This window comes from Ruegeria sp. YTSC325 (genome assembly GCF_059609525.1).
In genome coordinates, this window is sequence record NZ_JBXWLY010000006.1 from 1 (window position 1) to 115,343 (window position 115,343).

The window sequence follows — 115,343 nt, forward strand, 5'->3', positions numbered from 1 at the left end:
GTTTTACCATGGTCAACGTGGCCAATCGTGCCGATGTTGACGTGCGGTTTTGTACGCTCAAACTTTTCCTTTGCCATGATGGCCTCCTTTTTCGGTAATGAAGGGAGCCCGTGAACCGGACCCCCTCAAATCTTTGGTTATGCGTATTTCGCCTGGATCTCGTCCGAGATGTTCTGCGGAACCGGATCGTAGTGATCGAACTGCATGGTGAACTGGGCACGGCCCGACGACATCGAACGCAGAGTGTTGATGTAGCCGAACATGTTCGCCAGCGGAACGAACGCATCGATCGCGATCGCGTTGCCGCGCGGTTCCTGACCAGACACCTGGCCACGACGCGAGGTCAGGTCGCCGATGATACCGCCGGTATATTCTTCCGGAGTGATCACTTCGACCTTCATGATCGGTTCCAACAGTTTCGCGCCAGCTTTGCGCATGCCTTCACGCATACACATACGGGCCGCGATTTCGAACGCCAGAACGCTCGAGTCAACGTCGTGGAACTTACCGTCCAGCAGGGCAACCTTGAAGTCGATCACGGGGAAACCAGCCAGCGGGCCGCTATCCATGACCGAGTTGATGCCTTTTTCAACACCCGGGATGTATTCCTTCGGAACGGCACCACCAACGATGCGGCTTTCGAACGAATAACCTTCGCCTGGCTCGGTCGGCTGGATTTCCAGCTTAACTTCACCGAACTGACCCGAACCACCCGACTGTTTCTTGTGGGTGTAGGTGTGCTCGACCGGCATCGAGATGGTTTCACGATAGGCCACCTGCGGTGCACCAATGTTCGCTTCAACCTTGAACTCGCGCTTCAGACGGTCAACCAGGATGTCCAGGTGAAGTTCGCCCATGCCCTTCATGATGGTCTGACCGGATTCCAAGTCAGTTTCCACACGGAAGGACGGGTCTTCGGCGGCCAGACGGGCCAGACCCTGGGACATCTTCTCTTGGTCGCCCTTGGTTTTGGGCTCAACCGCGATCTCGATCACCGGATCGGGGAAGGTCATGGTTTCCAGAACGACCGGCTCTTTCGCGTCACACAGGGTGTCACCGGTGGTGGTGTCTTTCAGACCCGCCAGCGCGATGATGTCGCCTGCAAACGCTTCTTCGATCTCTTCCCGGTTGTTGGAGTGCATCATCATCATACGACCGATGCGCTCTTTCTTACCTTTGGTCGAGTTCAGGATCGAGTCACCCTTGTTCATGGTGCCCGAGTAGATCCGGGTGAAGGTCAGCGAGCCAACGAAGGGGTCGTTCATGATTTTGAACGCCAGACCCGAGAAGGCCATGTCGTCATCAGCACGACGGGCGATGTCACGAACTTCTTCCTCGTCGCCGGGTTTGAAGCCCATGTAATCAACAACGTCCAGCGGGCTGGGCAGATAGTCGATCACAGCGTTGAGCAGAGGCTGAACACCTTTGTTCTTGAACGCCGAACCACCCAGAACCGGAACGAACGCGATGTCCAAAGTACCTTTGCGCAGCAGGGCGCGCAGGGTCGGAACGTCGGGCTCATTGCCTTCCAGGTATTCCATCATCGCGTCGTCGTCCATTTCGACGGCCGCTTCGATCATCTTGCCGCGCCATTCGTCAGCCATGTCTTTCAGGCTGTCGCGGATCGGCGCTTTGATCCAGCTTGCGCCCAGATCTTCGCCCTGCCACAGCCATTCTTCCATGGTGACCAGGTCGATCAGACCTTCCAGCTCGGACTCGGCACCAATCGGAATACCAACCGGAACAGCGCGTGCGCCGGTGCGGTCTTCGATCATGCGAACGCAGTTGAAGAAGTCTGCGCCGATCTTGTCCATCTTGTTGACGAAAACCATACGCGGAACCTTGTAGCGGTCAGCCTGACGCCACACGGTTTCGGTCTGGGGCTCAACACCGGCGTTTGCGTCCAGAACGCAGACGGCACCGTCGAGAACCGCCAGCGAACGCTCAACTTCGATGGTGAAGTCAACGTGGCCGGGGGTGTCGATGATGTTCAGGCGGTGCTTGGGGGTATCGGCGGTCTGACCGTCCTCGGTGCGCTCCCAGAAAGTGGTGGTCGCAGCCGAAGTGATGGTGATGCCGCGTTCCTGCTCCTGCTCCATCCAGTCCATGGTGGCTGCACCATCGTGCACCTCACCGATGTTGTGGGATTTACCAGTGTAATACAGGATACGCTCCGAGCAGGTGGTCTTACCTGCGTCGATGTGCGCCATGATACCGAAGTTACGGTATAGTTCGAGCGGATATTCGCGTGCCATTTTGGATAAGCCTCTGGATTACCAACGGTAGTGGCTGAAGGCTTTGTTCGCCTCGGCCATCTTGTGGGTGTCTTCGCGCTTCTTCACGGCAGTACCGCGGGACTGTACAGCGTCCAGCAGCTCACCGGCGAGGCGTTCTTCCATGGTGTTTTCGTTGCGGCCACGGGCGGCGGTGATCAGCCAGCGGATGGCCAGTGCTTCGCGGCGCTCGGGGCGCACTTCGACCGGAACCTGATAGGTTGCACCACCAACCCGGCGCGAGCGAACCTCGACCGACGGTTTGATGTTGTCGAGCGCTTCGTGGAACACTTCAACAGGTGCGCGCTTGATCTTGTTCTCAACGCGGTCAAAGGCGTTGTAAACGATGCGCTCTGCGACCGACTTCTTGCCGTCGATCATCAGGTTGTTCATGAACTTGGTCAGAACCTTGTCGCCAAATTTGGCGTCAGGCAGGACTTCGCGTTTTTCGGCGGCGTGACGACGTGACATATCAGCCTCTCCTTCTTACTTGGGACGCTTCGCGCCGTATTTCGAACGACGTTGCTTACGATCTTTGACGCCCTGAGTATCCAGAACACCGCGCAGGATGTGGTAACGCACACCGGGAAGGTCTTTTACACGGCCGCCACGGATCAGAACAACCGAGTGTTCCTGCAAGTTGTGGCTTTCACCGGGGATGTACGAGATGACCTCGAACCCGTTGGTCAGGCGCACTTTGGCAACCTTACGCATAGCCGAGTTCGGCTTTTTCGGTGTGGTGGTGTACACACGGGTGCAGACGCCGCGTTTCTGCGGGCACTGCTCCAGGTGCATGGACTTCGAGCGTTTTACTTTGGGCTGCCGCGGCTTGCGGATCAGCTGTTGAATAGTTGGCATTCCGGTTTCTTCCCCGTTTTGCAACACACATGACATGCACGCGCATTGCGTGCGGTTAAACTTTGCTGCACTCATGCGTCCACAAGCGCAAAACCCGCGAGCGTTCCCATTCCGAGGTGAACGTCGCGGTTGGTTATCAGAGGACGCGAACTGCAAAATTGTTCGGGTCTTGACCAGTCCATTACTGAGATCGGTTTTGAGGCGGCCCCCGGTACCGAGATGGGCGCGTATTAAGGGGAGTCGGCGCAAGTGTCAACAGTACACCGGACCCGTCGCATATCAGCCTGCATTCCGTTGACTTATACGGTCCGATCGTCGGCCGCCAGTGCTGCTTGCCATTGCGGGTTCGGGGGCGCAGGGGCATAGTCGGGGACAACGCCACGCACCACGGATGACCCATGCAAATCATCGGCCTGTGCCGCTTTTCCTACCCCGCCCATGGCGGCTTTCAGGTCGAACATGACACGATCGAGGAACGGCGCGCCTATCTCTACCACCCTACCCGGCTGGAAGAGAGGTTTCGCCTGTTTGAAACCACCACCCTGCCCTGTCTGCGCGAACAGACGGATGAAGATTTCCAATTGCTCATCGCGATCGGGGATTGCCTGCCGAAACCCGCATTTGATCGGCTGCACGACCTGACCGCAGGCATGAAACAGGTGCAGATCATCGCCCGTCGTCCCATGCGCCACCGCCGGGTGATGAAAGAGATCCTGAACGCCGCGCGTCACGATCCCAACGTGCCCTGCATCCAGTTCCGGCATGATGATGACGACGCCGTGTCGGTGGATTTCGTCGAACGGCTACGTATCGCCGCTGACGAAGGCGGCGCGCTGATGCGCAACCACAAAACGGTCGCCATCGACTATAACCAAGGGTTCCTGGCGCGGTTCGGGCCCGAGGGCATTCACGCCGCGCAGGTGTTTCAACCGCTGCTGGGGATCGGGTTTGCCATGTACGTGCGGGGTGGAAGTGATCTGACAATCATGAATTTTGGGCATCACAGGATCGGAAACTACATGCCGGTGATCAGCTATCCAGACGCGCCGATGTGGGTGCGCACGCTGAATTCGTTCAACGATTCACCCCATGCCCGCAAAAGCAACACCCAGCTTGCACCCCTGACCCCCGAACAAGAGGGCGAGTTCATCGCCCGCTTTGCCATCGATCAGGACGCCGTGCGTCGGGTTCACTCGGCTGTATGAACCGCACGTTCGCGGAATAGAGTAAACAGCCCGGCGCCGACGACCAAAACAGCGCCAGCCATGGTGACGGCATCAGGCCAATCTCCGAACACGACCCAGCCCAATGCCAGCGCCCACAGCAGACTTGAATAACGGAATGGCGCGATGAAACCCACATCGCCCTCGCGCATGACCATGACGCTGCACAGATACCCGATCAGCACAAACACCGCAGCGCAGGCAATCATCACCCCCGCGTCGAATGGGACAGGTTGCCAGCCCGTGGTCGCAGAGGCGATCCCGGCCGACACCGTAATAGTAACCGATGTCGCCAGCGTCACCGTCAGCGAAGGCACATGAACGGTCATGCGCCGCGTGATCAGATCCCTCACAGTGACGGACAATACCGCAATCAGAGCGTAGATGGCATAGATGCTGAAACCTTCGGGGCCCGGCCGGACGATCAGCAGCATGCCAGTAAAGCCCAACCCGATAGCCACGATCCGCCGCCAACCGATTTGCTCCCGAAAGAACAGCACCGCGCCTAAAGTCACTGTCAGTGGTAGCGCCTGCAACACGGCGGTCACATTGGCCAATGGCATGTGCAACAACGCAGTCAAAAAGAAGAACGTGGCCGACAACTCGGCCAGACAACGCGCGGCGATCAGCCATTTGTCGTGGCGTGGAAAGTTCAGATGCAAAGCCCCCAAATGCCGCGCCAAGAGATAGACCAGAACCGTCGCCAAAGCCCCGCGCATCGCCACCATCTGGAACAAAGGCACCTGCTCCCCTGCCAGCTTGATCAGCGTATCATTGATGGTAAAGCCCGCCATGCTGCCCATCATCAGCAGGGCGCCTTTTATGTTTGGAGACATGGAAACAGAACTCAGATATTTTCGTGCTCATTCGCGGGGATGACGCGCTGCAAGTCAATAGACGTGGCTGGAAAAGTGAATTGCAGATCGCACCAATGTGTTGAACGGTTTGACCATTCTAAAGCTAATTTTCTGGAGACATTGTGTTTGAGAAGAATTCTCAAGGTTTTGGTCAGCGACCACATCGCTACCAAACCCGTGGTGATCAGCCGCAACCAAAGGCGCGCGTGACACAGTCGAAAACCCGCAGATCTCAGCCTGGCCCGACCCCTATCAGATTTGACTTAGTGTTTTGGGGCGCTCTCAGCTCGTTGTTGTGTTTTTCCTATTTTTCAACCTTCAAGCAATTTCTGATCTGGCACCGGAATCCGTGAAAAACGGTGACACGCCGGGCGCGTTTGGAGTGCCTGTTGCCATATTGACCATTGTTTGGATCGCCGCCATTCCAGTCTTGTTTGTTCGCGGCGTCTATCGAAGTGCGCTAAGCGGAAAACTACTTCTTAATTGGTTTGCGACGGGCGCGTTTGTGGAGGTTGCGCTTGGCGTTCTGTTCCTGAATCTGAGCACTTGAACGCACATCTGTCGCATTGCCTGAGCCCACCGCGCGCCTTTTTTGATACGATCGGCGCTCTGTTCGGCAAGACCACAACAACAAAAAAAGGCCCCGCGTTTCCGCAGGGCCTGTTCTTTGCTCTGAAACCGTGTTTATTCGCGGCTTTCGGGGGCGTCGACCACGATGTCCAGCTCATCACCGACCATGTCGTCGTCAATAACCGGAGCAGCCAGAGCAGCGGCTGCTTCGGCCTCTTCCCGGCGCGCCTCGATGACGACGTTGTCGCGACCTTGGGCCACCTGACGCACGGCCTGAGTCGCGCCACCGGTACCAGCGGGGATCAGACGACCAACGATGACGTTCTCTTTCAGGCCAACCAGCTTGTCTTTCTTGCCCTGAACCGAGGCTTCGGTCAGCACGCGAGTGGTTTCCTGGAACGACGCCGCCGAGATGAACGAACGCGTTTGCAGCGAGGCTTTGGTGATCCCCAGAAGGATCGGCTCGCCCTGTGCCGGACGACCACCGCGGGCGATGGTCTTCTCGTTGGCCGCATCGAACTCTTGCTTGTCGACATGCTCGCCTTTCAGCAGGGTGGTGTCGCCTGAATCCAAGATCTCCCACTTCTGCAGCATCTGGCGCACGATAACCTCGATGTGCTTATCGTTGATCTTCACGCCCTGCAGACGATACACGTCCTGCACCTCGTCGATCATGTAATCCGCCAGCGCTTCGACACCCATGATGGACAGGATGTCATGCGGAGCAGGGTTACCGTCCATCAGGTACTCACCCTTCTGGATGAAGTCCCCTTCGGCGACCGGGATGTGCTTGCCCTTGGGCACCATGTATTCAATGGTCTCCATGGACTCGTCAGCCGGCTCGATGCTGATGCGGCGCTTGTTCTTGTAGTCGCGGCCAAAGCGCACGTAACCATCGGCTTCTGCGATGATCGCGTGATCTTTCGGACGACGGGCTTCGAACAGTTCGGCCACACGCGGCAGACCACCGGTGATGTCCTTGGTCTTGGCGCCTTCACGCGGGATACGCGCGACAACGTCACCAGCTTCGACAGTTTGACCATCTTCGACCGACAGGATCGCATCCACCGACATCGGATAGTGAACCGGGTTGCCCGCATCGTTGCGGACTGGTTCGCCATCTTCACCGACCAGAATGATCTCGGGCTTGAGGTCGCTGCCTTTGGGGGCGGCGCGCCAGTCGATCACGATCTTCTGGGTCATACCGGTTGCATCGTCGGTCTCATCCCGGACAGCGATGCCCGAAACAAGGTCGACATATTTCGCGGTACCGGCTTTCTCGGCGATGATCGGCAGAGTGTAGGGATCCCATTCATACAGCTTGTCGCCGCGAGCAACCTTGGCGCCATCCTTGACGAACAGCTTGGAGCCGTAGCCCAGCTTGAAGCTGGCACGCTCTTCGCCGTGTTCGTCGTTGATCACCAGCTTCATGTTCCGGCCCATGACCAGGCTTTCGCCTGCGGCATTGATCAGAATCTGCGGGTTCTCGAACGCGACAACACCTTCTTGGTTCGCTTCCTGGAACGACTGCTGACCACCTTGCGCAACGCCACCGATGTGGAAGGTCCGCATGGTCAGCTGTGTACCGGGTTCACCGATCGACTGCGCGGCGATGATGCCGACAGCCTCACCCGTGTTCACCATGGTACCGCGTGCAAGGTCACGACCGTAGCAGGTGGCACAGACGCCTTCCTCGGACTCACAGGTCAGAGGCGAGCGGATGCGCATCGAGGCAACGCCAGCTTCATCGATAGTGTCGGCCATGCGTTCGTCGATCAACTGACCAGCTGCAACCAGCACCTCATCCGTACCCGGACGCAGAACGTCGTCAGCAGATACACGGCCCAGCACGCGCTCGGCCAGCGAAGCAACAACCTCACCGTCATTCACGGCGGCTTCGGCAGTGATCGCACGTTCGGTGCCACAGTCGATCTCACGAACGATACAGTCTTGCGCCACATCCACCAGACGACGGGTCAGGTAACCCGAGTTCGCCGTCTTAAGAGCGGTATCCGACAGACCCTTACGGGCACCGTGGGTCGAGTTGAAGTACTCGAGAACGGTCAGACCTTCTTTAAAGTTTGAGATGATCGGCGTCTCGATGATGTCACCGTTCGGCTTGGCCATCAGGCCGCGCATACCGCCCAGCTGTTTCATCTGAGTGACCGAGCCACGCGCGCCCGAGTGGGCCATCATGTAGACCGAGTTCGGCTCCTGCTCAGAACCGTCCGCTGCCCGATCCGACGACGAAATCGTCGACATCATGGCCTCGGTGACGCGGTCGTTACACTTCGACCAGGCATCGACAACTTTGTTGTACTTTTCGCCCTGAGTAATCAGGCCGTCCATGTACTGCTGTTCAAAGTCCTTCACCTGACCGCGGGTGTCATCAACAATGCCCCACTTGTCGTCCGGAATGACCATGTCGTCCTTACCGAACGAGATGCCCGCCTTGAACGCTTCTTTGAAGCCCATCGACATGATCTGGTCACAGAAGATAACCGACTCTTTCTGACCGCAATAGCGGTAGACGGTGTCGATCACCTGCTGCACTTCTTTCTTCCGCAGCAGACGGTTGACCAGCTCGAACGGTGCTTTGTTGTTCATCGGCAGCAATGCACCCAGGCGCAGACGGCCAGGAGTGGTTTCAAAACGCTTCTGAACCTCGTTGCCTTCGTCGTCGATCTGCGTGATCCGCGCGGTGATTTTCGAGTGCAGGTGCACTTCGCCGGAATCCAGCGCGTGCTGAACTTCGTCGATCGACCCGAACACCTTGCCTTCGCCCGGCATGCCTTCGCGTTCCAGCGTCACATAGTAGAGACCCAGAATCATATCCTGCGACGGAACGATGATCGGCGCGCCGTTTGCAGGCGACAGAACGTTGTTCGTCGACATCATCAGAACACGCGCTTCCAACTGGGCCTCAAGGCTCAGCGGGACGTGAACGGCCATCTGGTCACCGTCGAAGTCGGCGTTAAAGGCCGAACAGACCAGCGGGTGCAGCTGGATGGCTTTACCTTCGATCAGAACGGGCTCGAACGCCTGAATGCCAAGACGGTGCAGCGTCGGTGCACGGTTCAGCATGACAGGGTGTTCGCGGATCACCTCGTCGAGGATATCCCACACTTCGGGACGCTCTTTTTCGACCAGTTTCTTCGCCTGTTTCACGGTCGAAGACAGACCCTTGGCTTCAAGGCGCGAGTAGATGAACGGCTTGAACAGCTCCAGCGCCATCTTCTTGGGCAGACCACACTGGTGCAGCTTGAGTTCCGGACCGGTCACAATGACCGAACGGCCCGAGAAGTCGACCCGCTTACCCAGAAGGTTCTGACGGAAGCGACCCTGCTTACCCTTCAGCATGTCCGACAGCGATTTCAGCGGACGCTTGTTTGCGCCAGTGATTACGCGGCCACGACGGCCGTTGTCGAACAGAGCGTCAACGGATTCCTGCAACATCCGCTTTTCGTTGCGGACGATGATGTCAGGTGCGCGCAGTTCGATCAGACGCTTCAGACGGTTGTTCCGGTTGATGACGCGGCGATACAGATCGTTCAGATCCGAAGTCGCGAAACGGCCACCATCCAGCGGAACCAGCGGACGCAGTTCCGGCGGAATGACCGGGATCACGGTCATCACCATCCACTCGGGTCGGTTGCCCGACTCGAGGAAGCTCTCAACAACCTTCAGGCGCTTGATGATCTTCTTGGGCTTAAGTTCGCCGGTTGCTTCGGCCAGATCAGCGCGCAGCTGCTCGGCTTCGGCTTCCAGATCGATCTGGGCCAGCATCTCACGGATGGCTTCGGCACCGATATTCGCGGTGAACGCGTCCATGCCATAGGCATCCTGCGCATCCATGTACTCTTCTTCGGTCAGCATCTGGCCGTAGGTCAGGTCAGTCAGACCGGGCTCGATGACGACATAGTTTTCAAAGTACAGGACGCGTTCCAGATCGCGCAGCGTCATGTCCAGCATCAGACCGATGCGGGACGGCAGCGATTTCAGGAACCAGATGTGCGCAACGGGTGCTGCCAGTTCGATGTGGCCCATACGCTCGCGGCGGACTTTTTGCAGAGTGACTTCAACGCCACACTTCTCGCAGACAACGCCGCGATACTTCATCCGCTTATATTTGCCGCACAGACATTCGTAGTCTTTGATCGGGCCAAAAATACGCGCGCAGAACAGGCCGTCACGTTCAGGCTTGAACGTCCGGTAGTTGATGGTTTCGGGTTTCTTGATCTCGCCATAGGACCAAGACAGGATCCGCTCGGGCGACGCCAACGAGACCTTGATCTCGTCGAAAACCTTCGGGGGCGTCAGCGGGTTGAACGGGTTGTTGGTGATTTCCTGGTTCATTTGTTACCTCAAATCTTGCGGAAGGGGGGACGGGAGAAAGGGCAGCGCCCTTACTCCTCAACCTCCGCATCCAGGAGTTCCATATTCAGGCCAAGGCCACGGACTTCTTTAACCAGAACGTTGAACGATTCCGGTACGCCCGCTTCAAAGTTATCCTCGCCCTTGACGATCGACTCATAGACCTTGGTCCGGCCGGCGACGTCATCCGATTTCACGGTGAGCATCTCCTGCAGGGTGTAGGCGGCACCGTAAGCTTCCAGAGCCCAGACCTCCATTTCACCAAAGCGCTGACCACCGAACTGCGCCTTACCACCCAGCGGCTGCTGGGTAACCAGGCTGTACGGCCCGGTCGAACGCGCGTGGATTTTGTCGTCCACAAGGTGGTGCAGTTTCAGCAAGTACTTGATGCCCACGGTGACCGGACGTGCAAATTGCTCACCGGTGCGACCGTCGAACAGAACCGACTGACCGCTTTCCGAGAAGCCCGCACGCACCAGCGCGTCGTTGACGTCAGCCTCTTTGGCGCCGTCGAAGACCGGGGTTGCGATCGGAACACCACGGGTCACGTTGCCCGCAGCCTCGATCAGGCCATCCTCGTCCAGACCGGTGATGCCTTCTTCGTAGACATTCTCGCCATAGGCCAGCTTCATCGCTTCGCGCACCGGGGTCAGATCGCCGGACCGGCGGTATTCACCCAGAGCTTCGTCGATGTTCAGACCCAGACCGCGCGCGGCCCAACCCATATGGGTTTCAAGGATCTGACCAACGTTCATACGCGAAGGCACACCCAGCGGGTTCAGACAGAAGTCAACCGGCGTACCATCGGCCAGGAACGGCATGTCTTCCATCGGAACAACCTTGGAGATCACACCTTTGTTCCCGTGACGACCGGCCATCTTGTCGCCCGGCTGCAGCTTACGCTTCACGGCGATGAAGACTTTGACCATCTTCATCACACCCGGGGGCAGGTCGTCGCCACGGCGGACTTTCTCGACCTTGTCTTCAAAACGGGCGTCCAGAGCGCGTTTCTGCACTTCGTACTGCTCGTTCAGAGCCTCAACGATCTGTGCGTCTTGCTCACCTTCCAGCGCCAGCTGCCACCACTGACCACGGGTCAGGGTTTCCAGCAGCTCTTCGGTGATCACCGAGCCCGGCTTGACGCCTTTCGGGCCTTTCACAGCGGTTTTGCCCAGGATCAGACCTTGCAGACGCGCATAGATGTTGCGGTCCAGGATCGCCAGCTCGTCGTCCCGGTCACGGGCCAGACGTTCGACTTCCTCACGCTCGATCTGCAGCGCACGCTCGTCTTTTTCGACGCCGTGACGGTTGAAAACGCGAACCTCAACGACCGTACCGTAGTCACCCGGCTTCACGCGCAGCGAGGTGTCGCGCACGTCAGATGCTTTTTCGCCAAAGATGGCGCGCAGCAGCTTTTCTTCCGGGGTCATCGGGCTTTCGCCCTTCGGAGTGATCTTGCCGACCAGAATATCGCCCGGCTCAACATCCGCACCGATGTAAACGATGCCCGCCTCGTCGAGGTTGCGCAGCGCTTCTTCACCGACGTTCGGGATGTCGCGGGTGATCTCTTCCGGACCCAGCTTGGTGTCACGAGCGGCGACTTCGAATTCCTCGATATGGACCGAGGTAAAGACGTCGTCACGCGCGATACGTTCCGAGATCAGGATCGAGTCTTCGTAGTTGTAACCGTTCCACGGCATGAACGCGACGACCACGTTCTTACCAAGGGCCAGTTCGCCCATGTCGGTCGACGGACCGTCGGCAATGACTTCGCCCTTCTGGACGGTGTCACCCACCTTGATCAGCGGACGCTGGTTGATGCAGGTGTTCTGGTTCGAACGCTGGAATTTACGCAGACGATAGATGTCAACGCCAGCGTCGCCCAGTTCCAGATCTTCGGTGGCGCGGATAACGATACGCTGGGCATCGACCTGGTCGATGATACCGGCGCGTTTCGCCTGAATCGCAGCGCCTGAGTCGATCGCAACCTTTTCCTCGATCCCGGTACCGACCAGCGGTGCCTCGGCGCGCAGCAGCGGAACCGCCTGACGTTGCATGTTCGAGCCCATCAGAGCGCGGTTGGCGTCGTCATTTTCAAGGAACGGGATCAGCGATGCAGCGACCGAAACCAGCTGTTTTGGGCTTACGTCGATCAGGTCAACATTCTCGCGCGGGGCAAGAGTGTAGTCACCGGCCTGACGGGTCGATACCAGATCGTTGATGAACTTACCATCAGCGTCCAGCGTCGCGTTCGCCTGCGCCACGGTGTGACGCATTTCTTCGGTCGCGGACATGTAGTGAACCTCATCGGTCACCTCGGCGTCTTTGACAACGCGATAGGGTGTTTCGATGAAGCCGTACTTGTTCACGCGGGCAAAGGTGGCCAGCGAGTTGATCAGACCGATGTTCGGACCTTCGGGCGTTTCAATCGGGCACATCCGGCCATAGTGGGTCGGGTGTACGTCGCGCACCTCAAAGCCCGCACGCTCGCGCGTCAAACCACCGGGGCCAAGCGCCGAGAGACGGCGTTTGTGGGTGACTTCCGACAGCGGGTTGGTCTGGTCCATGAACTGCGACAGCTGCGACGAGCCGAAGAATTCACGAACAGCAGCCGCAGCCGGTTTCGCGTTGATCAGGTCCTGCGGCATGACAGTGTCGATCTCGACCGACGACATACGCTCTTTGATCGCGCGCTCCATGCGCAGCAGGCCAACGCGGTACTGGTTTTCCATCAGTTCGCCGACCGAGCGCACACGACGGTTGCCCAAGTGGTCGATATCGTCGATGTCGCCCTTGCCGTCACGCAGTTCCACCAGCGCTTTGATGCAGGCCACGATGTCTTCGCGACGCAGGGTACGCAGGGTGTCCGGCGCGTCCAGAGCCAGACGCATGTTCATCTTCACGCGGCCAACAGCGGACAGGTCATAGCGCTCGCTGTCGAAAAACAGCGTGTCGAACAGGGCCGACGCAGCCTCAACGGTGGGCGGCTCACCCGGACGCATGACGCGGTAGATGTCCATCAGCGCGGTGTCGCGGCTCATGTTCTTGTCCTGAGCCATGGTGTTGCGCATGTAGGGGCCGACATTGACGTTGTCGATGTCCAGAACCGGGATGTCGGTGATGCCCGCATCCATCAGATCCTTGACAGTGCCACCAATCAGGTCGCCGTCCTTGTCGTATTCCAGGGTCAGTTCATCACCGGCTTCGACATAGATCGCGCCGTTTTCTTCGTTGATGATGTCCTTGGCGACGTACTTCCCAACGATGTTGTCGAAGGGAACCAGCAATTCGGTAACGCTGCCTTCGTCTATCAGCTTTTTGACCGCGCGCGGAGTGACTTTCTTGCCCGCTTCGGCAATCACTTCACCCGATTTCGCGTCGATCAGGTCGTATGTCGGACGAGTGCCGCGGACACGCTCGGGAAAGAACGGCGTGACCCAGCCTTTCTTTCCATCCAGCTTGTAGGAGACGGTGTTGTAATACGCGTCCATGATCGCTTCCTGATCCAGACCCAGCGCATAAAGCAGGGTCGTCACAGGCAGTTTGCGGCGACGGTCGATACGGGCAAAAACGATGTCTTTGGCGTCGAACTCAAAGTCCAGCCAGCTGCCGCGATACGGGATGATGCGGCAGGCGAACAGCAGTTTACCGGACGAGTGGGTCTTGCCCTTGTCGTGGTCAAAGAACACACCGGGCGAGCGGTGCATCTGGCTGACGATCACACGCTCGGTGCCGTTCACGATGAACGTACCGTTCGGCGTCATCAGGGGCATGTCGCCCATGAACACGTCCTGTTCTTTGATGTCTTTGACCGACTTCGCGCCGGTATCTTCATCGACATCAAACACGATCAGACGCAGAGTGACCTTCAGCGGTGCGCTGTAGGTCATGTCGCGCTGCATGCACTCTTCGACGTCGTATTTGGGTTTTTCCAGATCGTATTTCACGAACTCCAGAACGGAGGTCTCGTTGAAATCCTTGATCGGGAAAACCGACTGGAACACGCCTTTGATGCCTTCGCCGTCAGTGGGCTGTTCTGCATCGCCGGAGCGCAGGAAAAGATCATAAGAAGATTTCTGTACCTCAATGAGGTTCGGCATTTCCAACACTTCGCGGATTTTGCCGTAGTATTTACGAAGACGTTTCTGGCCAAGGAACGTTTGAGCCATGTCAGATGTCACCTTTCAAGTTCTCAGCGGGCAAAGACACCGTCGGGCCCCGGCATCCTGCACATTCGAGACGACACGTCCGGATCAATTCGTGGCCACCGTCCCGAAGGCAGCCTCCCGATCCATGAACCGCGTCTTAGAAAACGCCCCAACATATGAGGCCCTTGCTAAGACAGGTTCGGCTGGACCCGGATTTCTCCGGGCCCAGCCTGAATTTTCGGCACATCAGCGATGCACCTGTCAGTTGGCTTAGGCCAGCTCGACTTCGGCGCCAGCTGCTTCCAGCTTGGCTTTGACTTCTTCGGCTTCTGCCTTGTCAACGCCTTCTTTGATCTTGCCGCCAGCTTCAACCAGCTCTTTGGCTTCTTTCAGGCCCAGACCGGTGATGCCGCGAACTTCTTTGATCACGTTGATTTTCGAAGCGCCGGCGTTCTTCAGAACGACGTCGAATTCGGTTTTTTCTTCCTCAGCTGCGCCGCCGGCGTCGCCACCAGCTGCCATGACAACTGCGCCGCCTGCTGCGGGCTCGATGCCGTATTCGTCTTTGAGGATGGTTTTCAGTTCTTGTGCTTCCAGCAGGGTCAGACCCACGATGCTTTCTGCGAGTGCTTTCAGATCAGCCATTTTATCAGCTCTTTCCGTTTACAGTGTGTGTTCCAACGTCAGGGTGCTCACCCTACGCAGATCATTCAGTGCCAACCGCTTACGCAGCTTCCGCCTTCTCTTCGATGGTGGAAAGGATGCTTGCGATGTTGCTTGCAGGTGCGCCAATTGCACCGGCGATGTTCGAAGCAGGCGCGCCAAGCATACCCGCGATCGTAGCAATAAGCTCTTCACGCGACGGCATTTTCGACACGGCTGTAACACCAGCCCGGTCCAGAGCGTTCTCGCCCATTGCACCGCCAAGGATTTCGAACTTTTGGTTCTCTTTGGCGAAGTCCTCGGCCACCTTGGCTGCTGCCACGGGATCCTCGGAATAGGTCAGAACGGTCATACCCGTCAGCAGGTCACCAATGCTTTCACATGGCTTTCCGTCGAGGGCGATTTTGGCGAGCCTGTTCTTGGCAACACGCACGGCGCCACCCGCGTCACGAGCACGTGCGCGAAGGTCCTGCATCTCGGCAACTGTCAGACCGGCGTAATGGGCAACCACTACGACGCCAGAGCTTTCGAAGATTTGGCCGAGTTCCTCGACCACTTTCTCTTTCTGGGCTCTATCCACAGTTCTCTCCAAGTTTGGGATGTTGGACATCCCGGCTCATATTTGCCGAGGCCGAAACCCCAGCGTTCAGGTCCGTTGTTACGGGATTGGCCAAAATGCGCCCGAGGAATGCGACCCTCAGAATTCTTTGGTCTTACCCGTCTCAGGCAGGGAATTAAGACCTTTCGCAAGGTCACCCACCGTCTTGGACGAAACGAAATAAAGCGCACGACGAATCGCACGCTTTACTCCGCAAGTCTCTTTAGGGCAGATAGGCGGGGTTTCCAAGAGGTAAATCACATCAAATCGCTGCAATCCCTTCCCAGCGAGGCACCCTGTCCAAACTGTATTGTGCGGCATTGACATGTCATTCACGCTAAGGTCCTGTCTCGCGCACCCAAACCCCGGATAACACGCTGCAAATGCCGAAACTCTCCCCGCAAGAACACCGATTTGCGACAGGTTGCGTCAAAGAATTCTCTGCACATGGCAGGAACCTAAGCTTATCCGGGTTTGAATGCGTCTACCGATCGCATGATTTTGCTGACACCCGGTACCTACTGCGCCTGAGAACCGGTTCAGGGGAGTACGCCCTAAAGATTGATACAACCTCTCCGGAAACGGGTCGGTTGCAGAAGGAATATGACCTTCTGACGACCCTGTCGGCTTATTTCGAAGACACGCAGACTGTGCGGGTTGTTCGCCCTGTCCACATCTCACCCTCGCAGACGTTCTTCGTGACAGAGTATATCGACCGTCCAACCGCAGCGGATATTATTCACAGAAGCCCTGATGCGGATCAGGTCGCCCAGATTTATCGACGCGCCGGAGAATGGCTGCACCATTTGCACGCGTACCGCCCGCTACAGAAATACGGATTTCGACCGAAATGGATGCTCGACAACATTCAGGCCGCAGCGGCGCATGTCCCACAAGAGATTCAACGCGAAAGCACGGCAATGCTGGATGTGCTGACAAACCAAGCATGGAGCCTCGGGGGCACTCTGGAAACGCAGGTGTTTTCACACGGTGATTTCCATGCACAGAACCTGATCGTCGGCCGAGGGCATATGATCGGTTTGGATTTCACCGAGGTCAGGGTGAAACTGGCCCCCTATGACATCGTGGACTTCCTGAAGTCCGATGTGTTTCGCGACGCTCCCCCTCAGGAAGTGGATCGCAGTGGCATTTTGAAAACAAACAAAGAGATGTTTTTCCGGCGTTACGAACACCCCATCCATATGGACATTCTGGACACCTGCATCCGAGGACGGTTGATTTTGGACTGGTTGGCACTGTGGCACTTAAACCATCGCTGCAGCCCGTACGAGGAAGACAAACGGCACAGGCTGGGCAACCGACTGCGCATCGCATTTCACGACAGTGTTGATTAACGCAACTTTCGCGCTGCTAACAAAATTGTGTGATCGGAGCTGAAGAAATGGCTGGCAAAATCAGACCCAAGCAAATTAAATTGCGTACTGGATATAGGTTTTGCCGGTTTCCAACCTAAAGCCTCCGCCTGGTTAACAAGTTTCTGTAAGGTTAAGTCGAGCACATGGTACTTCGCAGTTTTTTCGCTCAGGACAGCTCTAGCCTGATTGTGACCTCCAGTTCTTCTGGCGGCATCGTAGGCAACTCGATTATCAACAACTCGGATACTCCGGACGGGACCATCTTTTCGTTTTCTGGCGGCGGCGGGACGACCGTCACGCTGGACGACACCAGCGGCAGCCCGGATATTTTCAACGACGACCAGGCGGGCGGACATATCATCACGGATGGCGGCGGGATTGTCGCCGACGGTACGCCGGTCGAGTCAGAATCCATTATCGTCCTGCGCGCCCTGGACGGTGATGGCAACCCGGTCAGACCCGAAATCGAGGTCTACGTTTTTTCGCAAAACGGCGTCACCTCGGACGTTTGGGGATTTGCAACGTCTGCACCACTGGACCCCGGAACATCCTATATCAAGGTTTCAGGATCCAACGCAGGCAGTTCGGCTTATGACGACTACATCCCCTGTTTTGGCCCAGGCACTCTGATCGCAACATCTGAAGGGGATGTCGATATCGCGCAACTCAGCCGTGGTCAGAACATCTGGACCCGCGATGCCGGTTTTCAGCCAATCATGTGGATCGACACGACCACAGTCCCCGGGCGCGGCGCCTTTGCACCTGTTGTCATTGAACAGGGGGCCATCGGAAACACCAAAAAACTTATTCTGTCACAGCAACATCGGGTTCTCGTCGCTTCGCCCGCGATAAGCATGCTGTTCGGGTCTTCTGAGGTTTTCGTTGCGGCCAAGCATCTTTGCAGCCTGCCGGGTGTTGAAATCCGCGAGATGGACAGGATCACCTACACGCATTTCATGTTCGACCATCATCACATCGTTCGGTCGAACGGAGCGTTGACAGAAAGCTATTTCTTTGGCGAAAGCGCAAAACATGCTTTGTCCTCGGCGCAGCGAGCCGAGATTGTGGCCCTGTTCCCCTCGCTTGACCACGCAAGGGACGCCTTCCGTCACACTGCAGCCGCGACGATCAACGCCCGTGAAGCAGCAGTTCTAAGCGCGTATATGTGAACTGACAGGATGCGGGATGCCGCCAATCCCGGCATTTGCGCAACGCACCCGAACGCTGCATTGTCTGCAGATACAAATGCAGACGATTAATGCGAAGAGAAAAACCTTGGCATGTGGTGGAACTTTCAGGACTCGACCCTCGACAAAACAGCCTTAAAACTTTGGCCAGGTTTCGCCGCCAAGGCGGGGTTGTCTCGCCATGGCTGGACGCTGACCAAACTGTCCCGCCGAGACGATCCGGAAAACTCTCGGATTGTTCTTCGCGCAAAACACAGGTCGGGTTTGTCTTACGCCTACAAGTTCCAGCTTAAACCCGAGTCGCAACAGGGGTTTGTCGCCCACCACATGCGTCAGGAACGAGCGTTTCATGCTCTGGGGGAAGACGCCACCCTGACCGCGCCCAAACCTATCCACGTGTCACAGGACGCTCAAACAAGCCTCTTTGAATACATAAGGGGTCACACCTTCGCTGAACTCGTCCGCAAGGTTGAGGATCGGCCTGTCCAACAATTGGACCTTTTAAAACAAGCCGGGGTCTGGCTGGATGCCTATCACCGCACACAGATCGAAGAGCGTCGCATCTTTCAGCCCAAATACACGGTCTGCTACTATCAGGAGCTGGAAAGACAGATCACCGCAGGCACTGCAACCGTACCCGCACGGCAACTGTTTCTCGCCGGTATCCGACGGATCATCGAGCTGGCGCCACAGTTCGAGGGCCAGCAAACGATTTCGGCAATTCAGCACGGCGACTTTCACCTATCCAATCTGATACGAGACGACCAGCGGACACTCGGGCTTGACTTTTCCAGCGATCAAATGGCGCCGGTCGGACATGACATTTCAAAAGTCTTGCTGGATTTCACCACCCTGACCCGTTCTGCAAACGAGGTAGCGCCCGGCCGAGTCGTCCCCGACGATGTCACCTCAGCTTTTTTCGAAGGGTATAAACTGGTCGGTCCAAATGATCCCAGCCTGGCTTTTCTTCTTTATCCACGCGTCTTGTCGACTTTGGCCCGCGTGCCACAGAAAAAGGCGCTGCGCACTGCGGCTAAACAAAGAACTCTGCGGCGGCTACGACCCTTTGCGAAAAGGGCTTTTCAGCCGGATCACTTTACCAATTGACACAAAAAATCCCGGGCAGTTCTCACCACCCGGGACCAATTCTTTGTAGTCGTGCGTCAGGGCTTATTCGCCCGCCGCAGCCGCCACATCCAGAGTCACGCCTGGGCCCATAGTCGAGCTCAGCGCGATTTTCTTCATGTAGGTGCCTTTTGCGCCCGACGGCTTGGCCTTGGCCACAGCCGAAACGAATGCGCGCACGTTTTCGGCCAGCTTGGCTTCGTCGAACGACGCTTTGCCAACGCCAGCGTGCACAACGCCGCCTTTTTCCGCCTTGAACTGAACTTCACCGCCCTTGGCTGCTTCCACGGCTGCTTTGACGTCCATGGTCACAGTGCCAACCTTGGGGTTCGGCATCAGGTTGCGGGGGCCCAGAACCTTACCCAGACGGCCAACGATGGGCATCATGTCCGGGGTGGCAATGCAGCGATCGAATTCGATGGTGCCGCCCTGAATGGTTTCCATCAGGTCCTCTGCGCCAACGATATCCGCGCCTGCTTCTTTCGCTTCGTCAGCCTTGGGGCCACGAGCGAAAACAGCAACGCGCATCGCTTTACCGGTGCCGTTGGGCAGGCCAACAACGCCGCGAACCATCTGGTCAGCGTGACGGGTGTCAACGCCCAGGTTCATCGCGATTTCGATGGTCTCGTCGAATTTCGAGGTTGCGTTGGCTTTGACCAGGGCAACTGCGTCTTCGATCGACAGATTTTCCTTGCCGGCGACAGCTTCGCGCGCAGCGCGGGTGCGTTTACCAAGTTTTGCCATCTTACTTCACCTCGATGCCCATAGAGCGGGCCGAGCCCAGGATGATCTGCATTGCGCCTTCGACGTCGTTGGCGTTCAGATCTTTCATTTTGGCTTCGGCGATTTCACGAACCTGCTTCGAGGTCACGGTTGCCACGGTCTCACGACCTGGGTTTTCCGCGCCACGGGGGCGGTTACGCTTACCAACCGGCTTCAGACCAGCTGCTTTTTTCAGGTAATAAGACGCGGGCGGCGTCTTGATGTCCATGGTGAAGGACTTGTCCTGATAGTAGGTGATCACGGTGGGGCATGGGGCGCCGGGCTCCATGTCTGCAGTCTTGGCATTGAACGCCTTGCAGAATTCCATGATGTTGATGCCGCGCTGACCCAGCGCCGGACCAACTGGCGGCGACGGGTTCGCCTGACCTGCAGGAACCTGCAGTTTCATTGTACCAGCAAGCTTCTTAGCCATTTGGTTTTCCTTTCAACGTAGGTGAAACGCGTTCCACCCGGTTTATGTTGCGTGGTCCGATCCGGGATCGCGATCCCAGCAACCTCCCACGAGAGAATCTCGCCCGAAGACGATAGAGGCGGCATTTACAGGGGAACGATGGGGTTGGCAAGTAGATGTCACCTTATTCCCAAGTGACCCTTTTTGTCTTGGTCCGACCTCAGTGTCAGTTAGAAAAACCAAACAGAATAATTTACTTGAATACATAAGTTGCGCCAGAGAACAAGACGGGTATCTTGGAACTGCTTGATTGCAAAAGAGGTGATCGGGGATGGCATCATCTCGGCTGAACAAGGGGCTACTGATCTGCGTTTTCCTAGCGATGCTGCCGGGATGTGGCAGCAAGGCTCAGGATCAGGACGCCGCGTCCGAGACAACCGGCCAATCCAACGGGTCCAACAGTCCCGTATCAACCGCCACGGCGGGGATTGATCCTGCCAACTATGCCGGTCGGTTTCAGATAAAACTGACCAAGGAAGTTCCCCTACGCGACATTCCCGTTCCCTTCACGGTTTACAGCGGCCTTGAAGAAGCCAGCCCCACACGGTTGCAAATAAGGGCGTTCATGGACCTGCGCGGACTGCAGGAAAAGGCGCCGCAGATTCTGACTGGCCCTCTGGAAGAAAGCTGCAAACGTCAGATCTATCTTGAGGTCCGCGATGTAACTGCCATAGGGGATACTGTAAAGGTCGAGGGTTCGGCCCGCGCTCAATTTACCAGGTGCAACCGGCGTGAAGAAGCTGGCATTCGTTATTTTGGGGCTACAGTCGATGCCGTTGCTGTCGCCAAGGCGGAAGTTAAAGGCCAGTGCCTGACATTCAGTATCGAAAATGTTGACCTCAACCCGCGTGGCTTTATCGGCGCCGTCAGCAATCTTTTTGGTTTGACCAACCGCATCAACGAAGCCGTGCTAGAAAAGGGTGGAGAGTTTTTGGCCGCCAACCCGGTCTGCCCGCCACTGCCCGAAGAATTCGCAGTTCTCGACCCGATCTACGAATCCGGCGGCACACGCGAAATTGCTCCGGGCGGGATGGGAGCCGCAGTTGTCGGATCGGCTGATGTCAGCGCCGAGACAATCGTCAAAGTCCTTGCGGGCCTAAAAGCGCTTGGTGTTTTGGAGTTTGCTGAATGAGACATTGGTTCATGATCTTGGTCTTGGCGGCAGCAGTTCCCGGCGTTCGCGCTCCTAGCGCTCAGCAGGTGAACTTTCTGATCGACGCTACCTTGCCGGTGCGCGAAACAAAGCTCCCCTACACGCTGGACCTGAAAATCACTGCCGCTGCCCCTACACGGATCGGGGTAAACGCCCTTCTCGATCTCCGAGAGATACAAAAAACAGTGCCAGAGCAGTTGGCTGACAACGCGATCATCGACAATTGCGGCCTGCAGGCCCGGCTGGATGACTTAAGCCTCAAAGCCCAAGACGACGCGATTGACTTGAATGGAAATGTAACCATCACAATCTTCGAATGCAGTCGAACCAGCGAGCGCGACTTTCAGCGGGGCGAACAAAAAAGAGCCATCCTGGCGAATATGTCCACCGCGGCGACCGTCGAGCTGCGCGACAATTGTGCTTATTTCAAACTCATTGATCTTACACTTACGGCCCCTGAAGAACAGCGCGAGCAACTTCTGAAGGACGACACTCTGGACTCTGTTAAGGAATTGATGCTGGCCGCTGTGGACCTTGTTTTGAACGAAACCCCATTGTGTCCGGAATTGCCAGCAGAACTCGCTTCACTCGATCCGGTTTACGACAAAGGCGGCCCGAAAGAAATCGGAGAAGGCGGGCTGGGTGTCTTTCTTGACGGATCGGTGGATTTCAGCCCGTCGACAATCCTCGACATTCTGACAGCCCTTCAACAAAATGAACTGATCCCAGGACCGCCATAGCTACACAGTTCTTTCCCTGCCACCGAAGTAGCCTGCCCCTTGCCTCCGGCCGCTAGAACTGGTTTGAAACAAAAAAACGCCGCGTTGCTCAAGGCATCGCGGCGCTTCGAATCTCGCAGCAGGTTAACTCAGGTCTGCTTGGTCACCTGCGTAAAGTCCAGCTCGACTGGCGTTTCGCGACCGAAGATCGAAACCGAAACCTTCAGCTTCTGGTTCTCGTCGTCCACGCCTTCGACCATGCCGTCGAAATCCTCGAACGGGCCATCGTTGACCTTGACCTTCTCACCGACCTCGAAGGAGATCATCAGCTTGGGCGCTTCTTCGCCTTCCTGAACGCGGTTGAGGATCTGGTTCACCTCGGCATCGCGCATAGGCATCGGACGGCCTTGCGGGCCCAGGAAGCCGGTGACGCGGTTGATCGAGTTCACAAGGTGGTAGCCCTGATCCGACATCTCCATATGCACCAGCACATAGCCGGGCATGAAACGGCGTTCGGTGGTGACCTTTTTGCCCCGGCGCACTTCGATCACCTCTTCGGTGGGCACCAGCACTTCGTCGATATCGTCCTCAAGGCCGTGCTCTGCTACCGACGTGCGGATCTGTTCTGCGATCTTCTTTTCGAAATTCGAAAGAACGCTGACCGAGTACCACCGTTTCGCCATGAACCTGTCGTCCTTGTTTTTCTCAGGCAGCGGCAACGCGTGCCCGTGATTGAAATTCCATTACGTTACCCGGAATAAAAAGCGGCGCGCGGTCCGAATCGCCGCACGCCCATTCCGAATAGTTCCGCGTGACCTACAAGGACATCGCGTGCTGTGCAAGGGGGAAGCGGTGTTTCCACCCTGCCCGCGCGGGTTTAGCCGAACATGCCCAGGATCAGTTGCAGACCACCGCGAATGCCCAGATCGACCAGTGCAAAGAACACAGCAGTCAGGGCCGCCATGATGAACACCATGACCGTGGTCAGCAGAACCTCGCGGCGCGTCGGCCAGACGACCTTTGCAACTTCGGCGCGGACTTGCTGAATGAACTGGATCGGATTCATGGTAGCCATTTGGCGGTGTTCTCTCTGCTAGCGGATGGGCCGGACATAACCGGGCATTGCGGCAATTTCAAGGGCTGTCAGGGCTTGGGTTTGTCGTCCCATTCATCGCTGAGGATGCGCCGCGCGTCCCCTTCAGGGTCGTCATATTGGTTTGAGCGGACGGTATAGACAAAGGCCACCAGCCCAACCCCGCCCAGAAACAGGGAAATCGGTATCAGATAGGCCAGAACTTCCATCGCTTTACCTTACCCGCAATGCGTTCAAAGACACGGTGATAGACGATGTCGACATCGCCAGTGCCGCAATCAGCGGCGTAGCCAGACCAACCACCGCCAGCGGCACCGCAATGATATTATAGACGGTGGCGATGCGAAAGTTTTCGCGAATCCGTTTGGTTGCTTTGACTGCGGTGTCGCAGGCATCGGCGATAGGTGACAGGTCATTGCCCAGCAGCACGATATCTGACGCCACCCGCGCCGCATCCAGTGCCGAGGCCGGTGAGATCGACACATGCGCCGCCGCCAGCGCCGCCGTGTCGTTCAGCCCGTCACCGACCATAAGCACGTGATGGCCCTTATCGCGCAGAACCTCAACATGCTTGGCCTTGTCCTGCGGCAGGGCCTGCGCAATCCAGTTTTCAATCCCCAGCTTGGCCGCCAGTGCCTGAACCGCGCCCTGCGTATCGCCTGAGATCAGGATGACCTCTTTTCCCGCCTCGCGCAGCGCCTGCACCGCCTCCGCCGCGCCGGGGCGCAAAGCGTCCGAGAACAGGAATGCCGACGGCGCTTGCCCGGCGATGGCCAGCCATGCGGCGGTCTGATCGCCTTCGTCTGCACCGGTCCATGCCGCCCGGCCCAAACGCACGCGTTGGCCACGATAGGTACCCTCGGTACCGTAGCCCGGAACCTCTGTGACCTCTTTCAGCGTGGCGGGCTTGATCCCTGCCTCGCGAGCGGCCTTGGTCAAAGCAACCGACAACGGGTGCGAGGACGCTTCGGCCAGTGCCAGCGCGACCTCAAGGTCAGATCTCGAATGATCGCCCAGATTGGTCAGTTCCGGAGTGCCAGAGGTCAGCGTGCCGGTCTTGTCGAAAACAACCGTATCAACCTCGGCCAGACGTTCCAGCGCGGTGGAGTGTTTGATCAGCATCCCTTTGCGAAACAACCGCCCCGAGGCCGCCGTGGTCACCGCAGGAACCGCCAGCCCCAGCGCACATGGGCAGGTGATGATCAGCACGGCGGCGGCGATGTTCAGCGCGGTGCGGATATCGCCGGAATAGATATACCACCCTACAAAGCTGAGCGCCGACAGGATATGAACCCCCGGCGCATAAAGCTTGGCGGCCTTGTCGGCCAGCGAAGTATAGCGCGAGCGCCCCGATTCAGCGATGGCCACCAGATCGGCCATACGGTGCAGAGAAGTGTCCTCACCCACCGCCGTCGCGCGGATGGTCAGAGGGCCGGTCAGGTTGACCTCGCCGGCGCTGACAGTCGTACCTGCTTCGGCAAAGACCGGCAGGGTTTCTCCGGTCAGCAGCGACCGGTCGAGCTCCGATTGACCCGAGACAATCTCGCCATCCACGGGCATCCGCCCGCCGGGGCGGATCAAGATCAGGTCGCCCACACTCAGCGTGGCAACGGCGACCTCTTCCTCGATGCCATCCACGACCCGAATGGCGCGGGGGACTTCCAGCGCGGTCAGCTCCTCGGCCGCAGATCGGGCAGCAGCGCGAGTACGGTAATCCAGATAGCGTCCAGCCAGCAGGAAGAAGGTCAGCGTCAGGGCGGCGTCGAAATAGGCATGTTCACCGCTCAGCGCAGTTTCCCACAGCGATGTGACCAGCGCCAACAGGATCGCCAGTACGATTGGCACGTCCATATTCAGACGACGCACGCGCAAGGCCGACCACGCATTCGCAAAGAAGGGCTGCGCAGAGAAAGCAATCGCAGGCAGCGCAATCGCCGCCGAAATCCAGTGGAACATGTCCCGCGTTGCATCCGCTGCCCCGGACCAGACCGAGACCGACAGCAGCATCACGTTCATCGAGGCAAACCCGGCCACCGCCAGCCGCATAAGCAGATCACGCCCCGCCTTGTCAGCCTGCGTGGCGGACAGGGCGCCGGGGTCCAACTCATGCGCCTCAAAACCCGCGTTTTCCAGCACCGGGATCAGATCGGCAGCACGCAGATCGGGCGCGGCTTTGATCATGGCGCGTTTCAGGGTCAGGTTGACGCGCGCATCCTCGACGCCGGGCGTGGCGTTCAGCGCGCGCTCGACCGTCGAGATACAAGCCGAGCAATGGATACCTGGCAACGACAGCGCAATCTGTACGTCCTGAGGGATCGGCCGTGCGGGTTCTGCTGGGGCTGCGACACAACCCGGACAAGCCGCCGTACCGGAACTCATCTGCGCCACAGTCCCCTACCCCTTCACATAGAGCGGTACGCGCTGCGCGAATTCCGCTCCGCTATGGTCTTTGGCAACCAGACGAATGTTCCAGTTGCCCTTGCCCAGCGACGCGGGCGTTGCATAGGCGATGCCGTCAAAGGTGAAATCGGGAGCGAAATCCTCTTTGACATGAGTAGCCCGACCCACAACGGCCTGCAGCTCGGCCACCTGAACCGGCGCACCTGTCTTGTCGGTGATATGCAGGATCAACAAACCGCCGGAAACCTCTGCCCGAATTTCCCAACCCAGAGCCTGCTGTTCCTGCAGGCGTTCGTTGAACTCCTGACTGGCTACGTAGGAGTTTTTAACCTCAAGCCCCGGAAAGGTCTTCACAGCACTGTAGGCCAGCACCAGATTGACGGCGATGATCACGCTGAAGGCCCCAACAAACACGGCCAGCGCGTGTTTTCCGGTGAATTGACGTTCTGCCATCTTACTGCCCTCGTCCGTTGAAGGTCGTGTCTTTATAGGCGCGCTCACCGCTTTGCAGGTCTTCGACCCAAATGCGCACAGGCGTCACATCCTCTGCCGCTGGACCAGTCTCTTTACGCGCAACGATATAGACGCGCTCAAGCTGGGCAGTATCGGCTGTGACGTTCACTGTATCAAGATTCGTACCCTCAATCACGATCCGCATGGCCGGATCGCCGGTCAGCGACAATTTGAACAAGCGATCCTCGCCATGCTTATTGCGCAGCCGCACGTCGTAGGTGTTGCGGATCGTCCCGTCAGACAGGGTCACAAAGGTCGGGTTCCGCACAGGCGCGACGGTCAGGTCGATTTCCGAGCGGATGAACAACGCGAACAGCAGCGCAAAGCCCACCGCCGACCACATGGCCGTATACATGATGGTTCGCGGGCGCAGAATGTGCTTCCAGATGTTCTTGGGCGGCTGACCAGCGCGTTCGCGGGTCTCGTCGCTCAGCGCCATATAATCGATCAGACCGCGCGGTTTGCCGATCTTGGCCATCATGTCGTCACAGGCGTCAATGCAAAGCGCGCAGGTGATGCATTCCAACTGCTGGCCATCACGGATGTCGATCCCCACCGGGCAGACATTGACGCAGGCCATACAGTCGATGCAATCGCCAAGCTCGGAATCCGCCGTGCGCTTGCCTTTGCCGCGCGGCTCGCCCCGCCATTCGCGGTAGCCCACGACCAGAGTATCCTCGTCCATCATTGCGGCCTGAATGCGCGGCCACGGGCAGGCATAGATACAAATCTGTTCGCGCGCGAAGCCGCCAAACAAAAAGGTGGTGCCGGTCAGAATCAACACGGTCGTATAGGCCACGGGATGCGCATTCCCAGTCACCAGATCGCGCAGCAATGTGGGCGCATCGGCAAAGTAAAACACCCATGCCCCGCCGGTCGCGAGACCAATCATGAGCCAAACCGCCCACTTCGTGACTCGCAGACGCGCCTTGCGCAAATCCATCTTTTCCTGCCGGTGCAGACGCAGACGCGCGTTGCGGTCGCCTTCGATCCAGCGTTCGACCAGAATGTAGAGGTCGGTCCACACCGTCTGTGGACAGGCATAACCGCACCACACGCGCCCTAAAGCCGAGGTGAAAAGGAAAAGACCCAAACCGGCCATGATCAACAGACCGGCCACGAAATAGAACTCGTGCGGCCAGATCTCAATCCAGAAGAAATAGAACCGGCGGTTTGCCAGATCCAGCAGCACCGCCTGATCCGGCAGGCTGGGGCCACGGTCCCATCTGATCCACGGAGTGATGTAGTAGATCCCCAGAGTAACAGCGAGGATGATCCATTTCAGGTTTCTGAACGGGCCGGAAACACGACGGGGGAAAATAGGCTCCCTTGCAGCATATAGGCTGGGGGCGGGGTCGGAATCGCTCACGAGCTGGCTCCAGATTTGGCTTTATTTTTTGTGTCTTGTCCCAGATCACACAGATAAGCTCTTTGACATGGGTCAAAAGCGCATCGTGCAGACACCTTTTGTCACATGCGACCGGATTGCCGCCGCAGCCAGGACACGAAGGTTCTGACCGCCGGACGTATAGAATTTTCAGTGGTTACAATATGATATCCGCTGTTGCCCGGCTGGCAGAACAGTTCGACCAGCCGTCCATCGGCGATGTCGGATTCGACAAAATGCCGCGCCGTCACCGTGACGCCCTGACCCGCGCGGAGCCCGTCAAGCAGCAGGTTTCCGGGCAATGCAATTCGCCCGGCACGGGGGCCGTGCTCTACGCCTTGTCCAGCAAGCCATGTCGTTGCTTCAGTGGTTCCAAACTCTTCTAGCCAAGGCAGCTGACTTAACTCGGCAGCAGTCCAGTCGGTCTTGTCCCCCAGCAATGAGGGCGCGGCCACTATGGTAATCGGGCTTGGCAGTAAAAGCTCGGATGTCACTCCGGGCCAACCTCCCGCTCCATAACGAAGAGCCACATCCACCCCGCCGGGCCCGAGAGTCACAAGCTTTGGGGTAGGGTCCAACGCCAAATCAATATCCGGATGTTCCGCCTGAAAAGCCGGCAGCCTTGGCATCAGCCACGATGCAGCGAAAGACGGGGTTAGAGAAACATGAACCGGTCGATCAAGACCCGATTGCACCAGATCGGTCACTGCCGCGCCAATGGCACGAAACCCAAGGTGTAAAGCTTGGGCCAGGTGCTCACCCTCGGGAGTTAGAACCATCGACTTGCCCGACCGGTCCAGAAGGCTGGTACCTAAGTGCTTTTCCAACGCCCGCAGCTGCTGGCTTATTGCAGCGTGGCTGACATTCAACATCGAACCCGCCTGCACGACATTGCCCGTTTCCGCAAAGGCAGAAAAAGCCCTGAGCGCCGCAAGGGGCGGCATTTTCATCCAATCCATCTGTAAGCCTTACTTACACACTGACAAGGTAATTGAGTCGCATTTTAAGGCCCACAGGGCAATCCTCAAATAAGCTACAAACAGCAAAGGAGTGCAGAAATGCTTTCGATCCTAGCGCGCAGTTTCATGACCGCGACCCAAAGCGTGGACCGCAATCAGCAAGAAAAGCAACACCGTCAGAATTGGCTGCCGGAGGCGCATTGGTGGAAACAAAAAAGCGATGCGCGCGAAAAGGTGAGTCTGGACCACACCTTTTTTCGTCGGTAATCTAAAAAGTCAGCACCGGCTGTTCTGGAAACGCGCGAACAGATGGAACAGCCGGTGCTTCAACCTTCGGACGGCGAACCGTCCGGAGGTATTCTTTTCGCCTTACTGACCGCCACCCAGCTGGTGGACATAAGCGGTCACGGCGCGGATCTGCGCCTGAGTCAGGCGGTTTTCCCACGGAGGCATAACGCCGAAGCGGCTGTAGGTGACCGTCTCGGTCAAAGCCTCTTCACTGCCGCCGTACAACCAGATCGCGTCGGTCAGGTTCGGCGCGCCCTGGAAGACATCGCCTTTGCCGTCTTCGCCGTGGCAGGCCGCGCAATTGTCTTCGAAGACAACCTTACCGGCTTCAGCCGCTGCGTCATCCGACTGGGCGTTGGTCAGGGACATCACGTACTGAACGACCTGAGTGATCTCATCCTTTTCCAGAAGCTCGCCAAAGGCCGGCATCTCGGAATAGCGCGCATCGTCGCTTTCTTCATTCCGGATACCATAGGCAACGGTATATTCGATATCCTCAAGCGAACCGCCCCAAAGCCAGGCGTCATCCAGAAGGTTCGGGAAGCCGGTGGCCCCCTGCGCGCCCGAGCCGTGGCACTGCGCACACCAGGTGCGGAATACGGCACCACCCGAGTTCACAGCGTATTGCTGCAATTCGGCGTCCGCCGAGATTTCCTCAAGCGGCGTTTCCACCAGCCGCGCATTCCAAGGCGCGTTGGCTTCTTCGAAGGACACGATATCCTGCTGCACTTCCCCGCGCGAGGACCAGCCAACAACACCAGCGGTTGCCGATTGAACCAGCGGCCATGCCGGATACATGATGGTGTAGATCACGCCCCAGAAGATACAGGCGTAGAAGGTCCACAGCCACCAGCGAGGCATCGGATTGTCGAATTCTTCGATACCGTCCCAGCTGTGACCCGTGGTATTCGGATCGCCCGGCTGTTTATCAGGTGTCTTGCTCATGGCCGCGCCTCCTTGGATTCGGCGGGTTTGTCTTGATGCCGGAAGGGGATGTTGGCGGTGTCGTTGTATTCCTTGCTGGAACCGGGGCGGAAAACCCACACCACGATGCCAATGAAGAAAGTGAACAACAGCAGCAGCATCCAGCTATCCGCGAACTGTCTGAGGAGTGTGTATTCTTCCATAACGCCCTCCTTAGCGGCTTGCGTCCGGGGTGAAGGTCGAGAAATCGACCAGCGTGCCCAGCATCTGAAGATAAGCCACCAACGCATCCGCTTCGGTCAGTTCTGGCTGACCGTCGAAGTTGCGCACGCTGACCTTGTCGCCATAGCGCTCAAGCAGCCCGTCATAGTCGCTGTCGGGATCGGCCTGCGCACGGAAGTCAGCCTCGGCATTGGCCAGCATGTCTTCGGTGTAAGGCGTGCCGACAACGGCGTTCGCCTGCATGATGTCACCGATATACTTGCCGTCCAGCTTGCGGTTTTCGAGGAAGCCGTATTTCGGCATCACCGATTCCGGAACAACCGACTGCGGATCACGCAGGTGGTCCACATGCCACTGGTCCGAATAGCGGCCCCCCACGCGGGCCAGATCAGGACCTGTCCGTTTCGATCCCCACTGGAACGGGTGATCATACATCGATTCAGCCGCCAATGAGTAGTGACCATAGCGTTCGACCTCGTCCCGCATGGGGCGGATCATCTGGCTGTGGCAGACATAGCAGCCTTCGCGGATGTAGATTTCACGCCCTGCCATTTCGAGAGGGGTGTAAGGGCGCATACCCTCCACCTTCTCGATGGTGTTCTCAAGATAGAACAGCGGGGTGATCTGCACGATGCCACCGATGGTCACGACCAAAAAGCTGAATACCAGCAGGAGGGTCGCGTTGGTCTCGAGGATCTTATGTTTGTCGAGAATTGCCATTGCTCCGGCCCTCCTTATTCAGCCGGGACCGCGACGGACAGGCTGGCCTCTTTGGCCGGCGCTTTCCGCACAGTCATCCACAGGTTGTAGCACATGATCACGGCACCAGCGACGAACATCACGCCACCCAGAGCACGCACCACATACATCGGGAACTTAGCGGCCACGGTGTCAGCGAACGAGTTCACCAGGAAGCCGTTGGCATCCACTTCGCGCCACATCAGACCTTCCATGATACCAGTGACCCACATCGACGCGGCGTACAGAACGATGCCGATCGTGGCGAGCCAGAAGTGCCAGCTGACCATCTGCAGCGAATACAGACGCTCGCGCTTCCACAGAACGGGAACCAGGAAGTACAGCGCACCAAAGGTGATCATGCCGTTCCAGCCCAGCGCGCCCGAGTGCACGTGACCAATGGTCCAGTCCGTGTAGTGAGACAGCGAGTTCACAGCGCGGATCGACATCATCGGACCCTCAAACGTGGACATGCCGTAGAAGCCGACCGAGATCACCATCATACGGATCACAGGGTCGGTGCGCAGCTTGTCCCATGCGCCCGAGAGTGTCATCAGACCGTTGATCATACCACCCCAGGACGGCATCCACAGCACGACCGAGAACACCATGCCCAGCGTCGAAGCCCAGTCAGGCAGGGCGGTATAGTGCAGGTGGTGCGGACCGGCCCAGATATACAGGAAGATCAGTGCCCAGAAGTGGATGATCGACAGCTTGTAGCTGAAAACCGGACGCTCGGCCTGTTTCGGGATGAAGTAATACATCATGCCCAGGAAACCTGCAGTCAGGAAGAAGCCCACAGCGTTGTGGCCGTACCACCACTGGATCATGGCATCTTGCACGCCCGACCAGACGATGACCGATTTCGAACCCCAGATGCTGACCGGGATGGTGATGTTGTTCACCACGTGCAGCATTGCAACGGTCACGATAAAGGCCAGGTAGAACCAGTTGGCCACGTAGATATGCGGCTCTTTCCGCTTGATCACGGTGCCCAGATACACGGCCAGATAGGCGACCCAGACGATGGTCAGCCACAGGTCAACATACCATTCGGGTTCGGCATATTCTTTGGATTGCGTGCCGCCCAGAACATAGCCGGTTGCAGCCAGAACGATGAACAGCTGATAGCCCCAGAACACGAACCACGCCAGATTTCCACCCCACAAGCGCGCGGCGCTGGTGCGTTGCACCACGTAGAATGAGGTCGCAATCAGTGCGTTACCACCAAATGCAAAAATCACTGCCGAGGTGTGCAGCGGACGCAAACGGCCAAAGTTCAGATAACCCTGCGCCCATTCAAAGTTCAGCGCCGGAAAGGCCAACTGGAACGCGATAAAGGTTCCTGCGACGAAACCGATCACCCCCCAAAAGGCGGTTGCGATCACGCCATAGCGGATCACCCCATCCATGTACTCACCGGAATGATCCACGAAAGTCTCTGGCTCATCCGTGTTTCTCAGCGTCCAGATGAACAAACCGCCGGCGATAAACATCACCAGAATTGCATGCACCTGATACGCCAAATCGCGTGCATAATTGGTCGCGATCGCGGCGAATACCGCAATCACACCAAGCACGATCAGCTTGATATAATTTGACATATTGCGTCCCTTTGCCATGCCCCGCGCGATTCTTTTGGTGTCGCGAGACCCATTTGACTGGCTGCTGTTTTCTACGACAGCTGCTCAAACTGCTTTGATCTGTGTCAAGACAGAGCTCCGCATACTATGACAATGCTGAGGAAACGAATGGGCTGGAACGTCGCATGGAACCGGCCCGTAAGCACGAGGTCAACATGGCTTACAAATCTCTCCTCACTGTTATGACAGAAACCACGCAATCTGACTCGGCACTTGCACAAGTCGTGGCGCTGGCTGCAGCTCAGGACGCGCATGCTGAAACACTGTGCCTTGGCGTCGACCGCAGCCAGACAGGGTATTATTATGCGGGCGCTAACGCTTTGATTCTTCAGGAAACCCTAAACCGGGCCAATGCTGAAGCCGAAGAGATTCTGGCATTCGCAAAAGACTTCTTTACCAAGTCAGGAGTGCGTTGGTCTGCCGAATCCGGTGTTGCGCAAATCGCCGATTTGGGGCGACATGTTGCGCATCGCGCCCGGTTTTCCGACCTTGTCGTTTTGCCGCAGCCCTACGGTGAAAACCGCGGCGTCGAAGCGGAACCCATTGTCGAAGCCGCGATGTTCGAAGGGCACACCCCTGTGTTAATTGTTCCGGACTCGGCTAAAATCTTCAGCAAGCCCGGCACCATTTTGATCGGCTGGAATGAAAGCGTCGAGGCCATGCGCGCCATTCGTCGGGCTTTGCCTTTCCTCATTGCAGCAACCCAAGTGCGTATCGTTGTAATTGACCCGCCTCGGCATGGCCCGGATCGTTCGGACCCCGGCGGGATGCTGTCACAGATGCTGTCGCGCCATGGGGTCAAGTGTGAAATCGATGTTCTCAGCAAAACCATGCCACGGGTATCAGATATCCTGAACCGTCACGCTGTGGATACTCAGGCTGACATGATCGTCATGGGGGCTTACGGCCACTCGCGCTTCCGCGAAGCCATTCTTGGCGGCGCAACTCGCAACATGTTGGAACAATCCTCGGTTCCGGTCTTTCTGGCGCACTGAAAGGCGTCAGACCAGAAAGCCACCATCCGAGTCGTCACCCGCCTCTTCCATAAGGCGGCCCATATCGGGGATCGTCACGTGGCGCTTGCCTTCCAACAGGATGACCTCATCCTTTTTGAGCGCCGAGATCTGGCGGCTGACCGTTTCCAGCGTCAGGCCAAGGTAATCGGCCATCGCCTCGCGGGTCAGCGGCAGGTCGAAGACGATGGGCCCCCCTTTTTGGTTGATTGAGGCATCGCGGCGCGCGATGATCGACAGCAGGCTCGCGATCTTCTCGCGCGCGGTCTTGCGCCCCAGCACCAGCATCCATTCGCGGGCCGCGTCCAGTTCGTCAAGCGTCATCTGCAGCAACCGATGCGCGATGTGCGGCGTGGTGTTCATCAGTTCTTCGAAAGGCTTTTTCCGGAAGCAACACATGACAACATCTGTGGTCGCCTGCACATCGTAAGGCGCCGATTCGCGCCCCGGGCGCCCGACGAAATCGCTTGGCAGCAAAAGTCCGACCATCTGAGTGCGCCCGTCTTCCATCGTCTGCGTCAAAGACGCAATCCCCGACACGACCGAGCCAACAAAATTCATCTGATCGCCGGACCAAATGACAGTCTGACCGGCCTCGAAACTGCGGTAATACTTAATGCTTTCAAGCTCTTCCAGCTCATCGACATCACAATGGGCACACACGGCCCGATGTCGGATCGGGCAGTCTGCACAGTTCGTATGGTCGATCTTGAATGTGGGTGTCATGCGCGCTTCCACTTGATCTCTATCAAAGCATCTGTTCGTGGCGTCCTCTAACCGTACCGTTATGATAGTAAAACCACAACTGGCACGGCTTGGACTATTTGACGCGAAAGTCCCGCGTTACACAAGCTATCCCACCGCCCCCCACTTCAGCAATGACGTAGGGTCAGAGCTTTTTGGAGACTGGATTTCCGGCATCACACCCGGAAGCGAGATCTCGTTGTATATCCACGTTCCTTTCTGCCGCAGGCTATGCTGGTTCTGCGCATGCCGGACGCAAGGCACCCAAACGGACAATCCGGTCATCGCCTATGTGGATGTCCTCAAAGCCGAGCTGGACTTGCTGGCTGCGCGCTTGCCCCAGGGCGTGACCCTGTCTCGCCTGCATTGGGGCGGTGGTACGCCGACCTTGCTGAACGCGGATCTGATGCGCGAACTGGCGGCGCGAATTCTGGACGTGGTGCCTTTGGGGCCGAACGCCGAATTCTCGGTCGAGATCGACCCCAACGAGATTGACGAGGCACGTTTGGATGCCTTGGCCGAGGCCGGGATGAACCGCGCCTCAATCGGGGTGCAGGATTTCGACGACGAGATACAGAAGACCATCGGCCGCATCCAAAGCTATGACACCACGCGCAAGGCCGTGGACATGATCCGCGAACGCGGCATCACCAGCTTGAACGCCGATATCCTCTATGGTCTGCCGCATCAGACCAAGACCCGGATGACGGAAAGCGTGCAAAAACTGCTGTCGCTCAACCCCGATCGCGTGGCGCTGTACGGCTATGCGCATGTGCCGTGGATGGCCAAACGGCAGCAGATGATCCCCTCGGACGCGCTGCCTACTCCGGAACAGCGTCTGGATCTGTTCGACACCGCCCGCCGTCTGTTCATGTGGGACAATTACGCCGAGATCGGCATCGACCACTTCGCCACGCAGGAAGACGGCCTGACCCGCGCGTTGAACGCCGGTAAGCTCAAGCGCAATTTCCAGGGCTATACCGACGATCAGGCCGAGGTTCTGATTGGTGTCGGGGCCAGCTCGATCTCGCGCTTTCCGCAGGGCTATGCGCAGAACGCGCCCGCCACGTCGGCTCATACTAAGGCCGTCCGAGAGGGGCGATTCTCAACCTCGCGCGGACACCTGTTCAAAGGTCAGGACGTACTGCGCGCGCGCTTGATCGAGGCGCTGATGTGCGATTTTCAGATCAACACGGCCGAGATTCTGCGTGACCATGGTATCACTGTCGCCGAATTGCAGGGCATGTATGCGGATGCCAATACCGCCTTTGACGGGCTGCTGCGCATCACCGAGGATGGTCTTTTCATCCCGCACGAGGCCCGCGCCCTGACCCGCATGATCGCGCGCAGCTTTGACGCCTATGACCTGAGCAAGGCAGGCCACAGTTCGGCGATCTGACCTCTTTCCGGCGGGCCGGGTTCACGGTCTGCCGACCCCCAACCCGCACAGGGGCTTGACGCAGGCCTCTGGTTTTCTCCACACTCAGGGGTGCAATCGCACCCCGAGGCAGGCGAATTCGCAGACAGCTTTTACCGACGCAACCGCGCCGGACAGCCCTTTTCGTGCAGGTATATCTGCAACCTGAAAGAGGGACAGCACCCATGCGCGTTTTCACCGTCCTCGGCCCCAGCCAATCGGGCAAAACCACTCTGGTCGAGGCCATCAGCCGCCTCGACGGGCGGCCCACCACATTCGACGTGTCCGGGACCGTGCATTTGCACGGTTTTTCTTACCTGGATGAACCCTGGTGCGCCATCGACGTCGACGGGGGCGGCGATAACCTGGCCTATGTTGGGCCAGCCATGGCGATCTCGGACGCGGCGGTCGTGGTCGTTCCACCTGATCCCAACGCGGCCGTCCTGTGTGCGCCCTATTTGCGTTTGGTGGAAGAGGCCGGGATCCCCTGTTTCCTGTTCATCAACCGCATGGACAGCCCCAATGGCCGCATCCGCGACATCATCTCGGCGCTGCAAACCTATTGCACCCATCACATCGCCTTGCGACAGGTGCCAATCCGCGAAGGTGACACGATTGTTGGTGCGGTCGATCTGATTTCGGAACGCGCTTGGAAATACCAAGAGGGCCAGCCCTCGGCCCTGATCGAACTGCCGCAATCGGTCGAGGATCGCGAACAAGAGGCCCGCACCGAACTGCTGGAAACGCTGTCGGATTTCGACGATCACCTGCTGGAACAACTGATCGAGGACAAACAGCCCCCCAGCGGTGAGATTTACGATCTGGCCGCGCAGGTCCTGCAGAACCACCAGCTGATCCCGGCCTGTCTGGGCGCGGCCAGCCATGGCAACGGGCTGACCCGCCTGATGAAAGCCCTACGGCACGAAGCACCCGAATTCGACATCGCTGCCGATCGGGACGAGGCCGCCGAGAATGCACGCGCCATCGCAGGCTTTGCGGATGTGAAAAAGCATATCGGCAAGATTGTAGTCCTGCGGGGCCTGGGTGACGGCGTCAAAGCGCATGAAGCATTGGGCGGTGAGACCGTCGGCAATCTGACCACGCTGGACGCCAAGACCCAGATCACTGACTTGCCCGCCGGGCAAATCGGGCTGGCGGTGAAATCCGATCACCTGAACCCCGGCAACATCTATGACAGCAAAGGCGCGACACCGCTGCCCGAATGGGCCTCGTCACACCCGGCGGGGCACCGTCAGGTCGTCTCACCCGCGCATGAGCGCGACGACGTGCGCCTGTCCAACGCCCTCTCGCGTCTGGTCGAGATCGACCCCGGCCTGCATCTGGGACAAGACGACCTGAGCGGGCACGCCGTTCTAGGCTCGCAAGGTCCGCAGCATATGCGCCGCGTGACGGCGAAGCTGGCCGAGGATTTCGGGATCGAGATAGCCACCGACACCGTCGAAACCGCCTATCGCGAGACGATCCGAGCACCCGTCGAACATCGCCACCGCCACCGCAAGCAATCGGGCGGCGCGGGGCAGTTTGCCGACGTGGTGATCTCAGTCGCGCCAATGCCACGCGGGGCGGGGTTCCAGTTCGAAGAGGTGGTCAAAGGCGGCGCGGTGCCGCGTAACTATATCCCCTCGGTCGAACATGGGGCCAAAGACGCGCTGGAACAGGGGCCCGAAGGCTTTCCCGTGGTTGATGTCAAAGTCACGCTGAGCGACGGCAAGCACCACAACGTCGACAGTTCCGACTATGCCTTCCGCACGGCAGGCAAGAACGCAGTGCGCGAGGCGCTTCCCCAAGCCAAGCCCGTGGTGCTGCAACCGATCCTGAGTGCGGAGATTCACCTGCCCTCGGATTTCGTGGGCGATCTGGTGCCCACAATCAGTTCACTACAGGGGCAAGTTCTTGGGTTTGAGGGCAATCCAAACGCCTCAGGTTGGGAAATATTCAATGCCCAGCTTCCCGCCGTAGCGCAGGATGAGCTGCACCGCACCCTGGCCAGCGCCACGCGCGGCACCGGCTGGGTCAAGCTGAGCTTTGATCACTATGAGGAACTGCGCGGCCCGGTGCCAAAACCGACCGCCAAGGAGAAAGCCAGCGCGTAAACAAGGAGCGGGTTGGGATCAGCCCGCCGCCGCAATCAGCTCGCGGGTATAGTCCGTCTGCGCGTTCTCGAACAAATCCTTAGCCGTGCCCATCTCGACAACATCGCCGTTGCGCATGACGATCACGTTGTGGGACATGGCGCGTACGACTTTCAGGTCGTGGCTGATGAACAGATAGGCCAGCCCGTATTTCCGCTGCAGATCGCGCAGCAGATCGACGATTTGCACCTGCACCGTCATGTCCAGCGCGCTGGTGGGTTCGTCCAGAACCAACAGCTTGGGTCGCAGCACCATGGCGCGTGCGATTGCGATGCGTTGACGCTGCCCGCCCGAAAATTCGTGGGGATATCGGTCCATTGCGGCGGGGTCGAGGCCCACTTCGGTCATCACTTCGGCCACCAGATCGCGCGGTGCGCGGTGTGGGTCGACCTTATGAATGGCCAACCCCTCGGCAATGATCTGCATACAGGTCATCCGAGGGCTGAGGCTGCCGAACGGGTCTTGAAACACGATCTGCATATCCTTGCGCAGCCGTCGCAATTCCCGCGTGGACCAGCGGCGCACATCTTGATCGCGGAAAGTAATCCCGCCCTCGGACGCGATCAGCCGCATGATCGCCAGCGCCAGCGTCGTCTTGCCCGAGCCACTTTCGCCGACGATCCCCAGCGTCTCACCCGCGCGTACGCTGAGCGTGGCGTCATTAACCGCCTTCACATGCCCAACGGTGCGTTTCAGAAATCCGCGCTGGATCGGGAACCAGACCTTCAGGTGATCTGTCCGTGCAACCTCTTCGGCATCCGACGCCACCGGATCAGGCTGGCCCGAGGGCTCGGCGCCCAGCAGTTTGCGCGTATAGGGGTGTTGGGGGTTGTCAAAAATCTCGGTCGTGACGCCGGTCTCGACAATCTCACCGTCTTTCATCACGCAGACCCGGTCGGCTATGCGGCGCACGATGCCAAGGTCATGGGTGATGAACAGCATCCCCATGTCTTCGGATTTCTGCAGCTCGGCCAGCAGTTCAAGGATTTGCGCCTGAATGGTCACGTCCAGAGCCGTTGTGGGTTCATCCGCGATCAGAATATCGGGCTTGTTGGCCAGCGCCATGGCGATCATCACACGTTGCCGCTGTCCGCCTGACAACTGATGCGGATAGCTGTCCAGCCGGTCACGCGGATCACGGATGCCTACCTTGGTCAGCAGTTCCACAATCCGGTCTCGTGCAGCATCCCCAGTAACGCCCTGATGCAGCGCCAGCGATTCCGCCATCTGTTTCTGGATCGTGTGCAACGGGTTCAGCGAGGTCATCGGTTCCTGGAAGATAAAGCTGATGTCGTTTCCACGCACATCCATCAACTTGTCTTCTGACGCTCCGATCATTTCATCGCCGTCATACTTGACCGAACCTTCAACGATCGCACTGTCGCCCAGCAACGACACCGTGGACAGCGCCGTCACCGATTTGCCCGACCCGGATTCGCCCACCAAAGCCACGGTTTCCCCACGATCAACGGTAAAGGACACGCCTTTGACAGCCGCCGAGACCTGACCATCCTGCTTGAACGAGACCTTCAGGTTGTTCACATCCAAATGGCTCATGAGAAAGTCTTTCTGGGATCAAACGCGTCGCGCACGCCTTCGAAGATGAAGACCAGAAGCGACAGCATGATGGCAAAGGTGAAAAACGCGGTAAAGGCCAACCATGGGGCCTGCAGGTTCTGTTTCGCCTGCAAGGTCAGCTCACCCAGTGATGGGGCCGAGGACGGCAGGCCGAAGCCAAGGAAATCCAGCGAGGCCAAACCGCCAATTGTACCCGTCACAATGAACGGCATGAAGGTCAGCGTCGCCACCATGGCATTCGGCAGCATGTGGCGGAACATGATCGTCATGTTGCCCACGCCCAGCGCCCGTGCGGCGCGCACGTATTCAAGGTTTCGCGCCCGCAGGAATTCAGCCCTGACGACACCGACCAAGCCCGTCCAACTGAACAGGATCATCAGGATCACCAGCAGCCAGAAACTTCGCCCCAACACCGCAAACATGATGATGATAACATAAAGCGAGGGCGTCGCTGACCAGATCTCAATCACACGCTGAAATATCAGGTCCAGCCAACCGCCAAAGAAGCCCTGAATGGCCCCCGCAAAGATTCCGACAATGCTGGCAGCGCCGGTTACCATTAGCGTGAACAGAATGGACAGACGGAAACCATAGATCACCCGCGCCAGCACATCGCGCTTGGTATCATCGGTGCCCAGCAAGTTCTGCCCATTGGGCGGCAGCGGCGCGGCACCTGCGCGATCCACGCTGGTGTTGAAGGAATAGGGGATCAGTGGCCAAATTGCCCAGCCGCGTTCGAACCCGTCAGCTTCATAGGTGCCAGCCTCGATCTGTTCGATGATGCCTTCGGGGTCGTCGAAACAGTCTTCAATCCCGCCGCTGTCGATCAGGCACATGACCTCGGGGTCGCGATAGATCGCCTCGGTCTGGAAATCTCCTCCGAACTCCGTTTCGGCGTAGAAATTGAAGATCGGCGTGTAGAATTCGCCTCGGTACTTCAAAAGGATCGGTTTGTCATTGGCGATGAACTCGGCGAACAGCGACAGGCCGAACAGGATCGAAAAGATGATCAGTGACCAGAAGGCCCGGCCATTGCGGCGGAAGTTGCGCCAGCGGCGCTGATTGAGCGGAGAAAGAGCCATTTACCCCTCGCGCTTTTCAAAGTCGATGCGCGGGTCGACCAGCACATACATCAGGTCACTGATGATGCCCACAACCAGACCCATCAGGCCAAAGATAAACAGGGTGCCAAAGATCACCGGATAGTCGCGCGCCACGGCGGCCTCAAAGCCAAGTCTGCCCAGACCATCCAGCGAGAAGATCGTCTCGATAATGATCGAGCCACCAAAGAACACACCGATGAACACGGCTGGAAAACCGGCGATCACGATCAGCATCGCGTTGCGGAACACATGGCCATACAGCACCTTCCGCTCGCTCAGTCCCTTGGCGCGGGCGGTCATGACGTATTGCTTTTTGATCTCGTCCAGAAACGAGTTCTTGGTCAGCAGCGTCAGCGTCGCAAAAGCCGAAATCGTAAGCGCTATGATCGGCAAAGCGATGTGCCAGAAATAGTCCGTAATCTTGCCGAACAGGCTAAGGCTGTCCCAATTGTCCGAGGTCAGCCCCCGCAGTGGGAATATCTGCCAGTAGGACCCACCTGCAAAAAGCACCAGCAACAGGATCGCGAACAGGAAACCGGGTATGGCATAGGCAACAATAATCGCCCCGCTGGTCACGGTATCAAACCGCGATCCGTCCTTGACGGCCTTGCGAATGCCCAGCGGGATCGAGACCAGATAGGCAATCAGGGTCGACCAAAGACCCAGCGAGATCGACACGGGCATCTTTTCCAACACCAGATCGATCACACTGATCGACCGGAAATAGCTCTCGCCAAAATCCAATGTCAGGTAGTTGCCCATCATGGATAGAAACCGCTCGACCGGCGGTTTGTCGAACCCAAACTCTTTCTCAAGCTCGGCGATGAATTCAGGCGGAAGGCCGCGGGCGCCGACGTATTTGTCGTCAAAGGCCCCTCCGGCGGGTTCAGCGGCCGCTCCGGCGTCACCACTGCCTGCAAAACCGGCAAAGACGTCACCCTGCCCTTCGATTTGAGCAATGATCTGTTCGATCGGTCCACCGGGCACGAACTGAACCAGCGTGAAATTGACAATCATGATGCCCAGAAGGGTCGGAATAACCAGCAACAGGCGTCTTAGAATATAGGCGCCCATGTTAACGCAGTGCGCCTTTTGCCTTCAGGTCAGCCTCTTTTTCAGGGTTTACCCACCAAAGATCCAGATAACCGAGTGTGAAAGGCGGCAGGTTTTCAGGGTATTCGTACATGTCGTAGTAAGCCGTCCAGTAGTCCGCGACATAACCGTCAGGGATGATAAAGAACTCATACCTCAGGACACGGTCCAATGCCATAAGCGCTGCGTCTTGTTCTTCCTGATTTGTCGTATCGAATGAGGATTCGATGACCGCGTCAACCAAAGGGCTGGCCAAACCCGCAGGGTTGAACAGGCTAAAGGCGGCTTCTTCCGAACCGTACATCTGACTAAGACCGCCGCCCGTCGACAAAAACGATCCATACCGGTTCGAATAAACCATGTCGTAGTCGCGTTCACGGCGGCGCAGTGTGAACTGTGACGGATCAACCTTTTCGGCCGAGGCATCCACGCCAATCGCCTGCAGGTTCTGAACGAAAGTCTCGATCATCGTGGCCGTTGATGTGGGAATGCTTGAGGCGTAAGGGATGTTAACCTTCAGCGTCTGCCCTTCAGCGTTGCGCCGCAGATTGCCGTCACCAACCGGCCAACCGGCCTCGTCCAATAATTTCGACGCCTTGCGCAGATTTCGACGATCATTCAGGCGCGCCGAATTGGATTCATGAGTCACCAAGGCAGGGTCGCTCAGGACTTCGGCCGGCACAACATCGCCCAGCGCCTCGAGGAAGGCAAGCTCAGCCCCTTCTGGTGCGCCTGTCGCTTCGAGATGAGTACCCTGCACAAACGAGCTGCGCGGTGAATTGAGACCGAACATCAGCGATTCATTGGCCCATTCGAAATTGAAGGCCAGCGCTATGGCTTTGCGGACATTCTTATCCTCGAACTGCGCCTTTCCCAGATTGAACACGAAACCCGATGGCGTCGGCGGGCTGCCATCCGTAATCTCATCACGAACGACCGACCCTTGGGTCAACTTCGGAAAGTCATACCCCGAAGCCCAAAGCTTGGGGTCGCTTTCGATGCGCATTGTGTATTCGCCGGCCTTGAACCCTTCGAACGCGGCGGTCTGGTCGGCGAAATACTCGACCCGAATGGTGTCGTAGTTGTTGCGCCCGACATTGATCGGCAAATCCTGCCCCCAATAATCGTCGCGCCGCTTGTAAACGATGCGGCGGTTAATGTCATAGCTATCCAGCTTGTACGGCCCCGACCCAACTGCAACTTCAAGCCGCGGTTCGTCCAGGCGGCGGCTCTCATCGGCCTCGAACCACGCTTTTGAAAACACCGGTGTCGAGCCAACCGTTTCGATCAACCCACGCCGTGTCACTTCGGGACTAAACGTAAACTTGACCGTATGATCATCCAATGCTTCGGCACCGGTGACCATCCGGCCAACGGCCTGCGCATAAGATGGAAGACCCTGTTCGATAAACAGTCGGTGGCTATAGACCACATCTTCGGCAGTTACTGGCGATCCGTCCCAGAATGTTGCTTCGGGCCGGATGTGAAAGATCACGTAGTTGCGGCCTTCGTCATATTCCATGCTTTCCGCAAGCAGGCCATAGTATTGACCCACACTATCCGAGGTGCTGTCGATCAACGAGTCGTACTGCAGGGTCGTCAATGCACCGGCACGCCCTTTGCGCGAATACGGGTTCAGAGAGTCGAACGTGCCTGATCCAGCCAGCGACAGCTCGCCACCCTTTGGGGCTTCGGGATTCACATAACCCAGATGCGGATAATCCGCCGGGTAGTCCAGATTACCAAAATAAGAGTACCCATGGCTGCGCATCACATTTTCTTCTGCGGCGCTGACGGCGCTGCTTGCCCCCATAACAAGCGCTATTCCCAATGCTGCCGCCCAAGGTCGCATATTCGAAACGCGCAGTGCAGGCAGGAGGGGTGTCATGTGGCTCATCCTCTGGATCGTTGTCGTCTTTATTTTCGTACGCGAAGGCTAAAAGACCAGCGCTGACAGATTCAAGTTTAGAATGCGTGAGCGCTTTGTGAAGTTCTGTTTAGACAAAAAAAGCCGCTGCACAAAGCAGCGGCTTTCAATTTTTGGAATATCCAAGGACTGGATCAGTTGCCGATTGTCTGCAGATAGGCAATCAGGTCAGCGCGCTCTTGCGGTTTTTTCAAACCAGCAAAGCTCATCGAAGTGCCCGAGATGTAAGCACTTGGGCGCTCGAGGAATGCATCCAGTGCTTCTGGTGTCCAGTTGCCACCATGCGCTTGCATCGAAGCCGAATAGCCGGTGAAACCCTTGGCCGATGCAACAGGGCGGTCAACAACGGCGTAAAGGTAGGGTCCGGTTCCGTTGGCTCCGTCTTCCAGTTTGTGGCAAGCGGTGCATTTGCGGAAAACGCGTGCGCCTTTTTCCGGATCGGCGGCGGCCAGCAGGTCTTCGAACACCACTTCTTCGGCGTTGGCGCTTTCACCAGAGCTTTCGGTTTCAATGATGTAAGAGGCCGTCTCGCCATGACCATCGGCATGGTACAGGCCTTCGGCGGCCCATTTGGCCAGAAGCAGCACCAGGAAGGTGCCAAACAGGCCTGCGGCGGCCTTGGTAACTGTCATCGTGTCGAACATTGATCGCGAGTCCATTTAGCTGTCTTGGGGGTGTCTAAGGCTTCCCCTGACAAGAGGCAAGGTATAGACACCGCGACTAAACGCCCAATCTTGGAACTTGTTGCACGGAATCGACCAAATGACCAAACGTATCGCATTTCAGGGGGAACCCGGCGCCTATAGCCACGAGGCTTGCCGCAACGCGCGCCCCGATATGGAGGCCCTGCCCTGCCGTACCTTCGAGGATGTGATCGAATCGGTTCGGTCAGGTGAAGCCGAACTTGCGATGTTGCCGGTTGAGAATACGACCTACGGCCGAGTGGCCGATATTCACCGCTTGCTGCCCCATAGCGGGCTGCACATTATCGACGAGGCCTTCGTGCGGGTGCATATCAACTTGTTGGCCGTTCCGGGTGCGACGCTGGAGGATGTTACCGAGGCGCATTCCCATCTGGTCTTGCTACCACAATGCGCAGGCTTCCTGAAAAAACACGGCATCCGTGGCCGCGTCAGCCCAGACAATGCCCGCGCCGCGCGCGAAGTGTCCGAACAGGGCGAGGTTCACTCGGCGGCGTTGGCCAGCGAATTGGCCGGAGAGATCTACGGCTTGGACGTTCTGGCCCGCCATATCGAGGATAACGACGACAACACCACTCGTTTTCTGGTGATGTCACGCGAAGCAGACCGCGCTCGGCGCGGCGAAAACGGGATGATCACCAGCTTCGTCTTTCAGGTCCGGAATATTCCGGCGGCGCTTTACAAGGCGATGGGCGGATTTGCGACTAATGGTATCAACATGACCAAACTGGAAAGCTATATGGTCGACGGATCCTTTACGGCGACCCAGTTCTACGCTGATATCGTGGGCCATCCAGATGACCGCAACGTGCAACTGGCGATGGACGAGCTGCAGCACTTTACCACCAATGTCGAAGTTCTGGGCGTTTACCCGGCAGCGCAACCGCGCGGTTAGTCAGGCGGATGAACGTTTGTTACTGGTATTTCAGCCGTGATGATATCGTTCTTCTATCTCTCTCGAGAACTCGCTGAGCCGTGATTGGAAGCGTCGCTTGAAGCGTGACTTTCCCAGTCTGATAGACTGCAGGAACAGGCGTGCAGGCAATGATTTTGCAGCCAGGCTCAGGTCCACACTCAACCGGGTTCGGCGTTGCGATAAGGCCAGGAAGTCAACAGTCGTCGTACCACTTACGCCCTTTCCTGCCGCGTTGAACTGCATCCTTGCTGGCGGATCACACTCGGCCATCTCGATAGAGACGCGACGCGGCTTGCCCCGAAGCTTGAAATCCGCCTGCCATGTGGTGCCCGGCACAACACCCATGTGACCCGAAAGGCGTCTGACTTCGATCCCGCGACGCATTGCCATACGCTCGAAACGTTCAAAATCAGCGACCATTTCAAACACTGCGTTGATGGGTGCGTCGATATCTTCATGTGCTGTGAATTGCATGGTGTCCGAGGCTCTTACCTTTGATTCCCCAATATTCTGTCAATCCAGCGTATCCGCCAGCCAGTGCTGCAAAAGAAAATGCGCGATGGCACCCTTCCGCGCAGGCATCAATGTCGGATGTTCACCTGCAAAGGCCTGCATCATTTCCGACTTGCTGACCCAGATGGCATCTTCGATTTCAATCGGGTCGATTGTAATATCGCGTGACAGCGCCAGACCTGCACACCCAAACATCAACGACGCGGGAAAAGGCCAGGGCTGACTGGACAGGTAAGTGACTGCTCCGACAGGTACTCCGGCCTCTTCCATCACTTCGCGGCGCACGGCGGCCTCGAGCGTTTCACCGGGCTCCACAAAGCCCGCAAGCAGGGAATACATCCCGTCCGGCCAACCCGGAGACCGCCCCATCAACACCGAATCTCCATGCGTGATCAACATGATGACAACCGGGTCCGTGCGCGGGAAATGCTGACCCCCGCAAGACGGACAGCTGCGCTGCCATCCCGCCTGTGCCAAATCACTGGCGGCACCGCAGCGGGCGCAGAAACGGTGCGTCTCGTGCCAGCCGATCACCGCCTTGGCTGTTGCCGCCAGCTCCGCATCCCGAGGGTTCAGACGGGTCATGATCCGACGCAATTCGACGAAAACATGCCCGATGGACAAAGCGGGGTGCTGTTGCTCGGAACGGTCGAAGAATGCCCCGACCTCGGACAGGTCCAGCCCCTCGGCTTCCCACCCCGAGATGTCCAAAGCGAACAGCGGTACGTGATCCGAAATACCTAAAAAGACCGGATCCTCAACAATACCACCCGGTCCATTGCGCAACAGATCGTGCGTCAGCGGCAGCAACGCCAGCCGATCCAGAGCTTCGCCCTCGACCAGCACCTTACCGCGCCACAACAAAAGGCACCTTGCCTCCGGGTCGTTTGTGACTTGCGCAAGCCCCTCGGGATCGTTGCGCAGATGTGCTGCGCGATCCAGTCCCGACCCGCCAAACGTCACGGTTTCCGCGTATTTCATTGCAATCCCTTCAGGTTGTCGGCACAGGGCTGCCACGAGCACCGGATCGTTGCAACGACATTTCTGCCTCGTGGGAAATTGAGGAGATAATGTGATCAACTCAAACTCTGCCTTGAAACTTGCGTCAAATACTCTTTTTGTTGAAATAGGTTAACCAAAAACGTCTAAAAGTAGAGTATTGCAACATCCCCCTTCTTCTCTAAGCGCAACGATCAGGATTTTGGGAACCTCGGATCTGCATATGAATGTGACCGGGTTTGACTATTATCGGGATGCGCCGGAACCCATGATTGGGTTTACCCGCACAGCCACACTGATCCGCCAAGCTCGAAACGAGGTCAAAGATGCCCTGACCATCTTGCTGGATAACGGGGATTCACTGCAGGGAACGCCTATTGGGGAATGGGCCGTAACACAAACCCAGACCTGTCATCCTCTGATGGAGGCTTTCGAAGCGCTGGATTACGATGCCATCGGACTCGGAAACCATGATTTCGGCTTCGGCTTGCAGGTTCTGGACCGTATCCTGCCCCAATCCCCCTGCCCTGTCCTATGCAGCAACGCGCACCGGTTGGACCGCCCCGGTGCTTGGAGCAGGCAGGCAGTGCTAAACCGAACCATGAAAGCCGGAGGCCGCGAATATCCGATCAAAATCGGCGTTTTTTCAGCCCTGCCGCCGCAAACTGCGAACTGGGAGGCGCACCGGCTAGAGCAAAAGGTCCGCATCGACGATATCCTGTCCACGGCACGACACGTGTCGCAAGAGCTGAAGGCCGCTGGGTGCGATCTTGTGATCGCGCTGGCGCATTCCGGGATTGGCACCGCCCAACCGGAGCCGAATCTGGAAAACGCGGTGATTCCCCTAGCGGCCATCGGGCCAATCGATGCGATTATAGCGGGACATTCACATCTGACTTTGCCGGGCGCGTCGCATGAAGGGTTTGCGTTCGTGGACAGTGCCAAAGGTCAAGTGCACGGCAAGCCGGCTGTCATGCCGGGCAGCGCTGGGTCGCATCTTGGTGTGATTGACCTGACGATGAAACTTGGTGACGACGGAAAATGGCAGGTAGAAACGCACCGTTCACACCTGAAGGCAATCGCACCCGACTTTGTTGGCGCTGAGGTTCCGGAAGACCCCGAACTGTCGCGGATTTTTGCCAAGGCGCACCGCGAAACTCGCGCGCAGTGCAACACGCCCTTTGGACACACGTCGCATCATCTGCACAGCTATTTCAGCTTTTGCGCCTGGGATCGCGGTCTGGCGCTTGTGGCTGCCGCGCAAGCTGCAGCATTGCGGCAGCATATGCAGGGAACTGCCTATGCAGGGCTACCCGTCTTGTCGGCAGTTGCACCGTCAAAATTCGGCGGTCGTGCAGGACCTCGGTTTTTCACCGATATCCCACCCGGGCAGATATGTACGCGCCATGTTGCCGACCTGAACGTGTTTCCGAACGAGATGCAGGCCGTCATTGTCTCGGGCACTGAAATCAAGGATTGGCTGGAAATGTCCGCTGGCGTGCTGAACCAGATGCGGCCGGGTGAACAATCGGACCTTGTGGATACGAATCGCGCCGGACATAATTTTGACGTGCTACACGGGTTAACTTACGCACTAGATCTAGCATCTCCGGCGCGGTTTGACGCAGGTGGCGCAATACTTCATCCCAACAGCCATCGGGTTCGCGGATTGCGATTCAACGGCCGCCCTATCGACACAGATCAGCGCTTTGTTGTCGCGTTGAACAACTATCGCGCCAACGGAGGCGGGAATTTCCCGTTTTCCGAAAACGCGACCCGAATTCCTCTGCCGGTCCTTCCGATTCAACATATTGTACGGGATTACCTGTCGGGCGTCTTACCGATGGACCCTTTGGAAGAGGCACTCCAGCCTTTTCGGTTGTCACCCATACCCGGTGCCCATGCGCTTGTGAAAACCGGAGCGGCCGCTGACCAACACCTGGAAGAACTGGCACGCTACCGCGCCAAAGTCATCGGTCCGGATGCGAAAGGTTTTCTGAATATTCAGCTCTCCCTCTGACGGGTTGCCAAGCATGAACCAAATGCCTATATCCACCGTTGAGAGGTTGGCGCGGGCGAGCGCCTCGCCAACCTGGTCAGGTCCGGAAGGAAGCAGCCACAACGAGCCCCGCTTGGGTCGATGTCCAACCTCTCACTTCATCCCCGACAGTTTTGACCGGTTTAGACACGCAGCACTTATGCGATCAAGCGCGGCCATAGGGACGCGTTGCGACGCGCGAACGCGCCGATATGGCCAATGTCCTTAAGTCCGAATTCCTGCGGCGACAGCACATGACGCCGAGCGCTGGAGCCGTACAGATCTGCCAACCGCCAAACGGCTTCGGGCGGAACCATCTGGTCGTCCTCGAAAGTGAACAGATCGACCGGTTTGCCTTTCTCTGCCCAGGTTGCGGCAGGTAGCGTTTTTCCGATTTCTGGCAGATAATTTTGGGGTGCCGTGCACCACTTGCGCCACTGCCAGTAAACCGATGCAGGCAGGTCGGCCCCAAATCCCACTGCCTTTCCTGGCAGGTATCCAACTGTTTTTACCGCCAGCGGAACATGTCCATACCAGAACAAGGACGCCAACGCGCGATAAGGCCAAGGGTGATCACTGATTGTCACCAGCCCCGAACACACACAGATCATGCGATCTATATGGTCGATATCAGGTTGTATTGGCCCCAACATCCCTCCGACCGAGTGCCCTATGCTCCAGTGTTCTGCGTGTGGGTAACGCTGGCGCATTTCCGCTCTGGCGGCAGGCATGTCGGTCAGCGCCCAATCCGCCATCTTTACCCGCGATTCCTGCAGTAATCCGGTCAGTGAGTGGCCAAAGTCACGATAGTCGTAGGTCAGGCAGGCGATCCCCTGATCCGCTGCCAGCCAATTCGCGAAATGCTGATAGTAATCCCTCGGGACACCGGTCGCACCATGTACAACCACGGCGACTTTGGGATCAGTCACGGGCCGGTACAGGCGCGCCGACAGCATTGCCGAACCGGCAGAAAACCGAAAATCCTCGGTCAGGACGGGGGGTGTATCATCCAGCATAGCGTTGCTCACCTGATCTGAACTGTTCGGTTCACCCCTTATCCCCACTTCTTTGGCCGGGCTGAGTCAAGGGCGCATCAAGATGACCAAACGTCCACTTTGCGCGCGCGCCCGCTTGACTCAAAGCCCGCTCAACCGCTAGCGATGGCGTGATGGTTCTTGTCCCGTGTCGGGACAAGATGAAAAGGGAACACGGTGCGGTTCTGCCCGGTCATGCCGGAACGATCCAATGCCGCGACTGCCCCCGCAACTGTAAGCGGTGAGCAATGCCGAAATACCACTGGCCCGCAAGGCTGGGAAGGTCGGCAACGCTATGACCCGCAAGTCAGGAGACCTGCCATCAAAGCAAAACTGTAACTCGGGCGGGGTATCCGGGCGGGATTGTCAGCGCGCTGTCACACCTGATCTACGCCCCGTTCCCCGCGCGGAGGGCGCATTATGATCTGGAAGACAAAAACGCACCAATTCAGTGCAACCCTATGTCAGAAAACCGGCAAGACCTGCCCGGCTCTGGCGCAGATGGCACGGGCTATTGTGCAGGCGATGGAATCCGCAGTGCCTGCCACGTCGGATGACTTCGCGTTGGACGGCAGCGGAGAGCTGGGCCATTGCCCACAGGGCTGCATCGCCCGATTCCGCGCCCAGAAAGATCAAATTCGCATCTTCTGCGGCACTAGCACGGACGCCTCGCTCGACGCGTTGGATGGTTATGCGGATATGCTGTTCGGCCCCGATGCTGCGGCCCGTCCGGCCGGCCAGTTGCCAGTGCCGCCCTGTGCCATGCTTGAAGTGTCAGAGCTGGCCCCGGCGCAACCAGCACAGCCCCAGCAGCATCTGGCGCTGTAACTCAGTCCGGCGCGCAGGTTGCCCAACGCATCTGCCCGTCGGTTTCAACCGCACAGGGCCGCACGGCGCGCAGGCGGCGCAACGCCGCGTCGGACGCGATGCCCTGTTCGACCATAAGCCGCAGGGCGATCATGCCCGACCGCCCGCACCCGCCCCGGCAATGCACCAGCACCCGCCCTCCACGCGCCAGAATATGCGCGGCAGACTGGCTGATCCGGGGCCACGCGGCCTCGGTGTCCGGCGACGGCGCGCCAAAATCTTCAATCGGCAGGTGCGTCCAGGTTATGCCCTCGGCGTGCAGGTCATCTCCCAGTTTTCCCGCTCCGGTCTGCTCCATCTCGGAGCTTGTGGTCATCGAAATCACAAGATCGGGCCGCCAGCGGCGAATGATATCCAAATCCCGCGCATACTCCCCCGCGCGCCCCGGCAGCGGCGACAGCGCGAAATGACCGGCCCCGACCTCGACCACGTGAATTGCAAATGGCTCCATCCCCGGCCTCCTTTCCACATAGCTTCTATGCTGTGCAAACTGACCTGCAAACCGAATTTCCCCCAAGGCGGCGGTGGACGCGGGCGGCGGGGGTCTCTAGGCTGCGTCGGAACCCGAATCCGACAGAGCAGATATGACCGACACGCCCAGCCCCGCCTATCAGGTTCTTGCCCGTAAATACCGCCCTGAAACCTTTGCCGATCTGGTCGGGCAGGAGGCCATGGTACGCACGCTGAAAAACGCGTTCGAGGCGGATCGGATCGCGCAAGCCTTTATCATGACCGGCATTCGCGGCACCGGCAAAACCACCACGGCCCGGATCATCGCCAAAGGCATGAACTGCATCGGCCCCGATGGCGAGGGCAAACCGACGACCGAACCCTGCGGCCAGTGCGAACATTGTGTGGCGATCATGGAAGGTCGCCATGTGGACGTGATGGAGATGGACGCCGCCAGCCGGACCGGTGTGAACGATATTCGCGAGATCATCGACAGCGTCCGCTATCGCGCGGCCTCGGCCCGCTACAAGATTTACATCATCGACGAGGTCCACATGCTGTCGACCAGCGCCTTCAACGCGCTGCTCAAGACGCTTGAGGAACCGCCCGAGCATGTGAAGTTTATCTTTGCCACCACCGAGATTCGCAAAGTGCCGGTGACGGTCCTGTCCCGATGTCAGCGCTTTGACCTGCGACGGATCGAGCCCGAGGACATGATCGGCCTGCTGCGCAAGATCGCCGATGCCGAAGGCGCACAGATCGCCGAAGACGCGATGGCACTAATCACCCGCGCCGCCGAGGGTTCAGCCCGCGATGCGACCTCTCTTCTGGATCAGGCGATTTCACACGGCGCCGGGGAAACCAGCGCCGATCAGGTGCGTGCGATGCTGGGTCTGGCCGACCGGGGCCGAGTGCTGGACCTGATGGACATGATCCTGCGTGGCGATGCCGCCGGGGCGCTGACCGAACTTGGCGCACAATATGCCGAAGGCGCCGACCCGCTGGCCGTGCTGCGCGATCTGGCCGAGATCACTCATTGGGTGTCGGTGGTAAAGATCACGCCGGATGCCGCTGAAGACCCGACTGTGCCCCCAGATGAACGCGCGCGGGGTCAGCAAATGGCCGAGGCCCTGCCGATGCGGGTCCTGACCCGCATGTGGCAGATGTTGTTGAAAGCGCTCGAGGAAGTCTCAGCCGCGCCCAACGCCATGATGGCCGCCGAGATGGCCGTGATCCGCCTGACCCATGTGTCTGACCTGCCCAGCCCAGAAGAACTGATCAAACGGTTGCAAGACGCGCCTCCCCCACCGCCAAACGGCGGGCCCGGCGGCGGAATGACCGCATCATCACACGCCGCGCAGGCCCCGGTGGCCTCCACTTATGCGCCGCCCATTCGCGGCGGGCCCGGAGCGCCCACGGCCGCACTGGCGCAGGATGTGCAAACGGCATTGGCCCGCTACCCGAGTTTTGAACATGTGGTCGAACTGATCCGTACCAACCGGGATGTGAAACTGCTGGTTGAGGTCGAAAACGGCGTCCGGATGGTGTCTTACCAACCCGGTCGGATCGAGTTCACGCCAACAGATTCAGCCCCAACCGATCTGGCCGCCCGCATGGGTACCGCACTACAACGCTGGACCGGCAACCGCTGGGCGGTGACCATTGTGGCCAACGGTGAGGCGGCAACCATCGCCGAAATCCGAGATGCCGCCGATCTGGCGTTAAAGGCCGAGGCCGAACAGCACCCGCTGGTGCAGGCGGTGCTGGCTCAATTCCCCAAAGCCAAGATCAAACGCATCGAAACCCCCGAAGAACGCGCCGCCAAGGTCGAAACCGAAGCCCTGCCCGAGGTCGAAGACGAATGGGACCCGTTCGAGGAGGACTAACCCTCCCGCGCCCGCCACGGGCCGTCGGCTGACGCCGATACCCCTGAGCGACCTTGGGCCCGGCAGAGCGCGGGCGTTGCCCGCGCTCTGCCGGGCCCAACGGGAGGAGAGGTCTTGCAAAAGACCGCGACGACGGGCGGGAGGGCACTGCCCCCTTGTGCCGCACGGGCGCTGTCCGTATCTAGGCGACAAACCGATTAGCAGGAGAAAACGTAATGCTTAAAGGACTCGGCGGTCTGGGCGATATGGCCAAGATGATGAAATCCGCGCAGGATCTGCAGACCAAGATGACCGACATGCAGGAAGAACTGAACAATCTGATGGTTGTCGGCGAATCCGGTGCTGGACTGGTCAAAGCCACTGCCACCGCCAAGGGCGAACTCAAAGGTCTGGACATCGACCCCTCGATCTTCAACGGCGACGACAAAGAGGTCGTCGAAGACCTGATCCTCGCCGCTATCAAGGACGCGCAGACCAAAGCCGCCGAACGCGCGCAGGCCGAGATGGCCAAGCTGACCGAAAGCATGGGTTTGCCCGCAGACATCAAGCTGCCGTTCTGATAGACACTCCTGACGGTCCAAAGGCCGGGCACCCTGCCCGGCCCCTGTGCAGGGGTACGCGCGTTGAGTTCGAACAGCGACATCGACAATCTGATCGACCTGATGGCCAAACTGCCGGGGCTTGGGCCCCGCTCGGCCCGTCGCGCGGTGCTGCACCTGATCCGCAAACGTGCGCTGCTGCTGACACCCCTGTCGGACGCCATGCAGCAGGTCGCCATCACCGCCCGCGAATGCTTGAACTGCGGCAACGTGGGCACCACGGACATCTGTGACATCTGCAACGCCGAGGCCCGCGCCACCGGAGAGCTGTGCGTAGTAGAAGACGTCGCCGACCTCTGGGCGATGGAACGCGCAGGCGTGTTCAAAGGCCGCTATCACGTGCTGGGTGGGACACTCTCGGCACTGGACGGCGTCGGCCCGGACGAACTGCGCATCCCGCGCCTCAAAGATCGAGTCACTGCAGAAGGGATCACCGAGGTCATCCTCGCCCTGAACGCCACCGTCGATGGCCAGACCACAGCCCATTACATCGCCGACCAGCTAGACGGTCAGGTGCGCCTGACCTCACTCGCTCAGGGTGTGCCGATTGGTGGCGAGTTGGATTATCTGGATGACGGAACGATCACGGCAGCGCTGCGGGCGCGCAAGGAGATCTAGCGAACGATATCAGGCCTAAATTGCAGGTTAAGAGGTCAGGACAGCTCGCGCCTCGACAGGAAAACATCGGCCCATCTGCGGTCTGTACCGGATAGATAATGCATGCATTGTTCCGCGTCTGTCCGCTGCAGTCTTTTGTTCCTGCTACCCATGATATAAACAAAGTCAAACGCCTTCAGGACCGCGGCAAAGGCCTGGGCGTCGAATTCAGGCTTTGGTATCCGCCACCCTTCGAACACCGCCAAATCAACGCGCTGCCAGAATCCGAGTGGAAGTTCGCTCATCAGCACCTCATCCAAACCTTGGGTATCAGATTTCCAAATCAACCGTCGCTTTCGGGCCTCATCCCCCATGCAATCGTCAAGCAACTGCTCCGATATCTTGCGGATCGGGGCTTTGATCACGTGATGGTTTCTGCCCGCTACTGCATTCTCATTGAACGAAAAATTTCCTCCGTTCACATCGTCAGTAAAAAAGGTCAACTCACCATCTGTCGTTCCCAGACCGAAGCTATGGACCGTCGCAGTTGGCATCCCGCCGATATTTCGCTCAAGATGCTCGACATTGTCCGGGCTGGGTTCGAAACAGGAAGCGGAATGCACGTTCTGGTAGTTGAGCAGCACCTGCCGCGTATAGAGCCCGACATTCGCCCCTATATCAATAAGATGGTAAGAGGCTGCATCGCAAACCTGACCAATAAAGCGTGTTTCGTTGAAATTCCACTCGTACTGCTGCGCGACATGAGGAAAGATCGAGCCATCGGTCAGAAGCGAGATCTCGTCCCCCCGCTCAAACGTTCCACGAAGAGGGCTTTCCTCGGATAGCCGCATTTGCACCGAGGTGCAGGTACGTCGAAGAAAACGTATCTGTTGACGGTTCATCATGTGATCCTGAATAGTGAAAACATCTAATCTCGAACAACGGCCACCACCGGCATTACCCGATCGCGCACAAAATGGAACAATTGCGCCTGCTTCTCAAGATTTGATAGAAACGTTCGGCACATTTGGCGCTTTAGATGCGCCGGACTTTGGTATCAACTCGATTCCGAATGCGAGCGTCCGTTATTCGACATATTTCAGGAGCTTAACCAATGCCTCGTCTTCTTGCTCTTTTGTTAACGGCAGTCACAACAACAACAGCGTTTGCACAAGACCTTATCGACAAGGGTTTCGTCGAGGGTTGGAACATCATGATGGACCCTGCGCTTGGGAATGGGTGCCTGATCCAGACGATTTATCAGGATCTCTCGGTCGTGCGTATCGGGTATGACGCGTTGGACAAACGCGGTTATTTCGCCGTCTACAACAAGGCCTGGGGCGAGATCGAACAGGGCGAGAGCTATCCGATCCGTTTTGAACTGGATGGCAAAAGCTACGATGGCACCGCAATCGGATTCAACGAACGCGATGTGCCCGGTGCAACGGTGTTTTTCACTGACCCCAAATTCGTTGATGCGATTGCACAGAACAAGACCTTGACCATCTACAACACGCAAGGTGAAACCGTGATGGCCATTGATCTGAAAGGCACCGCCAAGGCGTTGGGCTATGCGCGGGAGTGCCAGAACCGCGAGCTTTAACGAATCGGATCGAACAGAGCATCCTTGGCCGTGCAGTCGCGGATCACATCTCGGCCGCATGGCACCGGTTTCAGGTCGCGCGACAGGCAAAGGCGTACCTCTTCGATATAGCCCTGTTTGCAGGTGACGGTGATCATGTCGCGCTCTAGCGCAGGGTTTTCCTTTAGAAACGCCTCTTCCACCACCGAGGCGGGCAGTTTGACCGCCCCGTCCAGCTTGCGGAACACAGGCGGGCGGGTGACGCCCTCATAGGCCGCGCGCGACAAAGCGTAGTAGTCCGCTGCAGACAGGCCCGAACAGGTTCCGTGCTTCTTCCACTGGTGCCACGCCAGCCCAGAGGTGCCTTGAATATCCGCCATCTCGCGCGTCATCGCGCGCGACGGCGGCGCCTTGACCGTCGGGCAATAAGACGGCCAGCCTTGATGATATTGCGGCCAAAGCCCGTGCAGGATCCACCCATGATCATGCCGCGCATCGCATTGATCCGAGCCGCGCGCATCACCTTCGCGGGCACACCAGTTGGGCGACCAGCTCAGCGACAGGACGTAATAGTCGAAAACGCCCGCCTTCTCTCCATCGGCCAGTGCGACCAACCCGCTGAACGCCCACATGACCAGCGCTAGAATCCCGTGACGCATTCGCCTCTTCCCTTCTTGCCTTTGCGCGACTATATAGGCCCGAAGTTCCCCGACAACGGAAACCTGCCCCAAGATCACGGGGCCGCCGAATTCCGGCGACGGGACAGATGTATTTACAGGAGACGGGCTGATGGCAAAACCGCTTATGGCCAAAGCAACCGCCGTTTGGCTGGTGGACAACACCACGATCAGCTTCAAGCAGATCGCGGATTTCGTAGGAATGCACGAGCTTGAGGTGCAGGGCATCGCAGACGGCGACGTGGCCGCCGGTGTCAAAGGGTTCGACCCCATCGCCAACAACCAGCTGACCCAGGAAGAAATCGACTCGGCGCAGAACAACCCGCTGCACAAGCTGAAGCTCAAGTTCAACGCCGCTGCGGCAGGCGAGGAAAAGCGCCGTGGCCCGCGCTATACCCCTCTGTCCAAGCGTCAGGACCGTCCGAACTCGATCCTGTGGCTGGTCAAATTCCACCCGGAACTCAGCGACGGCCAGATCGCCAAGCTGGTCGGCACCACCAAGCCCACCATCCAGTCGATCCGTGAGCGTACCCATTGGAACATCGCCAACATGCAGCCAATCGACCCGGTTGCGCTGGGCCTGTGCAAACAGTCCGAGCTGGACGCGATTGTCCAAAAAGCCGCCGCGAAGAAGGCCGCCGAAGGTGGCGTCATGAGCGATGATGAGCGCCGCAAGCTAGTCTCGACCGAGCAGTCGCTGGAAATGGACGCCGCACCGAAAATCCCGACGGCCATCGAGGGGCTCGAAACCTTCTCGCTGTCCGATGATCCGGTCGAGGAAAAAGACGATGAGCCGGTCATCGACGCCGATAGCTTCTTCAACCTGCCCAAAGGTGGCGGCGACGAGGAAGAAGACGAAGATCCGCGCTTCTGATACTTAATCAGCCCTGGTCCGAAAGGGCCGGGGCTTTTTTGCACGAGATACCTATGCTGAATGCTTTGTCCTCTGTTTTCGGCCCGCACCGTGCGGTGTCGATCTATGCGTTTCTGAAAACATGGGGCCTGCTGATGGTGGCGATCGTCGGCACAGTCTCGGTCGCGGCAGCGCTGCTGGTACTCAACGATGATGGCGCGCATGAACACGACTCGTACCTGACGGTTGCGGTTCTGACGGCGACCCCATTGAACGGGGACTTGAAACACGGCGTTATCGCGTCGGTTAAGCTGCCCGACGGGTCCACCATCTCGATCGACGAATCCAAGGAACACGTGGCGCGCACCGTCGGCGATACGGCCTGCGTCGAAAAACGCGTTTACGTCAATAGCGGGGAAGCAAGGTACCGCTTCAAAATGCCGAGCCTCTGCGAGGCCAACCAATAAGCAAAACCGCCCGGAGGCATCTCCGGGCGGTTTTTCCTTTAGATCATCTGGAAGACGATCCCTGAGATGATCGCGCCAGTAATCCCCAATCCAAGATAGGTCGCAAAGACCCGTGGCTTGACCAGCGACCATACGGCAGCCATCGCCGGGATCGAGCTGACCGCGCCTGCGATCATGAACGACATGGCAGCGCCTGCGCTCATGCCCTGCTCGGTCAGACCCGCTAGCAACGGCGGTGCGACGTAAGAGTTCAGATAGGCAGGCATTCCGACCAGCGCCGCGATGACAATCGGCACGACGCCTTCGCCCCCAACCACACGCGCGATCAGGTCGGCGGGCACATAGCTGACCAGAAGCGCCTCGAGCACATAGGCCAAAGCCAGCCATTTCAGCAGGAACATCCCGTTCTGGACAAACTCAGCCCGGAACCGCGTGCGGCGTTCCGGTTCCTGCCAAAATTTCCAGACCGGCTTGTCGTCCTGTTTCGGACCACAGCCGCAGCACCCGGCGGGTTTGTAAACACGCAGAGGCTCGGCGAACGCTCCGCCACGCATCAGCGCGCGCACCACGAAGCCTCCGAACAGGCCCAAAGCAACGGCGGCGACGGCCTTGCCTATGGCAAACGGCCAACCCAGCGCGCCCGCCGTGATCAGCAGGGTCGGCGGGTCGATCAGCGGTGAGCTCAACCAAAACGCCATCACCGCCGACAAAGGCGCGCCCAGCGCCAGCAGACCGGCGATGAAGGGGATCACCTCGCATGAACAGAACGGGGCAAGGCCACCGAACAGGGCGGCGAGGAAAATCATCCGCGTCTCGCGCCCCTCAAAGGCACGGGCGACCATGACCTCGGCACCGGTGGCCTTGAGGTAGGATAGGAGCAGAACTGCGAGCAGAATATACTGCCCGGTATGCGCCAGCGCTTTGCCCGCGAAGATTACCACCTCACCCCAGTTGCCGGGGTCCAGAACGGCAACCGCGATCAGAATAGCCACGATCACTGCCCAGGGCGTTTTGATCAACTCCAGCGCAGCTTTGGCTTGGACCTTCGGGTTTTGCGTTAACTCAGCCATCGTTTGCGGCCTTTCCGACTTCGTCGGCGCAGCACTCGGACAGAATGAACTGCGCCAAAGCGCGCAGCTCGTCATAGCTGGCGCGGTTGATGGTGGTGCGACCGATCTTTTCCTGCTGCACGACCCCTCCGGCGGCTAGAAATCGCAGGTGATGGGCAAGAGTAGAGGGCGCAATTCCGGTGCGTTCCTGAATCTCTCCAACCGTCAGCCCGGCCTGACCGGCGCGGACCAGCGTTTTGAGAACCTTCAACCGGGCCTCGGACCCCATGGCCGAAAATCCTGCTGCTGCAGTTTCCCACATATCGCAACTCCATTAAACTAGATTTCTAGTTATTTAGATTAATGTCGCGCACCCGTCAACGACAAAACGCGTAAGTCCAGATTGCTCACCGCATAAGTCCACCCTATAAGACTTGAATGGGCATCTCAGTCGACACCTTCTTTCTGGAACTAAACGGTCAGGGCACGTTGCAGGCGCAGATCCAGCAAATGATTGCCGAAGGCATCCTGTCGGGTCGTTTTCATGTGGGCGAGAAGCTGCCCTCGTCCCGCAAACTGGCGGCCCATCTGGGCGTCAGCCGGATCACGGTGACACTGGCCTATACGGAACTGCTGGCCAATGACTATCTGACCGCCAAGGGCCGGTCGGGGTATTACGTGTCGGAAAACGCGCCAGTGCCCCCGAAATACACGCCCACCCCGCGCGGCGACGAGACGGTTGACTGGACCACGGCACTGGCCCGCCGATTCTCGGACGGGGACACCCTGACCAAGCCTGCTGACTGGCGCGACTACCGCTACCCGTTCATCTACGGTCAGGCCGACCGGTCGCTGTTCGATCATGCCAACTGGCGCCTGTGCGCAGTTAGGGCGCTGGGCCACAAGGATTTCGATTCTCTGACCGGCGATTACGTGGATCAGGATGACCCGCTGCTGGTCGAATTCATCGCCCGCCACACCCTGCCCCGCCGCGGCATCGCCGCCCGCCCCGAAGAGATTTTGATCACCATGGGCGCGCAGAACGCGCTTTGGCTGGCCTCTCGCATTCTGTTGCACCACAACCGAACCGCGGTGATCGAAGACCCATGTTATTACGCCCTGCGCGATCTTCTGAACCATTCCGATTGCAAAGTGGCCCCGGTCGCAGTGGATCGCGATGGCTTGCCACCCGAGGCGCTGCCCGATCAGACCGATGTGATCTTTACCACCCCCAGCCACCAAAGCCCCACTACAGCCACCATGCCCGTGGACCGGCGCACCACCCTGCTGGCCCGCGCCCGCGAATTGGACGCCATGGTGGTCGAGGATGACTATGAGTTCGAAATGGCCTTTCTGGGTGCGCCCTCGCCCGCGCTCAAATCGATGGACCGGGATGGGCGGGTGATCTATGTGGGCAGTTTCTCCAAATCGCTGTTCCCCGGCCTGCGCCTTGGCTACATGGTCGGGTCCGAGCCGTTCATCCGCGAGGCCCGCGCCCTGCGGTCGCTGGTTCTGCGCCACCCGCCGGGGCATATCCAGCGCACGGCGGCCTATTTCCTGTCCCTTGGCCATTATGACGCGCAGATCCGGCGGATGTCCAAAGCGCTGGCCCAACGGCGCGCGGCGCTGGATCAGGCCGTTGAACAGCACGGCCTGACCGTGGCCGGGCGCGGCGTGCTGGGCGGCTCATCCATCTGGATGTCGGCACCGGATCATGTGGACACGGCCCGGCTAGCACAGGAACTACAGGGTCAGAGCGTTCATATCGAGCCCGGCGCTCCGTTCTTTTCCAGCCCTGACCGGCCGCAGAATTTCTACCGTCTGGGATATTCCTCGATCGCGCCGGATCGCATCAATCCGGGCATAAAACGCATCGCCGAGGCAATCCGCGCCTGTTAGCGCAACACTGGACCTATTCCGCCGCGCATTCTGGCCCTAACGCCGCCCCGCGCCATCCGTCAAAACCGTATCTAAAGGCAGGGCAAGAGCCCCGGCCATTCCACATATGCGCGGAGATCACTCAGATGAAAATGACCACGGAAGAGGCCTTTGTTAAGGTTCTGCAAATGCACGGGATCGAACATGCGTTCGGGATCATTGGCTCGGCCATGATGCCGATCTCGGATTTGTTTCCCAAGGCGGGGATCATGTTCTGGGACTGCGCGCACGAGGGCAGCGCCGGCATGATGGCCGACGGCTATACCCGCGCAACCGGCAAGATGTCGATGATGATCGCGCAGAACGGCCCCGGTATCACCAACTTTGTCACCGCCGTCAAAACCGCCTATTGGAACCACACCCCGCTGCTGCTGGTCACGCCGCAGGCCGCAAACAAGACCATCGGTCAGGGTGGTTTCCAGGAAGTCGAGCAGATGAAACTGTTCGAAGACATGGTCGCCTATCAGGAAGAGGTCCGCGATCCGACCCGCGTGTGCGAGGTTCTGAACCGCGTGATCATGCAGGCCAAACGCGCCAGCGCTCCTGCGCAGCTGAACATCCCGCGCGATATGTGGACCCAGGTCATCGACGTAGACCTGCCCGCGATTGTGGAATTCGAGCGTCCCTCGGGCGGCGAAAGCGCCGTAGCGCAGGCGGCCGAGCTGCTGTCGAACGCCAAGAATCCAGTAATCCTGAACGGTGCGGGCGTGGTTCTGTCCGAAGGCGGCATCGAAGCGTCGAAAGACCTGGCCGAGCGCCTGGATGCGCCGGTATGTGTCGGCTACCAGCACAATGACGCCTTCCCCGGCTCGCACCCTCTGTTTGCTGGCCCGCTGGGCTATAACGGCTCAAAGGCGGGGATGGAGCTGATCAGCGAGGCCGATGTGGTTCTGTGCCTCGGCACCCGTCTGAACCCGTTCTCGACCCTGCCGGGCTACGGCATGGAATACTGGCCTGCGGATGCCAAGATCATTCAGGTCGACATCAACCCGGATCGGATCGGCCTGACCAAAAAGGTCTCGGTTGGCATCATCGGCGACGCGGCCAAGGTGGCCAATGGCATTCTAGCAAATCTCGGCGATACAGCTGGCGACGCCGGTCGCGATGAGCGAAAGGCGAAAATCGCTCAGAAGAAATCCGCTTGGGCGCAGCAACTGTCCAGCATGGACCACGAGGATGACGATCCGGGCACCACATGGAACCAGCGCGCCCGCGCGGCCAAGCCCGACTGGATGAGCCCCCGCATGGCGTGGCGCGCGATCCAGTCCGCCCTGCCGAAAGAGGCGATCATCTCGTCCGATATCGGCAACAACTGCGCCATCGGCAACGCTTATCCTTCCTTCGAGGATGGCCGCAAATATCTGGCCCCGGGCCTGTTCGGCCCCTGCGGCTATGGCCTGCCGTCGATCATGGGTGCCAAGATCGGCTGCCCGGATGTGCCGGTTGTGGGCTTTGCTGGTGACGGTGCATTTGGCATCGCCGTGAACGAACTGACCGCCATTGGGCGCGAAGAATGGCCCGCGATTACGCAGATCGTCTTCCGCAACTATCAGTGGGGGGCGGAGAAACGGAACTCGACCCTGTGGTTCGACGACAACTTTGTGGGCACCGAGCTGGACACCAAGGTCTCTTACGCCGGTATCGCGCAGGCCTGCGGCCTGAAAGGCGTGGTGGCACGCACCATGGACGAGCTGACAGCAGCCCTGAATCAGGCCATCGAGGACCAGAAGAACGGCATCACTACCCTGATCGAAGCCATGATCAATCAGGAACTGGGCGAGCCCTTCCGCCGCGACGCGATGAAGAAACCGGTGGCCGTTGCAGGCGTCACCGCCGATGACATGACCCCGCAGGCCGGGGCGTAATCCGCGTGAAGCCTCTGCGCGCCATTCTCGGGACAGCAAGCGCGTCGGACAAGATCATCGCCCTGTCCGAGGGCGACGATCCCCGCGTTGTCGAAGGGGCCGTCAAGGCCGTGAAAGAGAGTGTTGCGCGGATCATACTGATCGGAGACAGGGCCGAGGTTTCGGCCCTTCTCAACGCACATGAGGGATATGACCCGGATTGGATCGACATTCATGACCCGGCCACCTCTGACCTGACGCCCGGCCTTGCGCAGGCCCTGTATGAGCGGCGCAAGCACAAGGGCCTGACGCTGGATGAGGCGCGCCAGCAGATTACTAACCGCCTGACCTATGCTGCCATGCTGGTGCAACAGGACATCGCCGACGGCACGGTCGGCGGCGCGGTCGAGACCACGTCGGACACTGTGCGCGCCGCGTTGCAGATCATTGGGACCGCACCCGAGGCGGCGATGGTGTCCAGCTTCTTCCTGATGCTGTTTTGTCAGGACCATCACGACGTCAAAGGCGCCCGCATCTTCGCCGATTGCGGTTTGGTCGTGGACCCCAACGCGCAAGAGATGGCGGAAATCGCCCGTGCCTCGGCCGATTCCTACACGACCCTGACCGGCGATACGGCGCGCGTAGCGATGCTGTCCTTCTCCACCTCGGGCAGCGCAGAACATCCCAAAGTGTCCAAAGTCGTCGAGGCCACACAGATCGCACGCGCCAAGGACCCAACCCTGCTGATCGACGGAGAGCTGCAATTCGACGCCGCCTTCGTTCCCGAAGTCGCCGCCACCAAGGCCACAGAGTCGCCGCTCAAGGGTGAGGCAAATGTCTTTGTCTTCCCCAGCCTGAATGCTGGGAACCTCGGCTATAAAATCGCCCAGCGAATCGGCGGCGTCGAGGCGATCGGCCCTGTACTACAGGGGCTGGCGAAACCCGCAAACGACCTGTCGCGCGGCTGTTCGTCCGAAGACATCCTGCACATGATCGCCGTCACCGCCGTTCAGGCGCAACACAATGATGCCGGGACATAAGTCGTCCTAAGACGTGACAACGAAAAAATTATTCCGATTTTTCTCAAAACGTGGGAATGATCGGGTCGCAAGCTGAAAAGGGGGCGCATTTGAGCCAGCCAGTGATCGACACCTCGCCCAAGGTTTCCGACGAGGTCCGCAAGACCACCTGCTACATGTGCGCCTGCCGCTGCGGCATCAATGTCCACATGAAGGACGGCAAGGTTGCCTATATTGAAGGCAACCGCGACCACCCTGTGAACAAGGGCGTTCTGTGCGCAAAAGGCAGCGCCGGGATCATGCAGGTCAACGCGCCCTCACGCCTGCGCAAACCGCTGCGCCGAGTTGGCCCACGCGGATCGGGCGAATTCCGCGAGATCGAGTGGGACGAGGCGATCAGCACCGCCGTCGGCTGGCTGAACGAGCTGCACGAAACCGCCCCGCAGAAACTGGCCTTTTTCACCGGACGAGATCAAAGCCAGAGCTTCACCAGCTTCTGGGCGCAGAATTTCGGCACGCCCAACTATGCAGCCCATGGCGGGTTCTGCTCGGTCAACATGGCGGCGGGCGGAATCTATACGATGGGCGGCGCGTTCTGGGAGTTCGGCCAGCCCGACTGGGACCACACCAAGCTGTTCATGCTGTTCGGCGTGGCCGAGGACCACGACAGCAACCCGATCAAGATGGGCATCGGCAAGATCAAGGCACGCGGCGCGCGGGTGATCGGGGTGAACCCGATCCGCTCGGGCTATAACGCGGTGGCCGACGATTGGGTCGGGATCACGCCCGGCACCGACGGTCTGTTCATCCTGTCGCTGATTCATGTGCTGATGAAAGCGGGCAAGATCGACCTCGACTATCTCAGCCGCTACACCAATGCACCGGTTCTGGTGAACGCCGCCGACGGTCCGGATAAGGGCCTGTTCCTGCGCGACGCCGACGGCAAGCCTCTGGTCATCGACCGCGTGACGGGCGAGGCCACCGCCTTCGATAAACCCGGTGTCCGCCCGGACCTGTCGGCCACCTATGACAAAGACGGCGTCATCCACCGCCCGGTCTTTCATCTGATGGCCGAGAAATACCTGTCGGACGACCACGCCCCCGAAAACGTCGCTGACCGTTGCGGCATCCCTGCCCAACGCATCCGCGCCATCGCGGCCGAGATCGCCCGCGTCGCCTTTGACGAGGCCATCGAGCTGGATCACGAATGGACCGACTTCCGGGGCGAAAAACACTCCAAAATGACCGGCCGCCCTGTCAGCTTCCACGCCATGCGCGGGATTTCGGCCCATGCCAACGGCTTCCAAACCTGCCGCGCCCTGCACGTGCTGCAAATTCTTCTGGGTACGGTCGAAGTCCCCGGAGGCTTCCGCTTCAAGCCGCCCTACCCCAAACCGGTCGAGGCGCACCCCACCCCGCACGGTGACCGCCGCCCCGGTCGCCCACTGGAAGGCCCGCATCTGGGCTTCCCGCGCGGCCCCGAAGACCTGCTGCTGGACGAAAACGGAACGGCCCAGCGCATCGACAAAGCGTTCACGTGGGAAAACCCGATGTCGGCCCATGGGCTGATGCATATGGTGATCTCAAACGCCGCTGCCGGTGATCCCTACAAAATCGACACGCTGTTCATGTATATGGCGAACATGTCGTGGAACTCCTCCATGAACACCAAGGGGGTGATGGAGATGCTGTCGGCCAAAACCGAAGACGGCAAATATGTCATCCCCAAGATCATCTACTCGGATGCCTATTCCTCGGAAATGGTCGCCTATGCCGACCTGATCTTGCCCGACACCACCTATCTGGAACGGCACGACTGTATCTCGCTGCTGGACCGCCCGATCTGCGAGGCCGACGCCGCAGCCGACGCCATCCGCTGGCCCGTGGTGGAACCCGACCGCGATGTGCGCGGGTTCCAGTCGGTTCTGATCGAACTGGCAAACCGCATGAGCCTCCCGGGCTTCACAAACGAAGACGGCACGCCCAAATGGAAAGACTACGCCGACTACATCGTCAACCACGAACGCAAGCCCGGCATCGGACCACTGGCCGGGTTCCGGGGCGAGGATGGCGATAAAGAAGGGCGCGGAGCGGTCAATCCAGACCAGCTGACCCGCTATATAGACAATGGCGGCTTCTATGTGGCCCACATCCCCGAAGGCGCAGATTACTACAAACCGTGGAACACAGCCTATCAGGACTGGGCCGTCAGCATGGGCCTCTATGACAGCCCGCAACCCTATCTTTTCCAGCTCTATTCTGAACCGATGCGCAAATTCCAGCTGGCCGCTGAAGGGCATGGGGACCGCCAGCCCCCCGAGCACCTGCGCAAACGCCTCAAGGACACGATGGACCCGCTGCCCATCTGGTACGAAACCGACCAGCAGGGTAACGAAGGATTCACCGTCAACGCCCTGACGCAACGCCCCATGGCGATGTATCACAGCTGGGGCACCCAAAACGCATGGCTACGTCAGCTGCACGGTCGCAACCCGCTCTACGTGCCCACGAAACTGATGCGTGAACACAGGCTGGAAGACGGCGATTGGGCCAAAGTCACCTCGCCCCACGGTGAGATCACTGTGCCGGTGATGGAGATGGCCGCGCTCAACGACAACACCGTCTGGACGTGGAATGCAATCGGCAAACGGAAAGGTGCCTGGGCCTTGCAGGAAGACGCGCCCGAGGCGACCAAGGGCTTCTTGCTGAACCACCTCATTCACGAACTCCTCCCCCCCAAAGGTGATGGCATGCGCTGGGCCAATTCAGACCCGATCACGGGGCAAGCTGCATGGTTCGACCTCAAGGTCAAACTCGAAAAAGCCGCCCCGCCCTCGGACGCCCAAAGTCAGCCGGAATTCGATCCTATCCAGTCCCCCGTCGGCACTGGCCCCAAGGACCTGGCATGGAAGGTGGGCAAATGACCCTATCCGCTCTTCATCTGGCCCAAAATACCTCGGGGAGCGCGAGGGGCTGGCCCCTCGCTCCTGTCTTCCCCACCAACGCAGAGGCAAGGCAATCATGACCCAGCTTCCCCAATCCACGGACCGCAAAATGGGTCTGGTTATCGACCTCGACACCTGCGTCGGTTGCCATGCCTGCGTGATCTCATGCAAAGGCTGGAACACTGAAAACTACGGCGCACCATTGTCGGATCAGGACGCCTATGGGGCCGACCCCTCAGGCACATTCCTCAACCGGGTACATTCCTACGAGGTGCAACCCGCCGACGGTCATGCCCAACTCATCCACTTCCCTAAGTCCTGCCTGCATTGCGAGGACGCCCCCTGCGTCACCGTCTGCCCCACCGGGGCCAGCTATAAACGGGTCGAGGACGGGATCGTTCTGGTCAATGAAAGCGACTGCATCGGTTGCGGGTTGTGCGCATGGTCCTGCCCCTATGGCGCGCGGGAACTGGATGCGGCCGAAGGCGTGATGAAGAAATGCACACTCTGCGTCGACCGCATCTATAATGAGAACCTCCCCGAGGTGGATCGCGTGCCGTCCTGCGTTCGGACCTGCCCCGCCGGTGCCCGCCATTTCGGAGACCTTGGCGACCCCAATAGCGATGTCAGCAAACTGGTAGCCGAACGTGAAGGCATGGATCTGATGCCTGAGATGGGCACCAAACCTGTTAACAAATACCTGCCTCCACGCCCCAAGGATCAGATTGAGGAGCAAATCGACATTCTCGCCCCCCTTCTGGCCCCTGTAGCCGAAGAGCCGAAAGGGTTCCTTGGCTGGCTCGATAAAGCACTGGAGAAGCTCTGATGCATCCGGCCCCTTCTGTCATCATCTTTACCACCCTCTCAGGCTTGGGCTTCGGTCTTCTGTTCTTTTTGGGTCTGGGAGTACCTGACGTCTCGGGCTGGGTGGCATTTGTTTTCTTTTTGATCGCCTATGCGTTGTCGGTTGGCGGTTTGATGGCCTCGACTTTTCACCTTGGCCACCCCGAACGCGCGTGGAAGGCGTTTACACAGTGGCGGTCAAGCTGGCTCAGCCGTGAAGGCTGGTGTGCCGTGATCGCTTTGATCGTGATGGGGCTTTATGCGCTTGGGGTTGTTTTCGCAGGTCAACGCTGGAGTGCTTTAGGTCTATTGGGCGCGGCTTTCTCATTGGCCACGGTTTTCACGACCTCGATGATTTACACCCAACTTAAGACAATCCCGCGCTGGAACATGGCGCTGACACCGGCGATGTTTTTGAGCTTCAGCTTGGCGGGTGGCGCGTTGCTGGCCGGACAAACCACAGTTTCCATCATACTTCTTGTGGTCGCCGCTACAATTCAAGCGCTGTATTGGTGGCGTGGGGATACTGCCTTGGCCCGCTCCGGCACCGATATCGGAACAGCCACGGGTTTAGGATCACGTGGTGACGTCAGAGCGTTTGAACCGCCGCACACCGGTACGAACTATCTGCTGCGCGAGTTCGTGCATGTGGTTGGCCGCAAACATGCTGAGAAACTTCGTATCATTTCCTTTGTGCTGGCATTCATGGCACCGGTGTTGTTCCTGCTGCTGCCGTTCAGCCATGCCTTTGCCGCCGTCGCGGTCTTGTCCCATATCGCAGGTGTTGCCACGTCACGTTGGCTGTTCTTCGCGCAGGCGGAACATGTCGTGGGGCTGTATTACGGCAAACGCTGATGGAGGGGGCCAGCCCCTCCTTGGCCTTTAAGGCCAATTCCTCCCCTGAGATATTTGTAGCCAGATGAAGAACGGATCCGGATGGAAGCGCGGTTTTACAACAGGCCTGCGTGTTTCATGGCAGCTTCGATCGCGGCTTTGGTACTGTCTTCCAGTTCGGTCAGCGGCGAGCGCACTTCGGGGCTGCACAGGCCCAGTTTGCTAAGCGCGTATTTGGCGCCCACAAGGCCGGGCTCGATGAAGATGGCTTCGTGCAGGGGCATCAGGCGGTCCTGATAAGCAAGCGCCTTGGTATAATCGCCGTTCAGAGTGGCCTGCTGGAATTCGGCGCAGAGCTTGGGTGCCACGTTTGCAGTGACCGAGATACAGCCGACGCCGCCATGGGCGTTGAAACCCAGCGCAGTGGCGTCCTCGCCCGATAGCTGGCAGAATTCCGAGCCGCAGGACGCGCGTTGCTGGCTGACCCGAGCGATATCGCCTGTGGCATCTTTGACGCCCACGATGCGCGGTAGTTTAGCCAACTCACCCATGGTTTCGGGTGACATGTCGATGACCGAGCGGCCGGGAATGTTGTAGATGATGATCGGGATATCCGCGCATTCATGCAGCGCGCGGAAGTGTTCGATCAGCCCTTTTTGCGTGGGCTTGTTGTAGTATGGGGTCACGACAAGAGCCGCATCTGCTCCAACCGTTTGAGCAAATTGCACAAAGCGGATGGCCTCGACCGTGTTGTTCGAGCCCGCCCCCGCGATAACTGGCACGCGACCGGCGGCAGCTTTGACGACCTCGGCCACAACGGTTTCGTGTTCATCGTGGCTGAGTGTGGGGCTTTCGCCCGTCGTGCCCACAGGGACCAATCCGGTCGAGCCTTCCTGAATGTGCCACTCGACCAAACGTTTGAGCGTATCCAAGTCCAACGCGCCGTTAGTGAACGGAGTGACGAGGGCTGGCATTGAGCCTTTGAACATGACACGCTCCTTGGTGTGCGGTTAGTGTTTTTTTGCCTCGCGGGTCATCACAATCTTTGCGATGTGTGTTGATCCCGACGATGCAAGCTTTATCCTGAATGGCTCTATCCTTGGTTGGTTGGGAAATGCAAGGCATGACACGCGTTCTGGCGCTTTTGACGGCTGTGATTCTGGTTTCATTCGGGCAGGCAAGGGCCGACGCGGTGGGCGACCTGCGCGCGGGTCTTTACGAGATGCGCAAAGGCGATTGGAACGCCGCCCTGCGCGAATCTGGTGCCCGAGGGTCGGTATCGCGCGACATTATCGTATGGCACTGGTTGCGCGAAGGCTTCGGGACTTCAGGCGATGTGTTGGTTTTTCTGGACCGACGCCCCGATTGGCCCGGCCTCGCATGGCTGCGACGCAAAAGCGAGCCAGCCTTTACCGGAGCTGATCCGGATCGCGTCGTGAAATTCTATACAGACGTTCCACCTCAGACCGCCGAGGGTGCATTGAATTATGCTGTGGCGCTGAAGGCCAAGGGGCGGTCGGGGGATGCCGAGGCTGATATCGTGGCCGCCTGGCGGACCATGCCGATGGGATCCGGACTGCAAAAGAACTATCTTGAGAACTTTGGATCGTTACTGAAACCTCATCACGCGGCGCGGCTGGACCGGATGCTGTGGGACGGTCATCTGGTTAGCGCTGGCCAGATGTTGCCTTTGGTCAGTACCGATCAGCGTAAACTAGCCGAGGCGCGAATTGCATTGCAAAAGCGGCAACCGGGTGTCGATGGCAAGGTCGCTGCGGTTCCGAAATCACTGGCGGACGCGCCGGGGCTGGCCTTTGACCGCTTTGTCTGGCGCGACAAGAAAGAGCTGGACGACAGTGCAATTGACCTGATGCTGGCGCGTTCCACTGGGCCGGATGCGTTGGGGGAACCCGACAAATGGGCCGAAGGCCGTCGCCGTCTGGCGCGGCTTGAAATGCGCAATGGTAGCGCCTCAAAAGCCTACAAGATTGCAGCGAACCACCATATGACGCCTGAGATGGGCTATGGCTATGCCGATCTGGAATGGCTGGCCGGATTTCTGGCGCTGCGGAAACTGAACGACCCTGGCACGGCGGTGCGCCATTTCCAGAACTTCTCGGATGCAGTTGCGTCTCCTATTTCGAAGGGGCGCGGCGGCTATTGGCTGGGGCGGGCCTACGCGGCCCAGGGGGATGCGGACAAGGCGTATGAAGCTTATGCGATGGGGGCTGACTACCAGACCTCATTCTATGGCTTGCTGGCGGCGGAACGGATCGGTCGACCCTTTGACAGTGAATTGGCCAGCCCACGCCGAGCCCCGCATTGGAAACAGGCAGGATTTGCCGATTCCAGCGTGCTGGAAGCGGGTCTACTGCTGCTGCGTGCGGGCGAGGACAACCTATCAGAACGTTTCCTGACCCACTTGGTCGAAGATCTGGACGACACGCAGGCCAACCAATTGGGTGATCTGGCGATCGAGCTGAAACAGCCACATCTGGCAGTGATGATTGCAAAACGGGCAGCCAAAACCGGTGTCGTGCTGCCCGCTGCGTACTATCCGGTGCATCCGGTTGCCGATCTTGGCCTGCCAATGGCGAAGGAAATGACGCTGGCCATCGCCCGCCGAGAAAGTGAGTTTGATCCGGTCGTCATCAGCGGTGCAGGCGCACGTGGATTGATGCAGGTGATGCCCGCAACCGCTCAGCTGGTCGCCAAGAACATGGGGATTCTCAGCGGGCACAAGACCTCGAGCCTGACATCGGACTGGCAATACAATGCCAAGCTGGGAGCGAACTACCTGTCCAGTCTGGCCGACGATTTCAACGGCAACGTGGTGATGATGGCCGCAGGCTATAACGCTGGACCACGCAGGCCGATCTCGTGGATGGATCGGTACGGCGACCCGCGCGCGGGTGAGATCGACATGGTCGACTGGATTGAGACTATCCCGTTCAGCGAGACCCGGAACTATGTGATGCGCGTCGCCGAAAGCCTGCCGGTTTACCGCGCACGGCTTGGGCGGCCCGCCTTGCCTGTCCCGTTTTCGCAAGAACTCACGGGGTCAACTCTGGCGGCGTTCGCGCCATAGGGTGAACAGCCCCGCCGCAATCACCAGCGCGGCCCCGACCACAACTGCGGGCCGCAGCGATTCTCCGAAGACTGAGATGCCAAGGATTGCGCTCCACATCAGGTGGAAATAGGCAAAGGGCTGCACGGCACTGGCCTCGGCCATCTCATAGCACTTGATCAGAAGCCAGTGACCCAGAACGCCGCTGAGACACAAAAGACCCATCCAAAGCCAGTCGCCGCCGACCATCGGCTCCCAAAACCACAGGCCAATCACAGTCATGGCAACGGCCCCGGCAATACCGGTCCAGAAGAAGCTGGTCGCGGTGCTGTCACGTCGTGCTGCGTATCGGGTCAGCAAACCATAGACGGCGAACATCAGAGCCGAGATCAGTGGGATCACCGCCCACGGATTGAACACGCCCATGCCCGGCTGCAGGATAATCAGAACCCCGACGCACCCCACTCCAATTGCCGACCAACGCCGCCATCCAACCTGTTCGCCCAGTACCGGCCCGCTGAGTGCCGCAATCAGCAGGGGATAACAAATGAAAACCGCCTGGCTTTCGATCAACCCAAGGATGGTAAACGCATAAACCGCGACGCAGACCTCTCCGGCTAACAGAACACCGCGCAGGATTTGCAGCCCTAACTGACTGGTTCTTGCAGTGGCCGCGATCCCTCCGGGTGTGCGCAGGGCCAGTGCGATGACAAACGCCGCGAAGAACCAATAGCGGATCATGACGACCATGTAGGTGTTATATGTCCCTGCCAAATGGCGCGAGATTCCGTCCTGCAAGGCAAACACAACTGTGGCCGAAATCATCAGCGCGATGCCCGCGCGGGTGTTGTTTTGCTGACTCATGATTTGGCAGCGCGGGTCATATGGCGTTTGCGGCCGAAACCCGGCGCGCGGGTGACGGCAAAGCCCGCATCCTCCAGCCCGCGACGCACAAACCCTGCGGCAGTATAAGTGGCCGCAGTGCCCCCTAGGGCGGTATGGTCAAATACCTGTTGCATCAGGTCAGCACCCCAAAGTTCGGGGTTCTTGGCGGGGGAAAACCCGTCCAGAAACCATGCATCCGCAAGGCCCTGCCACGCAGGCAGGGCTTGCCGGGCATCGCCTTCGATGACCTCAAGGTGCAGAGTACCCAAATCGCAAATGCCTCCCCGCCATGTAGCCAGAACCCGTTCGGCCCATTGGGCCAATTCAGGAAAGGCGGCCAAGGCACGGGACATGTCATCGCGGACCATTGGGTAGGCCTCGAAACTGGTGAAGGTCAGCGGAGTCGACTGGCCCGATTTTTCCCAAGCAGACCAAGCCGTCAGCATGTTCAGACCGGTGCCAAAACCTAGCTCGGCAATGCGAAATCCCGGCGCAAACCGTGCAGGCAGATCATTGCCCGCCAGAAAAACATGCCGCGTTTCCTCCAGCCCATTCTGGAGCGAGAAATAGGGGTCATCGAAACGGTCCGAGACGGGGATCTGCCCGTCCCGCCATGTCAGTTCGGCACGCTGGTCTGCCATCGGGGAATCCTGTAGCTAAGCGGCGCGACACTGAACAAGGAAATGAGGTTTGGCAATGGTCGATGTGACAGTGCGGGGTGCAGGTATCTTTGGCCTGTCCATCGCTTGGACCTGCGCCCGGCGCGGCGCCAAGGTGCAGGTGGTCGACCCGTTCGGCCCCGGCGCGGGCTCTAGCGGCGGGCTAGTGGGTGCACTGGCCCCGCATGTGCCCGAGAACTGGAACGCCAAGAAAGCCTTTCAATTCGACAGCCTGATCATGGCCGAACCGTTCTGGAAACAGGTCGAGGCGACAGGAGGCGTGTCGCCCGGCTATGCCCGGTCAGGTCGCCTGCAACCCATTGCCGATCAACGCAGCTTGGACCTTGCCTACGCGAGAGCAGGGACGGCACAAGACTTGTGGCAAGGCCATGCCGAATGGCGCGTGGTCAAAACCTCGGAGATCGGTGCTTGGTGCCCGCCCAGCCCCACCGATTTCGTCATTCACGACACGCTCAGCGCGCGGATGCACCCCAGACGGGCCTGTGCCGCGCTGGTCGCGGCGTTAGAGGTGATGGACGTGCACGTTCAGGCGGAAGCGCCTGACAAAGGTCAGGTTATTCACGCCACCGGGTTGGCCGGGCTGCAAGCACTGAGCGACGCTTTCGGCAAGACAGTCGGCAACGGCGTCAAGGGACAGGCCGCCCTGCTGCGATTTGATGCGGGTAGTGTTCCACAACTTTTTGCAGACGCCATTCATTTCGTTCCTCATGCGGACGGAACGCTGGCGATCGGTTCAACTTCGGAACGAGAGTATGACGATCCAACCAGTACGGACGCTGCGCTGGACGACGTGTTGGAACGCGCCATGCGGGCGGTGCCGGTGCTGCATGGGGCTGAAGTGATCGAACGATGGGCCGGCGTCCGCCCTCGCAGCAAAAGTCGTGCACCGATGCTGGGGGCACATCCTTTGCATCAGGGACAGTTCATTGCCAATGGGGGGTTCAAGATCGGCTTTGGCATGGCCCCGAAAGTCGCTGAGGTGATGGCCGATCTGGTGTTGGAAGAACGCGATACCATCCCCGATGATTTCAGGCCCGAAGCCTCACTCTGAACGGGGCACGGCCTGCGCGCTCATACATTGGCGTCCGTCCGGGCCACGCACCCACATATCCGAGCCGTTCCGACACAAAACCGCCTGCTCGAAATGCATCAAAGGCGAAGAGGCCCGGAAAGAAAACTGCGCCAACGGGCCGATCTGATCCTGCGCGAACAACATCAACAGCTGCGCCAGCAGGGGGCCGTGAACGACCAGCCCATCATAGCCTTCGACTTCGCGGGCATAATCCAGATCATAGTGTATTCGGTGCCCGTTGAACGTCAGCGCCGAATAGCGAAACAGCACTGTCGAATCGAAATCGACCTCCCGCCGATGCGTTTCCTTCACGCGTGCTTGAGGTGCGACAGGCCGGACAACATTCGCCGAGGGGTCTTCGCGGTAAACCAAATCCTGCCATTCCGTTAGGCAAAGCGCTCCGTTCTGGTGGAATTCGTGACGCAGAGTGACAAACCCAAGCGGGCCGCTGCGTCCAGCCTTAACCTCGGAGCTTTCGCAAACCGTCCGCTTCTCGGCCTGCGCTCCTGCTGTTAGCGGCGTATGAAACTCCAACCGTCCCCCGGCCCACATACGGCGCGGCAGGCCCATGTCGGGGATCAGCCCGCCGACTTTTGGGTGCCCGTCGCGCCCCAGCTGATCTGGGGTCTGTGGAGACCAGAAATACAGGTGATGAAAAAATGGTGGCAACTCGGACCCGGCTGCTACACTTGGCTTTTGACCCAGCGTTGCCTGCAATGCGGCGGCACGCGCCGGGTCCAGGGTGTCAGTCAGGATATCCTCGGTCATAAGAAAAACCTAAGCAGCGCGCCTGTGCAGAACAAGCCATCAGGGCTTTCAAAGACCCGCTTCCGCCCGCAATTTCTGCATCAGGGTCCGCAGGGCACTTTCATAGCGCTCGCTGACCAGCTTGCCATGTTCGTCGAATTCGTTCGAACTGTCAGCCAAATGGATTTCCGGGCCCTGCAGGATGCGCGGCTGGAACGGAACCATATAGCCGCGCAAAACCATTTGCGCGCGCTCCCCACCGGCCCGTCCGGCAGCCGCAGACATAACAGCGACAGGCTTGTCAGCCCAGGGACGACCCTTGGTTCGGCTGACCCAATCCAGAGCGTTTTTCAGTACGCCAGACGGCCCCTTGTTGTATTCCGGGGTCGAGATGATCACCGCATCGGCCTGCGCGATCTGATCCGCCAGCACCTGAACGGCGGCGGGAATACCCTCGCCTTCTTCCAGATCGCCGTCGTAAAGCGGCAGATTCAGGTCTGCCTCGATATGGGTGGCGGGTTCGAACAGCCGGGCGGCCTCGCGCAGCAGTTTACGGTTGGTCGCGCTTTCGCGAAGTGAGCCGGAAAGGCTCAGAAGGATCGGTTCGGCCATTGGGAAACTCCGTTGCGTGTTCCCCAATACCTAGCGCGGCTTTGCCGTGGACCAAAGCCCACCTGACGCGCAGTCAATGTGCGCAAAAGGGCGCCAAAAGGCGCCCTGCTCGGTCAATGTGATCAGTTGGGGATGATCTCGATATCGACCCGACGGTTCTGCGCCTTGCCCGCAGCTGTCAGGTTCGATGCATCAGGACGACTTTCGCCCAGACCAATGGTCGAGATCCGCGCGCCATTCACGCCATTCGCTTGCAGAATATCCGCGACCGAACGCGCGCGACGTTCGGACAGGCCCTGATTATACGAGGCCTCGCCATCGCTGTCGGTGTGGCCGATAACCTGCACGTTCGAATTGGGATAGCGCGTCAGGTTCTGACCCACCTTAACCAGATCGGCCCGCAACGCCGGACGCACGGTCGCGCTGTCGGTGTTGAAAGTAATGTCGTTGGGCACGGTCACGATCAGGCGGTTGCCTGCGTTCACAATAGTAATGCCGTCATTGGCCAGTTGCTGCCGCAGCTCTGCCGCTTGCTGGTCCAGCTGATTGCCTATGATTCCACCGCCTGCTGCGCCGATTGCGGCACCGGCCACGGCCCCCATAAGCGGGTCCGAGTCGTTGGCAATCGCCCCAACGCCCGCGCCAACAATACTGCCCAGAATTGCACCTTGCTTGGCGTTCTGGTTCGGATCGGCCGGAAGGTTCAGGGTACCGGGGTCCGTACAAGCACCCAGAAACATGGCCGAGCACAGCCCGGCGGTTACAAAAAACTTGGAAATCGTCATGAATTCACCTTCTGCTCTGGACCTCTTTTTTAGGTCCATGTTGTTTGAGGCAGTATATCGTGCCTAGTGCAGGCGGGCTCAAGCAACAATGCGGTGATATGGGCAGTTACCCGCCATCTAATGGGCTTTTGGTCCAGTCTCCCATTGGTTTTGTTCCTGCCAGATGGCGCGCAACGGCTCTCCCTGACCGCAAAAATGGTCATCTATCAGTTCGCAGGCCCAGATTCGATCCGTGCGGAAGTGGCGAAACCCGCTACGAAGCTCGCACCAAGCGACCAGCATGGTGCATTCTATGTGATAAATCAGAGCGACAGGCCGCACGACACGTTCGGTTTTTTCCTCTTGGGCATTGATGTAGGTGATGCGAATCTTGCGCTCGGCGCGGATGGCCTCTCGGTAGTTCACAACGGGGATACAGCCCTTGTCGGGATCGTCGATCGGTGCGCCCCACGGCGCCACCTGCAACCAGTCCGCAGGCGCGCGCAGGGCCTCGATCTTGCGGCACACCCGGTCGGCAGCCTGTTGCAACGTACTGTCTCCGGTGCGAGCCAACATTGACAGGCCAACCCACAGCGCCTCAACTTCTTCGGCGTCGAAATTCAGGGGCGGCAGGTCATACCCGCGCCGCATCATGTAGCCGACGCCTGCTTCGCCTTCAATCGGAGTGCGTTGCGCCTGAAGTGCCGCGATGTCGCGATACACCGTACGCACCGAAACTTCGAGCTTTTCGGCCAGCGCCTCGGCTGTGACCGGCGCGTCGGTGGCGCGCAGGATCTGGATGATTTCAAACAAACGGGTCGAGCGACGCATGGCGGTCTCCGGAGTTTTTCTGCTGACACCTTAGCACACCCCCCTGACAAGGTGTTGTCAGTAGTGACGCGCCAGATTGGATCACCAACACAGGAGATCCGCCATGCCAAGCCGCGACAATCACGTCATGATGACACTGCAACTTGGGCGTTGGTCGCAGGACCACAACCTGCGGGCGTTTGAAATCGAACGCGAACTCATGTCCACTCGACAACCCTGCGCCCCGCGGCGACGAATTAGGCGGTTTTCGCTTGGAAATTTGAAACTGCTCTGGACCGGGACGGCTTAGAAATCCGCCCCGGCGCGGAACTTCATCGACGCGCCGCCATCGGGGCTTTTCAACCTTAGCTCTTCGGAATGCAGCATCAGTCGCGGATAGTCCCGCGCTGGCCCTTCCGCGTAAAAGGGATCGCCCAGAATGGCATGACCCAGCGATTGCATGTGTACGCGCAACTGATGCGAGCGGCCGGTTTTCGGAAACAGACGGATACGTGTCGTCTCACCCTCATGTTTCACCACACGCCAGTCGGTTACGGCGGGTTTTCCGGTCTCGTGGCACACCATCTGACGGGGGCGGTTGGGCCAGTCGACAATCAATGGCAGATTGACAGTGCCAGTCTTGTCCTCAACCTTCCCCCAAACGCGGGCGATATAAGTCTTGCGGGTCTGGCGCTTTTCGAACTGCAAACTCAGATGACGCTGCGCATGCGACGTCTGCGCAAACACCATCACGCCCGATGTATCCCGATCCAACCGATGCACCAGCAGCGCCTGAGGGAACACCGCTTGCACACGGGTCAGCAAGCAGTCGGTCAGATGCTCTCCGCGTCCTGGCACTGACAACAGACCCGATGGTTTATTGACCACAATCAATTGCGCATCTTCGTGCAGCACATCCAGTGGGGTCTGAGGGGGATTATAGGCGTCGTTCATGCGCGTCTGCCTATCTTACCGCGCCCCCTCCCGCAACGTCGTCCTTGCCTGCCCGGAGCGGTTCGGCAAGTCTGTTCCAAAGCGGAGGAGAACAAATGCACCCAACAATCGAGCGTATGCAAGAGGTCGTCGCAAAGGGCGATGAAACCCTGATCCTTGAGTTGCTGGCCGAGGACGTGCGTTTTTCGCCCCCCACCTATTTCAGCACATGGACCGGGCGCGAACCCGTGGCGGCCGTGCTAGGACATGTGGGGCAGGTGTTTTCTGATTTCCATTATCGCCGGATCATGGGGGGCGGCAAAGATTGGGCGCTGGAGTTTCAGTGCAAGATCGGTGATTTGGATGCGGTTGGCGTTGACCTGATCACGCTAAACGATGACGGGCTGATCCAGGATTTCGAGGTCGTCATGCGCCCTTACAAAAGCGTTGGCGCCTTGCGCGAAGCGATGATGTCGCGCGTTATGACCGACGCGCGGTTCCTCAAGTTCAAAGACGCTCTAAGCTGATATGCCTCTCGCCGCTGATCAACTTTTACGCGTTCCCCTGTTGCCCGTGCTGGCGGCACAGGGGCTTTCCGTACGCCGGAACGCGCGGTTCCTGCCCGAACCCTCAGGTCCACGTGAAGGGCGAGAAGGGCGCGGTCCCCGATTGCGTCTTCTGATTGCCGGGGACAGTTCAGCTGCTGGTGTCGGCGCAGGCACTCAATCACAAGCGTTATCGGGGTGTCTGGTCCGAGAGCTGTCTCGCCACTACGCTGTAGAGTGGCGGTTAGAGGCGACAACCGGGCACACGACGCTGGACACGATCGAACGCCTGCAGGCTTTGAACGGGCAATTCGACATGGCGGTGACCGCTCTGGGCGTCAACGACGTCACGCGGGCTGTTTCCCAAAGGGTTTTCATAGAACGGCAGTCGCGGCTGCTTGCGTTGCTGACGGGTAAGCTGGGCGCGCGGCGCGTTGTTGTAACCGCCGTACCACACATGAACCGCTTCCCCGCGTTACCCCAACCACTGGCCTGGGTACTGGGCCAACAAGCCGCCCGGTTGGATCTTGGGTTGCAAGATGTCGTGGAAAGTTGCGCTCAGGCACGACATCTCACTCTCGATCTGCCGGACGACCCGGCACTTGCGGCACCTGACGGGTATCATCCAAGCCCGAAAACCTATGCCATATGGGCGGTAGAGGCCGCGCGCCTATTGCGTCAGGCCTGAGCCCGTATCTGCCGGATCATCGGGATCGAATACACGACCAAAGCCGTCCAGATCAGCGGGAAAGCGATCATGCGGCCCCGGTCAATCTGCTCGCCGAACACAGCTATGGCGGTGATGAAGATCATGGTGGGCGCGATGTATTGCAGGATGCCCATCGTCGACAACCGCACCAGTTTGGCCCCGTTTGCATAGACCAACAATGGCACAGCCGTCACGATCCCAGCACAGGCCAGCAGCAGGGTGTCCGTAAGCCCCATGCCAAAATGCCCTGTGCCCTTCACGCCAAGCAAGGTGACATACATCAGGGCTGGAATCAGCAGGATCAGCACCTCAAGCAAAAAACCCTGATTGGGCCCGATGGGCAAAGACCGTTTGAAAAACGCATAAAACCCCCAGCTGACCATCAGACCCAACGCAGGCCACGGCAAGCTGCCTGCTTCGACGACCAGCACCAGCACCCCCAGCGCCGCAATCGCCACCGCCGCCAATTGTGTCTTGGTCAAAGGCTCTCGCAACAACACCGCGCCCAAGGCGATGCTGAACAGCGGGTTGATGTAGTACCCCAGCGCCGCATCCAATGCCCGGTCATTGGCAATAGCCCACACATAAATGGCCCAATTCACCGAGATCAGCGCCGCAGTCAAACACGCCATAACCAGCATCTTCGGGTTCACCAGCGCCGCCTTCAAATCCTGCGTCCGCCCCAAAGCGACCAGCAGCAACCCCGCCACCGGCACTGACCAGATAATACGGTGCGAGACAATCTCGATCGGCCCGACATGCGCCATGGCTTTCATATAGAGCGGCAAGAATCCCCACAAAACATAGGCTGTGACAGCCAATACCAACCCCTTGGGCGTGTCTGCGGCATTCTGTGGGATGGGTGTGTTTGCCACGGCGGGTCTCCGATTGATATCGGACTCTCTACGGCAAACCTCTGCCCTATGAAAACCACGAAAACTGTGAAGCCGGCCATCAGGAATTCTGATACGTCACATGTTTGGAACCAAACCAACATGCGAGGCTCTGCCTCGCGCTCCGAGATATTTTTGGCCAGATGAAGCACGGATCCTGCACTTCATCTGGCCTCAAATACCTCAGGGATTCGCGCCTTGCCGCGGCGGGGGCAGCGCCCCCTTTTCCCGCGTTTCAGACTTTTACGCGTTCCGATTTGGGATCGTACATCGGTTTCAGCGAGGCTTCTGCTTTGACCTTCACGCCGCAGACGTCGATCTCATAGCTTGAGGCAAGCACATCCGCAGCCTTCTCGCCCGCACAGGGCACATAGCCCAGACCGATGGCGCCACCCAGCGTGTGGCCATAATTGCCCGAACTCAGATAACCCACATATTCGCCATCCCGCAGAATGGGTTCATTGTGGAACAGCAGTGGCTCGGGGTCAGTCAGCCTGAACTGGAACAACCGGCTTTGCGGCCCGCTTTCCTTACGGGCAATAACCGCCTCACGTCCGATGAAATCGCAGCCCTTGTCGGTTTTCACGGCAAAGCCAAGCCCGGCATCGACCACGTGATCCTCGCAGGTGATGTCGTGGCCAAAATGGCGGAATCCCTTCTCGATCCGGCAGCAATCCATCATATGCATGCCGCAGAGTTTCAGGCCCATATCTTGCCCGGCCTCGTACAGGGTTTCGAACACGTGGCCCGCCATGTCCGAGGAGACGTAGATCTCCCACCCCAGCTCGCCCACGTAGGTGACGCGGTGCGCCCGGGCGAGGCCCATGCCCATCTCGATCTCTTGCGCTGTGCCAAACGGGTTGGCCGCGTTCGAGAAATCAGCGGACGAGACTTTTTGCAGCAACCCGCGTGCGTTGGGGCCCATGACGGCCAAAACGCCCTCGCCTGCCGTGACATCGGTGATGACCACGTTGAACCCACCCGCGTGGCGTTGCATCCATGTTTGGTCGGCCAAGCGCGTGGCTGCGGGGGTGACCACCAGATAGGCTGTCTCGGTCAGACGGGTGACGGTCACGTCCGCTTCGATCCCGCCCGCGCGGTTCAGGAATTGAGTGTAGACAATCTTGCCATTGGGCACTGAGTAATCGCCACCTCCAACGTAGTTCATGAACGCCTCGGCATCCGGCCCTTCGACGCGGATTTTGCCGAAGGACGACATGTCATACATGCCCACATTCTCGCGCACCGCACGGTGTTCGGCAGCGGAGTTTTCGAACCAGTTCTGGCGTTTCCAGCTGTAGTGGTACTCGCGTTCCTGACCTGCGTTGGCGAACCAATTGGCGCGCTCCCACCCGGCCAGTTCACCCATGACGGCACCGTGTTCCAGCAGGTGATGGTGGAATGGTGTGCGCCGCACGCCGCGCGCGGTGGCTTTCTGACGGTACGGGTAGTGGTCGGCATAAAGCAGGCCCAGCGTTTCCTTGGACCGTTCAAACAAATACTGCTTGTTGCCCTGAAACGGCTGCATCCGGCTGATATCCACATCGCCCAGATCAAAGGGTTTCTCACCGCTGTCCATCCACTCGGCCAGCGCCATACCCGCGCCCCCGGCGGACTGAATCCCGATCGAATTGAACCCGGCAGCGACCCAATAATTGTCCATCTCGGGCGCAAGGCCCAGATGATAAGCATCGTCGGGCGTGAACGATTCCGGCCCGTTGAAGAAGGTGTGAATCCCCGCCTCGGCCAGCATCGGCATCCGGTTTACTGCCGCCTCAAGGATCGGCTCGAAGTGGTCGAAATCCTCGGGTAGTTGGTCGAACTCGAAACTGCCGGGGATGCCCTCCATGGCCCATGGCTTCGCGTTGGGTTCAAACGCGCCCAGCAAGATTTTGCCCGCGTCTTCCTTGTAATAGGCGCACTCATCCGGCACGCGCAGAACCGGCAGCTGGGTCAGGCCGTCAATGCCTTCGGTCACGATATAGAAATGCTCACACGCGTGCAGCGGGACGTTCACGCCTGCCATGCGCCCGACCTCATGCCCCCACATGCCCGCGCAGTTCACCACCATATCGCATTCGATATGGCCCGAGGCGCTGCCGTCATCGGCAATCCATTCAACGCCCGTGACTGTACGCCCCTGTTTGACGATCTCGGTGACTTTCACCCGTTCCTTGACGATCCCGCCGCGTTGCCGCGCGCCCTTGGCCAGCGCCAGTGCGATATTGGCCGGGTCGCCCTGCCCGTCCAGCGGCAGATAGACTGCGCCCTTGACGTCTTCAACATTTAGATGTGGGTACATCTCCTTGACGCGCTCGTTCGAGATTTCCTCAACCTCGACCCCAAAGGCGCGGGCCATGGCAGCCTGACGGTAGATCTCTTCCTTTCGCTCCTCGGTCAAAGCTACGGTGATCGAGCCGCAGCGTTTGAACCCCGTGGCAACACCGGTTTCTTCTTCGAGCGAGCCGTAAAGTTCCTGACTATATTTCGCCAGTTTGGTCATGTTCGCCGTCGCCCGCAACTGTGCGATCAGGCCGGCGGCGTGCCATGTGGTGCCGCTGGTCAGCTGCTTGCGCTCCAGCAGAACGACATCACTCCAGCCCTTCTTAGTCAGGTGATATGCGACCGAGCATCCGATGACGCCGCCGCCGATGATGACCACTCGGGCCTTGTTGGGAAGATCAACCATCCTGAAATCTCCGCGCTGTCAGGTTTGGGCCAAAATGCCACGGAAGATCGACAATAAATGCGCCAAAAGCGTCACAAAATCGGTAATTTTCACCGATGTGTCGCGCGCTTTTCACGACGCAGAACAAAGGGCGTGACGCCGAAAAAGCTTTTGTAAACAGACGAAAACCCGTTCGGGAACCCGCAGGCAAGGCCGATCTCGCGCACGCTCATGGTGGTGTTGAGAAGCAGGTTATTGGCCTTGGCCAACCGCATCTCGCGGTAGAACCCGTTGGGGGTGGTGCCGAAGAAGGTCTTGAACTTGCGCTCGAGCGAGCGGTTGGACAGATGCAGTTCCTCGACGATCTGATGGATCGGCAGAGGGTCCTCGATATTGGCCTGCATCAGCTTGATGCACTGGTCCAGCTTGGCATCCCCGGTGGCGGTCAGACGTGTGCCGGAAAACGGCTGCATGGAGGAGAAATCGCGGATGTTCTCGTGCAGCATAATATCGGCCACGGTCATCTTGGCTGGCCCCGAGATGTGTCGGCCGATCACAGACAAGGCCACATCCGTCGTCGCCTCCATCCCCGCACAGGTGACAACGGCGCCTTGCTGTGTGGCGATGGAGAGCTTCGCCTCGAACCGGGCCCCGCGTTCGCGCAGGAATGAGGCATTTTCCCAATGGGTCGCCATATCCTCGGTACCGTGTTCGTCGATGTAACGGCTGGCGGCTTCAGCCAGCAAGAACACCTGTGCGCCACGATATGTGTAATCCGAAACCACGCGACCCAGCGAAAGGTCGGGATGGTCAGGGTCGGTATTGCCGATGACAAACAGGTAATCCGCGTTGGGCTGGGTGCTGACAGCCTCGGTCTGGATCATCGCATCGCTGCTGGAATGGATCGGTCCACCCTTCAGCGACTTATACGCATAGGTAAAGGGCGGGTGCGGGCAGACGCGATTGGCCAGCCGCAGCACCTCGACCAGCGACGCCAGTTCCAGCAGCACATAGCCGGGGGCGACGAGGATATCGAAATGCTGCTGACCCGCCATCGCCCTAGACGATCCGGTGTCGCGCGGCGTGCAGCGCGTGGGCCAGCGCCTCGATATGATCGGGGCCGACCTCGCAGCAGCCGCCGACGATGGTGGCCCCGTGTTCGACCCAGGACATAGCAAAATCGGCATAGGCTTCAGGCGTCAGGTCACGACGTTCTTCTAGCGCATCAACAGTGGGGGCGTCTTCCAAAAACCCTTGTGTGATGCCGGTGAAGCCATTGGCATAGGCCCCGTAAGGGCGGCCCATCGTTTCAAGGATCATCAGTGCGGGCATCACCGATTCCGGGCGGGTGCAGTTGATCAACACCGCTTGCGGCGCAAAGCGATCGACCAGAGGCGCGACCTGCGCCAGATGCTCGCCCGAACGCAGGCGGGTGCCGTCATTATCCATCACTGACAGCGCCAGCCAGACGGGTTTGGTTGCGCTTTCCGTCCCGCGCAACGCGCCTTCGGCTTCTTGCAGGGACGAGACGGTTTCCAGCAGGAATAGGTCCACCCGGTCGTTCATCAGACCGACCAGCTCGGCATATTTCAAGGCCGCGTCTTCCACATCGGGCTTCAGGTCGGGCCGGTATGAGGCCAGAAGCGGCCCCAGTGCCCCTGCGATCCGCCCGCTCGAGGGCGGCCGCGCGCGTTCTGCCTGTGTCAGCGCCGAGTCGATCAGGGCGGGCAGTTGATCCTCGATCCCTTCGCGCACCAAGCGCGAGCGGTGCACGGCATAGGTGTTCGTGGTCGCCACCGTCGCGCCACGGCGGAAGTAATCGGCATGGACTTGCCCCACCAGTTCGGGCTGATCTATCATCACGCGCGTTGACCACAAAGGCGTGGGCTTTTCGCCACCGCGCTTGACCAGTTCCTGCCCGATCGAGCCGTCCAACAGGGTGATATCCGCCATAGCCTTACCTTTCCTCAGGGAATGAGAACCAGTTTTCCCGCAAATGCTTTGGACTGAAAGTCCTCTTGCGCTTCGGCGATATCTCTTAGCGGATAGGTTTTTGAGATCAAAGGTTTGATCCGGCCTGCGTTCATAAGTTCGACCAATCGTCCGAAAACCTCGAAGGCCTGATGGGTGCAGCCGTGGATGGTGATGTCGCGCAAATAGATATCGCGCAGATCGGCCTGAACGATGGGGCCGGCGATGGCACCAGATACCGCATACTGCCCGCCGGGTTTCAGCGACAGGATCAGGTTGGGCCAGGCGGGGCCACCGACGACGTCGATCACAACATCGAACATGTCTTTCGGCAAGGGCGCGTTACGGTCAAACGTATCCGTTGCCCCTTGATCTTTGACCACATCGGCTTTGGCTGGGCTGGTGACACCCCACACGGTCGCTCCGCGTAGCCGGGCAAGTTGCACAGCAGCCAGACCGACCCCGCCCGAAGCTCCGGTGATTAAAACCTTGTGGCCTGCAGTCACGCCTGCGCGGGTCAGCAGGTTTTCCGCCGTGCCAAAAGCACAGGGGATGGCAGCGATCTCGGCATCCGACAGCGGTGAAGCCGAGACGTCATACAGGTCCGACGCCTCAACCAGACAATATTGCGCGAAGGCCCCGTCAATCTCGGACCCGAGCGCGATGAACCCTGTCGGATTGCCGGGGCGTGGGCGCGGCAGGTTGATCGGGCAGGTGACTCGTTGACCGGGTTGGAACCCAGTCTCGGGTCCGGCAAGTTCAACGATGCCGCACAGATCGCCGCCCTGAATGCGCGGGAAGTGTAACGCGCCACCCCAGCCGCCCGCGTCGACCTCCTGATCCACCGCATCCGTCGCGCCGGTAATGTCTGAGGAATACCAGCCGACACGTGTGTTGATATCGGTGTTGTTGACCCCAGCTGCCGCGACCCGAACCAGCACCTGACCGGGCCCGGGTTGTGGCACCGGGATATCCGCGCGCCACTCCAGCGCCTCTGGCCCGCCGTGGCGGGTCAGGTGAACGCCCTGCATGACGCGCGGAACAGCCATGGTCAGGCCCGCAGCCGGTCGTTGGCCGGATCCCAGAGGGGTTGATCCTCTTGCACCACAGCGGGGTATTTCTGGCCGTAGATCTCGACCTCCAACGCGGTGCCCGGATTTGCCAATTCCGACTTGATCATGCCCAGTGCGATGGACTTGCCAACGCGATAGCCCCATGCACCCGATGTGGTCTCGCCCACGATCTGGTCGCCTTGCCAGATGCAGGACATGTAGGGTGCGTCGCAGTCACCGGCCTCGACCGTCAGGGTCACGAAGGACTTCTTCACCCCTTGCTGCTTTTCGTTCAGGATCGCGGCCTTGCCGGGGAAATCCTGCGGCTTGTCTAGTTTGACGAAGCGCCCCAGCCCGCCTTCCAGCAGAGAGTAATCGGTCGACAGGTCGCCCTTCCACGCGCGGTAGCCTTTTTCGATCCGCAGCGAGTTCAGCGCATACATGCCAAACGGCGTGGCACCAGCCTCAAGGATCGCGTCATAGATCGCAGGCATGTCGTCGTTCAGAGCGTGAACTTCCCAACCCAGTTCGCCAGCAAAGGATACGCGGATCAGATAGGCGGGTTTCCCTGCCACAGTGGCGGCCTGATGGGTCAGCCAGCCCAGCGACAGATCGGCATCGGTCAGCCCCGCCAGGATGTCCCGCGATTTTGGGCCGGTGACGATCAGCGTGTCGCGTGTGGTGGTAACATCCTCGACACTGACACCCGAGGGCATCGCATTCACCAGAATGTCCCGGTCGTGCCATTGCGCGGTGGCGGCGGTGATCATGACGAACTCATCTTCGCCCAGACGCAAGCAGGACATCTCGGTCAGGATGCGGCCCCGGTCGTCGGCGATATAGACCAGATTGATCCGGCCCACCTTGGGCAGACCGCCCGTCACCAGCCCGCGCAGCGCCTCGGCCGCGCCTTCTCCCTTAACCATGAAGCGCGAGAAACCCGGCAAGTCCAGCACGCCGCAATGGTCGCGCACGGCCTCGCATTCTTCTTTGATCCGCTGCTCCCACGGGCCGGATCGGGCCCATGTATGCGTCGCGTCCAGCGAGGTGTCATCGCCCGGCTTGGCGAACCAGTTGGCACGTTCCCAGCCGTTATAGGCACCCATCACGCCGCCCAGTTCCTTGATCTTGTCATGAACCGGAGACAGCTTCTTGTCGCGCGCCGCGGGCCATTCGTGATGGGGGAAGTGCATGGCGTATTCGTTGCCGTAGACCTCCATGCCCTTCTGGTTGCAATAGTCTTGATCGGTGTAGTCGGTGTAGCGGCGTGGATCGACGGCCCACATATCCCATTCGGTCGCGCCATCGACGATCCATTCGGCAAGCACCTTGCCAGCGCCACCGCCCTGCGCGATGCCGAAGGTAAAGGTGTGCGCCTCAAACGCGTTGCTTACGCCGGGCATCGGCCCGATCAGAGGCAACCCATCCGGCGCGTAAGGGATCGGGCCATTGATGACACGTCCAACGCCCGAAGTTGCCATCAGCGGCACCCGCTCCATCGCGTCGGTGACGATGTCTTCGATCCGGTCCAGATCGTCGTTCCAAAGCTGGAAACTGAAATCCTCGGGCATCGGATCGTCTTCGGTCATCCAATGGCCCTTGCAGTTGGGCTCATACGGCCCAAGGTTGAAGCCGTTCTTCTCCTGCCGCAGGTAGTACGAGATATCCACGTCGCGCAGCAGCGGCAGCTTGCCGCCGTTTTCCTTTGACCACGCTTCCACCTCGGGGATTTCATCGGTCAGCAGGTATTGGTGGCTCATGACCATCGCAGGCACCGTACGCCCGCCAAAGGGTTTGAACCATTCGCCCACGCGCTGCGCATAGTACCCAGCGGCGTTGACCACGTAGTCGCAGGCAATATCGCCCTTATCGGTATGCACAGTCCAGGTGCCATCTTCATGCTGAGTCACGCCGGTCGCCGGGCAGAAACGGATGATCTTTTGCCCCATATCCCGCGCGCCTTTAGCCAGCGCCTGCGTCAGCTGCGCCGGGTCGATGTCGCCGTCGGTCGGATCGTACAGAACGCCCTCAAGATCATGGGTTTCAAGGAAGGGATAGCGCTCTTTGGCCTCTTCCGCTGTCCACATCTCCATCGGGATGCCTTGATAACGACCCATGGACAGGGCGCGTTCGAACTCCTGCATCCGTTCCTTGCTGTGCGCCAGACGGATCGAGCCCGAAACGTGGTAGTTCATCGGGTAATCGACCTCGTCCGCAAGGCGCGAATACAGCTCGGTCGAATAGCGCTGCATGTTCATGATCGCCCACGAAGTCGAGAATGTCGGCACATTGCCCGCCGCGTGCCAGGTGGACCCGGCCGTCAACTCGTTCTTTTCCAGCAGAACGCAGTCGGTCCAGCCCTTCTTGGCCAGATGATAAAGCGATGAACAGCCGACGACGCCGCCGCCGATGATGACCACACGGGCCTTGGTTGGAAAATCACTCATGGTTTTGCTTCCCTGTTAGTATGCCCGTTGGGGCAGATCGTCCTGAATGTCGTAGTAGTCGCCCTTGTCGGCGACGAAGATATGTTGGGCGAGTTTCAGCCCGGTGGGCTCGTCCAGAGACCCTATTGAAACCGCAATCGTGTCCTCATCATTGTGCTGCCAAAACAGGAACGAGCCGCAGGCGCTGCAAAAGCCGCGCTTGGCGATGTCGGAGGCGCGATACCAACCCAGCGTCTCACTGGAGGTAAAGCTGAGGTTGTCTTCATGCGTCTCGCAGGAGGCCCACAGATGACCCGATTGCCTGCGGCATTGGCCGCAATGGCAGGCGTTGGATGCGGCGAGGTCTCCGTCAATGGTGTAGGCGACCTTGCCGCAGAGGCAGGAACCGGTGTGCATGTCTTTACCCCCTTGCTGTAGGCGTTGCGCTGGTACCCAGCATCACGCCGTAGATGATGAAACAGGTCGCCATCACGCGGCGGACCCAGACGTTGAACACAGCACCCAGCGCAGCCTTGCCCATCAGCGCACCCAGCAGGGTGAACCCCGTGTAGCTGAGCGTTGTGATGACCAGCGCGGTGGGCATGATCACCCCCATCTGTTGCCAGACCGGCACGTCGGGTTGAACGAATTGCGAAAACGCCGCCAGATACCCGGCCACGCTTTTGGGGTTGATCGTTGCCACCGCCAGTGCGTGCAGATAGACGTGGCGCGCGGGTCGCTCGGACGCGGGCGCGGGTTTGCTGGCATTGATCCAGCCGCGGATGCCCATCCAGATCAAGAACCCCGCGCCGATCAGTTTGGCGATGAAAAACCCGGTGGGTGAGGCCGCGATCAGCGCCGTGACGCCCAGCGCGGACAGGATCAGAAAGGCGCTGGCCTGAGTCAGGATCGCCAGCACGCCCAACATCGCCTTGGCAAAGGGCAGGCTCATTCCGTTTGAGATGCAATTGACCGCATTCGGCCCCGGTGTGGTGACGAACACCACCCAGAACAGAGCGAATATGGTCCAGGCCTCGAAGCTCATTCAATACACCGGCGGGGCGATGACCCAGATGGCCACGGCGGGCTCATCATAGGGGTTCGCCCAGTGATAAGGTTCGTGTTTGATGCGGAAACTGTCCCCCGGCCCGACCGAAAACTGCCGCCCGCCAATCGTCAGGTCCAGCCGCCCTGAGATCATATAGCCGACCTCTTGCGTCGGGCGATTGGCGGGGGTCTGCATCTGCGAGCGGGGCTCGAATGTGGAATGCACCATCTCAAAATCATCGGTCAGATCAGGCGAGAGCAATTCCTCGATCAGTCCTTCCTCGCCCGATCCCATTGGACGGCGTGAGCCCGCGCGAACCACATAACCCTGCTCATCCGCCGGGGCGGCGGAATGGGCAAACAGCATCGACATGGGCACGCCCAGACAATCGGCCATCTGCCGCAGGTCCGAGATGGACGGATCGGACATATCCCGCTCAACCTGGCTAAGCCACCCGACCGAGCGGTTCAACTTTGCAGCAATCTCGCTCAGCGTCAGCCCGCGCGCTTTGCGCAGGGCGCGGATATCGGCACCAAGGGTCGCGCTTTGGGGGGCTTGAGAGTTCAATTGCCGCTCCGCGTTGTCGTGAAATTTCATCCCTGTTTTTCACGATGGCGCGAATCGATGAAAAAACCAAGCGTTTTTTCACTTGGGTCACGCGGCCACGTTCGGTATCGGTCACGCATGTGGATTGCAGTAATGTATCTGTGGGCGATCAATACCCTGACCCTGCTGGCCTTTGGCTGGGACAAACTGCGCGCGCGGCGGCGCAAGCGCCGGGTGCCGGAACGTCCTCTGCTATGGCTGGCTGCGCTGGGTGGCAGCCCCGGAGCCATAGTCGGGCGGTGGATATTCCGCCACAAGACCCGCAAACGGGGATTTTCGAGGTGGTTATTTGCAATCCTGATCGGTCAGGCCGCTGCTTGCTATGCTGCCTTCACCTTTCTGCCCCCGCTGCTGGGCTAACCGACCTCAGCGTGCGAACACATCGCGGAGGATAGAGGCAAGCCCATCGGCATCTGCCTGAGTAAACGCATCGGGCAGATCGCTGTCGATATCAAACACCGCGATCACCTCACCCTGCGCGTCAAAGACAGGCAGCACCAGTTCCGACCGGGTTGAGGACGCACAGGCGATATGGCCGGGAAATGCGTCCACGTCAGCCACAAGCTGCACCTCTTGGGTCCGGGCCGCTGCGCCACAAACGCCACGGCTAAAGGGGATGACAAGACAACCGTGGCCACCTTGGTAGGGACCAATCTTAAGCAGGTCGGGCTCGGTCACCCGATAAAACCCGGTCCAGTTAAAGCGATCATCGCTGTGATGCACCTCGCAGGTGACGGTCGCCATCAGGGCGACCTCATCCGTTTCACCCTCGGTCAGAGCGGCAATGGCTTTAGCAAGCTGCGCATAGTCGACGGTCATGGTCACTGGTCCGGATCAATTTGCTTTGTGCAGCGACCTATGCCGAAAACGCCAAAGCGTCAAACCCGTTCGATTGCGATCGCCGTCCCTTCACCGCCACCAATGCAGATGGCCGCCACACCCCGTTTGAGGTTCCGCTTTTCCAACGCATTCAAAAGCGTGACCATGATCCGTGCGCCCGAAGCGCCGATTGGGTGCCCTAGCGCACAGGCCCCTCCGTTGACATTGACGATGTCACGGGGCAGGCCCATCTCGCGCATGAAGGCCATGGGCACGACCGCAAAGGCTTCGTTGACTTCCCACAGATCCACATCGTCCTTGGACCACCCGATTTTCGCCAACAAGGACTGCGCCGCAGGAACCGGAGCAGTGGTGAACAAACCCGGTGCCTGAGCAAAGCTGGCATGGCCAAGAATGCGCGCGCGTATGGTAAGCCCGCGGGCCTCGGCAGCATCGGTCGACGCCAGAACCAGAGCGGCAGCACCGTCCGAGATAGAGGAGGAGTTGGCTGCCGTTACCGTCCCGTCTTTGCGAAATGCTGGTTTTAGCGTCGGAATTTTTTCGGGACGCGCCGATTGCGGTTGTTCATCAGCCGAATGAGTGATCTCTCCCTTACGAGAGCGGGTCACGACAGGTGTGATCTCGGCGTCAAAAGCACCGGTTTCCTGCGCGGACAGCGCGTTGGACAACGAACGCACGGCGTATTCATCCTGCTCTTCACGCGTGAACTGATACGCCTCGGCACAATCCTCGGCGAAGGTTCCCATCAAACGGCCTTTGTCATAGGCATCCTCGAGCCCATCCAGAAACATGTGGTCTACGACCTGCCCATGACCAATCCGAGCACCGCCACGCATCTTGGGCAGCAGATAAGGTGCGTTCGTCATACTCTCCATCCCGCCGGCAATCATCGTGTCGGAATGACCCAAGGCGATTTGGTCGTACGCAATCATCGCAGCCTTCATGCCCGACCCGCACATCTTGTTCAGTGTGGTGGCGGGAACGTCCTCGCCAAGCCCGGCAGCAAAGCCCGCCTGCCGCGCGGGCGCCTGACCCTGACCGGCCGGCAAAACGCAGCCCATCAAAACCTCGTCCACTGTGTCAGCCTGTGCACCATCAAGCGCCGCACGGATTGCGGCGCCACCTAGTTCGGCAGCGGTGACCCCGTCGAACATCCCCTGAAATCCACCCATCGGAGTGCGTGCAGCCCCTGCGATCACGACCTGTTTCATACGGATGCTCCTCTCAACTTCCCTACCTTTGGATACCGAATGGTAAGATTTGCCGTCTAGCGTATTTCTACCATTTATTTTCAGTTTGAAGGATAGTCGCGTATGAGCCTGACCAGCAAAACGACTGACACAACGCAGGTCATTACGGTCCATTCCGACCGGATTGATGCCGCGATGGCCATCCAGTTCAAAGAAGACATGCGAAGCACGGCACAAGGCGGGGCGCCACGGGTCGTTCTGGATTTGACGGATGTGGAATTCATTGATTCCAGCGGGCTTGGGGCCATCGTGGCGTCGATGAAGCAACTCGGCAGCGAAAGACGCCTGGATTTGGCCGGGCTGCACCCATTTGTCGAAAAGGTGTTTCGGCTAACGCGCATGGATACGGTGTTCAAGCTGTACCCGACATTGGACGATGCGCTGACGGCTGCGGCGGACTGACGGATCTGAATGGGCGCAATGGCCATGTGTGACGAGAATTGCATGGATTTGAACTTTGCCGCGACCGAGGCTGAAGCCAGCACTGGCATCGCCAGAATTAGCACCTGCCTAGAAGCTCAGGGCCTGCCGCAACACAAAGCTGCCGACGTCAAGATAGCGCTGGCCGAGGCGATCAATAATGTCGTTGAACACGCATATGCGGGAATTACACCGGCAAAGGTCAAGGTCAGATGCCGATTGAACGAAAACTGGCTTGAGATCCTGATCTCGGACACAGGCAACCCACTGCCGGGGTTTCGTGTACCTGACGGTGTCCCTGCACCGCTTGGCTCCTCACTGAATGATCTGCCCGAAGGTGGGTTTGGCTGGTTTCTGATCCATGAATTGACCAGCGAAATCCGTTATGAACACACGAACGGCTGCAATCGTCTGTCCCTGCGCTTTGACTTTCCACGCTTGGGCTAGACCGAAAATGTCACAATAACGCCCAGATCAGACCATTGTCGCGCCGCAAACAAAGAGCAAAAGTTAACTCGTAGCTCAGATAGCTTCCCTCGGCGCCTAGTGTCACAGCCCCCACCCAGTGAACGGCGCCGAGGAACTTCCCCTTGATTTGACTGGACAATAACAACCCGCGCGATACGTTCGGCGCGTTCAGTCACGGGAGCATCACTATGCGCGATTTCCATACACCGGGCCGGTCACAGGTTCTGGCGACCGAAGGCATGTGTGCCACGTCACATCCTTTGGCGGCTCAGGTTGCGTTGCAAATTCTGCAGCAGGGCGGCAATGCGATGGACGCCGCGATCGCAGGAGCGGTCTTGTTGGGAATTTGCGAGCCGCAAATGACCGGTATCGGCGGCGATTGCTTTGTACTTTTCAATCGTGCGGGCGAAAACAAAGTTCGGGCTCTTAACGGATCAGGTCGCGCGCCTGCTTCGGCCAAAGCGCAAGACCTGCGCGCCAAGGGTTTGGAGACTGTCCCCTTGAACACGCCCGAAGCTGTGACAATCCCCGGTGCGGTGGATGCATTTTGCCATTTGGCTGATACCGAGGGAAAACTCGGGCTTGAAACCATTCTTCAACCCGCCGTTCATTATGCCGAAATCGGGGTTCCGGTCGCGCCGCGGGTGGCATTTGACTGGATATCGGGCGCATCCAACCTGCAAGGCGCCGCACGAGACCACTATCTGTTCAACGGGGCCGCACCCAAAATCGGGCAGGTTTTTCGCGCGCCCGGTCAGGCCCAGGTGCTGCGGCAGATTGCCAAATACGGCAGGGATGCGTTTTACACCGGGGACATCGCGCTGGACATGATCGATGCCCTGACAAGCCGCGGCGGCGTACATACAGAAGCGGACTTCGCCTCGACCGCCTTTTCCAAGACGAAACCGGTGAGCGGCCGGTACCATGACACCGAACTGTTCGAACATCCGCCCAACGGTCAGGGGGCCACGGCGATTCTTCTGCTTAATATTCTGAAGAACTTTGATCTGTCCGGTATGGACCCGTTCGGGGTCGAGCGTATTCATATTGAGGCTGAAGCCTCAAAGTTGGCCTATGACGCCCGCAACCGGTTCATTGCTGACCCCGATCATATGGCACAGGCTCAGAAGTTCACTGATCAGGGTATTGCCGACAGCTTAGCCGCGTTAATCGACCCCAATCGCGCGATGCCCGCTGCTGCACCGGTCACTGAAGCAATTCACAAAGATACGATCTATATCACCGTCGTCGATCGCGACCGAATGGCAGTGTCACTGATCTATTCGATCTTCCACAGTTTTGGCTCGGGCATCGCATCCGAGAAATATGGGATTTTGCTGCAAAACCGCGGCGCTGGGTTCACGCTGCAACAGGGCCACCCCAACGAAATGGGCGGCGGCAAACGCCCGATGCATACCATCATTCCAGGCATGGTCATGCAGGACAACCGGATCACCATGCCCTTCGGCGTGATGGGCGGAGCGTTCCAGCCAACCGGCCATGCGCGCCTGTTGTCGAACCTCACCGATCACGGTTTGGACCTTCAGGCCAGCATCGACGCGCCACGCGCATTCGCTGATGGGGGTGTACTGAAACTCGAGCGCGGAATTCCGCGCAAGGTGGCTGAACAATTAGGCGATATGGGTCACAAAGTTGAAATTCCGGAAACCCCGCTCGGCGGCGCCCAGGCAATCCTCATCAAAGAGGACGGTGTGCTTGAAGGCGCAAGCGATCCCAGAAAAGACGGTTGCGCGCTTGGCTACTGACCAAGCGCCGGCTGCCCCGTTGTCAGTTCAGGTGAAAGTGCAAAGGGTACGCACCGTTTTCGAACGGACCGAACATGTCGGGAATATCGGGATGTTCCACCGGTTCGCCCGACTGGTCAGCAACCAGATTTTGTTCAGAAACATAAGCAACATAGAAGGATTGGTCGTTTTCGGCCAGCAAATGATAGAACGGTTGTTCCCTGAGCGGACGACTGTCTTCCGGTATCGCTTGATACCATTCTTCCGTGTTCGAGAATTCCGGATCCACATCAAAAATGACCCCTCGGAAGGGATGTTTTTTGTGGCGAACCACCTGACCCAGACGGTACTTGGCGTTTGTCTTCAGCATATCTTCAGCCCCCAAAGGTCTTACTACTCTTTTATGCGCTGAAATGCCAATCAATGATCGGAAATTAAGGGAAACAGTCTGTGAACCTCTTACTGACAGTGTTTGAAATTGTTGCTCCGGTCTTTCTTTTAGCCGGAATCGGCTATGCGTGGGTCAGGTTCGGATTCGAATACCGACTGGAATTCGTGACTCGTTTGGCGGTCACGCTTGCAGTACCCAGCCTTATTTTTGTTGCCCTTATGCAAACTGAGATTCCCGCAGGCGAGCTGACGCGGTTCACACTGGCGGCCATTGTTGGCCATCTGGTACTTGCTGTCGCATTCGGTTTATTTGTGCGGTTTTCCGGGCTGGATCGCAGAACCTACCTTGCACCGCTCATCTTTGGAAACACGGGCAATTTGGGGCTACCGCTTTGCATTTTTGCCTTTGGCCAGGCCGGGCTTGGATTTGCCGTGATCTTTCTGGCCGTCACTGCACTTTTCTCTTTTACATACGGGATTTATCTGGTTGCTGGCAAAGGCGCGTTTGGCAAAGTAGCACGCGAACCGATGGTATGGGCCACTTTGCTAGGCGCGCTATTTCTGTGGCGCGGGTGGGAAACGCCACTGTTCCTGACCAATACACTGGATCTGTTGGGGCAAATGGCTATTCCAATGATGCTGATCACCGTCGGCGTCGCAATAGCGCGCCTGACCACCCGGAAACTGGGGCAGGCTATCTGGCTTTCAGCGTTGAAACTGGCGGTCTGTTTCGCGCTTGGCTGGGGTATCGCACTGGCGTTCGCTTTGGATTCGGTCGCATTCGGGGTTCTGGTGCTGCAAATGTGTGCGCCTGTGGCCGTGACCTCATACTTGCTGGCCGAACGGTTCGAAGCCGACGCGGACGCAGTAGCGGGTATGGTTATGGTCTCGACCGTGTTGTCGGTGGGCGCAATGCCCATAATTCTAGCTATTGTGCTGTAGCGTTTGTGATTTCCAAAACGCTCAATCTGCGCTAGAATAAAGAAAAAAGGCACGAGGCACATGAGCAGAATTCTTATCGTACTCTTCGGGGTGCTGCTTTTGGCATCCTGTAGTGGCGGCTCGAAACAGCCGCCCAGCAAGCTGAATGACGCGTGCAGCATTGCGCGCGAGCGGCCCGACTTTATCAAGGCATTCAAAACCACAGAGCGGAAATGGGGTGTCCCAGTTCACGTACAGATGGCGACAATCTATCAGGAAAGCCGCTATCGGCACGATGCGCGCACTCCACACCAATACGTGCTGGGTGTCATCCCGATGGGCCGCCAAAGCAGCGCTTATGGCTTTAGCCAAGCTTTGGACGGCACGTGGGAGGAATACCAGCGCGAGACCGGCAAACGCCGTGCCAAGCGGGACCGTATCCGTGATGCGTCCGACTTTATCGGCTGGTACATGACCAAAAGTCTAGATCGCAATGGGATCCAACTGCACGACACGCGTAACCAGTATCTGGCGTATCATGAGGGCCATACCGGCTATGCTCGCGGCAGTCATTACAGCAAAACTTGGCTGTTGAACGTCGCCAACAATGTAGATGCACGCGCCAAACTGTATCAGGCACAACTGTCAGGCTGCCGTTACTAAAAGGTCAGCGGGTCAGCGATTGCCTGACCCGCTTCTGGTCCGGCGCGAGAAGAGGTTGTTATCCAGGTTCCCGCCCGTCTCAAGCGGCCCTAGCAAGACCGTAGTCTGGCTGCCTGCGTTGTCATGGATCACCCATTTGCGCAGCTCTACCGGATCGCCGGTGAACATCAGTTCGATCCGGCCCGAATCCGGGTTTTTGGGATCTTGCGCTGTCACAACCGTAGCCGTGCCGTCAAAGTCGTGCCCGACCACCATATTCGCCTGAGCCAAGTTCACGTTCCTCGCCAGAACCAATGACAGCGGTGTGCGCCGCAAGGGGTATTGCTCGGGTGGTTGATTGGACTTTGGATCGAAAATCTGAACCGTCCCAGCCCGCGCCAGAACAACAGCGCTGTTAGGCGGGTCGTATTCGAACCGCATCTTGCCCGGCCGTTCAATCCACAGCTTACCGGTGCTGAGCGACCCGTCATCATTGACCTGAGTGAAGGTGGTCTGAACGGTTTTCAACTCGTTCAGATAGTTTGATATCTGCGACAATGGCAGCTTATCCGCGGCCCACGCGGCGGGTGCGGTCAATGTCAAAGCAAGGGCAAAAGCAATCTGTTTCATAAGGCACAGATAGGCCTTCTGCCCTTGTTATTAAATATCCTATTGCTCGGGGATGAGGATTTCGCGCTTTCCGACATGATTGGCTGCGGAAACAACGCCTTCGTCCTCCATTTGCTCAACCAGACGGGCGGCTTTGTTGTAACCGATGGCAAGTTTCCGCTGGATATACGAGGTCGAGCATTTGCGATCCTTGATCACAATCGCCACCGCCTGATCGTACAAAGCATCCTCGCCATTGGTGTTGCCACCGGTATTCAGGCCAAGAACTGCATCGATATTGTCGGCCTTTTCCTCGGCCGGGCCATCGACGACACCGCTCATGTAATCGGGCGGGCCGAACTGTTTCAGGTGGTTGACGATTTCTTCGACCTCTTCGTCCGACACGAACGGGCCGTGGCAGCGGGTGATCTTGGCCCCGCCAGCCATATAGAGCATGTCGCCCTGCCCCAGCAGTTGCTCGGCGCCCATCTCGCCCAAAATGGTGCGGCTGTCGACTTTCGAGGTCACCTGGAACGAGATCCGGGTGGGGAAGTTTGCCTTGATCGTGCCGGTGATCACATCAACCGAAGGCCGCTGCGTGGCCATGATCAGGTGAATACCCGAGGCCCGCGCCATCTGCGCCAGACGTTGAATACACGCCTCGATCTCTTTACCCGCGACCATCATCAGGTCGGCCATCTCGTCGACGATAACGACGATATAGGGCATCGCCTCGGGTGCGAATTCTTCGGTCTCGAAGGTGGGTTCGCCGGTCTCGTCGTCAAAGCCCGTTTGGACCGTGCGGCTGAACATCTCGCCCTTGGCCAACGCATCCTTCACACGACCGTTGTAGCCCGCGATATTGCGCACGCCCATTTTGGACATCTTGCGATAGCGGTCCTCCATCTCGCCCACGACCCATTTCAGGGCGACAACCGCCTTTTTCGGGTCCGTCACAACGGGCGACAGCAGATGCGGGATACCGTCATAGACGCTGAGTTCAAGCATCTTGGGGTCGATCATGATCAGGCGGCATTCATCGGGTGTCAACTTATAGAGCAGCGACAGGATCATCGTGTTGATCGCCACCGATTTACCGGACCCCGTGGTCCCTGCGATCAGCAGGTGAGGCATCTTGGCAAGGTTCGCCACGACCGACTCACCGCCGATATCCTTACCCAAGGCCAACGGCAGCGCATGGTTGCCGTCGCCGAAATCACGGCTGGCAAGGATTTCACGCAGCACCACCATCTCACGGTTCTCATTGGGCAGTTCGATGCCGATGACCGAGCGCCCGGGCAGGGTCGAAACACGTGCGGACAGCGCCGACATCGAGCGTGCGATATCGTCGGCCAAACCGATCACACGGCTGGCTTTCAGACCGGGTGCCGGTTCCAGTTCATACATGGTGACAACGGGACCGGGGCGAACACTGACGATCTCACCCTTGACGCCATAGTCATCCAGCACGTTTTCCAGCATCCGGGCGTTTTCCTCCAACGCCTCATCGCTGAGGTGATGGCGCTGAATGCTGGCGGGGTTGGCCAGCAGGCCCAAAGGCGGCAATTCGAAATCGGAATGCTTGTCCTCGAACGACAGCGCAGGTTGCGCTTCGGCCTGCGCGCGGCGCGAAGGCTGCGGCGCGCGACGCACAGGTTGCGCGACAACCGGTTTGCGCGGTTCAGCCACCGGGATTTTCATCGCCGGGCGCGACTCAGGGGCGGGCTCGGGTTCAACCATCGGCTCATCCTCGAACACGGCCTCATCATAGTCCGGCTCGGGCGCAAAATCCTGATGCAGAGGTTCATGCCATTCGGTTGGTTCTGCCGTCAGCATCGGCTCGGGTGGCAAACCAGTCGACGTCATCGGCGGTTCCGGCGGCAATTCACCCGCGCCAGAGTTCAGGATCAACGGATCGGGCCCACGTCCCCGCCCCTTGGTCAGCGGCAGGTTTGGGTCATGTTCAGGTACCATCTCACCCGCGGCGACCTTGCGGTTGCGCACAGCGGCGGAAATCTTGGACCGGATGCGGTCTTCGCCCGGCATCTCTTCAAAATCGGCGAGAGGCTCGCGGTCGATCAATTCGGGCTCGGGCATAGGGTCCGGGCGGCGGATCAGATCGGGGATACGCGACAGCAAGCCCGATTTCACGGGCTCGGGCGCAGTCAGCGGAGGCTCTTCGAACGGCGGATCGGCGTAAGCCAGTTCATCGTCGAACACGGCTTCGGCGGCTTCGACACGCGCGGCTTTGCGCTCATCCCATTGCGCGCGGCGGTCACGAGCCGCTTGCGCGGTTGCCGACGCACTGCGGCCCAGCAGGTTCATCAGCGCGTCGTAAGACATCACCAAGCCCAGCAAAAACGCCCGGAAGCCTTTGCGCACATCGTCCTTCGTAAAGCCCAAGACGAAAATGCCCAGCGCCAGCATCCCGAGCGCCATGGCCAGCGACATCAGCTTGACCACGAAATGCGATGCGACCGGCAACAGGGTTAGCAACGCGCCCATGACGGTGTCGCCAAACAGCCCTCCAAGGCCGAAACTATGGGTCGAACGCCAAGCCTCATCGGGCACCAAGGTCGCTGCATAGACCGAGACGACGGCAATCCAGATCGGCGCAAAGATCAACCGGGCAATCGCGCGATCCTCGCCAAAATGTCCCGCAAATCGCACGCCCCAGCCGATCAGAACCAAGGCAATGCTCCAGCTGCCCCAGCCCACGATCATGAACAAGGGCGCCGCGATAGATGCACCAATACGCCCCATCCAGTTCTGCACCGGCGCATCGGTCGAGACCATCCAGTTCGGATCATCCGGCGTGTAGGACCAGATCATAGCAGCAGCTGCCAGCCCCAGCAGGATCAAGGCAATCCCAATCAACTCCTTGCTGCGCCGCTCAATGGCGGCTTGCGTTGTACTGTCCAGCAATGGATCGCGGTTGCGCGCGTTCAATGATGCCATTTTGCCCTCGTACCTCACGAATAGATGCAGTCGCGGAGCGTAATCAGCCCCTGCTGCAACTCTGTTTTTGGAGCCACAAGCGCGGCCCGAATAAAATGCTCGCCCGGGTTTTGTCCCGGATCGCCTTGGGAAAGATATGCGCCTGGCAGAACCCGAACCCCGGTTTCACGCCAGAGCTTCAATGCGGTCTCTTCGCCGTTATCGACCGGTAGCCACAGGAAAAACCCAGCCTCGGGTGACATATAGCCTTGCACACCTGCAAACACGTCATCCGCGATGGCGTATTTTTCCTGATAAAGCGCGCGGTTCTGGATGACATGCTCCTCGTCCGCCCAAACACGTGCGGCGGCGGCCTGCAACGGCAAAGGCAGTGGCGATCCGGCATAGTTGCGCAGCTGTTTGACCCGTTTGATCGTATCCGGCCCGCCCGCAATCAGACCCGAGCGCAGCCCAGCCAGGTTCGACCGCTTCGAGAGTGAGTTGAACAGCACCACACGTTCAGGGTCTGCGCCCATCTCTTGCGCGACGGTCAGTGCACCGACCGGTGCCTCGTCACGGTAGATCTCGGAATAGCATTCATCCGCGAAGATGCGGAAATCGTACTTTTCCGCCAACCCGATCAGTTCGGCCCAATAGTCGCGTGAGGCCACAGCGCCCTGAGGGTTGGCGGGTGAACAGATATAGGCCGCGACGGTGCGGTTCAGCACATCCTCGGGCAGGCCTGCATAATCGGGAAGGTGTCCAGTGGCAGCAGTGGCCGATACAAAAACAGGGTCCGCCGCGACCGAGATCGAGGCCACCATATAGACCTGATAGAACGGGTTCGGGCACAGGATGACCGGCTTCTGGCCATTCTTTTCCTCGGGGCACAACGCCATGGCGGCGTTATACAGCCCCTCGCGCGTGCCATTCAGGGCCATCACGTTGGTGTCGGGGTCCATCGTCACGCCATAGCGGCGCGCGATCCAGTCGGTGATCGCGCCACGCAGCTCGGGTGAGCCTTCGTTGGGCGGATAACCTTGAAACCCTGCGGCATTCTCAGAGATGACATCCGTCACCCAGGCCGGGAAATCGTGCATCGGCGCGCCGATAGTCATGTGAATCACATCGCCGCCCGGTTGATGGTGGTCCAACAGGGTGCGCAGACGCGGGAAAGCGTATTCCGGTAGGTTCGAAAACCGCTCGGGGAAATTCATATCTACTGCCTCAAGTTCGGGATCATAGCGCCCCGTTTTCAGGCAGGTTACAGGCCGCACCCCGTTTCGTCCAGCCAAAGTGATGGCGAATCAGGGGATTGTGGCATTCAGGCCAATGCCGCCTCGGCCGCTGATCCGATCCGTAGCAGAGCCTCCTCGGACCCAGGATAGCCCATCATCATCACCCCGCAGCCCGGTGTTACTGTCGGTAAGGTCAGCGCGGCCAGACCCATCAGGTTGCCGATCCGCGTGTTGCGCAAAGCAAGCAGGTTTTCAGTGACGTAATAGTCGTGATCGGTCAGCAACCGATCCAGATTAGGCGGTAGAATCGGAGCAGTCGGTGCCAGAACAGCATCAAACCCGGATGTGGCCGCATCCCAGGCAGCGCGAGAGGCCTTCAGCTTGGACCACGCCGCGATGTAATCCGCACCCGAGACATTCTTGCCCGTGCGGAACCGTTCGAGGATTTCTGGATACATCGCGTCCGGGTTGGCTTCGATCACATCGCGCCACAGGCCATAGGCCTCGGTCGTGTAAAGCACACCGGACAGCGCCATCGCATCCGCCAGTTCGGGCACTTCCAGCGGTACGATCTCGGCCCCGGCATCGCGCAGACGCTCCAGCGCGCTGTCATAAGCGGCGCGAGGAGTGTCGCGCAGGTTATCCTTGGCGATATTTTGCAGATCGGCAAAGCGGCGGCCTTTCAGGCTGGCCCCACGCAGATCGGCGGGTGTGCCGCCTTCCAACAGGGCCAGCATATGCGCCGCGTCCTCAACCGACCGGGCCAGCGGGCCCACGGTGTCGAAGCGCAGGCACAGCGGCACCGTGCCTTCAAGGCTGACCCGCCCTGCAGTTGTTTTCAGACCCACCAGATTGTTCCATGCGGAGGGAATACGCACCGAGCCTCCGGTGTCGGACCCAATCCCACAAGCCGCCAAACCCCAAGCGACCGAGGCCGCCGCGCCCGAGGATGACCCGCCCGGCACGGCTTCCACATCATCAATGCAGGGCGGCGTGTCGGTGATGGGGTTCAGACCAAGGCCCGAGAAGGCCAGCTCGCTCATATGGGTTTTGCCCAGACAGACCGTGCCCATGGCCGTGGCGTTGCGCACGACAACCGCGTCCGCCTGCGGCACCCGGCCTTTCAGCAGGGCCGATCCGGCCTCGGTCCCGGTGCCCGCGGTATCGAACAGGTCTTTCCAGCTGATCGGCACCCCGTCCAGCAGTGACCGGCGCAGACCCAGCGCGGCGCGATCCTGCGCGGCTTTGGCCTCGGCCCGGGCGCGGTCGTGGGTGACGCGCGCATAGATGCGGTCGCGGTAGGGATGGGCGTCGATGGCGGTCAGATAGGTCTCGGTCAGCTCGACCGGGTCAATCTGGCCCATGCCGATCCCCCGCCCCAGATCACACGCCGTCATGGTCAACCAGTCCTGCATCCCTGCCCCCTTGGAAAATTCTGCTGACGGGACGGTAGCGACAGGACCGCACATGGACAATCCCGAAAGGGGGCGCATATTGCGGGGCATGGAACACAAGACCGATATCCTGATCGTAGGCGGCGGCCTGAATGGCCCGGCTTTGGCTTTGGCGCTGGCACAGACGGGGCATTCCGTCACCGTCATCGACAGTTTGGCCCAAAAAGTCCGCAAGAACGCGGCGTTTGACGGACGTGCCTATGCACTGGCGCTGGCCTCGCAACGGCTGCTGGATGCAGTGGGTGTGTGGGGCAAGGTCGCCGATCACGCCCAGCCCATGCTGGAGATCAAGGTCACGGATGGACATGCGGGCGCAGGCCCCTCTCCGTTCTTCATGCATTTCGACCATGCAGAGATCGAAGAGGGCCCGATGGGCTTTATGGTCGAAGACCGCCATCTGCGCCGCGCCTTTCTGGACGCCATGGCCGAGGAGCCCCGGATCACGCAGATCAACGGACGCACGGTTGTCGCGCAAGAGGCTGACGCGACCGGCGTGACCCTTACACTGGATGATGGCGCGACCGTTTCGGGTGGGCTGCTGGTGGGCTGCGATGGCCGCCGCAGCGGCACCGCCGCGCGCGCAGGGATCAAGCGGACGGGGTGGGATTACGGCCAAACCGCGCTGGTCTGTGCGATTGAACATGACCTGCCCCATCACGGTATCGCGCATCAGTTCTTCATGCCCCCCGGCCCGCTGGCCATCCTGCCGCTGACCGGCAACCGCAGTTCCATCGTCTGGAGCGAACGGACCGAGGCTGCCGAGCGCATCAATGCGCTGCCCCAGGCCGACTATCTGCAAGTCTTGCACCCCCGGTTTGGGGATTTTCTGGGCGACATTCGCATCGCCGGAGACCGGTTCACCTATCCGCTGAACCTGACCATCGCTAACTCCTTTATCGGTGACCGCATGGCTCTGGTCGGGGATGCCGCCCACGGGATGCACCCGATTGCAGGCCAAGGGCTGAACGCTGGTCTGCGCGATGTGGGGGCATTGGCCGAAGTTCTGACGCTCGCCGGACGGCGCGGCGAGGATATCGGATCGGTGCTGGTGCTGGAGCGCTTTCAGGAATGGCGGAGGTTCGACACGGCCTCTCTGGCAATGGCGACGGATGTGTTCAACAAGCTGTTTTCCAACGACAATCCGCTGCTGCGGATGGGTCGCGATATCGGGATGGGGATCGTCGGATCGCTGCCGGGCCTACGGCGCGGCTTTGTGCGCGAGGCCGCAGGGTTGACCGGAGACCTGCCCAAACTGCTGCAAGGCCGCGCGATCTAGTCTAGCTCGCGCGCCTCATCGACCAGCATAACAGGAATACCATTGCGGATCGGAAACGCCAGCCCGGCGGCTTTCGACACCAACTCCTGCTTGTCCGCGTCATAATGCAGGGTCGTGTGGGTCTGCGGGCAGATCAGCGCCTCAAGCATGTGGCGGTCAAACGCGTGTTCGGTCATTGTAAGTGGTCCTCGTTCGATCCGCCACGCATGGCAAATTCGATCAATGTTACCAAGGTCTCGCGGCGGGTGCGCAGACAGGGTGCCTCAAGCAGCGCCTGTTTTTCTTCGGGGTCGAAATCCAGCAACATCGACAGCGAATTCACCAGCAGCTCATCATCCGCATCTTTCAACGTGTCCCAATCCGTCGATAGGTTTTGCGACGAAAAGAACTTTTCCAACAGGTTCAGGAAACGCGGACGATTGAACCCGTCATCCTGTTCGGTTTTACCCAGATCGCGGTCGAACCCCTCCCACGACACGGCACAGCGGCGATAGGGGGTGAAAGCGTCCAACTCTGACCGGATGCGGAACCTCGAGACTCCGGACAGCGTGATCAGATAGCGCCCATCCTCGGTCTCGGAAAACTGCGTCACACGGCCTGCGCAGCCGATCTGGTGAAGACGCGCGTCGTCGCTGGCAGACGGGTTGGGTTGCACCATCCCGATCAATCGTTCCGGTGTTTTCAACGCATCATCCAGCATCTGCAGATAGCGCGGCTCGAAGATATGCAGCGGCAGGCGCGCGCGGGGCAGCAGCAGCGCCCCGGGCAGAGGGAATACGGAAACCGTTTCCGGCAGGTCGGCGGGATGCATCATGTACCCGAGTGTAGCTCTGATCGGAAATTAGGCAAATATCATCGAGCTGAGCTTGCGCCGCCCGTTCAGAACAATCGGATCATTGGGCTTGAGTGCATCAAAGATCGTGAACAGCTGCGCCTTGGCCGCGCCTTCATTCCATTCGCGATCGCGACGGAACAGGTCCAGCAATTGCGCGACGGCCTCTTCCACATCGCCGTTCGCGTGCAGCGCCTGCGCCAGATCGAACCGGGCCTGATGGTTGTCGGGGTCGGCCTCAACCGCCGCTTTCAGCTCGGCCACGGGGCCGGCATCGGCGGCCTGTTTGGCCAGTTCCAACTGCGCATGGGCAGCTTCCAATTCGGGCGCGTTGGAAATCTCGGCCGGGGCACCGTTCAGGATCGCCTCGGCCTGCTCCAGATCATCCGCAGCAATATGGGCGCGCACCAGCCCGCCATAGGCAACGGCGTGGTTGGGATCTTCGCCCAGAATGGCCGCAAAGGTCTGAGCAGCATCCGTGGCCGCGCCCTCGACCAGCATTTCCTCGGCTGCGGCGACGGCTTCGTCCAACTGTCCCCCGGGGCTTTCGCCACCCGCCGCTTCGATCACGCGGTCGATGAACGCTTTGATCTCGGATCCCGGCAGCGCGCCCTGAAAACCATCAACAGGCTGGCCCTTGTGAAACGCATAGACGGTCGGGATCGACTGAATGCGCAACTGGCCTGCGATCATCTGCGCCTCGTCGACATTGATCTTGACCATCTTGACCGCGCCCTTGGCGGCGGTGACGGCCTCTTCCAGCATCGGGCCCAAGGTTTTGCAGGGGCCGCACCACGGAGCCCAGAAGTCGACAATGACCGGCACGTCTTGCGAGGCTTCGACGACGTCGGCCATAAACGTGGCCTCGGACCCGTCCTTGATCAGGTCAGTGGCGGCAGGGCCGGTGGCAGTGTTCAGAAGGTCCATGGCGATACGTCTCCGGTTCAAACTTGCGCCTTATATGCAACCGCGCGTCGCGGAAACCAAGGGCAGATTTGTGCTGTTATAGGTCGAAAGTGGCAAAAACCGGGGCGTGATCACTGGGTTTCTCCCACCCGCGGGCGTCGCGCAGGACTCGGCTGGAATGCCCCGCGTTCGAGATATCGGGTGTCGCCCAGACGTGATCCAAACGCCGCCCCTTATCCGCCGCATCCCAATCGCGCGCGCGGTAGGACCACCAGCTATAAAGCTGCCCTTCGGGGATATCCTGACGGGTGACATCAACCCAACCACCTGCATCCTGTGTCTCGGCCAGCGCCTCAACTTCGATCGGTGTATGCGAGACGACCTTGAGCAGTTGTTTGTGCGACCAAACGTCATCTTCACGCGGGGCGATGTTCAGGTCGCCAACCAGAATGGATTTCTCGGGCTTTTCAGCGCGGAACCAGTCGCGCATGTCCGCGAGGTAATCCAGCTTTTGCCCGAACTTCTCATTCACCTCGCGGTCGGGCACATCACCGCCCGCAGGAACATAAAAATTCTGGATGGTCACACCGTTTTCCAGCCGCGCGGCAATGTGGCGGGCATGGCCGAGACCGGCGAAGTCCTTGTCGCCCGCCTCCTCCATCGGGATACGCGACAGGATAGCTACGCCGTTATAGCCCTTTTGCCCGCGCGCAACCATGTGGGTATAGCCCAGTTCCGCAAAGCCTTCGGTCGGGATTTTCTCGACGGGTGATTTACACTCTTGCAGACACAGCACATCGGGAGCCTCTTCCTGCAGCAATTTCAGCACGATAGGTTCGCGCAGACGCACTGAATTGATATTCCAGGTGGCAAGAGTGAAAGGCATGGGGGATTCCTTTATCGCGGTTGCGCGCGACGTTAACGCGGTAGAAGACAAGGTGCCATCGGAAAAAGCAGCGCTTTCCCAGCCTAAAATCGAGCAGGGGCGGAGTTCAAAAGCGCTTGCGCTTCGGTAAAAATCTCCTCGACGATTTGGGCGGCAGGCATGATGTCACGAACCATTGCAACACCTTGCCCAGACCAAAGTGACATCGCCTCGATATCCCCTACTGTCCCTGACAACGGAGTATAGCTCTGGTATCGGACAACGTCCTCTCCACCCGGGCGCTGCCCGATGATTTCGCCTTCGTTCGGGCGATGCCCCGGAGCGGCCGAGCCTGCTTCTTTCCACGTTTGCGCGGTAGAATTGGCTAACGCGCGATGTGGTGCTTGCGGCCATTTCACATCATAAAGATCAGTGTACCATTCGGTCTGCGCCTCAGACGCATTCAGCACTCGGCGGCGATAGTCTTCGTGTATCGTTGCCTCGGCACTGGCCAAAAACCGAGTACCGACCCAAACCGCCGATGCCCCCAACATCAACGCAGCCGCCATACCGCGCCCGTCGGCGATTCCGCCAGCGGCAACAACAGGAATCGAAACCGCGTCCACGACGGCCGGAATCAGCGCCATTGTCGCGACCTGCCCCCAGACATGGCCACCTGCTTCCCACCCTTGGGCAACGATGATGTCCGCTCCGGCATCCTGCGCGGCCTTTGCCTCGGCAGCGTTACCGACACTGACCATGACGCACAGCCCGCCTTTCTTGGCGTGCGAGATGGCCGAAGGTTCCATCCCCCAGAACAACGAAACGGCGTGAACCTGCTTGTCGATACATACCCGCAGCTGGTCTTCGTACGGGAAGGCAAGGTTCAGGTTAACGGCGAAATTGCGATCCGTCAGCGCACGCACGGCATCTATCCCGTCCGAGACCTGATCCGCAGGCTTACCCCATAGGGGAATCACTCCGTACCCGCCTGCATTACAGACAGCCGCAACAAGTTCAGGTCCAGCGGCCCCACCCATAGGGGCCGACAGAACGGGTTTTTCAATATTCAACAGAGTGCAGATTTCGTTTGCCAAGTCTCACGCCTCCCAATTCGTTGGGCAGAATTGGCACCGCGAACCACTGATAAGTCAAGCAGTTGGATCAAGACTATGGGGGAGCGCTCGAGCCAAAAAAAGCCGGGCCAAAGGCCCGGCAGTCCAACAGGGAGGTACATGTCATTACCCGGACATGCACGGGTTGGGAGTAACCTAAATATATCTTCAGAGTATCACTTTGATCTGCGTCATACCATCAAAGTTAAGATACCAACCGATATCCGCCCGATTCTGTGACCAAAAGGCGCGCGTTCGATGGATCGGGCTCGATCTTTTGACGCAGGCGATAGATGTGGGTTTCCAACGTATGGGTGGTGACACCCGCGTTGTATCCCCAAACCTCATGCAACAGCACATCGCGCGCGACAACGCCATCAGCCGAACGATAGAGAAACTTGAGGATGTTCGTCTCTTTCTCGGTCAGACGGATTTTGCGATCTTCTTCGGTGATCAGCATCTTCATCGCGGGCTTGAAGGTGTACGGCCCCAGAACAAAAACGGCATCTTCGGATTGTTCGTGCTGACGCAGCTGGGCGCGAATGCGGGCCAGAAGAACCGGGAATTTGAACGGCTTAGGAACATAGTCATTCGCACCGGCATCCAGGCCCAGGATGGTGTCGGCGTCGCTGTCATGACCGGTCAGCATCAGGATCGGGCTTTTGACGCCCTGCTTGCGCATCAGGCGGCACAGCTCGCGGCCATCGGTATCCGGCAAGCCAACATCCAGAATCACCAGATCGTAAATCGCCTCGCGGGCGCGCTCCATTGCCGAGGCACCATCTGACGCTTCGAACACGTCGAAGTCTTCGGTCATCACGAGTTGCTCACTCAGCGCTTCGCGCAGATCCTCGTCATCATCCACCAACAGGATTTTCTTAAGCTGTGCCATTCCCGGTCCTCCTAAGCCTTTTCGGACACTTGCGCGTAGAACACGCGTTCAACAAGGTTTGCTGCAATCGTCTCACGCCCTCGTGTCCGGCGAGTAGGAATTGTTTCACATTTCTTTCAGATCGCGCTAGAGGATGTTTTGACCGTTATAGGGTAACATACATGAGTCTCATTCCGGATATCTCTGAACTGCTGGCGCGGGCGCGGGCCGACCTGCGTATGGGCGTTCCGGTTGTTCTGACCGATGACACCGGGTTCAGCGTTGTCGCCATTGCCGCAGAAACACTTAGCGCACAACGGCTTGCCGATTTGCGAGGCCTGGATGGTGACCCGGTGGTTGCCATCACCGTTCGCCGTGCCGAGACGTTAAAGGCACGCGCCTATGACGGTGATTTGGCGCGGGTCGTGGTTCCGGCCGACGTCGATATTTCCTGGGTTCAGGCCGTTGCCGACCCCTCGGACGACCTGAACGCTCCGATGAAGGGGCCGTTGATGAGCGAACGTACGGGCAATGCGAACCTTCACCGTATCGCCATTGCCCTTACCAAATCCGCGCGGCTTCTGCCTTCTGCTGTTGTTGTGCAGATCGAAGATGGGCGCGGTTTTGCGGCCTCGAACGGGTTGACTTGCATCGACCATACCCGCGCTGCCCCACATCTGGCAGATCGTAGCCTGCTGAACGAGGTGGTCGCCGCGCGCCTGCCCATGGAGGTTTCCGAGGCCGGACGCCTGCACGTCTTCCGCCCCGAAGATGGGGGTGAAGAGCATTACGCCATTGAAATCGGGCGACCGGATCGCAGCAAACCGGTTCTTGCGCGTTTGCACTCGGCTTGTTTTACCGGCGACCTGATGGGCAGCCTGAAATGCGATTGCGGACCACAGTTGCGCGGCGCGCTGGCGCAGATGGGATCTGAAGGGGCTGGTGTCCTGCTTTATCTTAACCAAGAGGGGCGCGGGATCGGCCTAGCCAACAAGATGCGCGCTTATTTCCTGCAAGATCAGGGTTTTGACACGGTCGAAGCCAATCACCGCCTTGGGTTCGAGGATGATGAACGTGATTTCCGGCTGGGTTCAGATATCCTGAAGTCGCTAGGGTTCAACGCGGTGCGCTTGTTGACGAACAACCCCGCCAAAATCGCCATGATGGAAAAAACCGGCATTGCCGTGACCGAACGTGTACCTCTCAAGGTTGGTGAAACTGCACATAACCGAGGGTATCTGGCTACAAAAGCAGCCAAGTCGGGCCATCTGCTGTGACGCCAAAAGATCTGGTGCTGACGCCTCGTGGGGTTCGGTTCGCTGGCCGCATGTTTCCATGTTCAATCGGAAAAGGCGGGCGTAGTCCGACAAAACGCGAAGGCGACGGCGCCACCCCAACTGGCGAGCACCAAATCGTCGGAATGCTTTATCGGCCAGACCGGACTTCACCCCCAACCGCTTGGGCGATTCCGATCGGGCCCCGCGACCTGTGGTCTGATGATGTGTGCGACGCGCGATATAACCAACTGGTCAGCGCGCCCTACGCCTGCAGCCACGAAAAGCTGCGCCGTTCCGACCCGTTATATGATCTGGTGTTGCTCACGGATTGGAACTGGCCGAATGCAATACCAGGGCAAGGGTCGGCCATTTTTCTGCATCAATGGCGGCGGCCAGGTTATCCAACTGAAGGCTGTGTCGCCTTCCGGCGCGATCACCTCCATTGGATTGCTGCCCATGTTCAACCGGGCACGCGGCTGATCATTCCTGAGGTTTAACGCGTGCGCCAAATATCGCAGATCCAACCCGCACATGGGTCGCACCCAGCGCGATTGCGCGCTCAAAGTCGCTGCTCATACCCATCGACAAGCCTACCAAACCGTTGCGTTCGGCGATCTTGGCCAGCAAGGCAAAATGCAGCGCAGGTTCTTCTTCCACCGGAGGAATGCACATCAGCCCCTTCACAGGCAGGTCAAGGTCTAGGCACTCGGCAATAAACGCATCAGCATCAGCTGGCAGAATCCCAGCTTTCTGATCTTCTTCACCTGTATTGACCTGAATAAACAGGTCGGGACATGACCCAATCTCTTGCGCCAAACGGGCAAGAGTTTTCGCCAGCTTCGGGCGATCGACCGAATGAATTGTGCTGAATAGCTCCATCGCCTGCCGGGCCTTGTTGGTTTGCAAGGGGCCAATCAGATGAAGGTCAATATCGGGGTAGGTTGCAGAGAATTCGGGCCACTTCCCTGCAGCCTCCTGCACGCGATTCTCACCAAAGCACTTATGACCCTGTTGCAGTACATCGCGGATACGTTCGTTGGGCTGCACCTTGGAGACGGCGATCAGTTGAACTGACCCTTCCGGCCGCCCGGCGGCGGTTTCGGCTTTGGCAATACGGGCAGAGATTTCCTGCAGTGACATGGGATTCCTCATTCTGGCTTGGGGGCAGAAAAACACCATGTCGATCAAAAAGAAAAGGGCAGGTCCGAAGACCTGCCCTTAAACCTTGCGGTTCAGATCAACTTAGAAGTTGAACTGGGCACCGAAGTCTGCGCGCAGCTGCGAGTCGTCGCAGATGTCACAGTCGCTGTTGCCGATACCACCGCGCAGCGATGCACCGCCACCCAGGTCGTACAGAGCACCGATACCGTACTGCTGCAGGTCACCGTCCGCGTTACCGTCACCGTAAGCGAAGGTCAGGGTCAGAGCCGAACCAACATTATAGGCCGCCGAAACACCCCATGCGGTGCCGTCGGTTTCGTCGACTTCGGTTTTATCGTCTGCGACAAACACAGTACCCGAGAAGTCACCGAATTCTGCGCCCAGCGTCAGAACCAGCAGGCTTGGATCGTCGTCCAGGATACCGTCCGAGTCGGTTTGACCGTATGCCAGAGCAGCAGTGATGTTGTTGAAGGTGTAGGTCGCGCTGATGTCCCAACGGTCAGCGTCGTTGCTTACACCTTGACCTTGGAAGATGGTCGCTTGGTCATACGAAGCGCCAAATGCGAAGTCACCAACTGCGTACTGGAAGAACACAGCGTTCGAACCCGAACCGGTCGACGAGTATGCCAGGAAGTTATAGTCAACGCCCGAGTACTGGCCGATGAAGTTTTCCAGGCCAGGCTCGTTACCGTAGTAGTTTGCCAGGTTGTCGAATGCACCTGCGACGTTGCCCGCGTCAACACGCAGACCACCGTAGATGACCGAGAAACGCGCACCGTTCAGGCCAGCCGAGTTGGCTTCACCGGTGCTTGCATCTTCGTCAGCCTGCAGACGAACACGACCCGAGAACTCGACGCCGCCGTCGGTTTCAACGTTTGCGTCCAGGTTCAGACGGAAGCGAGAAACCAGAATGGTCTCGTCGGCTTCGTTGAAGAAAGTGTTGGTTGCACCGCTTGCAGTGGTGGTGGTGGTCGTGAAGCCACGATCCTCCAGGTAACCAATACCAAAGCGGCCATAACCGCTGAATCTAACTTCGGCCGCGGCAACCGATGCGGTTGCGATCAGAGCGGTCGATGCGAAGAGAACTTTTTTCATCTTGTTTCCCTCGGTTTCAAAGTTTTCTAACTCGACAAGTGTCATCGCACATGTCTCAGCACGGGAACCGTTTCGCTCTTTTTGCCCCCTTCACGCAAGTATGGCATAAACGTGAAGACCGCATTGGCCACAGATTGGTGCAAGGATGTCACAGTCAGTTTTGTGACCTCTTCAGTCAGTAAACCCACCCGTATGTGACAATAATAGGGTTGTTGCCGCACTGGACCTTGTCTAGGAGTATCACCTAGCAAGTGAGACCCAGTGAAACAGGACACCTCTACAATGCGCCTGCAGACGATTTTCGGCTTGATCATAGCGACCGCACTCGTGTCGACCTGCGGACAGAATCGGAGCGCTGCCCCCAACCCCAATCTTGGAAACGTGGATGGTGGACGTTCGGACGAGCGGGAACTGAACGACCCAAATCGTTCAACCATCTGGGATGTCTTCAATACAGGCAATGCCGAGCAGGTCGCGAATGTGAACCGTTATCTGTGGACGGCTTCTCTGGATGTTCTCAACTTTCTGCCTGTGCAGGAAGTCGATCCGTTTACCGGTGTAATTGTAACGGGTTACGGCACCCCACCGGGTGGCGGGCGCCAATATCGCGCGACCGTCCACATCAGCGATCCAGCCCTCGCAGCGCGGTCGCTCTCCGTGGCACTCCAAACCAGCGGAGGCAACCCGGTCAGCGCGGCGACCACACGCGCGGTAGAAGACGCCATCCTGTCCCGAGCCCGCCAGCTGCGCATCGCGGACAACAAGTTCTAGCAACTTGCCGAAAATCACACTAATACCACGCCGGGCTCTCACCCGGCGTTTTCATTCACGAAGGACCGCATGATGTCGCGCTACTCGGCCAACGAAATCGAAGCAAAATGGCAAGAGGCCTGGGACAAGGCCGGAATCTTTGCCGCCAATCACAAGGCAGAGAAGCCGAAATACTACGTGCTTGAGATGTTCCCCTACCCGTCTGGCCGAATCCATATGGGACACGTACGCAACTACACGATGGGCGACGTGATCGCGCGGCACAAACTGGCGACTGGGCACAACGTGCTGCATCCAATGGGCTGGGACGCATTCGGGATGCCTGCCGAGAACGCTGCGATGGCTATCGGCGGCCATCCCAAAGACTGGACCTACGGCAACATCGCCGACATGCGAGGGCAAATGAAACCGCTTGGCCTGTCGATCGACTGGTCGCGCGAATTCGCCACTTGTGACCCGGAATATTACGGCCAGCAACAGGCGTTGTTTCTGGATATGCTTGAGGCCGGGCTGGTCTATCGCAAAAACGCCGTGGTGAACTGGGATCCGGTCGACATGACCGTTCTGGCCAATGAACAGGTGGAAAACGGGCGCGGCTGGCGCTCGGGCGCTCTGGTCGAGCGGCGTGAACTGACCCAGTGGTTCTTTAAGATCAGCGACTATTCCGAAGAATTGCTCGGCGCGCTGGACACACTGGAAAACTGGCCCGCCAAGGTGCGGTTGATGCAGGAAAACTGGATCGGCAAATCGCGCGGCCTGCAGTTCAGTTTTGAACGCACCGATGGTGCCGAGCCGATCACCGTCTACACGACTCGCCCCGATACGCTGATGGGCGCGTCTTTTGTCGGCATCTCGCCCGATCACCCGATTGCCAAGCAGCTGGAGGCTGAAAACGCCGAAGTCGCTGAATTCGTAGCCGAATGCCGCAAGGGCGGCACCACGGAAGAGGCCATCGAGACCGCAGAAAAGCTGGGCTATGACACCGGCATCACCGTCAAACACCCGCTGGACCCGAATTGGGAACTGCCAGTCTGGATCGCGAACTTCATCCTGATGGATTACGGCACCGGCGCAATCTTTGCCTGCCCAGCCCATGACCAGCGTGATTTGGACTTCTGCCGCAAATACGGTCTGCCGGTGGTCGATACGTTCTTTGCACTGGACGATGACACCCCGGTCGACAAGATCGCTTTCGTTCCGCCGAAAACCGAGAAAGTCCGCTGGGTGAATCACTTCGCCGGCCTGACCGAGGCGACGGGTGATGAGGCCATCAACACCACCGTCGATTTCGCCGAAAAGGCGGGCTGGGGCGAAGGTGTCACCAAATATCGCCTGCGCGACTGGGGTTTGAGCCGCCAGCGCTACTGGGGTTGCCCGATTCCCGTCGTGCATTGCGATGCCTGCGGCGTGGTGCCCGAGAAGAAAGAGAACCTGCCGGTTCGCCTGCCCGACGATGTGACATTCGACAAACCCGGCAACCCGTTGGACCGCCACCCGACCTGGCGCGACTGCGAATGCCCGTCCTGCGGAGCACCGGCCAAGCGCGAAACCGACACGATGGACACGTTCGTCGATTCGTCTTGGTATTTCGCCCGCTTCACCGCGCCCCGCGCCGAAACCCCCACTGATCTGGCCGAGGCCGAATACTGGATGAATGTCGACCAGTATATCGGCGGCATCGAACATGCGATTCTGCACCTGCTCTATTCGCGCTTCTTTGCGCGGGCCATGCAGATCACCGGCCACCTACCGAAGAAAGCCATCGAGCCATTCGACGCGCTGTTCACTCAGGGCATGGTGACACACGAAATCTATCAGACCCGCGACGCCAATGGCCGCCCGGTCTATCACCTGCCAGAGGACGTGACCGACGGCAAACTGGCCGACGGCACCGAGGTCGAGATCATCCCCTCGGCCAAAATGTCGAAATCCAAGAAGAACGTGGTTGATCCGGTCAGCATCATCTCGGCCTTCGGCGCAGATACCGCGCGCTGGTTCGTACTGTCCGATTCGCCGCCCGAACGCGACGTCGAGTGGACCGCATCCGGGGCTGAGGCCGCGTTTAAACATCTCAGCCGTGTACATCGCATCGCATCGGAAATCGCCGAGTCGGACGTTCCGGCCAACGGAGAAGACGAAACCCTTCTGCGTGAGACGCATAAAGCGATCCATGATGTGTCGGGCGGGGTCGAATCCTTTGGGTTCAACGCATCCATCGCCAAGCTCTATGCCTTCACCAACACGTTGGCGAAGTCCAAGGCCGGCACCGATGCCAAACGTCAGGCCGCCAAGACACTGGCGCAACTGATGTCGCCGATGACCCCGCACCTGTCCGAAGAACTGTGGCAGCTGCTGGGCGGCGAAGGTCTGGTCGCCACCGCGCCGTGGCCCATCGCTGATGAAGCGATGCTGGTCGATGACACCGTCACCCTGCCCATTCAGATCAACGGCAAGCGCCGTGCGGAAATCAGCGTTCCCAAGGATATGGACAAGGCAGAGGTTGAAAAAATCGCGCTCAGCACCGAAGCTGTGCAAAAGGCGCTGGATGGCAATGCGCCGAAGAAGGTGA

106 protein-coding genes, 1 other RNA gene and 1 riboswitch (1 of these 108 running past the window's edge) are annotated in these 115,343 nt (G+C 59.0%); of the genes, 40 read left to right on the plus strand and 67 right to left on the minus strand.

Going from position 1 to position 115,343, the window contains the following annotated elements:
- Positions 1-137: 137 nt before the first annotated feature.
- Genes fusA through rpsL form a run of 3 tightly spaced genes read right to left on the minus strand, consistent with a single transcriptional unit; the run spans position 138 to position 3,131 of the window.
- Positions 138-2,255, minus strand: coding sequence for an elongation factor G (gene fusA / locus AC2FF7_RS10320; RefSeq protein ID WP_170754422.1), 2,118 nt, complete (start codon positions 2,253-2,255; stop codon positions 138-140).
- A gap of 18 nt (positions 2,256-2,273) precedes the next feature.
- Complete coding sequence (gene rpsG, locus AC2FF7_RS10325; RefSeq protein WP_039529242.1) at positions 2,274-2,744, minus strand: 30S ribosomal protein S7; 471 nt, start codon at positions 2,742-2,744, stop codon at positions 2,274-2,276.
- Positions 2,745-2,759: 15 nt separating this feature from the next.
- Entirely contained in the window at positions 2,760-3,131 is a 372-nt protein-coding gene (gene rpsL, locus AC2FF7_RS10330; protein WP_005621086.1) for a 30S ribosomal protein S12, read from the minus strand.
- A gap of 398 nt (positions 3,132-3,529) precedes the next feature.
- Here rpsL and AC2FF7_RS10335 point away from each other — a divergent pair, with 398 nt between their 5' ends.
- The gene (locus AC2FF7_RS10335) at positions 3,530-4,336 is read left to right on the plus strand and encodes a putative rhamnosyl transferase (protein ID WP_496905607.1); all 807 of its coding nucleotides are present in this window, start codon (positions 3,530-3,532) and stop codon (positions 4,334-4,336) included.
- On the opposite strand, the gene AC2FF7_RS10340 is transcribed toward AC2FF7_RS10335, so the two are convergent.
- The 5 genes from AC2FF7_RS10340 to rplJ all read right to left on the minus strand — a co-directional run bounded on the left by AC2FF7_RS10340 (position 4,321) and on the right by rplJ (position 15,546).
- Positions 4,321-5,190, minus strand: coding sequence for a DMT family transporter (locus AC2FF7_RS10340; RefSeq protein WP_496849363.1), 870 nt, complete (start codon positions 5,188-5,190; stop codon positions 4,321-4,323). The genes AC2FF7_RS10335 and AC2FF7_RS10340 overlap by 16 nt on opposite strands.
- Before the next feature lie 705 nt (positions 5,191-5,895).
- On the minus strand, positions 5,896-10,137 hold the full coding sequence (gene rpoC / locus AC2FF7_RS10345; protein WP_353393923.1) for a DNA-directed RNA polymerase subunit beta': 4,242 nt from the start codon (positions 10,135-10,137) through the stop codon (positions 5,896-5,898).
- Positions 10,138-10,187: 50 nt separating this feature from the next.
- Complete coding sequence (gene rpoB / locus AC2FF7_RS10350) at positions 10,188-14,324, minus strand: DNA-directed RNA polymerase subunit beta (protein ID WP_480866368.1); 4,137 nt, start codon at positions 14,322-14,324, stop codon at positions 10,188-10,190.
- A 249-nt stretch (positions 14,325-14,573) separates the two neighbouring features.
- Positions 14,574-14,948 carry a 50S ribosomal protein L7/L12 gene (gene rplL, locus AC2FF7_RS10355; protein WP_008755409.1) on the minus strand — a complete coding sequence of 125 codons (375 nt, stop codon included), beginning with the start codon at positions 14,946-14,948 and terminating at the stop codon, positions 14,574-14,576.
- 79 nt (positions 14,949-15,027) lie between these two features.
- Positions 15,028-15,546, minus strand: a complete 519-nt coding sequence (gene rplJ / locus AC2FF7_RS10360) for a 50S ribosomal protein L10 (protein WP_170355300.1) — start codon at positions 15,544-15,546, stop codon at positions 15,028-15,030.
- Positions 15,547-15,947: 401 nt separating this feature from the next.
- Between rplJ and AC2FF7_RS10365 the strand changes: the two genes are divergently transcribed.
- The 3 genes from AC2FF7_RS10365 (at position 15,948) to AC2FF7_RS10375 (ending at position 19,234) form a co-directional block, all read left to right on the plus strand.
- Positions 15,948-16,919: a phosphotransferase family protein gene (locus tag AC2FF7_RS10365; RefSeq protein ID WP_480866370.1), complete on the plus strand. Its 972-nt coding sequence runs from the start codon at positions 15,948-15,950 to the stop codon at positions 16,917-16,919.
- A 164-nt stretch (positions 16,920-17,083) separates the two neighbouring features.
- Complete coding sequence (locus tag AC2FF7_RS10370) at positions 17,084-18,109, plus strand: Hint domain-containing protein (RefSeq protein ID WP_496905608.1); 1,026 nt, start codon at positions 17,084-17,086, stop codon at positions 18,107-18,109.
- A 111-nt stretch (positions 18,110-18,220) separates the two neighbouring features.
- Complete coding sequence (locus tag AC2FF7_RS10375; protein ID WP_496905609.1) at positions 18,221-19,234, plus strand: phosphotransferase family protein; 1,014 nt, start codon at positions 18,221-18,223, stop codon at positions 19,232-19,234.
- Positions 19,235-19,297: 63 nt separating this feature from the next.
- Here AC2FF7_RS10375 and rplA read toward each other — a convergent pair whose 3' ends face one another.
- The gene (rplA, locus tag AC2FF7_RS10380) at positions 19,298-19,996 is read right to left on the minus strand and encodes a 50S ribosomal protein L1 (protein WP_170355304.1); all 699 of its coding nucleotides are present in this window, start codon (positions 19,994-19,996) and stop codon (positions 19,298-19,300) included.
- Position 19,997: 1 nt separating this feature from the next.
- Entirely contained in the window at positions 19,998-20,447 is a 450-nt protein-coding gene (gene rplK / locus AC2FF7_RS10385; RefSeq protein WP_010440985.1) for a 50S ribosomal protein L11, read from the minus strand.
- 310 nt (positions 20,448-20,757) lie between these two features.
- Here rplK and AC2FF7_RS10390 point away from each other — a divergent pair, with 310 nt between their 5' ends.
- Together AC2FF7_RS10390 and AC2FF7_RS10395 are read left to right on the plus strand one after the other, a co-directional pair.
- A complete protein-coding gene (locus tag AC2FF7_RS10390) occupies positions 20,758-21,618 on the plus strand; it encodes a hypothetical protein (RefSeq protein WP_480866375.1) in 861 nt (286 codons plus the stop codon).
- Positions 21,615-22,379, plus strand: a complete 765-nt coding sequence (locus tag AC2FF7_RS10395) for a hypothetical protein (protein ID WP_480866376.1) — start codon at positions 21,615-21,617, stop codon at positions 22,377-22,379. The genes AC2FF7_RS10390 and AC2FF7_RS10395 overlap by 4 nt, the downstream gene beginning before the upstream one ends.
- A gap of 128 nt (positions 22,380-22,507) precedes the next feature.
- On the opposite strand, the gene nusG is transcribed toward AC2FF7_RS10395, so the two are convergent.
- The 11 genes from nusG to ccoN form a co-directional block, all read right to left on the minus strand.
- Entirely contained in the window at positions 22,508-23,041 is a 534-nt protein-coding gene (gene nusG / locus AC2FF7_RS10400; RefSeq protein ID WP_480866378.1) for a transcription termination/antitermination protein NusG, read from the minus strand.
- Between the two features lie 194 nt (positions 23,042-23,235).
- The gene (secE, locus tag AC2FF7_RS10405; protein ID WP_170355308.1) at positions 23,236-23,433 is read right to left on the minus strand and encodes a preprotein translocase subunit SecE; all 198 of its coding nucleotides are present in this window, start codon (positions 23,431-23,433) and stop codon (positions 23,236-23,238) included.
- A gap of 68 nt (positions 23,434-23,501) precedes the next feature.
- Positions 23,502-23,660, minus strand: coding sequence for a cbb3-type cytochrome oxidase assembly protein CcoS (ccoS, locus tag AC2FF7_RS10410; protein WP_170355309.1), 159 nt, complete (start codon positions 23,658-23,660; stop codon positions 23,502-23,504).
- A gap of 4 nt (positions 23,661-23,664) precedes the next feature.
- A complete protein-coding gene (locus AC2FF7_RS10415; RefSeq protein WP_496905610.1) occupies positions 23,665-25,830 on the minus strand; it encodes a heavy metal translocating P-type ATPase in 2,166 nt (721 codons plus the stop codon).
- A gap of 15 nt (positions 25,831-25,845) precedes the next feature.
- Complete coding sequence (locus tag AC2FF7_RS10420; RefSeq protein ID WP_170355311.1) at positions 25,846-26,304, minus strand: FixH family protein; 459 nt, start codon at positions 26,302-26,304, stop codon at positions 25,846-25,848.
- 1 nt (position 26,305) lies between these two features.
- A complete protein-coding gene (gene ccoG, locus AC2FF7_RS10425; protein ID WP_496905611.1) occupies positions 26,306-27,733 on the minus strand; it encodes a cytochrome c oxidase accessory protein CcoG in 1,428 nt (475 codons plus the stop codon).
- 101 nt (positions 27,734-27,834) lie between these two features.
- Positions 27,835-28,710: a LysR family transcriptional regulator gene (locus tag AC2FF7_RS10430; protein WP_480866382.1), complete on the minus strand. Its 876-nt coding sequence runs from the start codon at positions 28,708-28,710 to the stop codon at positions 27,835-27,837.
- Positions 28,711-29,079: 369 nt separating this feature from the next.
- Positions 29,080-29,943, minus strand: a complete 864-nt coding sequence (ccoP, locus tag AC2FF7_RS10435) for a cytochrome-c oxidase, cbb3-type subunit III (protein ID WP_170754450.1) — start codon at positions 29,941-29,943, stop codon at positions 29,080-29,082.
- The gene (locus AC2FF7_RS10440) at positions 29,940-30,125 is read right to left on the minus strand and encodes a cbb3-type cytochrome c oxidase subunit 3 (protein ID WP_170355315.1); all 186 of its coding nucleotides are present in this window, start codon (positions 30,123-30,125) and stop codon (positions 29,940-29,942) included. The genes ccoP and AC2FF7_RS10440 overlap by 4 nt, the downstream gene beginning before the upstream one ends.
- A 10-nt stretch (positions 30,126-30,135) precedes the next feature.
- A complete protein-coding gene (gene ccoO / locus AC2FF7_RS10445) occupies positions 30,136-30,864 on the minus strand; it encodes a cytochrome-c oxidase, cbb3-type subunit II (protein ID WP_170355316.1) in 729 nt (242 codons plus the stop codon).
- 14 nt (positions 30,865-30,878) lie between these two features.
- Positions 30,879-32,486, minus strand: a complete 1,608-nt coding sequence (ccoN, locus tag AC2FF7_RS10450) for a cytochrome-c oxidase, cbb3-type subunit I (protein WP_170355317.1) — start codon at positions 32,484-32,486, stop codon at positions 30,879-30,881.
- A 194-nt stretch (positions 32,487-32,680) separates the two neighbouring features.
- Here ccoN and AC2FF7_RS10455 point away from each other — a divergent pair, with 194 nt between their 5' ends.
- Positions 32,681-33,520: a universal stress protein gene (locus AC2FF7_RS10455; RefSeq protein WP_480866660.1), complete on the plus strand. Its 840-nt coding sequence runs from the start codon at positions 32,681-32,683 to the stop codon at positions 33,518-33,520.
- A gap of 6 nt (positions 33,521-33,526) precedes the next feature.
- Here AC2FF7_RS10455 and fnrL read toward each other — a convergent pair whose 3' ends face one another.
- Complete coding sequence (fnrL, locus tag AC2FF7_RS10460; protein ID WP_480866387.1) at positions 33,527-34,264, minus strand: transcriptional regulator FnrL; 738 nt, start codon at positions 34,262-34,264, stop codon at positions 33,527-33,529.
- Between the two features lie 61 nt (positions 34,265-34,325).
- On the opposite strand from fnrL, the gene hemN reads away from it, so the two are divergent.
- Together hemN and AC2FF7_RS10470 are read left to right on the plus strand one after the other, a co-directional pair.
- Positions 34,326-35,681, plus strand: a complete 1,356-nt coding sequence (gene hemN, locus AC2FF7_RS10465) for an oxygen-independent coproporphyrinogen III oxidase (protein ID WP_480866388.1) — start codon at positions 34,326-34,328, stop codon at positions 35,679-35,681.
- Between the two features lie 203 nt (positions 35,682-35,884).
- On the plus strand, positions 35,885-37,813 hold the full coding sequence (locus AC2FF7_RS10470; protein WP_480866390.1) for an elongation factor G: 1,929 nt from the start codon (positions 35,885-35,887) through the stop codon (positions 37,811-37,813).
- A gap of 18 nt (positions 37,814-37,831) precedes the next feature.
- Here AC2FF7_RS10470 and AC2FF7_RS10475 read toward each other — a convergent pair whose 3' ends face one another.
- From AC2FF7_RS10475 to AC2FF7_RS10495, 5 genes are all read right to left on the minus strand, one after another.
- Positions 37,832-39,409, minus strand: coding sequence for an ABC transporter ATP-binding protein (locus AC2FF7_RS10475; RefSeq protein ID WP_496905612.1), 1,578 nt, complete (start codon positions 39,407-39,409; stop codon positions 37,832-37,834).
- Complete coding sequence (locus AC2FF7_RS10480; RefSeq protein ID WP_170355323.1) at positions 39,406-40,512, minus strand: ABC transporter permease; 1,107 nt, start codon at positions 40,510-40,512, stop codon at positions 39,406-39,408. The genes AC2FF7_RS10475 and AC2FF7_RS10480 overlap by 4 nt, the downstream gene beginning before the upstream one ends.
- Positions 40,513-41,607 (minus strand): microcin C ABC transporter permease YejB, encoded by a 1,095-nt coding sequence (locus tag AC2FF7_RS10485; RefSeq protein WP_170754462.1) that lies wholly within the window; start codon positions 41,605-41,607, stop codon positions 40,513-40,515.
- Position 41,608: 1 nt separating this feature from the next.
- Entirely contained in the window at positions 41,609-43,513 is a 1,905-nt protein-coding gene (locus AC2FF7_RS10490) for an extracellular solute-binding protein (RefSeq protein WP_496905613.1), read from the minus strand.
- 173 nt (positions 43,514-43,686) lie between these two features.
- Positions 43,687-44,196, minus strand: coding sequence for a c-type cytochrome (locus tag AC2FF7_RS10495; protein WP_170355522.1), 510 nt, complete (start codon positions 44,194-44,196; stop codon positions 43,687-43,689).
- 118 nt (positions 44,197-44,314) lie between these two features.
- Here AC2FF7_RS10495 and AC2FF7_RS10500 point away from each other — a divergent pair, with 118 nt between their 5' ends.
- A complete protein-coding gene (locus tag AC2FF7_RS10500) occupies positions 44,315-45,148 on the plus strand; it encodes a prephenate dehydratase (protein WP_480866395.1) in 834 nt (277 codons plus the stop codon).
- A gap of 30 nt (positions 45,149-45,178) precedes the next feature.
- Here AC2FF7_RS10500 and AC2FF7_RS10505 read toward each other — a convergent pair whose 3' ends face one another.
- Both AC2FF7_RS10505 and nudC read right to left on the minus strand, forming a co-directional pair.
- Positions 45,179-45,643 carry an SRPBCC family protein gene (locus AC2FF7_RS10505; RefSeq protein WP_170355327.1) on the minus strand — a complete coding sequence of 155 codons (465 nt, stop codon included), beginning with the start codon at positions 45,641-45,643 and terminating at the stop codon, positions 45,179-45,181.
- Between the two features lie 39 nt (positions 45,644-45,682).
- Positions 45,683-46,663: an NAD(+) diphosphatase gene (nudC, locus tag AC2FF7_RS10510; RefSeq protein ID WP_496905614.1), complete on the minus strand. Its 981-nt coding sequence runs from the start codon at positions 46,661-46,663 to the stop codon at positions 45,683-45,685.
- Positions 46,664-46,841: 178 nt separating this feature from the next.
- Here nudC and AC2FF7_RS10515 point away from each other — a divergent pair, with 178 nt between their 5' ends.
- Together AC2FF7_RS10515 and ffs are read left to right on the plus strand one after the other, a co-directional pair.
- A complete protein-coding gene (locus AC2FF7_RS10515; protein ID WP_496905615.1) occupies positions 46,842-48,701 on the plus strand; it encodes a bifunctional 2',3'-cyclic-nucleotide 2'-phosphodiesterase/3'-nucleotidase in 1,860 nt (619 codons plus the stop codon).
- Positions 48,702-48,740: 39 nt separating this feature from the next.
- Positions 48,741-48,839: signal recognition particle sRNA small type (ffs, locus tag AC2FF7_RS10520), an RNA gene on the plus strand.
- 38 nt (positions 48,840-48,877) lie between these two features.
- On the opposite strand, the gene AC2FF7_RS10525 is transcribed toward ffs, so the two are convergent.
- Positions 48,878-49,735 carry an alpha/beta hydrolase family protein gene (locus tag AC2FF7_RS10525; protein ID WP_480866402.1) on the minus strand — a complete coding sequence of 286 codons (858 nt, stop codon included), beginning with the start codon at positions 49,733-49,735 and terminating at the stop codon, positions 48,878-48,880.
- Positions 49,736-49,871: 136 nt separating this feature from the next.
- Positions 49,872-50,091, plus strand: a riboswitch (cobalamin riboswitch).
- Positions 50,092-50,173: 82 nt separating this feature from the next.
- Between AC2FF7_RS10525 and AC2FF7_RS10530 the strand changes: the two genes are divergently transcribed.
- A complete protein-coding gene (locus tag AC2FF7_RS10530) occupies positions 50,174-50,581 on the plus strand; it encodes a hypothetical protein (protein ID WP_480866404.1) in 408 nt (135 codons plus the stop codon).
- Position 50,582: 1 nt separating this feature from the next.
- Here the strand turns inward: AC2FF7_RS10530 and AC2FF7_RS10535 are convergent, their stop codons facing one another.
- Entirely contained in the window at positions 50,583-51,071 is a 489-nt protein-coding gene (locus tag AC2FF7_RS10535) for a protein-tyrosine phosphatase family protein (protein WP_496849399.1), read from the minus strand.
- Between the two features lie 133 nt (positions 51,072-51,204).
- Between AC2FF7_RS10535 and AC2FF7_RS10540 the strand changes: the two genes are divergently transcribed.
- The 3 genes from AC2FF7_RS10540 to recR all read left to right on the plus strand — a co-directional run bounded on the left by AC2FF7_RS10540 (position 51,205) and on the right by recR (position 54,173).
- Positions 51,205-52,956 (plus strand): DNA polymerase III subunit gamma/tau, encoded by a 1,752-nt coding sequence (locus tag AC2FF7_RS10540; protein WP_480866408.1) that lies wholly within the window; start codon positions 51,205-51,207, stop codon positions 52,954-52,956.
- A gap of 215 nt (positions 52,957-53,171) precedes the next feature.
- Positions 53,172-53,516: a YbaB/EbfC family nucleoid-associated protein gene (locus AC2FF7_RS10545; protein ID WP_170355334.1), complete on the plus strand. Its 345-nt coding sequence runs from the start codon at positions 53,172-53,174 to the stop codon at positions 53,514-53,516.
- Positions 53,517-53,579: 63 nt separating this feature from the next.
- On the plus strand, positions 53,580-54,173 hold the full coding sequence (recR, locus tag AC2FF7_RS10550; protein ID WP_496849405.1) for a recombination mediator RecR: 594 nt from the start codon (positions 53,580-53,582) through the stop codon (positions 54,171-54,173).
- A 35-nt stretch (positions 54,174-54,208) separates the two neighbouring features.
- Here recR and AC2FF7_RS10555 read toward each other — a convergent pair whose 3' ends face one another.
- Positions 54,209-55,054, minus strand: coding sequence for an FkbM family methyltransferase (locus tag AC2FF7_RS10555; protein WP_496849407.1), 846 nt, complete (start codon positions 55,052-55,054; stop codon positions 54,209-54,211).
- A gap of 212 nt (positions 55,055-55,266) precedes the next feature.
- Between AC2FF7_RS10555 and AC2FF7_RS10560 the strand changes: the two genes are divergently transcribed.
- A complete protein-coding gene (locus AC2FF7_RS10560; RefSeq protein ID WP_480866412.1) occupies positions 55,267-55,755 on the plus strand; it encodes a hypothetical protein in 489 nt (162 codons plus the stop codon).
- Here the strand turns inward: AC2FF7_RS10560 and AC2FF7_RS10565 are convergent.
- Positions 55,752-56,393: a ribonuclease T2 family protein gene (locus AC2FF7_RS10565; protein ID WP_170754489.1), complete on the minus strand. Its 642-nt coding sequence runs from the start codon at positions 56,391-56,393 to the stop codon at positions 55,752-55,754. The two genes, AC2FF7_RS10560 and AC2FF7_RS10565, sit on opposite strands and share 4 nt — an antisense overlap.
- Positions 56,394-56,523: 130 nt before the next feature.
- On the opposite strand from AC2FF7_RS10565, the gene AC2FF7_RS10570 reads away from it, so the two are divergent.
- A complete protein-coding gene (locus AC2FF7_RS10570; protein WP_170724540.1) occupies positions 56,524-57,285 on the plus strand; it encodes a DUF1013 domain-containing protein in 762 nt (253 codons plus the stop codon).
- 53 nt (positions 57,286-57,338) lie between these two features.
- A complete protein-coding gene (locus tag AC2FF7_RS10575) occupies positions 57,339-57,731 on the plus strand; it encodes a hypothetical protein (protein ID WP_480866414.1) in 393 nt (130 codons plus the stop codon).
- Positions 57,732-57,769: 38 nt separating this feature from the next.
- Here AC2FF7_RS10575 and AC2FF7_RS10580 read toward each other — a convergent pair whose 3' ends face one another.
- Positions 57,770-58,801, minus strand: coding sequence for a permease (locus tag AC2FF7_RS10580; protein ID WP_480866416.1), 1,032 nt, complete (start codon positions 58,799-58,801; stop codon positions 57,770-57,772).
- Positions 58,794-59,102 carry an ArsR/SmtB family transcription factor gene (locus tag AC2FF7_RS10585; RefSeq protein ID WP_170355342.1) on the minus strand — a complete coding sequence of 103 codons (309 nt, stop codon included), beginning with the start codon at positions 59,100-59,102 and terminating at the stop codon, positions 58,794-58,796. Before AC2FF7_RS10585 ends, AC2FF7_RS10580 begins: the two co-directional genes overlap by 8 nt.
- A gap of 116 nt (positions 59,103-59,218) precedes the next feature.
- On the opposite strand from AC2FF7_RS10585, the gene pdxR reads away from it, so the two are divergent.
- The 6 genes from pdxR to AC2FF7_RS10615 all read left to right on the plus strand — a co-directional run bounded on the left by pdxR (position 59,219) and on the right by AC2FF7_RS10615 (position 68,224).
- Positions 59,219-60,679, plus strand: coding sequence for a MocR-like pyridoxine biosynthesis transcription factor PdxR (gene pdxR / locus AC2FF7_RS10590; protein WP_496905616.1), 1,461 nt, complete (start codon positions 59,219-59,221; stop codon positions 60,677-60,679).
- Between the two features lie 125 nt (positions 60,680-60,804).
- Positions 60,805-62,583 (plus strand): sulfoacetaldehyde acetyltransferase, encoded by a 1,779-nt coding sequence (xsc, locus tag AC2FF7_RS10595; protein ID WP_480866420.1) that lies wholly within the window; start codon positions 60,805-60,807, stop codon positions 62,581-62,583.
- A gap of 5 nt (positions 62,584-62,588) precedes the next feature.
- Positions 62,589-63,602, plus strand: coding sequence for a phosphate acetyltransferase (gene pta, locus AC2FF7_RS10600; RefSeq protein WP_480866422.1), 1,014 nt, complete (start codon positions 62,589-62,591; stop codon positions 63,600-63,602).
- A gap of 56 nt (positions 63,603-63,658) precedes the next feature.
- Positions 63,659-66,505, plus strand: a complete 2,847-nt coding sequence (locus AC2FF7_RS10605) for a molybdopterin oxidoreductase family protein (protein WP_496905617.1) — start codon at positions 63,659-63,661, stop codon at positions 66,503-66,505.
- Positions 66,506-66,602: 97 nt separating this feature from the next.
- Positions 66,603-67,352, plus strand: coding sequence for a 4Fe-4S dicluster domain-containing protein (locus tag AC2FF7_RS10610; RefSeq protein ID WP_170355347.1), 750 nt, complete (start codon positions 66,603-66,605; stop codon positions 67,350-67,352).
- Positions 67,352-68,224: a dimethyl sulfoxide reductase anchor subunit family protein gene (locus AC2FF7_RS10615; RefSeq protein WP_170754507.1), complete on the plus strand. Its 873-nt coding sequence runs from the start codon at positions 67,352-67,354 to the stop codon at positions 68,222-68,224. Before AC2FF7_RS10610 ends, AC2FF7_RS10615 begins: the two co-directional genes overlap by 1 nt.
- A 95-nt stretch (positions 68,225-68,319) precedes the next feature.
- On the opposite strand, the gene dapA is transcribed toward AC2FF7_RS10615, so the two are convergent.
- Positions 68,320-69,192: a 4-hydroxy-tetrahydrodipicolinate synthase gene (dapA, locus tag AC2FF7_RS10620; RefSeq protein WP_480866425.1), complete on the minus strand. Its 873-nt coding sequence runs from the start codon at positions 69,190-69,192 to the stop codon at positions 68,320-68,322.
- Between the two features lie 134 nt (positions 69,193-69,326).
- Here dapA and AC2FF7_RS10625 point away from each other — a divergent pair, with 134 nt between their 5' ends.
- Positions 69,327-71,291 (plus strand): lytic transglycosylase domain-containing protein, encoded by a 1,965-nt coding sequence (locus AC2FF7_RS10625; RefSeq protein ID WP_480866427.1) that lies wholly within the window; start codon positions 69,327-69,329, stop codon positions 71,289-71,291.
- Here the strand turns inward: AC2FF7_RS10625 and AC2FF7_RS10630 are convergent.
- Both AC2FF7_RS10630 and mnmC2 read right to left on the minus strand, forming a co-directional pair.
- Positions 71,265-72,134, minus strand: coding sequence for a DMT family transporter (locus tag AC2FF7_RS10630; RefSeq protein ID WP_480866429.1), 870 nt, complete (start codon positions 72,132-72,134; stop codon positions 71,265-71,267). The two genes, AC2FF7_RS10625 and AC2FF7_RS10630, sit on opposite strands and share 27 nt — an antisense overlap.
- A complete protein-coding gene (gene mnmC2, locus AC2FF7_RS10635; RefSeq protein ID WP_496905618.1) occupies positions 72,131-72,796 on the minus strand; it encodes a tRNA (5-methylaminomethyl-2-thiouridine)(34)-methyltransferase MnmC2 in 666 nt (221 codons plus the stop codon). Before mnmC2 ends, AC2FF7_RS10630 begins: the two co-directional genes overlap by 4 nt.
- A 55-nt stretch (positions 72,797-72,851) precedes the next feature.
- Between mnmC2 and AC2FF7_RS10640 the strand changes: the two genes are divergently transcribed.
- Positions 72,852-73,886, plus strand: a complete 1,035-nt coding sequence (locus AC2FF7_RS10640) for an NAD(P)/FAD-dependent oxidoreductase (RefSeq protein ID WP_496905619.1) — start codon at positions 72,852-72,854, stop codon at positions 73,884-73,886.
- Here AC2FF7_RS10640 and AC2FF7_RS10645 read toward each other — a convergent pair.
- The 5 genes from AC2FF7_RS10645 to AC2FF7_RS10665 form a co-directional block, all read right to left on the minus strand.
- Positions 73,878-74,675 carry an HTD2 family dehydratase gene (locus tag AC2FF7_RS10645; RefSeq protein WP_496905620.1) on the minus strand — a complete coding sequence of 266 codons (798 nt, stop codon included), beginning with the start codon at positions 74,673-74,675 and terminating at the stop codon, positions 73,878-73,880. The genes AC2FF7_RS10640 and AC2FF7_RS10645 overlap by 9 nt on opposite strands.
- Positions 74,676-74,723: 48 nt before the next feature.
- On the minus strand, positions 74,724-75,266 hold the full coding sequence (locus AC2FF7_RS10650; RefSeq protein ID WP_480866436.1) for an NADPH-dependent FMN reductase: 543 nt from the start codon (positions 75,264-75,266) through the stop codon (positions 74,724-74,726).
- Between the two features lie 122 nt (positions 75,267-75,388).
- On the minus strand, positions 75,389-76,051 hold the full coding sequence (locus tag AC2FF7_RS10655) for a YiaD family glycine zipper/OmpA-like lipoprotein (protein ID WP_496905621.1): 663 nt from the start codon (positions 76,049-76,051) through the stop codon (positions 75,389-75,391).
- Positions 76,052-76,168: 117 nt separating this feature from the next.
- Positions 76,169-76,861 carry a helix-turn-helix transcriptional regulator gene (locus tag AC2FF7_RS10660; RefSeq protein ID WP_480866439.1) on the minus strand — a complete coding sequence of 231 codons (693 nt, stop codon included), beginning with the start codon at positions 76,859-76,861 and terminating at the stop codon, positions 76,169-76,171.
- Between the two features lie 285 nt (positions 76,862-77,146).
- Entirely contained in the window at positions 77,147-77,794 is a 648-nt protein-coding gene (locus AC2FF7_RS10665; RefSeq protein WP_496905622.1) for an RluA family pseudouridine synthase, read from the minus strand.
- Positions 77,795-77,889: 95 nt separating this feature from the next.
- Between AC2FF7_RS10665 and AC2FF7_RS10670 the strand changes: the two genes are divergently transcribed.
- Positions 77,890-78,300, plus strand: a complete 411-nt coding sequence (locus AC2FF7_RS10670; protein ID WP_480866443.1) for a nuclear transport factor 2 family protein — start codon at positions 77,890-77,892, stop codon at positions 78,298-78,300.
- A 1-nt stretch (position 78,301) separates the two neighbouring features.
- Positions 78,302-79,006 carry an SGNH/GDSL hydrolase family protein gene (locus AC2FF7_RS10675; RefSeq protein ID WP_480866445.1) on the plus strand — a complete coding sequence of 235 codons (705 nt, stop codon included), beginning with the start codon at positions 78,302-78,304 and terminating at the stop codon, positions 79,004-79,006.
- Here AC2FF7_RS10675 and rarD read toward each other — a convergent pair.
- The 9 genes from rarD to AC2FF7_RS10720 form a co-directional block, all read right to left on the minus strand.
- Positions 78,997-79,902 (minus strand): EamA family transporter RarD, encoded by a 906-nt coding sequence (rarD, locus tag AC2FF7_RS10680; protein WP_496849431.1) that lies wholly within the window; start codon positions 79,900-79,902, stop codon positions 78,997-78,999. The two genes, AC2FF7_RS10675 and rarD, sit on opposite strands and share 10 nt — an antisense overlap.
- 253 nt (positions 79,903-80,155) lie before the next feature.
- Complete coding sequence (locus AC2FF7_RS10685) at positions 80,156-82,609, minus strand: GcvT family protein (protein WP_480866448.1); 2,454 nt, start codon at positions 82,607-82,609, stop codon at positions 80,156-80,158.
- Between the two features lie 89 nt (positions 82,610-82,698).
- Positions 82,699-83,643, minus strand: a complete 945-nt coding sequence (locus AC2FF7_RS10690; RefSeq protein WP_480866449.1) for a GlxA family transcriptional regulator — start codon at positions 83,641-83,643, stop codon at positions 82,699-82,701.
- Between the two features lie 4 nt (positions 83,644-83,647).
- Entirely contained in the window at positions 83,648-84,541 is an 894-nt protein-coding gene (locus AC2FF7_RS10695; RefSeq protein ID WP_480866450.1) for a homocysteine S-methyltransferase family protein, read from the minus strand.
- A gap of 14 nt (positions 84,542-84,555) precedes the next feature.
- Positions 84,556-85,608, minus strand: a complete 1,053-nt coding sequence (locus tag AC2FF7_RS10700; RefSeq protein WP_480866452.1) for an alcohol dehydrogenase family protein — start codon at positions 85,606-85,608, stop codon at positions 84,556-84,558.
- 2 nt (positions 85,609-85,610) lie between these two features.
- Positions 85,611-88,058 carry a GcvT family protein gene (locus AC2FF7_RS10705; RefSeq protein ID WP_480866454.1) on the minus strand — a complete coding sequence of 816 codons (2,448 nt, stop codon included), beginning with the start codon at positions 88,056-88,058 and terminating at the stop codon, positions 85,611-85,613.
- A 15-nt stretch (positions 88,059-88,073) separates the two neighbouring features.
- On the minus strand, positions 88,074-88,454 hold the full coding sequence (locus AC2FF7_RS10710) for a GFA family protein (protein ID WP_480866456.1): 381 nt from the start codon (positions 88,452-88,454) through the stop codon (positions 88,074-88,076).
- Positions 88,455-88,458: 4 nt separating this feature from the next.
- A complete protein-coding gene (locus AC2FF7_RS10715) occupies positions 88,459-89,082 on the minus strand; it encodes a LysE family translocator (protein ID WP_480866458.1) in 624 nt (207 codons plus the stop codon).
- Positions 89,083-89,652 carry a helix-turn-helix domain-containing protein gene (locus AC2FF7_RS10720; protein ID WP_170783659.1) on the minus strand — a complete coding sequence of 190 codons (570 nt, stop codon included), beginning with the start codon at positions 89,650-89,652 and terminating at the stop codon, positions 89,083-89,085.
- Positions 89,653-89,709: 57 nt separating this feature from the next.
- On the opposite strand from AC2FF7_RS10720, the gene AC2FF7_RS10725 reads away from it, so the two are divergent.
- Positions 89,710-90,051: a DUF1294 domain-containing protein gene (locus tag AC2FF7_RS10725; protein ID WP_480866460.1), complete on the plus strand. Its 342-nt coding sequence runs from the start codon at positions 89,710-89,712 to the stop codon at positions 90,049-90,051.
- 6 nt (positions 90,052-90,057) lie between these two features.
- Here AC2FF7_RS10725 and AC2FF7_RS10730 read toward each other — a convergent pair whose 3' ends face one another.
- Together AC2FF7_RS10730 and AC2FF7_RS10735 are read right to left on the minus strand one after the other, a co-directional pair.
- Positions 90,058-90,510, minus strand: coding sequence for a GAF domain-containing protein (locus AC2FF7_RS10730; RefSeq protein WP_170754546.1), 453 nt, complete (start codon positions 90,508-90,510; stop codon positions 90,058-90,060).
- A 59-nt stretch (positions 90,511-90,569) separates the two neighbouring features.
- Positions 90,570-91,742, minus strand: a complete 1,173-nt coding sequence (locus AC2FF7_RS10735) for a thiolase family protein (protein ID WP_170754548.1) — start codon at positions 91,740-91,742, stop codon at positions 90,570-90,572.
- A 102-nt stretch (positions 91,743-91,844) separates the two neighbouring features.
- Here AC2FF7_RS10735 and AC2FF7_RS10740 point away from each other — a divergent pair, with 102 nt between their 5' ends.
- The 3 genes from AC2FF7_RS10740 (at position 91,845) to AC2FF7_RS10750 (ending at position 94,435) form a co-directional block, all read left to right on the plus strand.
- Positions 91,845-92,183, plus strand: a complete 339-nt coding sequence (locus AC2FF7_RS10740) for an STAS domain-containing protein (protein WP_170527408.1) — start codon at positions 91,845-91,847, stop codon at positions 92,181-92,183.
- A gap of 42 nt (positions 92,184-92,225) precedes the next feature.
- Positions 92,226-92,648 carry an ATP-binding protein gene (locus tag AC2FF7_RS10745; protein WP_496905623.1) on the plus strand — a complete coding sequence of 141 codons (423 nt, stop codon included), beginning with the start codon at positions 92,226-92,228 and terminating at the stop codon, positions 92,646-92,648.
- 209 nt (positions 92,649-92,857) lie between these two features.
- On the plus strand, positions 92,858-94,435 hold the full coding sequence (locus AC2FF7_RS10750; protein WP_496905624.1) for a gamma-glutamyltransferase family protein: 1,578 nt from the start codon (positions 92,858-92,860) through the stop codon (positions 94,433-94,435).
- A gap of 22 nt (positions 94,436-94,457) precedes the next feature.
- On the opposite strand, the gene hspQ is transcribed toward AC2FF7_RS10750, so the two are convergent.
- A complete protein-coding gene (hspQ, locus tag AC2FF7_RS10755) occupies positions 94,458-94,784 on the minus strand; it encodes a heat shock protein HspQ (RefSeq protein ID WP_170355374.1) in 327 nt (108 codons plus the stop codon).
- Positions 94,785-94,864: 80 nt separating this feature from the next.
- Here hspQ and AC2FF7_RS10760 point away from each other — a divergent pair, with 80 nt between their 5' ends.
- A complete protein-coding gene (locus AC2FF7_RS10760) occupies positions 94,865-95,746 on the plus strand; it encodes an AEC family transporter (protein ID WP_480866465.1) in 882 nt (293 codons plus the stop codon).
- Between the two features lie 60 nt (positions 95,747-95,806).
- A complete protein-coding gene (locus AC2FF7_RS10765; protein WP_170355376.1) occupies positions 95,807-96,388 on the plus strand; it encodes a transglycosylase SLT domain-containing protein in 582 nt (193 codons plus the stop codon).
- A gap of 12 nt (positions 96,389-96,400) precedes the next feature.
- Here AC2FF7_RS10765 and AC2FF7_RS10770 read toward each other — a convergent pair whose 3' ends face one another.
- The 4 genes from AC2FF7_RS10770 to AC2FF7_RS10785 all read right to left on the minus strand — a co-directional run bounded on the left by AC2FF7_RS10770 (position 96,401) and on the right by AC2FF7_RS10785 (position 102,566).
- A complete protein-coding gene (locus tag AC2FF7_RS10770) occupies positions 96,401-96,997 on the minus strand; it encodes a LolA family protein (protein WP_496849441.1) in 597 nt (198 codons plus the stop codon).
- A 39-nt stretch (positions 96,998-97,036) separates the two neighbouring features.
- Positions 97,037-99,934 carry a DNA translocase FtsK gene (locus tag AC2FF7_RS10775; protein ID WP_480866468.1) on the minus strand — a complete coding sequence of 966 codons (2,898 nt, stop codon included), beginning with the start codon at positions 99,932-99,934 and terminating at the stop codon, positions 97,037-97,039.
- A gap of 14 nt (positions 99,935-99,948) precedes the next feature.
- Positions 99,949-101,130, minus strand: coding sequence for an aminotransferase class I/II-fold pyridoxal phosphate-dependent enzyme (locus tag AC2FF7_RS10780; protein ID WP_170756525.1), 1,182 nt, complete (start codon positions 101,128-101,130; stop codon positions 99,949-99,951).
- Positions 101,131-101,237: 107 nt separating this feature from the next.
- Positions 101,238-102,566, minus strand: coding sequence for an amidase (locus AC2FF7_RS10785; RefSeq protein ID WP_480866470.1), 1,329 nt, complete (start codon positions 102,564-102,566; stop codon positions 101,238-101,240).
- A 52-nt stretch (positions 102,567-102,618) separates the two neighbouring features.
- On the opposite strand from AC2FF7_RS10785, the gene AC2FF7_RS10790 reads away from it, so the two are divergent.
- Complete coding sequence (locus AC2FF7_RS10790; RefSeq protein WP_496905625.1) at positions 102,619-103,881, plus strand: FAD-dependent monooxygenase; 1,263 nt, start codon at positions 102,619-102,621, stop codon at positions 103,879-103,881.
- Here AC2FF7_RS10790 and AC2FF7_RS10795 read toward each other — a convergent pair.
- From AC2FF7_RS10795 to AC2FF7_RS10820, 6 genes are all read right to left on the minus strand, one after another.
- Positions 103,878-104,057 carry a Trm112 family protein gene (locus AC2FF7_RS10795; RefSeq protein WP_170355381.1) on the minus strand — a complete coding sequence of 60 codons (180 nt, stop codon included), beginning with the start codon at positions 104,055-104,057 and terminating at the stop codon, positions 103,878-103,880. The two genes, AC2FF7_RS10790 and AC2FF7_RS10795, sit on opposite strands and share 4 nt — an antisense overlap.
- The gene (locus AC2FF7_RS10800; RefSeq protein ID WP_170355382.1) at positions 104,054-104,695 is read right to left on the minus strand and encodes an LON peptidase substrate-binding domain-containing protein; all 642 of its coding nucleotides are present in this window, start codon (positions 104,693-104,695) and stop codon (positions 104,054-104,056) included. Before AC2FF7_RS10800 ends, AC2FF7_RS10795 begins: the two co-directional genes overlap by 4 nt.
- A 27-nt stretch (positions 104,696-104,722) precedes the next feature.
- On the minus strand, positions 104,723-105,640 hold the full coding sequence (gene trxA / locus AC2FF7_RS10805) for a thioredoxin (RefSeq protein WP_496905626.1): 918 nt from the start codon (positions 105,638-105,640) through the stop codon (positions 104,723-104,725).
- A gap of 76 nt (positions 105,641-105,716) precedes the next feature.
- Positions 105,717-106,505 carry an exodeoxyribonuclease III gene (locus tag AC2FF7_RS10810; protein WP_496905627.1) on the minus strand — a complete coding sequence of 263 codons (789 nt, stop codon included), beginning with the start codon at positions 106,503-106,505 and terminating at the stop codon, positions 105,717-105,719.
- An 83-nt stretch (positions 106,506-106,588) separates the two neighbouring features.
- Complete coding sequence (locus AC2FF7_RS10815) at positions 106,589-107,581, minus strand: NAD(P)H-dependent flavin oxidoreductase (protein WP_496905628.1); 993 nt, start codon at positions 107,579-107,581, stop codon at positions 106,589-106,591.
- A 223-nt stretch (positions 107,582-107,804) separates the two neighbouring features.
- Positions 107,805-108,491 carry a response regulator transcription factor gene (locus AC2FF7_RS10820; protein ID WP_170355386.1) on the minus strand — a complete coding sequence of 229 codons (687 nt, stop codon included), beginning with the start codon at positions 108,489-108,491 and terminating at the stop codon, positions 107,805-107,807.
- Positions 108,492-108,652: 161 nt separating this feature from the next.
- Here AC2FF7_RS10820 and ribA point away from each other — a divergent pair, with 161 nt between their 5' ends.
- Positions 108,653-109,747: a GTP cyclohydrolase II gene (ribA, locus tag AC2FF7_RS10825; RefSeq protein ID WP_170355387.1), complete on the plus strand. Its 1,095-nt coding sequence runs from the start codon at positions 108,653-108,655 to the stop codon at positions 109,745-109,747.
- A complete protein-coding gene (locus AC2FF7_RS10830) occupies positions 109,744-110,244 on the plus strand; it encodes a L,D-transpeptidase family protein (RefSeq protein WP_480866477.1) in 501 nt (166 codons plus the stop codon). Before ribA ends, AC2FF7_RS10830 begins: the two co-directional genes overlap by 4 nt.
- Here AC2FF7_RS10830 and AC2FF7_RS10835 read toward each other — a convergent pair.
- Both AC2FF7_RS10835 and AC2FF7_RS10840 read right to left on the minus strand, forming a co-directional pair.
- A complete protein-coding gene (locus tag AC2FF7_RS10835) occupies positions 110,228-110,887 on the minus strand; it encodes a YggS family pyridoxal phosphate-dependent enzyme (RefSeq protein ID WP_496905629.1) in 660 nt (219 codons plus the stop codon). The two genes, AC2FF7_RS10830 and AC2FF7_RS10835, sit on opposite strands and share 17 nt — an antisense overlap.
- A 102-nt stretch (positions 110,888-110,989) precedes the next feature.
- Positions 110,990-112,003 (minus strand): porin, encoded by a 1,014-nt coding sequence (locus AC2FF7_RS10840; RefSeq protein WP_496905630.1) that lies wholly within the window; start codon positions 112,001-112,003, stop codon positions 110,990-110,992.
- Between the two features lie 282 nt (positions 112,004-112,285).
- On the opposite strand from AC2FF7_RS10840, the gene AC2FF7_RS10845 reads away from it, so the two are divergent.
- Positions 112,286-112,774: a DUF3576 domain-containing protein gene (locus AC2FF7_RS10845; protein WP_170355391.1), complete on the plus strand. Its 489-nt coding sequence runs from the start codon at positions 112,286-112,288 to the stop codon at positions 112,772-112,774.
- 72 nt (positions 112,775-112,846) lie between these two features.
- Positions 112,847-115,343, plus strand: partial view of a leucine--tRNA ligase gene (leuS, locus tag AC2FF7_RS10850; protein ID WP_496905658.1) — the 5' portion only. 38 nt of this gene lie beyond the right edge of the window; the window shows 2,497 of its 2,535 coding nt (coding positions 1-2,497); it begins with the start codon at positions 112,847-112,849; its stop codon lies off the right edge, out of view.

Bases quoted from the DNA above. Each gene is read 5' to 3' on its own strand.
- fusA (WP_170754422.1), bottom strand. From the start codon at position 2,255: ATGGCACGCGAATATCCGCTCGAACTATACCGTAACTTCGGTATCATG.
- rpsG (WP_039529242.1), bottom strand. From the start codon at position 2,744: ATGTCACGTCGTCACGCCGCCGAAAAACGCGAAGTCCTGCCTGACGCC.
- rpsL (WP_005621086.1), bottom strand. From the start codon at position 3,131: ATGCCAACTATTCAACAGCTGATCCGCAAGCCGCGGCAGCCCAAAGTA.
- AC2FF7_RS10335 (WP_496905607.1), top strand. From the start codon at position 3,530: ATGCAAATCATCGGCCTGTGCCGCTTTTCCTACCCCGCCCATGGCGGC.
- AC2FF7_RS10340 (WP_496849363.1), bottom strand. From the start codon at position 5,190: ATGTCTCCAAACATAAAAGGCGCCCTGCTGATGATGGGCAGCATGGCG.
- rpoC (WP_353393923.1), bottom strand. From the start codon at position 10,137: ATGAACCAGGAAATCACCAACAACCCGTTCAACCCGCTGACGCCCCCG.
- rpoB (WP_480866368.1), bottom strand. From the start codon at position 14,324: ATGGCTCAAACGTTCCTTGGCCAGAAACGTCTTCGTAAATACTACGGC.
- rplL (WP_008755409.1), bottom strand. From the start codon at position 14,948: ATGGCTGATCTGAAAGCACTCGCAGAAAGCATCGTGGGTCTGACCCTG.
- AC2FF7_RS10365 (WP_480866370.1), top strand. From the start codon at position 15,948: ATGCCGAAACTCTCCCCGCAAGAACACCGATTTGCGACAGGTTGCGTC.
- AC2FF7_RS10370 (WP_496905608.1), top strand. From the start codon at position 17,084: ATGGTACTTCGCAGTTTTTTCGCTCAGGACAGCTCTAGCCTGATTGTG.
- AC2FF7_RS10375 (WP_496905609.1), top strand. From the start codon at position 18,221: ATGTGGTGGAACTTTCAGGACTCGACCCTCGACAAAACAGCCTTAAAA.
- rplA (WP_170355304.1), bottom strand. From the start codon at position 19,996: ATGGCAAAACTTGGTAAACGCACCCGCGCTGCGCGCGAAGCTGTCGCC.
- rplK (WP_010440985.1), bottom strand. From the start codon at position 20,447: ATGGCTAAGAAGCTTGCTGGTACAATGAAACTGCAGGTTCCTGCAGGT.
- AC2FF7_RS10390 (WP_480866375.1), top strand. From the start codon at position 20,758: ATGGCATCATCTCGGCTGAACAAGGGGCTACTGATCTGCGTTTTCCTA.
- AC2FF7_RS10395 (WP_480866376.1), top strand. From the start codon at position 21,615: ATGAGACATTGGTTCATGATCTTGGTCTTGGCGGCAGCAGTTCCCGGC.
- nusG (WP_480866378.1), bottom strand. From the start codon at position 23,041: ATGGCGAAACGGTGGTACTCGGTCAGCGTTCTTTCGAATTTCGAAAAG.
- secE (WP_170355308.1), bottom strand. From the start codon at position 23,433: ATGGCTACCATGAATCCGATCCAGTTCATTCAGCAAGTCCGCGCCGAA.
- ccoS (WP_170355309.1), bottom strand. From the start codon at position 23,660: ATGGAAGTTCTGGCCTATCTGATACCGATTTCCCTGTTTCTGGGCGGG.
- AC2FF7_RS10415 (WP_496905610.1), bottom strand. From the start codon at position 25,830: ATGAGTTCCGGTACGGCGGCTTGTCCGGGTTGTGTCGCAGCCCCAGCA.
- AC2FF7_RS10420 (WP_170355311.1), bottom strand. From the start codon at position 26,304: ATGGCAGAACGTCAATTCACCGGAAAACACGCGCTGGCCGTGTTTGTT.
- AC2FF7_RS10430 (WP_480866382.1), bottom strand. From the start codon at position 28,710: ATGGATTGGATGAAAATGCCGCCCCTTGCGGCGCTCAGGGCTTTTTCT.
- ccoP (WP_170754450.1), bottom strand. From the start codon at position 29,943: ATGAGCAAGACACCTGATAAACAGCCGGGCGATCCGAATACCACGGGT.
- AC2FF7_RS10440 (WP_170355315.1), bottom strand. From the start codon at position 30,125: ATGGAAGAATACACACTCCTCAGACAGTTCGCGGATAGCTGGATGCTG.
- ccoO (WP_170355316.1), bottom strand. From the start codon at position 30,864: ATGGCAATTCTCGACAAACATAAGATCCTCGAGACCAACGCGACCCTC.
- ccoN (WP_170355317.1), bottom strand. From the start codon at position 32,486: ATGTCAAATTATATCAAGCTGATCGTGCTTGGTGTGATTGCGGTATTC.
- AC2FF7_RS10455 (WP_480866660.1), top strand. From the start codon at position 32,681: ATGGCTTACAAATCTCTCCTCACTGTTATGACAGAAACCACGCAATCT.
- fnrL (WP_480866387.1), bottom strand. From the start codon at position 34,264: ATGACACCCACATTCAAGATCGACCATACGAACTGTGCAGACTGCCCG.
- hemN (WP_480866388.1), top strand. From the start codon at position 34,326: ATGATAGTAAAACCACAACTGGCACGGCTTGGACTATTTGACGCGAAA.
- AC2FF7_RS10470 (WP_480866390.1), top strand. From the start codon at position 35,885: ATGCGCGTTTTCACCGTCCTCGGCCCCAGCCAATCGGGCAAAACCACT.
- AC2FF7_RS10475 (WP_496905612.1), bottom strand. From the start codon at position 39,409: ATGAGCCATTTGGATGTGAACAACCTGAAGGTCTCGTTCAAGCAGGAT.
- AC2FF7_RS10480 (WP_170355323.1), bottom strand. From the start codon at position 40,512: ATGGCTCTTTCTCCGCTCAATCAGCGCCGCTGGCGCAACTTCCGCCGC.
- AC2FF7_RS10485 (WP_170754462.1), bottom strand. From the start codon at position 41,607: ATGGGCGCCTATATTCTAAGACGCCTGTTGCTGGTTATTCCGACCCTT.
- AC2FF7_RS10490 (WP_496905613.1), bottom strand. From the start codon at position 43,513: ATGACACCCCTCCTGCCTGCACTGCGCGTTTCGAATATGCGACCTTGG.
- AC2FF7_RS10495 (WP_170355522.1), bottom strand. From the start codon at position 44,196: ATGTTCGACACGATGACAGTTACCAAGGCCGCCGCAGGCCTGTTTGGC.
- AC2FF7_RS10500 (WP_480866395.1), top strand. From the start codon at position 44,315: ATGACCAAACGTATCGCATTTCAGGGGGAACCCGGCGCCTATAGCCAC.
- AC2FF7_RS10505 (WP_170355327.1), bottom strand. From the start codon at position 45,643: ATGCAATTCACAGCACATGAAGATATCGACGCACCCATCAACGCAGTG.
- nudC (WP_496905614.1), bottom strand. From the start codon at position 46,663: ATGAAATACGCGGAAACCGTGACGTTTGGCGGGTCGGGACTGGATCGC.
- AC2FF7_RS10525 (WP_480866402.1), bottom strand. From the start codon at position 49,735: ATGCTGGATGATACACCCCCCGTCCTGACCGAGGATTTTCGGTTTTCT.
- AC2FF7_RS10530 (WP_480866404.1), top strand. From the start codon at position 50,174: ATGATCTGGAAGACAAAAACGCACCAATTCAGTGCAACCCTATGTCAG.
- AC2FF7_RS10535 (WP_496849399.1), bottom strand. From the start codon at position 51,071: ATGGAGCCATTTGCAATTCACGTGGTCGAGGTCGGGGCCGGTCATTTC.
- AC2FF7_RS10540 (WP_480866408.1), top strand. From the start codon at position 51,205: ATGACCGACACGCCCAGCCCCGCCTATCAGGTTCTTGCCCGTAAATAC.
- AC2FF7_RS10545 (WP_170355334.1), top strand. From the start codon at position 53,172: ATGCTTAAAGGACTCGGCGGTCTGGGCGATATGGCCAAGATGATGAAA.
- AC2FF7_RS10555 (WP_496849407.1), bottom strand. From the start codon at position 55,054: ATGAACCGTCAACAGATACGTTTTCTTCGACGTACCTGCACCTCGGTG.
- AC2FF7_RS10560 (WP_480866412.1), top strand. From the start codon at position 55,267: ATGCCTCGTCTTCTTGCTCTTTTGTTAACGGCAGTCACAACAACAACA.
- AC2FF7_RS10565 (WP_170754489.1), bottom strand. From the start codon at position 56,393: ATGCGTCACGGGATTCTAGCGCTGGTCATGTGGGCGTTCAGCGGGTTG.
- AC2FF7_RS10570 (WP_170724540.1), top strand. From the start codon at position 56,524: ATGGCAAAACCGCTTATGGCCAAAGCAACCGCCGTTTGGCTGGTGGAC.
- AC2FF7_RS10575 (WP_480866414.1), top strand. From the start codon at position 57,339: ATGCTGAATGCTTTGTCCTCTGTTTTCGGCCCGCACCGTGCGGTGTCG.
- AC2FF7_RS10580 (WP_480866416.1), bottom strand. From the start codon at position 58,801: ATGGCTGAGTTAACGCAAAACCCGAAGGTCCAAGCCAAAGCTGCGCTG.
- AC2FF7_RS10585 (WP_170355342.1), bottom strand. From the start codon at position 59,102: ATGTGGGAAACTGCAGCAGCAGGATTTTCGGCCATGGGGTCCGAGGCC.
- pdxR (WP_496905616.1), top strand. From the start codon at position 59,219: ATGGGCATCTCAGTCGACACCTTCTTTCTGGAACTAAACGGTCAGGGC.
- xsc (WP_480866420.1), top strand. From the start codon at position 60,805: ATGAAAATGACCACGGAAGAGGCCTTTGTTAAGGTTCTGCAAATGCAC.
- AC2FF7_RS10605 (WP_496905617.1), top strand. From the start codon at position 63,659: ATGATCGGGTCGCAAGCTGAAAAGGGGGCGCATTTGAGCCAGCCAGTG.
- AC2FF7_RS10610 (WP_170355347.1), top strand. From the start codon at position 66,603: ATGACCCAGCTTCCCCAATCCACGGACCGCAAAATGGGTCTGGTTATC.
- AC2FF7_RS10615 (WP_170754507.1), top strand. From the start codon at position 67,352: ATGCATCCGGCCCCTTCTGTCATCATCTTTACCACCCTCTCAGGCTTG.
- dapA (WP_480866425.1), bottom strand. From the start codon at position 69,192: ATGTTCAAAGGCTCAATGCCAGCCCTCGTCACTCCGTTCACTAACGGC.
- AC2FF7_RS10625 (WP_480866427.1), top strand. From the start codon at position 69,327: ATGACACGCGTTCTGGCGCTTTTGACGGCTGTGATTCTGGTTTCATTC.
- AC2FF7_RS10630 (WP_480866429.1), bottom strand. From the start codon at position 72,134: ATGAGTCAGCAAAACAACACCCGCGCGGGCATCGCGCTGATGATTTCG.
- mnmC2 (WP_496905618.1), bottom strand. From the start codon at position 72,796: ATGGCAGACCAGCGTGCCGAACTGACATGGCGGGACGGGCAGATCCCC.
- AC2FF7_RS10640 (WP_496905619.1), top strand. From the start codon at position 72,852: ATGGTCGATGTGACAGTGCGGGGTGCAGGTATCTTTGGCCTGTCCATC.
- AC2FF7_RS10645 (WP_496905620.1), bottom strand. From the start codon at position 74,675: ATGACCGAGGATATCCTGACTGACACCCTGGACCCGGCGCGTGCCGCC.
- AC2FF7_RS10650 (WP_480866436.1), bottom strand. From the start codon at position 75,266: ATGGCCGAACCGATCCTTCTGAGCCTTTCCGGCTCACTTCGCGAAAGC.
- AC2FF7_RS10655 (WP_496905621.1), bottom strand. From the start codon at position 76,051: ATGACGATTTCCAAGTTTTTTGTAACCGCCGGGCTGTGCTCGGCCATG.
- AC2FF7_RS10660 (WP_480866439.1), bottom strand. From the start codon at position 76,861: ATGCGTCGCTCGACCCGTTTGTTTGAAATCATCCAGATCCTGCGCGCC.
- AC2FF7_RS10665 (WP_496905622.1), bottom strand. From the start codon at position 77,794: ATGAACGACGCCTATAATCCCCCTCAGACCCCACTGGATGTGCTGCAC.
- AC2FF7_RS10670 (WP_480866443.1), top strand. From the start codon at position 77,890: ATGCACCCAACAATCGAGCGTATGCAAGAGGTCGTCGCAAAGGGCGAT.
- AC2FF7_RS10675 (WP_480866445.1), top strand. From the start codon at position 78,302: ATGCCTCTCGCCGCTGATCAACTTTTACGCGTTCCCCTGTTGCCCGTG.
- AC2FF7_RS10685 (WP_480866448.1), bottom strand. From the start codon at position 82,609: ATGGTTGATCTTCCCAACAAGGCCCGAGTGGTCATCATCGGCGGCGGC.
- AC2FF7_RS10690 (WP_480866449.1), bottom strand. From the start codon at position 83,643: ATGGCGGGTCAGCAGCATTTCGATATCCTCGTCGCCCCCGGCTATGTG.
- AC2FF7_RS10695 (WP_480866450.1), bottom strand. From the start codon at position 84,541: ATGGCGGATATCACCCTGTTGGACGGCTCGATCGGGCAGGAACTGGTC.
- AC2FF7_RS10700 (WP_480866452.1), bottom strand. From the start codon at position 85,608: ATGGCTGTTCCGCGCGTCATGCAGGGCGTTCACCTGACCCGCCACGGC.
- AC2FF7_RS10705 (WP_480866454.1), bottom strand. From the start codon at position 88,058: ATGAGTGATTTTCCAACCAAGGCCCGTGTGGTCATCATCGGCGGCGGC.
- AC2FF7_RS10710 (WP_480866456.1), bottom strand. From the start codon at position 88,454: ATGCACACCGGTTCCTGCCTCTGCGGCAAGGTCGCCTACACCATTGAC.
- AC2FF7_RS10715 (WP_480866458.1), bottom strand. From the start codon at position 89,082: ATGAGCTTCGAGGCCTGGACCATATTCGCTCTGTTCTGGGTGGTGTTC.
- AC2FF7_RS10725 (WP_480866460.1), top strand. From the start codon at position 89,710: ATGAAAAAACCAAGCGTTTTTTCACTTGGGTCACGCGGCCACGTTCGG.
- AC2FF7_RS10730 (WP_170754546.1), bottom strand. From the start codon at position 90,510: ATGACCGTCGACTATGCGCAGCTTGCTAAAGCCATTGCCGCTCTGACC.
- AC2FF7_RS10735 (WP_170754548.1), bottom strand. From the start codon at position 91,742: ATGAAACAGGTCGTGATCGCAGGGGCTGCACGCACTCCGATGGGTGGA.
- AC2FF7_RS10740 (WP_170527408.1), top strand. From the start codon at position 91,845: ATGAGCCTGACCAGCAAAACGACTGACACAACGCAGGTCATTACGGTC.
- AC2FF7_RS10745 (WP_496905623.1), top strand. From the start codon at position 92,226: ATGGATTTGAACTTTGCCGCGACCGAGGCTGAAGCCAGCACTGGCATC.
- AC2FF7_RS10750 (WP_496905624.1), top strand. From the start codon at position 92,858: ATGCGCGATTTCCATACACCGGGCCGGTCACAGGTTCTGGCGACCGAA.
- hspQ (WP_170355374.1), bottom strand. From the start codon at position 94,784: ATGCTGAAGACAAACGCCAAGTACCGTCTGGGTCAGGTGGTTCGCCAC.
- AC2FF7_RS10765 (WP_170355376.1), top strand. From the start codon at position 95,807: ATGAGCAGAATTCTTATCGTACTCTTCGGGGTGCTGCTTTTGGCATCC.
- AC2FF7_RS10770 (WP_496849441.1), bottom strand. From the start codon at position 96,997: ATGAAACAGATTGCTTTTGCCCTTGCTTTGACATTGACCGCACCCGCC.
- AC2FF7_RS10775 (WP_480866468.1), bottom strand. From the start codon at position 99,934: ATGGCATCATTGAACGCGCGCAACCGCGATCCATTGCTGGACAGTACA.
- AC2FF7_RS10780 (WP_170756525.1), bottom strand. From the start codon at position 101,130: ATGAATTTCCCCGAGCGGTTTTCGAACCTACCGGAATACGCTTTCCCG.
- AC2FF7_RS10785 (WP_480866470.1), bottom strand. From the start codon at position 102,566: ATGCAGGACTGGTTGACCATGACGGCGTGTGATCTGGGGCGGGGGATC.
- AC2FF7_RS10790 (WP_496905625.1), top strand. From the start codon at position 102,619: ATGGACAATCCCGAAAGGGGGCGCATATTGCGGGGCATGGAACACAAG.
- AC2FF7_RS10795 (WP_170355381.1), bottom strand. From the start codon at position 104,057: ATGACCGAACACGCGTTTGACCGCCACATGCTTGAGGCGCTGATCTGC.
- AC2FF7_RS10800 (WP_170355382.1), bottom strand. From the start codon at position 104,695: ATGATGCATCCCGCCGACCTGCCGGAAACGGTTTCCGTATTCCCTCTG.
- trxA (WP_496905626.1), bottom strand. From the start codon at position 105,640: ATGGACCTTCTGAACACTGCCACCGGCCCTGCCGCCACTGACCTGATC.
- AC2FF7_RS10810 (WP_496905627.1), bottom strand. From the start codon at position 106,505: ATGCCTTTCACTCTTGCCACCTGGAATATCAATTCAGTGCGTCTGCGC.
- AC2FF7_RS10820 (WP_170355386.1), bottom strand. From the start codon at position 108,491: ATGGCACAGCTTAAGAAAATCCTGTTGGTGGATGATGACGAGGATCTG.
- ribA (WP_170355387.1), top strand. From the start codon at position 108,653: ATGAGTCTCATTCCGGATATCTCTGAACTGCTGGCGCGGGCGCGGGCC.
- AC2FF7_RS10835 (WP_496905629.1), bottom strand. From the start codon at position 110,887: ATGTCACTGCAGGAAATCTCTGCCCGTATTGCCAAAGCCGAAACCGCC.
- AC2FF7_RS10840 (WP_496905630.1), bottom strand. From the start codon at position 112,003: ATGAAAAAAGTTCTCTTCGCATCGACCGCTCTGATCGCAACCGCATCG.
- AC2FF7_RS10845 (WP_170355391.1), top strand. From the start codon at position 112,286: ATGCGCCTGCAGACGATTTTCGGCTTGATCATAGCGACCGCACTCGTG.